At 70.9% G+C, this 101,338-nt stretch carries 74 protein-coding genes and 1 riboswitch; of the genes, 28 read left to right on the top strand and 46 right to left on the bottom strand.

Features of this window, described 5'->3' with window-relative positions; translation table 11 throughout:
* Window positions 1-453 (top strand): zinc-binding dehydrogenase (locus ACFYY1_RS34860; RefSeq protein ID WP_388592730.1); only part of this gene is annotated, 453 nt, incomplete at its 5' end.
* A gap of 221 nt (window positions 454-674) precedes the next feature.
* The gene (locus ACFYY1_RS34855; protein ID WP_388592728.1) at window positions 675-2,387 is read left to right on the top strand and encodes a proline--tRNA ligase; all 1,713 of its coding nucleotides are present in this window, start codon (window positions 675-677) and stop codon (window positions 2,385-2,387) included.
* A 176-nt stretch (window positions 2,388-2,563) separates the two neighbouring features.
* Here ACFYY1_RS34855 and ACFYY1_RS34850 read toward each other — a convergent pair whose 3' ends face one another.
* Entirely contained in the window at window positions 2,564-3,142 is a 579-nt protein-coding gene (locus ACFYY1_RS34850) for a GNAT family N-acetyltransferase (RefSeq protein WP_388592726.1), read from the bottom strand.
* Window positions 3,143-3,523: 381 nt separating this feature from the next.
* Here ACFYY1_RS34850 and ACFYY1_RS34845 point away from each other — a divergent pair, with 381 nt between their 5' ends.
* The 4 genes from ACFYY1_RS34845 (at window position 3,524) to ACFYY1_RS34830 (ending at window position 6,420) form a co-directional block, all read left to right on the top strand.
* Window positions 3,524-3,679, top strand: a complete 156-nt coding sequence (locus ACFYY1_RS34845; protein WP_388592724.1) for a hypothetical protein — start codon at window positions 3,524-3,526, stop codon at window positions 3,677-3,679.
* A gap of 84 nt (window positions 3,680-3,763) precedes the next feature.
* Window positions 3,764-4,603, top strand: coding sequence for a phosphotransferase (locus tag ACFYY1_RS34840; RefSeq protein WP_388592721.1), 840 nt, complete (start codon window positions 3,764-3,766; stop codon window positions 4,601-4,603).
* A complete protein-coding gene (locus tag ACFYY1_RS34835; RefSeq protein WP_388592720.1) occupies window positions 4,590-5,474 on the top strand; it encodes a T3SS effector HopA1 family protein in 885 nt (294 codons plus the stop codon). Before ACFYY1_RS34840 ends, ACFYY1_RS34835 begins: the two co-directional genes overlap by 14 nt.
* 13 nt (window positions 5,475-5,487) lie before the next feature.
* On the top strand, window positions 5,488-6,420 hold the full coding sequence (locus tag ACFYY1_RS34830) for a phytanoyl-CoA dioxygenase family protein (protein ID WP_388592718.1): 933 nt from the start codon (window positions 5,488-5,490) through the stop codon (window positions 6,418-6,420).
* 91 nt (window positions 6,421-6,511) lie between these two features.
* Here ACFYY1_RS34830 and ACFYY1_RS34825 read toward each other — a convergent pair whose 3' ends face one another.
* The 16 genes from ACFYY1_RS34825 to ACFYY1_RS34750 form a co-directional block, all read right to left on the bottom strand.
* Complete coding sequence (locus ACFYY1_RS34825) at window positions 6,512-7,867, bottom strand: tetratricopeptide repeat protein (protein ID WP_388592715.1); 1,356 nt, start codon at window positions 7,865-7,867, stop codon at window positions 6,512-6,514.
* Between the two features lie 62 nt (window positions 7,868-7,929).
* A complete protein-coding gene (locus tag ACFYY1_RS34820; RefSeq protein ID WP_388592714.1) occupies window positions 7,930-9,288 on the bottom strand; it encodes a helix-turn-helix domain-containing protein in 1,359 nt (452 codons plus the stop codon).
* A 275-nt stretch (window positions 9,289-9,563) separates the two neighbouring features.
* Window positions 9,564-10,190 carry an HAD family hydrolase gene (locus ACFYY1_RS34815; protein ID WP_388592711.1) on the bottom strand — a complete coding sequence of 209 codons (627 nt, stop codon included), beginning with the start codon at window positions 10,188-10,190 and terminating at the stop codon, window positions 9,564-9,566.
* Window positions 10,191-10,220: 30 nt separating this feature from the next.
* The gene (locus ACFYY1_RS34810) at window positions 10,221-10,736 is read right to left on the bottom strand and encodes an AAA family ATPase (RefSeq protein WP_388592708.1); all 516 of its coding nucleotides are present in this window, start codon (window positions 10,734-10,736) and stop codon (window positions 10,221-10,223) included.
* Window positions 10,737-10,753: 17 nt separating this feature from the next.
* Window positions 10,754-12,328, bottom strand: coding sequence for a hypothetical protein (locus ACFYY1_RS34805; protein WP_388592706.1), 1,575 nt, complete (start codon window positions 12,326-12,328; stop codon window positions 10,754-10,756).
* Entirely contained in the window at window positions 12,325-13,755 is a 1,431-nt protein-coding gene (locus ACFYY1_RS34800) for a phenylacetate--CoA ligase family protein (protein WP_388592704.1), read from the bottom strand. The genes ACFYY1_RS34805 and ACFYY1_RS34800 overlap by 4 nt, the downstream gene beginning before the upstream one ends.
* Window positions 13,752-14,453, bottom strand: coding sequence for a DUF6939 family protein (locus tag ACFYY1_RS34795; RefSeq protein ID WP_388592702.1), 702 nt, complete (start codon window positions 14,451-14,453; stop codon window positions 13,752-13,754). The genes ACFYY1_RS34800 and ACFYY1_RS34795 overlap by 4 nt, the downstream gene beginning before the upstream one ends.
* Window positions 14,446-15,549: a hypothetical protein gene (locus tag ACFYY1_RS34790; protein ID WP_388592700.1), complete on the bottom strand. Its 1,104-nt coding sequence runs from the start codon at window positions 15,547-15,549 to the stop codon at window positions 14,446-14,448. The genes ACFYY1_RS34795 and ACFYY1_RS34790 overlap by 8 nt, the downstream gene beginning before the upstream one ends.
* 141 nt (window positions 15,550-15,690) lie before the next feature.
* The gene (locus tag ACFYY1_RS34785) at window positions 15,691-16,881 is read right to left on the bottom strand and encodes a serine hydrolase domain-containing protein (protein ID WP_388592697.1); all 1,191 of its coding nucleotides are present in this window, start codon (window positions 16,879-16,881) and stop codon (window positions 15,691-15,693) included.
* 26 nt (window positions 16,882-16,907) lie between these two features.
* Window positions 16,908-18,209: an MFS transporter gene (locus tag ACFYY1_RS34780; RefSeq protein ID WP_388592695.1), complete on the bottom strand. Its 1,302-nt coding sequence runs from the start codon at window positions 18,207-18,209 to the stop codon at window positions 16,908-16,910.
* On the bottom strand, window positions 18,206-19,342 hold the full coding sequence (locus ACFYY1_RS34775) for a GNAT family N-acetyltransferase (protein WP_388592693.1): 1,137 nt from the start codon (window positions 19,340-19,342) through the stop codon (window positions 18,206-18,208). Before ACFYY1_RS34775 ends, ACFYY1_RS34780 begins: the two co-directional genes overlap by 4 nt.
* A 32-nt stretch (window positions 19,343-19,374) precedes the next feature.
* Window positions 19,375-20,235, bottom strand: coding sequence for a TauD/TfdA family dioxygenase (locus tag ACFYY1_RS34770; RefSeq protein WP_388592690.1), 861 nt, complete (start codon window positions 20,233-20,235; stop codon window positions 19,375-19,377).
* Between the two features lie 63 nt (window positions 20,236-20,298).
* Window positions 20,299-22,239 (bottom strand): hypothetical protein, encoded by a 1,941-nt coding sequence (locus tag ACFYY1_RS34765; RefSeq protein WP_388592688.1) that lies wholly within the window; start codon window positions 22,237-22,239, stop codon window positions 20,299-20,301.
* A 41-nt stretch (window positions 22,240-22,280) separates the two neighbouring features.
* Window positions 22,281-28,127 (bottom strand): SDR family NAD(P)-dependent oxidoreductase, encoded by a 5,847-nt coding sequence (locus ACFYY1_RS34760; protein ID WP_388592685.1) that lies wholly within the window; start codon window positions 28,125-28,127, stop codon window positions 22,281-22,283.
* Window positions 28,124-30,028, bottom strand: coding sequence for an amino acid adenylation domain-containing protein (locus ACFYY1_RS34755; RefSeq protein ID WP_388592683.1), 1,905 nt, complete (start codon window positions 30,026-30,028; stop codon window positions 28,124-28,126). The genes ACFYY1_RS34760 and ACFYY1_RS34755 overlap by 4 nt, the downstream gene beginning before the upstream one ends.
* Window positions 30,025-30,840 (bottom strand): hypothetical protein, encoded by an 816-nt coding sequence (locus ACFYY1_RS34750; RefSeq protein ID WP_388592680.1) that lies wholly within the window; start codon window positions 30,838-30,840, stop codon window positions 30,025-30,027. The genes ACFYY1_RS34755 and ACFYY1_RS34750 overlap by 4 nt, the downstream gene beginning before the upstream one ends.
* A 206-nt stretch (window positions 30,841-31,046) precedes the next feature.
* On the opposite strand from ACFYY1_RS34750, the gene ACFYY1_RS34745 reads away from it, so the two are divergent.
* The 8 genes from ACFYY1_RS34745 (at window position 31,047) to ACFYY1_RS34710 (ending at window position 43,195) form a co-directional block, all read left to right on the top strand.
* Entirely contained in the window at window positions 31,047-31,937 is an 891-nt protein-coding gene (locus ACFYY1_RS34745; protein ID WP_388592734.1) for a succinylglutamate desuccinylase/aspartoacylase family protein, read from the top strand.
* A gap of 101 nt (window positions 31,938-32,038) precedes the next feature.
* The gene (locus ACFYY1_RS34740; RefSeq protein ID WP_388592679.1) at window positions 32,039-32,275 is read left to right on the top strand and encodes an acyl carrier protein; all 237 of its coding nucleotides are present in this window, start codon (window positions 32,039-32,041) and stop codon (window positions 32,273-32,275) included.
* Between the two features lie 42 nt (window positions 32,276-32,317).
* Window positions 32,318-33,823 (top strand): amino acid adenylation domain-containing protein, encoded by a 1,506-nt coding sequence (locus tag ACFYY1_RS34735; protein ID WP_388592676.1) that lies wholly within the window; start codon window positions 32,318-32,320, stop codon window positions 33,821-33,823.
* A gap of 94 nt (window positions 33,824-33,917) precedes the next feature.
* Window positions 33,918-38,168: an amino acid adenylation domain-containing protein gene (locus tag ACFYY1_RS34730; RefSeq protein WP_388592674.1), complete on the top strand. Its 4,251-nt coding sequence runs from the start codon at window positions 33,918-33,920 to the stop codon at window positions 38,166-38,168.
* A 261-nt stretch (window positions 38,169-38,429) separates the two neighbouring features.
* A complete protein-coding gene (locus ACFYY1_RS34725) occupies window positions 38,430-39,413 on the top strand; it encodes an aspartyl/asparaginyl beta-hydroxylase domain-containing protein (protein ID WP_388592671.1) in 984 nt (327 codons plus the stop codon).
* A gap of 64 nt (window positions 39,414-39,477) precedes the next feature.
* Window positions 39,478-40,575, top strand: coding sequence for a radical SAM protein (locus ACFYY1_RS34720; RefSeq protein WP_388592669.1), 1,098 nt, complete (start codon window positions 39,478-39,480; stop codon window positions 40,573-40,575).
* Window positions 40,575-41,900 carry a peptide ligase PGM1-related protein gene (locus ACFYY1_RS34715; RefSeq protein ID WP_388592666.1) on the top strand — a complete coding sequence of 442 codons (1,326 nt, stop codon included), beginning with the start codon at window positions 40,575-40,577 and terminating at the stop codon, window positions 41,898-41,900. The genes ACFYY1_RS34720 and ACFYY1_RS34715 overlap by 1 nt, the downstream gene beginning before the upstream one ends.
* A gap of 272 nt (window positions 41,901-42,172) precedes the next feature.
* A complete protein-coding gene (locus ACFYY1_RS34710; protein WP_388592732.1) occupies window positions 42,173-43,195 on the top strand; it encodes an MFS transporter in 1,023 nt (340 codons plus the stop codon).
* Between the two features lie 69 nt (window positions 43,196-43,264).
* Here ACFYY1_RS34710 and ACFYY1_RS34705 read toward each other — a convergent pair whose 3' ends face one another.
* Window positions 43,265-43,630 (bottom strand): DUF4440 domain-containing protein, encoded by a 366-nt coding sequence (locus ACFYY1_RS34705; RefSeq protein WP_388592663.1) that lies wholly within the window; start codon window positions 43,628-43,630, stop codon window positions 43,265-43,267.
* Window positions 43,631-43,765: 135 nt separating this feature from the next.
* Window positions 43,766-44,467 carry a MerR family transcriptional regulator gene (locus ACFYY1_RS34700; RefSeq protein WP_388592661.1) on the bottom strand — a complete coding sequence of 234 codons (702 nt, stop codon included), beginning with the start codon at window positions 44,465-44,467 and terminating at the stop codon, window positions 43,766-43,768.
* A gap of 198 nt (window positions 44,468-44,665) precedes the next feature.
* Here ACFYY1_RS34700 and ACFYY1_RS34695 point away from each other — a divergent pair, with 198 nt between their 5' ends.
* A complete protein-coding gene (locus tag ACFYY1_RS34695) occupies window positions 44,666-45,991 on the top strand; it encodes a DUF3533 domain-containing protein (protein WP_388592660.1) in 1,326 nt (441 codons plus the stop codon).
* 108 nt (window positions 45,992-46,099) lie between these two features.
* Here ACFYY1_RS34695 and ACFYY1_RS34690 read toward each other — a convergent pair whose 3' ends face one another.
* The 5 genes from ACFYY1_RS34690 to ACFYY1_RS34670 all read right to left on the bottom strand — a co-directional run bounded on the left by ACFYY1_RS34690 (window position 46,100) and on the right by ACFYY1_RS34670 (window position 55,366).
* Window positions 46,100-49,489 carry a S8 family serine peptidase gene (locus tag ACFYY1_RS34690; RefSeq protein WP_388592658.1) on the bottom strand — a complete coding sequence of 1,130 codons (3,390 nt, stop codon included), beginning with the start codon at window positions 49,487-49,489 and terminating at the stop codon, window positions 46,100-46,102.
* Between the two features lie 482 nt (window positions 49,490-49,971).
* On the bottom strand, window positions 49,972-52,014 hold the full coding sequence (locus tag ACFYY1_RS34685; protein ID WP_388592656.1) for a beta-galactosidase: 2,043 nt from the start codon (window positions 52,012-52,014) through the stop codon (window positions 49,972-49,974).
* 78 nt (window positions 52,015-52,092) lie between these two features.
* The gene (locus tag ACFYY1_RS34680; RefSeq protein WP_388592653.1) at window positions 52,093-53,430 is read right to left on the bottom strand and encodes an ABC transporter substrate-binding protein; all 1,338 of its coding nucleotides are present in this window, start codon (window positions 53,428-53,430) and stop codon (window positions 52,093-52,095) included.
* 78 nt (window positions 53,431-53,508) lie between these two features.
* Window positions 53,509-54,435, bottom strand: a complete 927-nt coding sequence (locus tag ACFYY1_RS34675) for a carbohydrate ABC transporter permease (protein ID WP_388592652.1) — start codon at window positions 54,433-54,435, stop codon at window positions 53,509-53,511.
* A gap of 4 nt (window positions 54,436-54,439) precedes the next feature.
* Entirely contained in the window at window positions 54,440-55,366 is a 927-nt protein-coding gene (locus ACFYY1_RS34670; RefSeq protein WP_388592649.1) for a carbohydrate ABC transporter permease, read from the bottom strand.
* 223 nt (window positions 55,367-55,589) lie between these two features.
* Between ACFYY1_RS34670 and ACFYY1_RS34665 the strand changes: the two genes are divergently transcribed.
* Window positions 55,590-56,672 carry a LacI family DNA-binding transcriptional regulator gene (locus ACFYY1_RS34665; RefSeq protein ID WP_388592646.1) on the top strand — a complete coding sequence of 361 codons (1,083 nt, stop codon included), beginning with the start codon at window positions 55,590-55,592 and terminating at the stop codon, window positions 56,670-56,672.
* Between the two features lie 197 nt (window positions 56,673-56,869).
* On the opposite strand, the gene ACFYY1_RS34660 is transcribed toward ACFYY1_RS34665, so the two are convergent.
* Together ACFYY1_RS34660 and ACFYY1_RS34655 are read right to left on the bottom strand one after the other, a co-directional pair.
* Window positions 56,870-57,262, bottom strand: coding sequence for a hypothetical protein (locus tag ACFYY1_RS34660; RefSeq protein WP_388592644.1), 393 nt, complete (start codon window positions 57,260-57,262; stop codon window positions 56,870-56,872).
* A gap of 274 nt (window positions 57,263-57,536) precedes the next feature.
* Entirely contained in the window at window positions 57,537-58,910 is a 1,374-nt protein-coding gene (locus ACFYY1_RS34655) for a peptidase C39 family protein (protein WP_388592643.1), read from the bottom strand.
* 175 nt (window positions 58,911-59,085) lie between these two features.
* Between ACFYY1_RS34655 and ACFYY1_RS34650 the strand changes: the two genes are divergently transcribed.
* Both ACFYY1_RS34650 and ACFYY1_RS34645 read left to right on the top strand, forming a co-directional pair.
* The gene (locus ACFYY1_RS34650; RefSeq protein WP_388592640.1) at window positions 59,086-59,715 is read left to right on the top strand and encodes a uridine kinase; all 630 of its coding nucleotides are present in this window, start codon (window positions 59,086-59,088) and stop codon (window positions 59,713-59,715) included.
* Window positions 59,716-60,076: 361 nt separating this feature from the next.
* Complete coding sequence (locus ACFYY1_RS34645) at window positions 60,077-61,990, top strand: AAA family ATPase (RefSeq protein ID WP_388592638.1); 1,914 nt, start codon at window positions 60,077-60,079, stop codon at window positions 61,988-61,990.
* A gap of 59 nt (window positions 61,991-62,049) precedes the next feature.
* Here ACFYY1_RS34645 and ACFYY1_RS34640 read toward each other — a convergent pair whose 3' ends face one another.
* From ACFYY1_RS34640 to ribD, 10 genes are all read right to left on the bottom strand, one after another.
* Complete coding sequence (locus tag ACFYY1_RS34640; protein WP_388592635.1) at window positions 62,050-63,156, bottom strand: hemolysin family protein; 1,107 nt, start codon at window positions 63,154-63,156, stop codon at window positions 62,050-62,052.
* Entirely contained in the window at window positions 63,153-64,502 is a 1,350-nt protein-coding gene (locus ACFYY1_RS34635) for a hemolysin family protein (RefSeq protein WP_388592633.1), read from the bottom strand. The genes ACFYY1_RS34640 and ACFYY1_RS34635 overlap by 4 nt, the downstream gene beginning before the upstream one ends.
* A gap of 186 nt (window positions 64,503-64,688) precedes the next feature.
* A complete protein-coding gene (locus ACFYY1_RS34630) occupies window positions 64,689-65,153 on the bottom strand; it encodes a PH domain-containing protein (protein ID WP_388592631.1) in 465 nt (154 codons plus the stop codon).
* A gap of 35 nt (window positions 65,154-65,188) precedes the next feature.
* Window positions 65,189-66,037, bottom strand: coding sequence for an ATP phosphoribosyltransferase (hisG, locus tag ACFYY1_RS34625; protein ID WP_388592629.1), 849 nt, complete (start codon window positions 66,035-66,037; stop codon window positions 65,189-65,191).
* Between the two features lie 64 nt (window positions 66,038-66,101).
* Window positions 66,102-66,374: a phosphoribosyl-ATP diphosphatase gene (locus tag ACFYY1_RS34620; protein WP_018524273.1), complete on the bottom strand. Its 273-nt coding sequence runs from the start codon at window positions 66,372-66,374 to the stop codon at window positions 66,102-66,104.
* Window positions 66,375-66,408: 34 nt separating this feature from the next.
* Window positions 66,409-66,894 (bottom strand): 6,7-dimethyl-8-ribityllumazine synthase, encoded by a 486-nt coding sequence (gene ribH / locus ACFYY1_RS34615; RefSeq protein ID WP_124718909.1) that lies wholly within the window; start codon window positions 66,892-66,894, stop codon window positions 66,409-66,411.
* Between the two features lie 29 nt (window positions 66,895-66,923).
* Window positions 66,924-68,222, bottom strand: coding sequence for a bifunctional 3,4-dihydroxy-2-butanone-4-phosphate synthase/GTP cyclohydrolase II (locus ACFYY1_RS34610; protein ID WP_388592626.1), 1,299 nt, complete (start codon window positions 68,220-68,222; stop codon window positions 66,924-66,926).
* Window positions 68,219-68,863 carry a nicotinamide mononucleotide transporter family protein gene (locus tag ACFYY1_RS34605; protein ID WP_124718907.1) on the bottom strand — a complete coding sequence of 215 codons (645 nt, stop codon included), beginning with the start codon at window positions 68,861-68,863 and terminating at the stop codon, window positions 68,219-68,221. The genes ACFYY1_RS34610 and ACFYY1_RS34605 overlap by 4 nt, the downstream gene beginning before the upstream one ends.
* A complete protein-coding gene (locus tag ACFYY1_RS34600; RefSeq protein WP_388592623.1) occupies window positions 68,860-69,477 on the bottom strand; it encodes a riboflavin synthase in 618 nt (205 codons plus the stop codon). The genes ACFYY1_RS34605 and ACFYY1_RS34600 overlap by 4 nt, the downstream gene beginning before the upstream one ends.
* The gene (gene ribD / locus ACFYY1_RS34595) at window positions 69,478-70,578 is read right to left on the bottom strand and encodes a bifunctional diaminohydroxyphosphoribosylaminopyrimidine deaminase/5-amino-6-(5-phosphoribosylamino)uracil reductase RibD (protein WP_388592621.1); all 1,101 of its coding nucleotides are present in this window, start codon (window positions 70,576-70,578) and stop codon (window positions 69,478-69,480) included. It lies immediately after the preceding gene.
* Window positions 70,579-70,737: 159 nt separating this feature from the next.
* Window positions 70,738-70,868: riboswitch (FMN riboswitch) on the bottom strand.
* A 283-nt stretch (window positions 70,869-71,151) separates the two neighbouring features.
* Here ribD and ACFYY1_RS34590 point away from each other — a divergent pair.
* The gene (locus ACFYY1_RS34590) at window positions 71,152-73,497 is read left to right on the top strand and encodes a chitinase C-terminal domain-containing protein (protein ID WP_388592619.1); all 2,346 of its coding nucleotides are present in this window, start codon (window positions 71,152-71,154) and stop codon (window positions 73,495-73,497) included.
* A gap of 72 nt (window positions 73,498-73,569) precedes the next feature.
* Here ACFYY1_RS34590 and ACFYY1_RS34585 read toward each other — a convergent pair whose 3' ends face one another.
* On the bottom strand, window positions 73,570-74,760 hold the full coding sequence (locus ACFYY1_RS34585) for an ROK family protein (RefSeq protein WP_388592617.1): 1,191 nt from the start codon (window positions 74,758-74,760) through the stop codon (window positions 73,570-73,572).
* A gap of 173 nt (window positions 74,761-74,933) precedes the next feature.
* On the opposite strand from ACFYY1_RS34585, the gene ACFYY1_RS34580 reads away from it, so the two are divergent.
* Together ACFYY1_RS34580 and ACFYY1_RS34575 are read left to right on the top strand one after the other, a co-directional pair.
* Window positions 74,934-76,166, top strand: coding sequence for an MFS transporter (locus ACFYY1_RS34580; protein WP_388592616.1), 1,233 nt, complete (start codon window positions 74,934-74,936; stop codon window positions 76,164-76,166).
* A 311-nt stretch (window positions 76,167-76,477) separates the two neighbouring features.
* Window positions 76,478-77,863 (top strand): uracil-xanthine permease family protein, encoded by a 1,386-nt coding sequence (locus tag ACFYY1_RS34575; protein ID WP_388592613.1) that lies wholly within the window; start codon window positions 76,478-76,480, stop codon window positions 77,861-77,863.
* A 172-nt stretch (window positions 77,864-78,035) separates the two neighbouring features.
* On the opposite strand, the gene ACFYY1_RS34570 is transcribed toward ACFYY1_RS34575, so the two are convergent.
* The 4 genes from ACFYY1_RS34570 to ACFYY1_RS34555 form a co-directional block, all read right to left on the bottom strand.
* Window positions 78,036-78,752 (bottom strand): zf-HC2 domain-containing protein, encoded by a 717-nt coding sequence (locus tag ACFYY1_RS34570; protein ID WP_388592610.1) that lies wholly within the window; start codon window positions 78,750-78,752, stop codon window positions 78,036-78,038.
* A complete protein-coding gene (locus ACFYY1_RS34565; RefSeq protein ID WP_388592607.1) occupies window positions 78,749-79,321 on the bottom strand; it encodes a sigma-70 family RNA polymerase sigma factor in 573 nt (190 codons plus the stop codon). The genes ACFYY1_RS34570 and ACFYY1_RS34565 overlap by 4 nt, the downstream gene beginning before the upstream one ends.
* Before the next feature lie 120 nt (window positions 79,322-79,441).
* Window positions 79,442-80,440, bottom strand: a complete 999-nt coding sequence (locus ACFYY1_RS34560; RefSeq protein WP_388592605.1) for a DUF1996 domain-containing protein — start codon at window positions 80,438-80,440, stop codon at window positions 79,442-79,444.
* A gap of 87 nt (window positions 80,441-80,527) precedes the next feature.
* Window positions 80,528-81,445, bottom strand: a complete 918-nt coding sequence (locus tag ACFYY1_RS34555; RefSeq protein ID WP_388592604.1) for a CHRD domain-containing protein — start codon at window positions 81,443-81,445, stop codon at window positions 80,528-80,530.
* Between the two features lie 203 nt (window positions 81,446-81,648).
* Here ACFYY1_RS34555 and ACFYY1_RS34550 point away from each other — a divergent pair, with 203 nt between their 5' ends.
* The 3 genes from ACFYY1_RS34550 (at window position 81,649) to ACFYY1_RS34540 (ending at window position 83,278) form a co-directional block, all read left to right on the top strand.
* Entirely contained in the window at window positions 81,649-82,119 is a 471-nt protein-coding gene (locus ACFYY1_RS34550) for a hypothetical protein (protein ID WP_388592602.1), read from the top strand.
* A gap of 117 nt (window positions 82,120-82,236) precedes the next feature.
* A complete protein-coding gene (locus ACFYY1_RS34545) occupies window positions 82,237-82,572 on the top strand; it encodes a hypothetical protein (protein WP_388592600.1) in 336 nt (111 codons plus the stop codon).
* A gap of 79 nt (window positions 82,573-82,651) precedes the next feature.
* Window positions 82,652-83,278 carry a hypothetical protein gene (locus ACFYY1_RS34540; protein WP_388592597.1) on the top strand — a complete coding sequence of 209 codons (627 nt, stop codon included), beginning with the start codon at window positions 82,652-82,654 and terminating at the stop codon, window positions 83,276-83,278.
* A gap of 210 nt (window positions 83,279-83,488) precedes the next feature.
* Here the strand turns inward: ACFYY1_RS34540 and ACFYY1_RS34535 are convergent, their stop codons facing one another.
* The 3 genes from ACFYY1_RS34535 to ACFYY1_RS34525 form a co-directional block, all read right to left on the bottom strand.
* Complete coding sequence (locus tag ACFYY1_RS34535) at window positions 83,489-87,877, bottom strand: FtsK/SpoIIIE domain-containing protein (RefSeq protein WP_388592595.1); 4,389 nt, start codon at window positions 87,875-87,877, stop codon at window positions 83,489-83,491.
* Between the two features lie 107 nt (window positions 87,878-87,984).
* Window positions 87,985-88,281, bottom strand: a complete 297-nt coding sequence (locus tag ACFYY1_RS34530; RefSeq protein WP_266735754.1) for a WXG100 family type VII secretion target — start codon at window positions 88,279-88,281, stop codon at window positions 87,985-87,987.
* 110 nt (window positions 88,282-88,391) lie between these two features.
* Window positions 88,392-94,496: a hypothetical protein gene (locus tag ACFYY1_RS34525; protein ID WP_388592594.1), complete on the bottom strand. Its 6,105-nt coding sequence runs from the start codon at window positions 94,494-94,496 to the stop codon at window positions 88,392-88,394.
* Between the two features lie 160 nt (window positions 94,497-94,656).
* Here ACFYY1_RS34525 and ACFYY1_RS34520 point away from each other — a divergent pair, with 160 nt between their 5' ends.
* From ACFYY1_RS34520 to ACFYY1_RS34505, 4 genes are all read left to right on the top strand, one after another.
* Entirely contained in the window at window positions 94,657-96,234 is a 1,578-nt protein-coding gene (locus tag ACFYY1_RS34520) for a hypothetical protein (protein ID WP_388592592.1), read from the top strand.
* Between the two features lie 306 nt (window positions 96,235-96,540).
* Entirely contained in the window at window positions 96,541-97,431 is an 891-nt protein-coding gene (locus ACFYY1_RS34515) for an SCO0930 family lipoprotein (protein WP_388592590.1), read from the top strand.
* A 127-nt stretch (window positions 97,432-97,558) separates the two neighbouring features.
* On the top strand, window positions 97,559-98,263 hold the full coding sequence (locus ACFYY1_RS34510) for a DUF5995 family protein (protein ID WP_388592587.1): 705 nt from the start codon (window positions 97,559-97,561) through the stop codon (window positions 98,261-98,263).
* Between the two features lie 105 nt (window positions 98,264-98,368).
* The gene (locus ACFYY1_RS34505) at window positions 98,369-98,746 is read left to right on the top strand and encodes a nuclear transport factor 2 family protein (RefSeq protein WP_388592586.1); all 378 of its coding nucleotides are present in this window, start codon (window positions 98,369-98,371) and stop codon (window positions 98,744-98,746) included.
* Between the two features lie 38 nt (window positions 98,747-98,784).
* On the opposite strand, the gene ACFYY1_RS34500 is transcribed toward ACFYY1_RS34505, so the two are convergent.
* Together ACFYY1_RS34500 and ACFYY1_RS34495 are read right to left on the bottom strand one after the other, a co-directional pair.
* A complete protein-coding gene (locus ACFYY1_RS34500; protein ID WP_388592583.1) occupies window positions 98,785-99,717 on the bottom strand; it encodes a GNAT family N-acetyltransferase in 933 nt (310 codons plus the stop codon).
* Window positions 99,714-101,338: peptidase C14 (locus ACFYY1_RS34495; RefSeq protein ID WP_388592580.1), on the bottom strand; the 1,625-nt coding region annotated here is incomplete at its 5' end. The genes ACFYY1_RS34495 and ACFYY1_RS34500, both read right to left, overlap by 4 nt.

Raw genomic sequence — 101,338 nt, 5'->3', positions numbered from 1 at the left:
GGCAAGCGCATCCGCGAACTCACCGGCGGCGAGGACGTGGACATCGTCTTCGAGCACCCCGGCCGCGAGACCTTCGGCGCCTCCGTCTACGTCACACGCAAGGGCGGCACCATCACCACCTGCGCCTCCACGTCCGGCTACAACCACGAGTACGACAACCGCTACCTGTGGATGTCGCTGAAGCGGATCGTGGGCTCGCACTTCGCCAACTACCGCGAGGCGTGGGAGGCCAACCGGCTCGTCGCCAAGGGCAGGATCCACCCCACGCTGTCGAAGGTCTACTCGCTGGAGGACACCGGCCAGGCCGCCTACGACGTCCACCGCAACCTCCACCAGGGCAAGGTCGGCGTGCTGGCGCTCGCCCCGCGCGAAGGGCTCGGCGTGCGCAACGAGGAGATGCGCGCCCAGCACATCGACGCCATCAACCGCTTCCGGCTGAGCGAACCGGTGTGAGTCAAACCGCCGCGTAGAGCTCTCAGCGGCACGGCCGGTACGACCGGTACGACAAATCCTGGCAAACGCAAGCCAGTTCGAGCCAAAAGCGCCGTGCACCCCGCACCGTTCGGGCCATCGCCGCCCGGAGAGCCAGCAGAAAATCCGAGCTCTGAGTCAAGCCGGGGTGTAATACGATCGTTCAGCCCCTGGGCCCAGGTACACACTGAGAGTTGGAAGCAATGCGCTGGTCAAACATGTACATCCCGACGCTCCGCGAGGACCCCGCGGACGCGGACGCCGCGAGTCACCGCCTACTGCTGCGCGCTGGTTTCATGCGCCAGCTCATGGCCGGACACTACTCGCTGCTGCCCTTCGCGATGCGGGTACGGAACAAGATCATCAACATCATCCGTGAGGAGATGAACGAGATCGGCGGCCAGGAGTTCCTGCTGCCGACGATGCATCCCGCGGAGATCTGGCACCGCTCGGGCCGCTGGGACGTCATGGGCCAGGAGATGTTCCGTCTGGAGGACCGCAAGGGTGCCTCGGTCGCCCTCGGCGTCACCCATGAGGAGATCTTCACGACCGTCGCCCAGGAGTTGAACTCGTACCGGGACCTGCCGCAGATCTGGTACCAGTTCCAGACGAAGTACCGCGACGAGCCGCGCCCCAAGTCCGGGCTCATCCGGGTACGCGAGTTCACGATGAAGGACTCCTACAGCTTCGACCTGGACGACGCGGGCCTGGACCGGTCCTACGTCCTCCACCGCGATGCCTACGTACGCATCTTCAAGCGCCTCGGTATCCCCGCCACGCCCGTGCACGCCTCCAACGGCACCATGGGCGGCAGCGACTCGGTCGAGTTCATGTGCCCCTCCCCGGCCGGCGAGGACGACGTGGTCACGTGCTCGTCGTGCGACTACGCCGCGAACATCGAGAAGGCCACCTCGTCCCTGGAGCCCGTCGAGGACAAGGGCGGATCCACCGACCCCGAGGCCTTCGACACCCCCGGCATCCGGACCATCGACGACCTCACCGAGCAGTTCGACGTGCCGGGCAACCGTCAGATCAAGACCCTGGTCTACGTGGTGGACGACCGGGTGACCCTGGTCCTGCTCCGCGGCGACCACGAACTGGTCGATCAGAAGCTCACCGACGCCACCGGCGCCACCACGGTGCGCCCGGCCCACCCGGACGAGATCCGCGAGGCCCTCGGCGCCCTTCCCGGCAGCCTCGGGGCGGTCGGCGTCTCCGGGATCCCGGTGGTCGCCGACCTCGAACTGCGCGGCCGCACCGCCATGGTGACCGGCGCGAACAAGGACGGGGTGCACCTCCGCGGTGTCGACGTGGAGCGGGACATCGCGCCGGGGCAGTGGGCCGACCTGCGAGCCGTCCGCACGGGCGAGGCCTGCCCGCAGTGCGGCGGCACCCTGAGCATGCACCGCGCCGTCGAGGTCGCCCACATCTTCAAGCTGGGCCACAAGTACAGCATTCCGCTCGACGCCCACGTGCTCAATCAGGAGGGCAAGCAGACCCCGATCACCATGGCGAGCTTCGGCATCGGCGTCGAGCGCGCCCTCGCCTGCGTCGCCGAGACCCACCACGACGAGATGGGCCTGCGCTGGCCCGTGCAGCTCGCCCCGTTCGAGGTCACCGTCGTGGTCGCGCAGCCGAAGGACGCCGAGGTCTCCCGTGTCGCCGAGGAGATCTACCGGAGTCTGCGCGACACGGGCGTCGACGTCATCATCGACGACCGCGACGAGCGGCCGGGAGCGAAGTTCCGGGACGCGGAGCTGACCGGAATCCCCTACCGGGTGGTCGTCGGCACACGTGGACTCGCTGAGGGCCAGGTCGAGTTGACCCACCGCATCACGGGCGAGCGCGTCCAGCTGCCGGTCGCCGAGGCGGCCACCCACGTCGAAGGCCTCGTACGGGCGGCCGTGCGCGGCTAGGTTCTTTCGTCCGGATCATGCCGCGGCACGCGAGCCCGGCATGATCCGGACGAGAGGCCATCGGCCGTTCCTGACGGCTCCGGGTGTGCTGGGGGAATCTCGTGGCCGGCCGGGCAGGCCGCCTGTGTGTTCGGCGGCGCGAGTCACCGCGGACACCGGGTGCCCGGCGACGGCACTCAGTGGGCGGGTTCCGGCTCGGACGACGGCTGCCACTCCCGCCTGAGCAGCCCGTAGATCCACGAGTCGGAGACGTCGCCGTTGACGACGCAGTCTTCCCGCAAGGTCCCCTCACGCACGAAGCCGAGCTTCTCCAGCACGCGGGCAGAAGCCACGTTGCGTGTATCGGCCTCGGCCTGGACGCGATTCAGGTCCAGTGTGTCGAAGGCCCACCGCAGCAGAGCGCGCGCGGCCTCCGTCGCGTAGCCGTGGCCCCACGCCGCGTCGGCGAAGCAGTAGCCGAGCGACGCGCTGCGGAAATCCGGATTCCAGCTGTTCAGGGTGCACCAGCCGATGAACGCCCCGTCGGAGACACGATCCACGGCCAGCCGCGCCCCGGTGCCCTCCTGTGCCATCTGCCGGCACATCGTGATGAACCTCTCGGCGCGCGCGCGTTCGGTCCACGGCGGCGAGTCCCAGTAGCGCAGCACGTAGGCACTGCTGTGCAGCGCGAAGAGCTCGTTCGCATCCGCGTCTTCGAAGGCACGCAGCCGAAGGCGGGCGGTCTGCAACGAGGGGGTGGGCAACGATGCCCTCATGTTCTCTCCCGTGATCGGCGACCGGCCCATCAGACATCCGATGCGGGTCACTCGCAACGCGTTTTCCCGGCGGGTCGGCGGACGTGTCCGCTCATCGGCGCGACCGGGCGCCCCATGCCTCTCGGGCAGCGGAGACGCAGCGATCCCGTACGTTTCAGGGACGGCGGACACGACATGACTGAATGAATTGACTCACGTGTCTCAAAAATTCACGATCCCTACAGTCGACACAGCCAGAGGATCGCAAGATGCACAGTACTCACGGGAAACAGGTCACCGAGCCCCTTGACTCAGTGACATGACTGATGATTTTCTCTTGGTCAAGACGGAGTGGATGCGTCACAGCGTTCGCTCCACCACTTCCGAAAAGGAGACCTCCTCATGGAGAAGGCCATCAGCACCTCGGGTGAGTCCGTCCTGTCCGCCCTCCTGGGCGACGCAGAGGCCGTTGCCACGCTGGTCGACCTGAACGTGGACGCGGCCGGCGAGCAGTGGGCCGTGCGTGTCAACCCGACGCTGTCCTGCGTCGGCGCCTGAGCAAGCCCTCCGCGGTGGGGAGTTCCTCCCCACCGCGGGCCTTGCCCGGACCATCGAACGCCCGGTCGCGGAAGCGGAGTTGACATGAAGGAAGTCGCCGTGGCGAACTGGGCCGCTGCGCTGCACACGGCGGACGGCCACCCGGTCTCCCCGCGGGTCGTCGGCATCCGTTCCGGCCGCCCGTCCCTGGAGCAGGTCCCCGGTCCCCGGCTGGACACCCGGCTCCAGGGCGGCGAAGAGGCGGTGCACCTCGTCGGTGCCGCCGCCCGCACCCTGGCGGCGGTGCACACCGCGACACCGCCCGCCGCGCTGCACGACACGGTCACCTTCGAGCATCCCCTGTGGGACCCCGTCCCACTGGAAACCCACCTCGGCCTCTCGACCGCCCAGCGCCGGATCCTGGGCGAGCTCCACACCGACGAGGACCTGCGCTCCCGGGGCCGGCTGATCCGCGACCGCGTGCAAAGGCGGTCCGTCCCCTGCCACGGTGACGCGCGCACGGCGAACTTCTGCGTCGTCGCCCCCCGCACCCCGGTACTGATCGACTGGGAGACCGCCGGATGGGGCAGCCCCGCGGGTGACCTGGCCGCCCTGTGCGGGTCCCTCTTCGCGGACCTGCTCGTCGGCACGGCCGCTCCGGCCGGCACCGGCTCGCGGGCCTCCTCCCGGGCCTCGCTCGCCGCGGCCGTCGAGCGCTGGACCGCAAGCGTGCGCGCGGCCCTTGCCGAGTACCGGCACGCCGCGGGCGCCTGCCCCGACGCCGAGGGGCTGCTGGGCCCCGCCGTCGGCTGCGCGCTGCTGGTACGCGCGTTCGTGCGGGCCGCCTACACGACCTACGACCGGCAGGTGGCCTGCCTGTACGAAATCGGCGCCTCACTCCTACGTGCTCCGGAACGGTGGCGGACGATCGATGTCCAGAGGTGACACAGCCGAGCTCCTGGACCCGCGCGCCCGGCGCGGCCTGCGGGGACTGCGGGCCGAGATCGACCGGCTGCTCGTCCGTCCGTCCCGGGCGCATCCGACGGACGAGGCGGATCTCACGGACCTCGTCTACCGCACCCTGCACAGCAGGAACTTCCCACCGGGCGGCCGGGACAGCGCCAACCGCGCACAGTTCACCGCCATGCTCACCGCCGCCCGTGCCCGTCTCGCCGACGTGACCGTCCCGCATCCGGACTGGACACGCGCGCGGTACGTCGCCGGCCGGCTGATCGTCCGTCATCGCGACGGCTCCGAGGCGGTTCTGCCGCCGTCCGTCGCCGCGACCTGGCCGAAGGACGTACCGGCGCTCGACGCCCCGGCGCTGGCGGTCGCTTCCGACACCCGATGGCTGCGGTGGAACCCACCCGGGCTCCCGGCCGACGCGCTGCGCGCCCGGCTCTATCTCAATGTCCGTCCCGACCGGGCCGTCGACGTGTGGTGCCGGCTGGTCCGGTCGCTCACCGGCTCCCCGGTCGCTTTCGCCACCAAGATCTGTGGCTCCCCCGAGCTGCTGGCCAGGGCGGACAGCATCGTCGTGTATCTGCCCCCGGCCCACCTGCCGGACGCGCTGGCCGCCGTCGACGCGGCCGGCGTGGCCCACGAACTCGCCCCGGAGGTACCGGCATTCAGCTCGCCGGTCGCACCCGGAATCGGCGCGGCGACAGTGCCCGAAGGACAGCCGGCGCACACGAGTGTGGGCCTGCACTGGTCCCGGGAGCTCGCCTCGGGCTGGCTCGACCGGGGCTCCGTGGGCATCGACGAGGTGAGCCGTGAGGTCGCCGCGTCCTGGTCCGACGTACTCCATCGCCTATGAAAGGACGGCAACCGTGCCTTCTGCTCCGCCTTCCGACCGTCCCGTCGACTCGCCCTCCGCTCCGCCGCTGACCGCCGGGCAGCAGGCCGCCTTCGCCCGGGACGGATTCCTGTTCCCGGTTGATGCCGTGTCAGCGGCCGAGGCCGCCGGTCTGGTCACCGACGTGGAACGGCATCTGGACGAGTCCCGGCGCGCCGGCGGTCTGCTGGCCTCCCTGGCCGCCGGCCCCAAGATCCACCTGCTCCAGCCATGGGCCGACCGTCTGGTGCGCGACCCCCGGCTGCTGCGCATCGCCCGCAGCCTGCTCGGGGACGACCTGCTGGTGTGGAGCACCAACATCTTCGTCAAGCGTCCGGGCAAGCAGGTCACTTACGCCTGGCACCAGGACGCGCTGACCTACGAACTGAACCGCGGCGAACTGGGTTCCGTACGGATCTGGCTGGCGCTCACCGACACCAGTGCGGAGAACGGCACACTGCGCTACGCGGCGGGCAGTCACCGGGACGGTGTCTTCCGGCACCGTCGCGCGGCGGCCGACACGGCGACGAAGGTCGGCGACGAGGTGGCCGTCGACATCGACGGCTTCGCCCTGCACGACGTCACGCTCTCCGCCGGGCAGTGCTCCCTGCACGACATGCTCGTCGTGCACGGATCCAGCGGCAACGGCACGGACCGCCCGCGTATCGCCTTCGCCGTCGACTACCTGTCCACGCGCGTACGCCCCATCGGCGCGCTGCCGGACTCCGCGATGCTGGTCAGCGGCCATGACGAGTACGGCCACTTCCTCCCGGAGCGCGGCCCGGCGGGCCGGGACCCGCGCGAGGCGCTGGAGGACTACCGAGTGGCGGTATCGGCGCGGGTGGCCCGGCTGCGACATGCCGAACAGGAGCAGACGCGGGCCGGTCTGCTCGACATCTGCGCACCCGCCCCCGGCGTCCCGGCCTGATCACGAAACGGTCGTCCGCGGGGTCCCGGAGGGACCCCGCGGACGACCGGTCGGCTCCGGTCCCGCACCCGGGCGGGCGGCCGACCGGAGGTCAGCCCTTCAGCGCTGCCGCCGCCTTCTGCGGGCCGAGTGCGCTCCGGTGCCCCAGCTGCGACATGCTCTGGCGATACGCCCACAGGGCCCGCCCGGTGTCCCCGCCCACCTCGAAGGACTCGGCCAACTCGGCCCATGCGAAGGCGGATTGGCGGCTCGCTCCGGAAGCTTCCAGATGCGTCGCGGCGATCTCCTGGACCCGCTTGGCCTCCGCCTGGTCCCCCTTGCGGAAATGGGTGGTCGCCAGCACCAGCAGCGTGCGGGCCGTCTGGAGCCGGTGTCCGGACCCCAGCCTCTCCAGCCCCTCGGTCGCGTAGGCGATCGCGGCGTCGAAGTCCCCCAGCTGCAGGGTCGCATGGGCCAGGTTCGTGAAGACGTAGGCCAGGTCCACCGCGCCGCCGACGTCCTCCAACGCCGTTCGCGCCTGGTCGAGGAGGGTCCGGGCCATGTCGGGGCGCGGCGGATCCACGTTCAGCAGCACGGACGCGTAGGCGGTCTGCAGCCGGGCGATGGCGCGGTCGTTGTCACCCTCCGAGTACATGGCGAGCGCCCGCTCCACCATGGCCGCGGCTTCCTCGTGATGGCCGTTGCGGTGGGCCACCAGGCCCGCGTTCCAGTACGCCGCGCCGATGGCCCGGCGGTCGTCGAACGCACCCGCCTGTTCGATGGCCTCCTGGGCGAGCGACTCCGCCGTGTACAGGTCACCGCGCTCCACGTAGAGCCCGACCAGCGTGGAGATCAGCTCGATGCCCTCGACCGTCGGTACGATCTTGAGTTCGCGGAGCTCCGCGAACGCCTTCTCTCCCGCCTCGATCCCGCGATCGAGGTCGCCCAGCTCCCGCAGACACCGGCAGAGGGCGATCACCAGGGACAGGCTCGACACCTTCCCCCGGTCCGTGGGTCGCAGCCGTAGCAGCGCCTCGTACTTCCGCGCGGCCTCCTCAAGCCGGCCGAGGCCCTCCAGCGCACGGGCGACACCCCACTGCGCCTGGGACTCGTGGCGTGGCAGGGCCGCTTCCCCCGCACGTCCGGCCACGTCCTCGAATGCCTCCAGGGCCGCTTGGGGCTGCCCGGAGGCGATCGAGAGCTCGGCGAACTTCAAGTCCAGATCCAGGTCCGCCCCGGGATCCTCGTGCAGGCATTCGAGCAAGTACTCGGGCTCGCAGTTGAGCTTTCCGGCGAGCCCGCGCAACACGTCCTCGGAGGGCATGCGCTTTCCCGCCTCCAGCAGGGAGACGTAGCTCGGCGAGAGCTCGTCCCCTGCGAGTTCAGCCTGGGAGAGCCCAAGGCGTCGGCGTAGCTCCCGAATTCTGGATCCCAGCTGGTTCGCGGCTGACATCTCGGCCTCGCTCATGACTCGTGGATTTGACTCTTCATCCTACCCCTTGACGGGGCCTGTATCGAAGGGCCTTAGGTTCAGAAGGCGCCTTCGAACCCGGACGGCTCGGAAGGCTCGGACAGCTCGGACGGCCAAGGCAGTTGCAGCGGACCGGCGTCCCGCAGCAGGGCGAACCCTCGCCGCCACGCGTCCACGGCCTTCTGCCGCGCCCCCAGACCGAAACAGACCTCCGCGACCTCGCCCCAGAGAACGGCCAGCCGCCGCAGGTCGCTGCCCCCCTTGCCCAGCGCCGCGACCGCCTCGTCGCAGCGCGCCAGGGCCTCGGAGCGCCGCTTCCCCAGCGCGAGGGCCGCCGCGCTGAGGACCAGGGCCTGGGCCTGGTCCGCACCGGGCGCGCTGTCCAGCAGCGTCAGTGCGCGGTCGATGAACGCGATGGCCGCTGCTGTGTCGTCTCCGACCAGGGCACTCCGGGCCAACATCTGGTAGCAGCGGGCGGCTTCGGTGAAACGGCGGCCCCGTTCGTGTATGTCGGCCGCGCGGCGCAGGTCCGACTCGGCTTCCTGCGGGTGCTCGCCGCCGTCCCACAGCAGGACCGTTCCGTGCAGTGCCAGGGCTTCGCCCAGGACCGCCTCGCCATTGGTCCGCACAAGGAGATCCACGGCCCGGTACGCCATGCCCACGGCCTCCGTGGTCCGGCCCGCGTCCCGGGCCGCCTGGCCGGCGGCCCAGTAGGCCTGGGCCAGCTGCCAGGGGTCCCGGAGCGCCTCGCCCTGGGCGATGGCCGTGACCACCAGTTCGCGCGCGCGGGCCGTGTCCCCGCGCTGCAGATGGGCGCGGACGAGTTCGCACAGGATCTCGATGGCCGCGGCGGACGGCACGATGCCGCGTTCGCGCAGCTCGGCCAGGGCCTGCTCGCCGAGGTCGATGGCCCGGCTCGTCGCGCCCAGTTCGTTCGCACAGCGGCACAACGACCCGACGATGTCCCATCGGCAGGGGCGCTCGTCCTCCGCGAACGGGGCGTCCCGGAAGAGGAGCGAGTAGATGTCGAGCGCGTCGCTGAAGCGTTCGAGCCGCTCCAGCGACCTCGCCTGACCCCAGGCCGCCTGGCGTTCCCGTTCCGGATGAGCGGCCTCGGCCGCCTGGCGCCGGACCTCACCGAAACGCTCCAGCGCGAGAGCCGGATCCTCGCCGGCCAGAGCCCATTCGGCCTCGGCGAGAGCGAAGTCGACCGCCGCGTCGGCCTCGGCGTGGATCTCGCCCGGTGGGCAGTCGAGTCTCGCGGCGATCAGTTCCAGCGCGCGGGGCGAGGGCAGCCGTTTGCCGGCCTCGATCAGGGAGATGTAGCTGGCGGAAAACTCCGGTCCGGCCAAGTCGGCCTGCGAGAGACCGCGCATCGTCCGCAGATGTCTGATACGGCCACCGATCCCGGGATCCACTTAAGGCCCCTTCCCTCTTCATATGACTCTTTACCATGACTAGCTAAATCAATCGACCCGCATCGACGCGAGCGTCCAGCCAGCGACAAGACCAGCCAAGGCAATGAATCCAAGGGTCCACAAGATACCACGTCATGACTGATCAATGTGACAATCATCGCCTTCCGAGAGAGATTACCGCACCGCCGAAGGCTCGGATTCCGCCTCGGCCGGGTTCCTGACGTGCGGCGCCCGACCCGCAGGGCCGCCTCGGAGGTCCCGTACGCCGGGGAGACTCACAGGGCCAGCAGCACGTGGAACGCTTCCGCGGCCGTCTTCACGACCTCGTCCGGTACGGACCCGTCGGCCGGCAGCGCTCTGCCGCCGGAGATCCAGATCGTCGCCATGCCCGCCGCCTGCGCGCCCGCGATGTCGTGGCGCAGGGAGTCGCCCACCATCCACGCCCCCTCCAGATCGCGCCCGGCGTACTGCGCCACCCGGCGGAAGATCTCCGGGTCGGGCTTGCTCACCGCCTCGTCGTAGGCGTAACACACCACGTCGAACAGGTCGATCAGCCCGTCGCGCATCTTCGGCCGTTGCTCGGTCTCCATGCCGTTGGTCAGCAGCGCGGTCCGCCAACCGCGCTCGCGCATCAGCCGCAGGTTGTCCAGTACGCCGTCGAAGGGCCGGGCGAGATACGACAGGCGCCGTGCGAACGTCTTGTGCAGTTGGGCCGGTGACTCCGGGAAACCGAAGTGCTCGATCATGGCCCGGAGCGACACCTCGGGGGGAACGGGCCGCTTCTGTTCCGCGCGCAGGAATTCCAGTCCGCCGGGCCCCAACTCCCGCTCCTCGGCGAGTTCGACGAACCAGCGGTCGATCGCGGCGGTGCTGTCCACCAGGGTGTCATCGAGATCGAACATGACGAATCCGTTCACAGTCGGCCACGTACCTCAGGAGTTGACGAGTGAGGACAGCTGGTCCACGACCTCGGTCAGGCTGAGGCCGTCGGTATCGATGTGGGTGGCGTCCGGGATGGCGCCGACGAGGGCGTCCAGGCCGCGGTCGGCCAGACGGGCCCCGGCGTCCTGGCACTTGGTGTCGCCGTTGATCCGCTCGGCGAGCGTGGCGGCCCCGGCGCGCAGTCCGTAGACACTCCAGTCCCAGCGCTCGTCGGTGAACAGCCGACGCAAACGGTCGTACACCATGCCGGGCACGACCACGCCGGCGACCACGACGGAGTCCGCCCCCCACTCCTCGTACGCGGGCAGCAGCGCCGTCAGGTTTCTGGTCATGAGGTCGAACAGCGCCTCGTCGGCACGCCACGGGTGGACGGCGGCGATGGCGTCGAGATCGATCAGCGCGACGCGGCCGGGCAGACGCTTGGTCAGCCGCCGGGACACCTCCGTCTTTCCGACGCCGGGCGCTCCGGTGAGCAGGATGACGCGGGTGGGGGTGCGGGCGGGCAAGGGCCGTTCCTCACTTCTCATATCCGGCTCGACAGGTATGCCAGCCCCTGGGTGGGAGCCCCCGTGACGACGCAGCGGCGGGCCACCCCGTCGGTCCGGGTGCCCAGCACCTCTCCGCTGTGCCAGGAGGCGACTTCGGCGAGCGCCGACGGATTCGGGTCGAGCGGGGCGACCACCACCGAGCGCTCGGCGAGCGCCTGCCGTGCGTCGTCGGCGACGGTCACGTGGACGTGGCGTCTGCCGACGTAGGCGTTGAGTTCGGTGATCAGGGCCCGGTCGACCGTGTCGAGTGCGGTCCGGACGGCGGCCACGGCCTGCGTGGGGTCGTCGAGCAGCAGCTGCCACTCCTGGCGGGTGTCGGCCCGGACCAGGACGATACGACAGGTGTCACCGGCGGCCCGGGGAGCCGCGACATAGGCGAGCAGCGGCACACCCCGGGACTGCCACAGCCCGGCGTCCCGGCGGGGGGAGTCCGACCCGGCCGCGACCCGGATCCCCGTGGCCGTCAGCGCATCGGCCAGACGGGCCGCGGCAGTTCGCGCCTCGGGAGTGAAGGCGATCAGGCCCACCTGGTCCGGGGCGGTACGCGGGCTCAAGCACAGCGACCGGTCGGAGCGCAGGCCCAGCAGCAGGTGGGCGAGGACCAGCCGGCGGGTGATGGCGGCGGTCACATGGTGGGTGAAGCGCCGCTCCCCGTGGCTGCGGACCGCCACTCCGTAGGCGCGGGAGAACCGTTGCCCCTGGTCGTACAGGCAGCCCACCTGGACGCTGGCACCGGTGGGCAGCGGGACATCGCCTCCGACGGAGGCGTCGGCGACCGCGCCGTTGTTGCCCTCCCGGGGGCGGTCGGACCACAGGACCGGGACGGTGTAGTCGGCCGCGACCCGCTTCAGCGCCTCGCCCAGGGCCCGGTACTCGGACTCGGCGGCGGGCCGGTCGGCGAAACAGGCCTGGGCCTCGAACACGTCGCCCGCTTCCATGGCCTTGAACACGCTCCGCCCGGACCTGCTGCCGGTGGGCATCGGCCGGAAGTACCGGGCCCGGCGCAGGGACCGGATGGGCAGGTCCGACTCGTGGCGCACCAGGCGCGCCCAGTGGGTGTAGACGGTGGCCTCGCCGGTCGGGCTGAGCACCGCGCGCGGATTGCCCGCCGCCAGACCCGCCCGGTCGGCGGCGTACAGCAGCCGGCCCTCGACGTCGAACAGCTCGGCTGTGGGCCGGTAGATGTCGGCGGGAGCCAGGAACGGGTAGTCGTACTCGTCGTAACCCGCCTGCCGCAGGCTGGACTTGACCAGGTCGGCGAAGCGCTCGACGATCCGCACCCCGTACGGCAGAACCACGGTCGCGCCCGGCAGGGCGATACTCCTGGAATCCAGCACGCCCGTGCGGTGGAGCACTTCGGCGAACTTGCCGAGGTCCGGCCCGTCGGCCCCGGCCCGGGCGGTGGCGTCGGTCAACGCGCCGACGGTACCCGTCCGGCCTGCCTGCCAGACCGGGGCGGGACCGGTCCCCGGCCCCGGCTCGGGCGGCTGCGGCAGATACGGCAGCAGCCCGTCGGCCATGCCCGGTGGCGTCGGCGTGGTCACGCTCACCGTTTCGCCACCCCCTTGCTCACGGCGTCCGGAAGGGCCTGCTGCGCCTGTTGGGCCTGCTCGATGGTGGAGGCCCCCAGCTCACTGACGCACAGCCGGAACTTGCCGGTCGGGGAGGTCGGCATCCGGTCGAGCAGCTCGATGTCCAGGGTGAAGGGGTAGCCGGTGTGCCGGTGGATCTGGCGCCTGATCTCCGCCAGCCGTTCCTGGTCGGGGCGGCGCTCGGTGTAGATCCGCAGCGTGAGGCTGTCGGTGTCGGTCTGGATGATCTGGAACCAGAGCACCTCCTCGAACCGCATCAGCAGGTACGAGAAGAAGTACGAGTCGATCGCGGAGCCGGTCGGGGTGATGATCAGGTCCTGCAGCCGGCCGGCCACGGAGGACATGCGGGGGAACGGCCCGGTGCCGGAGTCGGGGCGCTCCTCCAGCGCGGCCACGTCGGAGGTCTCGTACCGGATCAGCGGCATCGAGTCGTTGTTGAGGGTGGTCAGGACGACGCGACCGCGTTCCCCGGGCGGGCAGGGCCTGCCGTCGTCGTCGAGGATCTCCACGACCACGTTCTCCGACTGGATGAGCATCGCGCTGTGGTCCGGGGCCTCGTGCGAGACGATGTTCGTCTCGCGGGAGCCGTACTTGTCGTACACCTCGCAGCCCAGCACCTGTCCGATGCGTTCGCGCAGAGCCGGCGGCAGTGGTTCGGAGGTGCCCTGGACGGCTTTCAGCCGGGGGAACTCCATGCCGTGCCGCTGGACCTCGCGCGCGATGAGATGCATCGCGTTCGAGTAGGTGCTGATCAGCGTGGGCTGGAAGGCGGCGAGGCTCTCCGCGAAGCGTGAGATCAGCTGGGGGGAGAGTTCGAAGGTGTTGAACTCCCGCCGGTTCGTCAGCAGATTGTCGACGCGGTCGGCGATCTGCTTGAAGGACCAGTAGATCTCCGATCCCCACAGCAGGGCGAAGGGGTCGCCCAGCCGCCATCCGTTGCACCACTGGTAGGTCCGCAGCTGGTGGGCGCGCATCCAGAGCCGGAAGTCCTGGTCCTGGATGAACTCGGCGCGCAGCCCGGTGGATCCGCTGGAGTAGTTGGTCTGCAGCGTGGGACGGTCGGCTTCCGACGACAGCAGGTCCGACTGGTGGGTGCGCAGGCCGGTGCGGGTGAGCAGCGGGAGTCGGGCCAGGTCCGCGGGGCCCTGGACATCGGCCGGGGTGAGACCGGCCTCGCCCATGACCCGGCGGTAGTACGGCACGGTCCGGTAGGCGTGCTCGACGAGCCGGCGCAGCTTCTCCGCCTGGATCTCGGCGAGTTGATCCGCTGTCAGGGTCTCGTTGTACTCCAGGACCCGCAGGCGCTCGCGGACGGCCGCACGGCCACGCAGTCGCTGCGAGGCCCAGTAGAGGTTGCGGGCGACGGGTGACGGGACGTTTCTCACGCAAGCTCTCCCTGGGGTGCACGGTGCAGGGCTCGGTATCGGTCCAGGGGCAGCGGAGCGGAGGCGGGCAGCCGGCCACCGGAGCCCGCCTCCAGGCGGGCGCGGTGCGTCCTCGACTGCTCCAGCAGGCCGTCGAGCTCGTCGTTGAACCAGGCGGCGAGGATGGACGAGTGGCTCCAGGAGTCCCCGGTGAAGGCGGGGTCCATGTTCGCGTCGTAGTCGTAGAACAGGACGTCCCGCCCGGCGCGCAGGGCCGCGTGGATCTCGACGACCGCGCGGTCGTCGGCGAGCCGGTCCAGCAGATGCAGATACGTGGGCAGGTAGATCAGCAGCCGGGCCTCGAACAGGCCGAGGACCACGTCGCCGTACTGGAAGACGGAGGCGGCGTAGTCGTAGCCGGGGAGCCTGCGCAGCTCCCCCGGCGGACGCGCCGCGGGGTCCTGGCCGAACATCGCCGGGCAGGTCTCTCCGTCGACGAGCTTGAGCCCCTGCCAGACGCTCTCGACCGATTCTGCGGTCAGCCCGGTGCCCGGGACGGGGATGCGCCAGGAGCGGTCCCGGTGGTACGGGTTCATGGTCCGGAAACGGGCCATGCCGGCCGGGGCGAAGCGGTAGGTGTCCACGCACAGATGCGTACCGGCCTCGGCGGCGGCCACGCCCTGCTCGCGGGCCACGCCGTGAGCGCGTCCGCTAGCCACGGGTGTCCGCTCCGGCGTCCGCGTACGTGATGGGCTCCCAGCCGCTCCCGGCGCCGGCGGGAACCAGGCGGGCCGCGCCGTCGAGGGTGTAGACCGCTCCGTCGGCCCGCTGTTCGGCCAGCTCCCACTGCGGGCGCGGGGTGGTCCATGCGTTGCGACGGGCCCAGTCCACGAGGCGGACCCCGGCCTCCTCGGCGGCGCTCCGCAGGGCGGGAGCCACGTAGGCGTGCGCCACGACGACGACGGGGATCCCCCAGCGGCCGTACTCGGCGATCTCGTCCAGGCGGGGCATGTCCGTCAGGTAGAGCACGCTGCGGGCCGCGACCTCGGGGTCCGGGGCGGTCAGCCGGGGGCGCAGTTCCCACAGGGGTGCCTGCTCCTGCCACAGGACGCGCTCGTTGTCGACGACCAGCAGGGCGGCGGTGCGCTGCGGGTCGGCCTCGACCTCGGACTGGAGCGGGGCCAGCCAGTCGGCGTGGGTACGGAAGTCCATCTCGTAGTCGAGATCTTCGAGTTCGAGCATGAGGGTGCTCATGTTGTGCACGTCCATGGGAGCCACCAGGGACTCCTTGGTGACCGTGATGCCGTGGGACTCCAGGAAGCGGACGCGCTTGGCGTTGTTGCTCAGCAGGTGGACGCTGTCCAGCCCGAGGTGCCGCAGGATCGTGATGACCGGGGAGTAGTCGCGCACATCGAGTTCGGCGCCCAGGTTGGCGAAGACCTCTTCGGTGTCGAGCTGCTCCACCTGGCGCATGCGGTAGATCTCGAAATGAGCGGCGGTGCCCAGACCGCGGGCGTCCTGGTCCAGGGCATAGATGATCAGGCCGCGTCCGCTCTCGGCGATGCGCCGGGAGGCCTCGTAGAGCTGGAATCCGCAGTCGCACTGGCGGGAGTTGAACACGTGGCCGAAGACGCATGCGGACTCGATGCGCAGCGGCATCGGGGCGGTGTCCTCCAGCGAGCCCGTCCAGGCGGCGACCCAGCGGCCGGTCTCGAAGGTGAAGTGCAGCAGGTTGAAGCGCTGCACGGTATCGGCGAACTTGAGCGGCAGGCGCGCCGGTCCGTCGATGCGGTATCCGTCAAAGTGTTCTGTCATGTGAATTCCCTCTTGGCACGATGGACGCCGACGCCGTTCTCACCAGCGCTTCCGGAAAGACATGTCCGAAAGACATGGCTGCGGCGCTGCCACAGCTGTCACGGTTGTCACAACGGATCCTTGCCCAGTCACATTCGGCTGTCAATATCCTTCGCATCGCTGCTGGGCGGCGCAGCGCCAGGCGGCCTCGCCGAGTGCCCGGCTGCGCGGGTCGGCGCCGACGTGGGACTGGTCCTGCACGGTGGTGTATCCGAAGGCGAGCGCGTGATCGGGATCGGCGAAGGCGACCGATCCGCCCATGCCGTAGTGGCCGAAGCAGGACGTGTCGAGTCCGCCCATGGGGCGCGTGGGGTCGGGCAGCATGAATCCCGTCGCGTAGCGGCGGAAGTAGCCCACCACCCGGTCGGTTCCCCGTGCCTGCTCGGCCGCGGCGGAACGCGTGGCGTCGTCGGGCAGCAGCCGGATCCCGTCCACCTCGCCGACGCACGACGCGTAGAGCCTCGCGAGGGAGCGCGCGTTCGAGACGCCGTTGGCGGCGGGGACCTCGGCGGACAGATACGGTCCGGTGTGCTCCACGGCGAAGATGTCCGGGTTGAGCAGCGCCTTGTGGGCGAACGACTCCGGATCCGCCAGGGCCTCGCGCAGCGCCTTCGCCCGGGGGTCGTCCCGCAGTTCCGCCGAGGGCGGCGGGGCGGGAAGGGTCTCGACCAGGCGCGGACGCACCTCGTGCGGCAGCCCGATCCAGAGATCCAGTCCGAGCGGTCCGGCCAGTTCCCGCCGCACCAGCTCGCCCACGGTCCGTCCCGTCAGGCGGCGCAGTACCTCGCCGGTCAGCCAGCCGTACGTCAGGTCGTGATAGCCGTGGGCCGTGCCCGGCTCCCAGTTGGGCCGCTGGGCTGCGACGGCCTCGACCGCCGGGGTCCGGGCGAGGACGTCCTCCACCGTCAGCCGGCGGTCCAGCGAGGTGACTCCCGCCTGGTGGGTGAACAGCCAGCGGATCGGGATACGGCCCTTGCCCTCCTGGGCGAACTCCGGCCACACCTCGGCGACGGGCAGGTCGAAGTCCAGTTCCCCGCGGTGCGCGAGGACATGGGCGAGCACCGCGATGACGCCCTTGGAGGCGGACCGGATGACCTGCACCGCGTCCGGCCGGAAGCGTCCCCCGACCAGGTCCACCACGGGGATCCCCCGGTGATAGACGCAGACGGCGGCACCGGTGTCGCCCCGCTCGCGCAGGTTCGCGCGGAACGCGTCCGCCACGGCCTCGAACCCCTTCGCGACGAAGCCTACGCAGCTGTCGTCGCTGCCTGCGCAGCCTCGCGGGGACGGCATGACCGTCTCCCCGCTCCGATCCGTCCTCACTTTGCGGTCACCTCCGTGGTGTTTTCGACGTCGAGAGAAATGGAGCGCGTCCGCACGGCCCAGCCCACCACCGGGACCATGGCGAATCCGGCGACGGCGAAGACGGCCCCGAGCACGATCCATCCCGCCGCTCCCCAGCCGAGGACGAGCGGCAGCAGGACGGAGGGCGCGATCATCTGCGCGAGCGGAAAGCTCGTGTTGAACAGCCCCTGGTACTGGCCCTGTTTGCCGTCCGGCGCCAGGTCCAGGCTGAACACCCACCCCGCGGCCGACTGCAGCATCTCCGCGTACACGTGCAGCACCGCACCGACCAGCAGGACCACCGAGGCGAGCAGTGCCGACCGGCCGGCCGAGGCGGCGAAGACCGCGCACACCACGAACAGGACCAGACCGGACCGACGCCACCACAGCAGTGCCGAGTCCAAGGTGCCGATCCGTCTGCTCACCCGCACCTGGAAGAGGACGACTCCCACGGTGTTCAACACCAGTAGTGCCGCGACCATGAACCGGGGAGCCTGTGTGTGCTGGGCCAGCCAGAGCGGAATGGCGATCTCCAGGACCTGGGCCTGGAGCAGCATGACCACGTTGAGAAGCGTGACCAGGATGTAGGGACGGTCCCGGAGCACGGGCAGCCGGTTGCCGGGAACGGCCTTCCCCGTACGCCCCTCGGGCTCCGGCAGCCTGCTCAGGATCGCACCGCACAACAGCAGGCACACGGTGTTGAGGGCGATGACGCCCAGGTACACCGGCCGCGTGTGCACGGCGAGCGCGATGCCGGCGATGCCGGTGCCCAGCGCCATGCCGATGTTGGAGATGGACCGCAGATAGGCCCGGGTCGTCACGGCCTCGTTGGTGATCACGGTGGCGAGCAGCGCTTCACGGGCCGTGCTGCCGCCCCGCTCGGTCACCGTGAACAGGCAGGTGACCAGCATCAGCGAGACGAAGGAGTCCACACACAGGTAGAGCAGGCAGGTGAGCCCGCTGAGCGCGGACAGGACGACGGCCGTCCTGCGCGGTCCGACCTGATCGGCGAGATGGCCGAACGGCACGCCGACCAGCAGGCCGATCAGCCCCGCGGTGGTCAGAGCGGCGCCCACCTCCACCGTCTCCAGGCCGACGACCCTGGTGAGGTAGACGATCAGGCACGTCACCAGGGCGCCGCGTCCCGCCGCGTTGAGGGCGTACCCCACGGACAGCAGGCGGGCCTCTCGCGACGGGGGCAGCAGCCGGTGCAGCGCACGCCGTGCGAGCGCCGCGGGGCGTCGGGGACCGGCGACGCCGTCGCCCCGCCCCCTCATGAGCGACCGCCCGTCCGGGCCAGCAGCTCGGCGATGTCCTTCTGCCCCGCGGGGTCCAGACACTTCACATACGCGTACCTCATCGACTGGCGGCAGCCGCGCGAACGCTTCGTGGCCTCCTGTTCGATGGTGTAGTCGATCAGGCGTACCCCGCGGGCCAGGGCCTCCTCGATCATCCGGTAGAAGGAGATCTCGAAGTAGAGCGGCAGTCCGTCGAGACGGTCGTAGTCGAAGCCGATCTCCCGCACGTAGAACTCGTCCCGCCACTGCAGGAAGGCCAGGGTCCCGATGGGATCCCCCTGCGCGTCACGGGCCACCAACAGTTCGTTCCTGCCGGGCAGCGCCCGCATGGAGACGTCGTGGCCGTGCTGGGTCTCGCTCTCGGTCACGTCCCAGCCGTAGCGGCGGGAGTTGGCGGCACCCTGGGCCGCGATGATCCGGGAGTTCGTCCCGTCCATCCTCTCCACGTCGATCCGCACTCCGGCCTCGTGGATCCTGCGCCGCTCCTTGCGGTACGACTTCCTCGACTGTTTGCTGAAGCGGCCCAGGTACTCCTCGAAGTCGGTGAAGTCGATGTCGAGCACGGATGATCTGCCGTTCTCGAACTCGGCGAATCCGGCCTCCCGCAGCGCGCTGCGGAAGCCGGTGTCCTCGCCGTCCACGTACAGGGCGCACACCGAGCGCAGTCCGCGCTGCCGGGCGATCTCCTCGGCCCGCGCCAGGAGGGCGCGCGTGTCGTCGGCCGCCTCCTCGCCGCGGGCGTCGGCGTGGGTGAGCACCCTGCTGTGCCCGATGGTCCGGCCACCGCAGTTGAGGGCGGGGACCAGCAGGTCCCGCAGCAAGTCCGCGGGGACGTCCGCCTCGGGCTCGGCCTTTCGGCAGGCGTTGACGACACGGTGGTCGACGCGGTTGAACGGGCTGGCACCGAGGCCCATCTCGTGGACGGTCATGCCCGCGCGCAGCCGGCCGTCGGCCCGGCGCTGGAGATAGCCCCAGGAAGCGCTGCCCATGAGCTCCACGTGGCCGAGCCAACTGCTGGAGGAGTAGAAGTCGTTGCGGCCGAGCAGGGTGTCCCACTCGGTCTCGGGGAGTTCGGCGGCGCTGTTCAGCACCGCCTCTGCCAGGGCGTCCATGGTCTTCCTGTCGTGTGAGGTGCCGACGGCCGTCAGAGCGCGTTGATCACGCCGTACGCCCGGCGCAGGCGGCGATGACGGGTGCGCTCGACGAAGGGCGTGCGGCCGTGCACGAAGCGGAAGTTGTCCCAGAGGAGGATCTGTCCTCGTTCGATCATGACCGGCGTCCGCAGCTCCGGTGTGCGGATCAGCTCGTCCCACATGTCGAGCGCCGCGGTGAGCTTCTCGTCGACCGCACCGCCCCGCCGCGCGTAGCCCTGCTCGATGTAGCGGCGCAGGTAGCGGATCCGCGGGCGGTGCGTGGACCGGTCGACGATCTCGTGCACGATCACGGGGTCCTGGTCGCCGTCGCCCGAGTGGAACGGGTGCGGGCTCCGCAGGAGGTCGAGGAGTTCCGGTGCGCTGTACGCCATCCGGTCGACCAGCGCGTGCCCGTCGACCAGGACGGTCTCGCCTCCCTCGTCCGCGGTGGACAGTCCGGCCAGCATCGCCACGTGCGGCGAGACGTCGAGGAGCGTTCCGTCGGTGTGGAACCCGCCGGTGCGGTTGGACGACGAGTAGTGGCTCGACGCCAGGGAAGGCGCGCCACTGACCTCGACCGGGTAGATCAGCTCGCCGGTGCGGTACTGGGGCACCGGCCGGCACAGCACGGTGAACAGATTCCAGGTGGCGCTGCACAGCCCGGCGTCGTCGAGACCGTCGAGCCCGGTGTCGACGACGAGCCGGCCGGAACCTTCGCGCAGCTCTCGCACGATGTCGGCGCGGGCCGTGCGCAGGGCGTCCGGGATGTCGCCGATGGCGTCCGACGGCCAGGCGTCCAGGGGCTGGTCCGCGGGGATCGAACGGGTCGTCAGAGCCTTGTGGGTCTGCTCGGGAAGGCGGTAGGTGATCACGAAGACCTCTCAGATCGCGAGGGAACGGTGGAGAACGGAAGAGAGCGGGAAGGGGGCCGGATGTCAGTCGGTGAGCGGCCAGGTGTCGAACTCGCCCCGGGCGGTGCGCAGGACATCGCGTTCAATGAGCACGTCCAGGTCGGGATGGTCGCGGGACTGCCGCTCCCGCACCGCCCGCGCGTGCAGGCGGAGTACGTCGTCCGGCAGGGGCATGGCGCCGGTCTCGGCGAACCGCACCGCACCCGTGCAGTCGCGCACCGACATCGTCCGGCCCGCGTTCCACTGGTTCGGTGAGTACGGCACGTCCAGGAGCCCGCGTTCGACGGCGAGCGCGACCCGCTCACCGAGGCCGGACCCGTCCAGGGCGAGGATCGCGTCGAGCACGGCGTGCGACTCGCGGACGATCAGGTCCTCCTCGAAGTCGGCCTCGGCGGGCACCGGCGGCACGTCGGGGCCCTCCAGGGCGGACTTGACCAGCAGCAGGCCGTCCGCGTTGTGGGCGGCGGACGGAATGCGTGAGGACTCCACGGCCGTCTTCAGCATCAGCCGGGTGGCCCCGCTCAGCCTGGCGGTGGCGGCCGAACCGTGCAGCAGGGCACGGGACTTCTCCTCGTCCTCGGGGAAGGCCGCCATGTACTGGTGGAAGACGGTGTGCACCGCCACGTCGTCATGGCCGTGGCGGTCGAGGTAGTGCCGCCCGATCCGGCGAAGGGCCCGGATCGCCCCGATGTCCTGGGCCCGGTTGCCCTGTTCCGCGTAGCCGAGGGAGACCGACTTCACGCCCTGTTCGGCCGCCAGCAGGGCCTCCAGGACGCAGGCCACCACGGCGATGCAGGCCGGCACCATGGCCGCGGTGAGCACACCGAAGAACTCCCGGTCCATGACGATGCCGAATCGTTCGTGGTACAGGCCGGTCAGCCGGTCCACGTAGGCCCAGCGGGGAACGGAGTGCCGGGGCGAGTAGTCGCGGTAGTAGGGAAGGTTGTAGGTGAGCGCGCCGCCCTCGTAGGCGGTCACTCCCGAGGCGTACGTGATCTCGGCCAGCAGCCGGGGGTCCCGGGTGGAGTGCCGCACCTGGAAGGGCGTGCCGGGGAACCGCGCCGTGATGCTGCGCCCGGCGGGGATGCCGTGGTTGACGAGCGGGAAGCCGTTGAGTCCGTGGAAGCTGTCCAGCTGGGCGTCGGCCTCCTTGAGCAGCAGCTCCACCCGGTCGTGCAGGTTGTTGCGGGTGAGGGAGTCGATCTGGAAGGACAGTACGTCCGCGCCCGCCTCGTGCAGCACGCGGAAGAGCTCGGTCTGCTCGGCGACGCCCGCGACTCCGGTGCGCGGGTGGACGAGGACGCGCCCGTCCCGCTCGGCCCGGTCCTGGACGGCGGCCAGGCCGGCGCGGGCGGCGCAGGCCGTGGCGTTGTCCTCCAGGTTCAGTGCCTGGTGCCCCGTGGGCCACTGGGCGAGCACCCCTTCACGCTGTACATCGAAGGAGCCCGGCTCGGCGAGGGGCAGGGGCACGGCTGTGCGCCGGGGGCGGTCGGGCCGGCCCGCTCCGGACGAGCGGCCGGGGCCGGTGGTGCCGCGCGGTGCCGGCCGGACCGCGTCGCGGGCGGCCAGGTCCTCGTCGAGGCAGGACACCACGTGCAGCGGGTCGACGTAGCCGAGGAAGACGCGCTGGAAGCCCAGGGCGTGCAGTTCGTCCACGGCGGCCGGCTCGTCGGTCAGGGACGGGTTGCCTCCGAGATACCAGACGCTGTCCTCGGCCCCGTGCAGGGACTGCAGGGCGCGCAGATCGCGCAGGTAGTAGGCGGCGTGGCCGTCCATGTTGGAGACGAGGACGGCGTCCGCCCCACGGACACGTACGCACAGCTCGTCCGGGGTGTTCTGGGTGGACAGGAAGTCGACGGTGAAGCCGGCTCGTTCGAGAGCACGGCGCAGGGTGATGAGGCCGACGGAGTGGGAGTCACCGCCCACGCCGCCCAGCACAATGGTGCGACCGCTGCGGTCAGTCACGAGGGACGCCCTTTCAGGACGGGGTTCGACGGAGTGATCGGTCACAGTTCTTCGAGGGCTGCGCGCAGTTCGGCGACGTACTCGTCCGCCCAGCCGGCCACCTGCTGCTCCGTGAAACGGTGCTGGTGGTACCAGAAGTTGAAGCGCGGCTCGTCCTGCCAGATGTCGATGATCAGGAAGAGTCCGGCGATCTCCACGAGCTTGGGCGCGTCGAGGCCCGTGAGCTCCTGCTCGCTGAGCGGCGCCAGGCATTCGAGCACCTCGACGCGGACGTCGTCGGAGATCTCCTCGCGCGTGTAGTTGTTGAACATGATGAACGGGTCGGTGTAGTAGGTGTCCTCGGGGAGTCCGGTGAAGGGCTCCACGTGGCGCACCAGGTCGGCCGGCGGGTAGGCGCAACGCCCGTTGACGGCGGCGACGACGCGGCTCCACTGCCCGGCGATGTCCGCCACCCCGTTGCCCGCGGTGCGCACGGAGACCGGGAAGGGCGCGACGAACGGGCCCACCGTGCGGGCGAAGGACTCGTCGGGCCGTCCGGTGACGATGGTGCCGAGGGTCACCGCGTCCCGGCCCACGATCCGGCTGACCAGCCGTGCGTAGACGGCCGCCATCAGCGAGAACGGCGAGACTCCGGTCCGTCCTGCGGCCGTGACGAGGTCCTGCCACAGCGCCCTGTCCACCTCGGGGGTGATCCGGACGGAGTCGTGGCCCCGGGTGACGGCGAGGTCGTCCGGGACGCCGGTCGTGCCGTCCGCGTCGGGCAGCACCGTCGGGCCGGGGCTGTCGGTGTAGAGGCCGCTGAAGAACGCCCGGTCCTCCCGGACGGGGCCGGCCAGGTAGCGGGACTGCCAGGCGATGTAGTCGGCGTACCGGGGCGCGGGCCGGTCGAAGGCGGGCCGGCCCCCGAGCGCCGCGAGGTACGCGGTGCGCAGGTCGTCCGTGAACACGGACACCGAGACCCCGTCGAACTCCAGGTGCTGGAGGCAGAGCACGACCAGGAAGGAACTGTCGGACAGTTCCAGGCAGTTCACGGTCCACGGCACCCGCACGGCCGGGTCCGGCATGTGGGTCCGCAGCCGCTCGGCATGCCGGGTCACCTCGGCGGCCCGCTCCCGGGAGGTCAGCCTCCGCAGATCGGTGAAGAGTTCGTCGTCGTCGGGCAGCACCTCGTCCAGGGGTACGACGATCGCCTTGCCGCCCTCGAAGCGCCAGCGCAGCACGTCGTGGCGATCGGCGACGGCGGTGAGCGCGCCGCGCAGCGCGCCGCGGTCCAGGCCGGTGCTGAAGAGAATGGGCACCAGCAGGCGCCCGTACTCGACGGACAGCAGCTTCAGCCAGCGGGACTGCTGGAGCGAGATGTCGTGGATCTCTCCCGGCGGCGCCTCGGCCGGGGAGGCCGGTGAGGCCGGAGCGACGCTCGGCGCCGGCGTGCTCGGGGCACCCGCATCCGTGCCGGCGCGGGCGTAGCCGAGCCCGGCCAGATGAGTGACCAGCCTGCGGAGTGTGGCGTGCCGGAAGCAGAGGTCGGCGGGGAGCGGCTGGGCCAGGCCGCGTTGGAGGCCGTTGCGGATCTGGATCGAGGACAGCGAGTCCAGTCCGTAGTCGACCAGGGGGCGGTCCGGGTCCACGTCCACGCCTACGCCGAGGACCCGCTCCAGCTGGCGCGAGACCTCCTGCTCCAGCAGGTGCTGCCGCTCCTCGGGAGTGGCGTCCGCGAGCCGTCCGGCCAGTGTGACGCCGGGGGCCGCGGCAGCGGGCGCCGGGCTGCCGGGCGTGCCGGACACCTCCGAGAAGAAGCCCTGGCCGGTGAGGTTGAGGTGCTCCAGAAAGGCCGGCCAGTCCACCGGGGCGACCACGATCCGCGGCTCCCCGGCCCCCAGCACCCGGTCGATCAGGGCAGCACCGCTGCGCCGGTCGATGCCGCCCATACCGATCCGCGCGAGCTTGCCCAGGGTCTCGGGGTGACCGGCCAGGAAGCCGACGTCGGACCAGGCGCCCCAGTTGACGGTGGTGGCGGGCAGTCCGGCGGTACGGCGGTGGTGGGCGAGCGCGTCCAGGCAGGCGTTGGCGGCCGCGTGGTTGGCCTGGCCGGAATTTCCGATGAGGCCGGTGGTGGAGGAGAACAGGACGAACAGGTCCAGCGGGTCGCCGCGTTCGGCCGTGATCCGGTGCAGATGCACGGCGCCGTCCGCCTTGGGGGCGAGGACGGTCTCGAACCGCGACCAGTCCAGCTGCCCCAGGGTGGCGTCGTCCAGGACGCCCGCCGCGTGCACGATGCCGCGCAGCGGACGCTCCGTGGTGGCGGCCCGGGCGAGCGCCCGGCGCACCTGCGCCTCGTCGGACACGTCCGCCTGGACGGTCTCGACCTCGTGGCCCCGCTCGCGCAGGGCGGCGATCACCGACCGGGTGCCGTCGTCGGGGCCGCCGCGCCCGAGCAGGACGATCCGTCCGGCGCCCGCGGCGGCCAGCCGTTCGGCCGCGAGCAGTCCGATTCCGCGCAGTCCGCCGGTGACCAGGTAGGTGCCGTCCGCGACGGGCGTGCGGACGGCGGTGGCCCCGGCTTCGGGGTGGGCGACCAGGCGCGGCACCGACCACTCCCCGCCGCGGACGGCGAGCTCGGTCTCGTCGGGGGAAATCGTGAGCGCGTGCAGCAGCGCGGCCGTGTCGTCGGCCGGTCCGGCGGACGGATCCAGGTCGACCCTCGTGCAGGGCCGGTCGGGGTGTTCGATCGTGGCCACCCGGGCCATGCCCCACAGGGCGGCCGGGCCGACCCCGGCCTCGGTCACCCGGCCGTCGGCGGCCTGGGTCCCCCGCGTCACCAGCAGCGTCCGGACGGGCTGCTGCCCGCTCCTGGCGGCCAGCGCCTGGAAGAGGTGCAGGGTGCCCGCGCCGACCGAGGCGGCAGGGCGGTCCGCGTCCAGTGGCAGGAGGTCGAGCACGACCTGGGGCTGTTGGGGCAGCGAGTCGAGGTAGCGCTCGACCGAGGCGCGGGAGTCGAAGCCCACCTGGTCGGCGGTGGCCACGTCGACCCGGCAGCCGGCCTGCCGGAGCCGCTCGGCCAGGGCGTCGGCAAGCCCGGCGGGACCGCCGTACAAGAGGTACGTGCCGGTCGGCGCCGGGGCGCGGGTGTCGGGTGCGGGCCGCCATACCGTGTGGTGGAGCCACTGCCGCCAGGCCGGTCCGGCGGCCTCGTGGTCGGGGCGTTCGTCGCGCGCCAGTGCGTCGATCCAGTGACGCCGGCGCTGGAAGGGGTAGGTGGGCAGGTGGACGCGGCGTGTGTCACCCGGGTTCAGGGCCTCCCAGTTCACCTCGGCGCCTCGTTCGTAGAGGGCGCCGAGGCTCGTCAGGATCAGCGTGCGGTCGTCGTGTCCCCGCCGCAGCGAAGGCAGCCAGAGCACGGGACTGTCCGGCACGGCCGAGGCGGCGATGCCGGTCAGTACGGGGGCTGCGCCCATCTCGACCGCGGCGTCGACGCCGAGTTCCGTGAGGGTTGTCAGCCCGTCCAGGAACCGCACGGGTTCGCGCAGGTGGCGGCGCCAGTACCGGGGGTCGGTGGCCTCCTCGCCCACCGGGGTCCCGGTCAGGTTGGAGATGAGGGTGAGCCGGGGCGGGCTGAGCCGGATGCCGCGCACCACGTCCTCGAAGTCGTCGAGCACCGGGTCCATCAGCGCGCAGTGACCGGCGCGGCTGATGCGGAGCTCCTTCACCTCCAGCTGCTGTCCGCGCAGGTGCTCGGCGGCGGCCCGGACCAGGTCGGCGCGGCCCGATATCACCGTGTTCGCGGGGCCGTTGACCGCGGCCACCGCGACCTCGTCGTGCCCTTCCAGCAGTGCGCGTACGGTGGCTTCGCCGGCCATGACGGCGGCCATGGAGCCGTTCGCCGCGAGGGTCTGCAGCAGCCGGCCGCGTTCGGCGACGAGCCGCAGGCCGTCCTCCAGGGAGAAGACCCCGGCGGCCCAGGCCGCCGCGTACTCGCCGAGGCTGTGCCCCATCATCACGTCCGGGTGGATGCCCCAGGACTCCCAGAGCCGGAGCAGCGCGGTCTGGACGGCGAAGACGAGCGGCTGGGTGTGCTCGATCCGGCTGATCTCGCCGTCGCCCTCGGTGGTGTAGAGGTACTCGGCCACGGTGGTACCGAGATGGCCGCGCAGGACGGGGTCGCAGGCGTCGAGGGCGTCCCTGAACACGGGTTCCGTACGGTAGAGGCCGCGCGCCATCCCCAGGTACTCACCGCCCTGCCCGCTGAACAGCGCCGCGACGCGCGGCGCTGCGGAAGCGGCGGCTGCTTCGGGGCCGTCCTGGGTGAGGCGGGTGAGGGGAGCGACGGCCTCGGCGGCGCCCGCGGCGATGATCGCGGCGCGGTGCGGGAAGTGCCGTCGTCCCAGGGCGGCGGTGGCGACGAGATCGGCGAACGGGGCCTCGGTGCCGGCGGCGAGCATGTCGCGGTAGCGTCCGGCGAGTTGGCCCAGGGCCTCGGGGGTGGCGGCGCTCAGCGGCAGCAGCCGGGCGACGGGGGTATCGGTCCCGACGTCGGGCTCCGCCGTGTCCGGCGCCTCTTCGAGGACGACGTGCGCGTTGGCCCCGCCGAGCCCGAAGGCACTGACCCCCGCACGCCGGGGGACACCGGGGAGTGCCTCCCACTCACGGGTCTCGGTCACCACGTGGAACGGTGTTTCGTCGAACCCGATCCGCGGGTTGGGCCGCCTGTAGTTCAGCGAAGCCGGGATCCGCCCGTGCCGCAGCGCCAGCACGGTCTTGATCAATCCGGCCATGCCCGCGGCCCAGCCCAGGTGCCCCACATTCGTCTTCACCGAACCGATGGCACACCGGTGCTCGCCGGGAACGGTCTCGAACGCCTCGGCCAGCGCGGCGACCTCGATGGGGTCCCCCAGCGTGGTGGCCGTCCCGTGCGCCTCGACGTAGCCGACCGTTGCCGGGTCGACGTCGGCCACCGTCAGCGCATCGCGGATCACCTGCGCCTGGCCCCCGACGCTGGGCGCGGTGTAACCCGCCTTCCGCCCGCCGTCGTTGTTGATCGCTGAGCCCTTGATCACCGCGTATACGTCGTCGCCGTCGGCCAGGGCCTCCCGCAACGGCTTCAGCAGCACCACCCCCGCGCCGCTGCCGAACACCGTGCCGGCCGCGTCCGCGTCGAAGGCACGGCAGTGGCCGTCCGGCGAGAACACCATGCCCGGCTCGTACGCGTACGCCTCGATCTGCGGCACCGGAATGCTGGCCGCACCCGCCAGCGCCGTGTCGCACTCGCCGTTCAGCAGCGCCTGGCACGCCAGGTGCACCGCGTACAACGACGTCGCACACGCCGCCTGCACGGCGACCGCGGGGCCGGTCAGATCCAGCTTGTACGACACCCGCGAGGCGAGGTAGTCACGGTCCGCGGCCACCGCCAGCTGCAGATCCGCCATCGAATCGAGGAAGTTGGCGTCCGTCCGCGATCCCCTCCGCGGATACGCGTGGTTGATCAGATACGTGCTGAGGCCGGAGCCGCCGAAGACGCCGACCGGTCCCTGGAGCCCCGAGGGCCGGTATCCGGCGTCCTCGACCGCCTCCCAGGCACATTCCAGGAACGCGCGGTGCTGCGGATCCAGCAACTCCGCCTCACGCGCGCTGTATCCGAAGAACGCCGCGTCGAAGTCCTCGATCCCCTTCAGCACCGCCCCGGCGCGTACCCGTTCCTCGCCCGGGGCGTCCCCCGCGCCGGGTGCCACTTCCACCGACTCGACCCCCTCCACGAGGTTCTGCCAGAAGCGGGCGGGGTCGGGCGCACCGGGAAATCTGCACGCCACGCCGATGACGGCGATGTCCTCGGGCCGCACCTCGGCGTCGGAGCCGGTGCCGGGTCCCGGCATGGTCGGCAGGGTCTCGTTCATGCGCTGGTGTCCTTCCTCGGGACATACGTCCGGCGGGCGGGCCGCTCGCGCCGGGTGCGGCGGGCGGCCGGCTGCCGACGGGCCGGTTCGGCCGCGGCGCCGTCCAGGTACACGGCCAGGGAACGGATGGTGGGGTTGTCGAAGAGCGCGACCAGCGGGAGGGCGCGCCCGGCGAGTTCGGGCAGCGCGGTGAGCCGGCTGTGAAGCAGGTTGATGAGGAGCGAGTTGCCACCGAGGTCGAAGAAGTTGTCGTCGACGCCGACCTCGTCCAGCTGGAGGGTCTCCCGCCAGACCACCGCGATGCGCTGCTGGAGGCCGGGGGCCGGCGCCGCCATCGCGACGGCCAGCGCGGGCCGGGCCGTGGACGGGGCGGGCAGCGCGGCCCGGTCCACCTTTCCGCTGGGGGTGAGCGGCAGACGGCCCACCGCGACGTACACGGCCGGCACCATGAACTCGGGGAGCTGTGCGGTGAGATGGCGGTGCCACTTCGGGGCGAGCCGCAGGGTCACCGGCTCGGGCGCGCCGTACTCGGCGGCGCCCGGCGCCGGTACGACGTAGGCGACCAGCTGCTGCTGACCGGCCTGGTCGGGGCGGGTGACCACGCAGCACTCGCCGACGTCGCGGTGGGTGGACAGGGCCAGTTCCACCTCGCCCGCCTCGACCCGGTGACCACGGATCTTGACCTGGCGGTCGCTGCGGCCGAGGTACTCCAGGGCCCCGTCCGGCAGTTGCCGGACCAGATCGCCGGTGCGGTAGCGACGGGTGCCGTCGTCCAGCTGTGCGAAGCGTTCGGCGGTGAGGTCGGTGCGGCCGAGATAGCCCTCGGCCACGCAGCCGCCTCCCAGGTGGAGTTCGCCCGGTTCGCCGTCCGCCACAGGGCGGCCCTCCGGGTCGAGGATCCAGGTGCGCACGTGCGGGAGAGGGGTACCGATGGGCGGGAGCGCGGGCCATGTGTCCGGTGGCCCGTCCAGGACGTGTGCGGTGACGACGTGGGTCTCGGTGGGCCCGTAGTGGTTGTGCAGGCGGCTTCCGGGCAGTGTGCGCAGCCACGCGGTCACCGCCTCGGTGACCTGGAGCTGCTCGCCCGCGCAGACGATGTCGCGCAGCGGCGGCCGGGCATCGCGGTGCAGGCCGCTCCGGGCGATCTGGTGCAGGGCCGCGGCGGGCAGGAAGAGGCGGTCGACCCGGTGCTCGGCCAGCAGGGCCAGCAGTCGTTCCGGGTCGCGCCGGACGTCCTCGGGGACCAGGACGAGGGTGCCGCCGGCGCACAGCGTGGAGAAGATCTCCTGGAAGGAGACGTCGAAGCCGACCGGGGCGAACTGGGCGGACACCCGACCCTGTTGGGATCCGTCGCGATCCGTGTGCCAGTCGATGAGGCGGGCCAGCGGTCCGTGCGGCATCGCCACGCCCTTGGGGCGGCCGGTGGAGCCGGAGGTGTAGAGGATGTACGCCAGGTCCTCGTCGGAGACGGCGGGCAGCGGCGCGTGCGGGGCTTCGGCGGCGATGTCCGGCGCGGGTTCGTCCAGACGCATCAGGTGCTCGATGGCGTCCACTTCACCGAGCGCGGGGACGGTGGTGGCGGTGGCGCGGTCGCAGAGGACGACGGCGGCGCCGGAATCCTCCAGCATGTGCCGCAGCCGCCGGCCCGGGTAGCCGGAGTCGAGGGGCAGGTAGGGGCGGCCCGCCAGCAGGGTCCCCAGGATCGCCACCACCAGGAGCGGCGTGCGCTCCAGGCAGAGGGCGACGGGGAGCCTGCGGGGACCGTGGAGTCTGGCCGCGAGCGCCCTGGCGGCGTCGAGGAGTTCACCGTAGGTGAGCCTGCCGCCGTCGGCGACGACGGCGACGGCCTGTGGGGTGCGGGCGGCCTGTTGGACGAATGCCTCGGTCACGGGAAGTGTCACGGGTGATCGCTTCTCTCCAGGAGCAGGGTTTCACTCAACGGGGTTCCGAAGTGCCGGGCGGCGACGGCCCAGCCGGGGCGCGACCGGGGCTCGACGTGCTCGTACAGCAGGCGCCCCATCAGGACGGGGCGACGGATCAGGACCCGGACACCGGGGGGTGCTGTGCGGTGGACGCGGTCCATGAGCCGGCCCTTGCCGAGCAGCCCATTGGCCACGACCACCAGGTCGTACGGGGCGAAGTCGACGGCGTCCGCGTCCTCGTGGACCACGCGCACCTCGGGTTCGGGCGCGCAGAACCGCTCGACGAGGGCGGCGGCCAGGGTCGCGGTGTCCTCGTCCCGGTCGACCCCGACGGCACGCCGGCGGACCAGGCCGCTGGCCTGGAGCGCCATGAGCGTCTCCGGGTAGGGGCCGCAGCCGAGGACCGCGCACTGTTCCACGGACCGGCCGCGCAGGAGCTCCAGCTCGCCACGGATACCCCGGTAGCCCTCGACCGCGAGCATGGAGGTGCCGTCGAGCCCGGTGCGGCCGGTCTCGGCCAGAGCCTGTCGGCTGGTCCGGGCCTCGTCGTGGCTCAGCCGCTCCGCCCAGCGGGCCGCCAGGACCTTCCGCAGCGGGTGGTACTGGGGTGCGGCCTCGACCGACCGGATGACGGCGGCGTCCGTCGTGGTCCGGCAGAACTCCCACAGGCGCTGCACGGCCGGTGCCGTCGCGGCCTCCTCCAGGGCCTCCCGCAGCTCCACCAGCTCCGCGAGGGCCCGGTCCACGGCCGTGGAGCCGGGCCGGGCTGTAACAAGCTCACTCCACAACATGAGCGAATCAAATAGAGAGTCACGGCGATTAGTCAAGCTATAAGATGAGCCGCACCCATCGCAGTCAAGCCAAGCACACCAGCTTGAGCTGGGCTGATGCCAGATCGTCGCAGATTCCGAAATCCCTGGACCTCGCACCTTGCGAGAGAGGTTAAGCCGTGACGAAGAAGATGCTAGTCAAGCCAAGCAGTCACTCCTTGCGGGATGTGGAGATACCGGTGATGGAGGCGTGCGGCCAACGGGCCGGGCCGGTCGTCACGTTGTTCGCGGGGGTCCACGGCTGCGAGTACGCGCCGATGGCGGCGCTGCGGTCCTTCATGCTCGGGCTCGACACCGAGCAGTTGTCCGGGACGGTGCGAGCGGTACTGACGGCCAACCCCACGGCGTTCCGCGAACGCACGCCGTTCCTCACTCCGGACGACGGCAAGAACCTCAACCGCTGCTTCCCCGGCAGCCCGGACGGCTCCCACTCCGAACAACTGGCCGCGTTCCTCTTCGACGAGTTCGTCCGGGGCAGCGACGCCCTGATCGACCTGCACGCCGGGGACCTGGTCGAGGCGCTGAGCCCGTTCACCCTGCACGACGCGTCCCCGGTCGCCGACCAGGCACGGGAGCTCGCCACCGCCTACGGCCTGCCGCTGGCCATCCGTCAGCAGCGGGCCGGGGCTGCCGTCTCCGGTTCCACGTGCGGCGCCGCCGCCGACGCCGGCATCCCCGCGATCATCGCCGAAGCGGGCGGCTGCGGCCTGGTCACCCCGGAGACCCTCGCCGCGCACACGGCGGGGCTGTCCCGCGTCCTGGACCACCTGGGGATGCGGCGGACGAAGCAGCCGGCCCCCGCCGGTCCCGAGGTGCGGCACATGACCCGGTTCGTCTGGCTGACCAGCCCGGTCCCCGGCTGGTGGCAGCCGGCCGTGGCCCCCGGCGCGGAGGTCACGGCCGGCTGCCGCCTCGGCGCGGTACTCGATCCCTTCGGAAAGGAGCTGGCGGAGATCACCGCTCCGGAGGACGGAGTCCTCGTGTTCCTCACCACCAGCCCGGCCATGGCCGCGAACGGCCTGCTGCTCGCGCTGGCCGGCGGCGAAGAGATCCCGTGACGGTCGACGTGCGACAGCCTGCCGGCCACCCCCGAGAACCCGGCAGGGGCCCCGGCCCCGGCCCCCTGTCCGAACCGCCCCCACCCCTCAGGAGCACCTCCGTGCCGCAGCACACCTCGAACGCCCCCAGCACCGCAGCCGTCCTCCGGATCGTCGCCGACGTGCTCGACGTCCCCGAGCTCACCGCCGACGCCAACTTCTACGACTACGGCGGCAGTTCCCTGCAGGCCATGCGTGTCTGCGCCCGCCTCGGCAAGGACTTGGGCGTCCGGGCCGCACCGGAAGCCCTCTTCGAGACAGACACCCTCGGCGACTTCGCCGCCGCCCTGGGCGCCTGAGTCCGCCCCGCCCCCCTTCTCCGGCCGTCCAGGAGAGCCCCCATGCGCCCTCGTCCCATACACGCCGCCGTGGCCGAACAGGCCCGAACACGCCCCGCCGCCCCCGCCCTCGTCCTCGGCTCCGAGCACGTCGACTACGCGACGCTCGACGCCGCGTCCGACGTCTACGCCCAGGAACTCACCGCCGCGGGCGTCCGCCCCGGCACCGTGGTCCCCGTCCTGCTCCCCCGCTCCCCTCTCCTGGTGGCCGTCCTGCTCTCCGTACTCAAGTGCGGCGCGGCCTACGCCGCCCTGGACCACCGCTGGCCCCAGGAGCGCGTCACCCTGGTGACCGACGCACTGCGCTCTCCCGTCCTGGTCACGGACCGGTCCGCCCCGGGCTCGTGGACCCCGCCCGTCGAGTCACTGGCACAGGCGGCCGCCCGCCGCACCGCGGCGCCCCTGACCGACATCGGCTCCGACGCTCCCGCCACGGTCTTCTTCACCTCCGGGACCACCGGAACCCCCAAGGGCGTGCTCTCCCCGCACCGTGCCACCACCCGCCTGTTCGGTGGCCCCGGAGCCTTCGCCGACTTCGGCCCCGGCCGGGTCGTCCTGCAGGCCGCCCCACCGGCCTGGGACGCGTTCAGCCTGGAGCTGTGGGGCCCGCTGACCAGCGGGGGCTGCTGCGTCATCGCACCCGGCGACTACCTGCTGCCCGACGCCCTCGCGGACCTGGTCGCCGAATCGGGTGTGGACACGGTCTGGCTGACGTCCTCCCTGCTCAACCTGTTCGTGGACGAGGACGACCCGCGTCGCCCCTGCTTCGCGGGCATCCGCCAGGTCCTGACCGGCGGCGAGCGCCTCTCGCCCGACCATGTCGCGCGGTTCCTGGCCCGGTACCCGGACGCCGTCCTGACCAACGGGTACGGCCCCGTGGAGAACTGTGTGTTCGCCACCACCCGCCGCGTCACCGCGGCGGACTGCGCCCGGCCCGGCGGGGTCCCGATCGGGACCCCCGTCCCCGGCACCGCCGTCCATGTTCTCGACGGCGACCGACCGGCCGCCCCTGACGAGCCGGGGGAGATCTGCCTGTCGGGGCACGGTCTGGCCGACGGCTACCTCGGTGCCCCCGAGGCCACCGCCACGGCCTTCCCCACCGTCGTGCTCGACGGCGACCCGGTCCGGGTGTACCGCACCGGCGACCTGGGGCGGCTGGACGCCGACGGCGTTCTGCATTTCCTCGGCCGGGCCGACCGCCAGGTGAAGATCTCCGGGCACCGCATCGAGCCTGCCGAGATCGAGACCGCCGCCCGCCGCATCCCCGGCGTCCGCGAGGCCGCTGTCGTGGCGGTTCCCGCCAGGAGCGGCGCGTACGAGGCATACGAGCGGCTCGCGATGTTCTACACCGCCGAGGAGGGCGACGACCCGGACCCGGCCGCCGTCCGCCGGACGCTGGCCTCCCGCCTGCCCGCCCACATGGTGCCGCGCACCGTCCGGCGCCGGGCCGCCCTGCCCACCACGGCCAACGGAAAGCTCGACCACCGCTCCCTGATCGCCTCGCTCTGACCCACCGCCCGGCACCCGGCCCGCGCCGGACCCCCACGGGTGGGCTCGGTGCCGATGTGCACGTGTTCCGTTCCCGCCCGGAGAGGCCGGCCCCATGAACCCCACCTATCCCATGTCCTTCGAGCAGGAGTCGATCTGGCTCAACGACCAGTTCCAGGAAGGCGCCTCGCGCTACCTGGAGTCCTGGACGTACCGCCTGCGCGGCGCGCCGATCGTGCCCGATGCCGTCCAGGTGGCCCTGGACGGCATCGTGATCCGCCACGAGGCGCTGCGTACCCGGCTCCATCTGGTCGACGGCGAACCCCGGCAGACCGTCCTGGCCCCCTCCCCCGTCGACTTCACCGTGCGCGCCGTCACCCCCGTGGAGCTGCCCGGCGCGCTGACCGAGGCGGCCGGCCGACCGGTCGTCCTGGACCGTCCGCCGCTGTTGCGGGCGACGCTGCTGAGGGTGGCCGGGGACGACGCCGTACTGGTCGTGGCCGTCCACCACGCGGTGATCGACGGCTGGTGCTGGAGCCTGCTGGACACCGAGTTCAGCGCGCTCTACCGAGCCGCGCTGACCGGCTCGGAAGCGGACCTGCCGGCGATCCCGCTGCAGTTCGGCCCCTACGCCGAGCAGCGGCGGGCGCCGGCCGAGTCCTCCCTGGAGTACTGGCGCCAGGCCCTGGCCGGGGCCCCGCAGGAGTCGTCGTTCCCCACCGACCGCCCCCGGCCCGTGGTGAGCGGTCCCCGCGGCGACCGGGTGGAGTTCCTCCTCGACGCGGAGCTCGGCACGGGGGTGCGCCGTCTGGCCCGTGAGGTCAGGGCCACCCCGTTCGCCGTCCTGTCGGCCGCCGTCGCCGCCCTCGTGTCGCACGCGTCGGGACAGCAGGACGTGGTCATCGGGACCCCGGTCTCCCGTCGGGACGACGAGGCGCTGGCGCCGATGATCGCCTGCCTGTCCGATGTCATGCCGCTGCGTCAACACCTCTCGCCCCAGGACTCCTTTGCCGAATCGGTGCGCGGCACCAGGACGGCGGTCTGGGGCGCCGTGGCGCACCGCGACGTCCCCCATTCCCACCTGGTCCGCGATCTGAAGGCCGAGCGCTCACCCGGCCGGTTCCCCTTGTTCCAGGTGGTCTTCGGGCTCGATGACGCTCCTGCTCCGGCCCTGGATCTGCCGGGTGTCGCCGCCGAGCGGATGTACGTGCACGCGGGGACGGCCAAGTACGACGTCTTCCTGCACATGGTCCCCGAGGGGGGTGGCTTCCGCGGCTACTGGGAGTTCTCCACCGACCTGTACGACCGTTCCACGGCCGAGCGGCTCACCCAGCGGTTCGCGGTGCTGCTGCGGGCCGTCGTGGCCGAACCCCATCGCCCGCTGGCCGAGCTCGACCTCCTGTCCCCTTCCGACCACGCGCTGCTCGACGAATGGGGGCACGGCAATACCCCCGCGGCCGGCCTGCCGCTCGCGCACGAGGCGGCCGCCGCCCAGGCCCTGCGCACACCCGACGCCCTCGCGGTGGTGCACGGCGAGCGATCGCTGACTTACGCGCAGCTGGACGCGGCGGCCGCGGCGGTAGCCGCGCGCCTGGTGGCCGACGGTGCCGCCGCGCAGCCCGTCGGCGTCTGTCTGCGCCGCTCCCCCGAGCTCGCCGTCGCCGTCCTCGGTGTCCTGAAGGCGGGGGGCTGTTGTCTGCCGATCGACCCCGACTACCCGGCCGACCGCATCGCGTACATGGCCGCTGACAGCGGCATCCGGACCGTACTGACGCAGCGCGGCCTCACCGGTGTGGTCCCGGGCGTCCGTGCACTGGCCGTGGACGAGCCCGGCTCTCCGGTCCCGGGTGCGCAGGCCCCCGCTCCGTCCCCCGACGACCTGGGCTACCTGATCTATACCTCCGGTTCCACCGGGCGCCCCAAGGGCGTGGCCATGCCGCACCGCGCCCTGGCCAACCTGATCGCCTGGCAGGGTGCCCGGTCCGGGGCCGGCCCGGGGACGCGCACCCTGCAGTTCGCCGCGCTCAGCTTCGACGTGGCGTTCCAGGAGCTCTTCAGCACCTGGGCCACCGGCGGCACCCTGGTCATGGTCGACGAGGACGCGCGCCGCGACCCCGCCCGCCTGCTCGACCTCCTAGCCGCCGAGCGCGTGGAGCGGTTGTTCCTGCCGTTCGTCGCCCTCCAGCAGCTCGCCCAGTACGCCTGTGCCACCGACCGGCACCTGCCCGGGCTGCGCGAGGTGATCACCGCCGGGGAGCAGCTGCACGCGACCCCCGCCCTGCGGAGGTTCTTCCGGGACCATGCTCCCGGGGCCGTGCTGGAGAACCAGTACGGCCCGTCGGAGACCCACGTCGTCACCGCCGAACGGCTGGAGAACGACCCGGAGGGCTGGCCCGGCCTGCCACCCGTCGGACGCCCGATCGCCGGGACCGGCATCCGGCTGCTCGACGAGGGGCTGCGGCCCGTCCCGGTCGGCTCGGTGGGCGAGCTCTGCGTGACCGGCGACGCCCTGGCCGTCGGCTACCTCGGGCGCCCGGAGCCGACATCGCGGAGTTTCCCCACCGTGGCGGGCACACGGCTGTACCGCACGGGCGACCTCGCCCGGTACCTGCCGGACGGCCGGATCCAGTACCTGGGACGACGGGACGGCCAGGTCAAGATCCGCGGACACCGGGTGGAGACCGGCGAGGTGGAGTCGGCGCTGCAGGCGCTCCCCCAGGTCACCGACGCCACCGTGGTCGCCCAGGAGTCGTCCTTCGGCGACCGCCGTCTGGTGGGCTACTACCTCGGTGCGGCCGAGCCCGACACCTTGCGCCGGGCGCTCGCCGAACGACTCCCCTCGTACCTGGTGCCCGCTGTTCTCGTGGCTCTGGACGCCTTCCCGCGCACCCCGAGCGGCAAGCTCGACCGGGCCGCGCTGCCCCGTCCCGAGCAGCTGGACGCGGCACCCACGAGCACCTTCGTCGCCCCGGCCACCCTCACCGAGCAGCGCGTCGCCGCGGTCTGGGCCGAGCTGCTCGGTCTCTCCCGGATCGGTACCCGCGACGACTTCTTCGCCCTGGGCGGCCACTCCCTGCTGGCCACCCGGCTCGTGCTGAGGCTTCGGCAGGAGTTCGGCACCGAGGTACCGCTCAGCGCGGTCACCGGGAACCCGACGGTGTGCGGGCTCGCGGCCCTCATCGATGGCGCCGGCGGGGCCGGGCAGCTCGACCTGGGCGCCGAGATCGCGCTGCCCGCGGACATCGTCCCGGCCGGGGAGGTGGTCACCGTGGTGCCGGATCCGGCGCACGTCCTGCTCACCGGGGCCACCGGCTTTCTGGGCGCCTTCACCGCGTACGCGCTGCTGGGGCGGACCGACGCCACCGTGCACTGCCTGGTGCGCGGGGCGGACCGGGAGGAGGCGGGCAAGCGGCTGCGGTCCGTCCTGGACGGATACGGGCTGTGGGACGCGCGCTGCGAGCGGCGGGTGTCCGTGATCCACGGCGACCTCGCCGAGCCGCTGCTCGGCCTGTCCGAGGGGGACTTCGACGCTCTGGCGAGGACCGTCGACGCGGTCTACCACGTGGGGGCCGCGGTCAACCTGATCTCACCGTACGGGCAGCTCAAGGCCGCCACGGTCGACGGGACGACGGAGATCCTGCGGCTGGCCGCGCGACACCGCACCGTGCCGGTGCACCACGTCTCCACCGTGGGCGTCTACGCGGGCACGGCGGACCACCCCATCGGCCCCGAGCACCCGACCGGCCCCCCGGAGGCGCTGGAACACGGGTACACCCAGAGCAAGTGGGTGGCCGAGGGACTGGTCGAGGTGGCGCGGGCGCGGGGCCTGCCGGTCTCGATGTACCGGCCGACCCGCATCACGGGACACAGCCGGACCGGCGCCTGCCAACTGGGCGACTACTTCTGGCTGCTGCTCAAGGGCTGTGTCCAGGCGCAAGCCGCCCCCGCGGGGGTGGACACCGCCTTCGACCTCGCCCCGGTCGACCATGTCGCCGACGCGCTGGTCGCGCTGTCCTGTCGCGGCGCCGCCGCGGGCCGGACGTTCCATCTGGCCTCCGGGCGCCTCGTCCGCCTGGAGACTGCTCTGAACTGGCTGCGGGCGCGGGGCTACGACTTGCCGGAGGTCGAGCCGCGGGCCTGGCTGGAGCGGATCGGCGCGGACTCCGGAAACGCCGCGTTCCCCCTGCTGGGCACACTGACGGCGGAGATCACCGAGGGCGGGTCCGAAGGCGGCCTGGTATTCGATCCCGGTGCCGCGAACGATTCGCTCGCCGGAACCGGGGTGGTCCGCCCCGAGGTGGACGAGACGCTCTTCGGCACCGGTGTCGACTACTTCGTCCAGCTGGGCTGGCTGCCCGAGCCGTAGACGCATCACAGTGACTGTCGAACTTGACATCAATCACCCTTCAGCTGTCACACGGCGTGTCGATCCGAAGTCACCTTCCAGGTCGACCCACAGGGCAATTCACCCTAAACGGCCTTCAAAGGCGCATAAATCAAGCCCTTCGACCGGGGGATCATTGACTTACCCACATGACTCGTGTTCCATTTCAACTGTCACGGGGCGCGCGGCCGTCCGATCAGTGATCTATCTCGTATTTGACTTACCACGAAGGTGGAAACTGCCATGACGAGCATTTTCACAGGCAGCGCGGTATCCATGCCTGCGGAAGCCGTTCAACTGGTCAACACATACGACGAGGAACGCCTGCTGGCAGAACTGAAATCTGCACGTGAGCACACCTGGGACAGGCAGCGCGGCTATTCCGAGGCCGGAGTCGCCGGCAAGACCGACGTCGACTGGCGCTGCCTGGCGATTCGTTCACTGGGAGGCGACGGGGATCGCACCGACCCGGGTGGGCCCGGCCCCGAAGAGTTCGCCGACACCGAGTGGCTGGACGGAATGCCGTATGTGCGGGAGATATTGAAGTCGATCCCCGCCCCCTTGCACGCGGTACGTTTCATGGCCCTGGGGCCCGATACCATCGGCAAGGATCACCACGATGCCAAAATGGGGCCGAAGTGGGGGATGGTCAGGCTCCACATACCCGTGCTGACGAATCCAGACGCGGTCCTCCACCTCGACAGTGTCCAGCATCGCTGGTTGCCGGGTGAATTCTGGTTCGGTGACTTCAGCCGTGTACATCGGGTGCAGAACACCGGAGCCGAGCACCGTGTTCATCTGGTGATCGACGCCTTGGCCACCCGGTCCCTGGCTTCGATCTTCCCAGAACATTGGCAGGAGTACTGGAACTCCGATTCCGTGCTGCACAATCGATCGGAAGTTCCACAAACCGCCGAGGACCGCAGCAGGAATCACTGTTCGTTCGATGCCCCGGCAGCATTCTTTCTGTGGGAGAAGTCCTCGACGCTGGCCACGGATGACGGACAGGTACGCGTCACTTCCGGGAGCGCCGGCACCGGACTTCAGCTCCAGCAGCCGACGAGGGGACCCATCAATCTGGTGCACGTCGGGGAGAATGAATACCGTTTGGCCGGATGGAGCGAGGAACGCACCATCCAATTCCTACTCGACGAACCGTCTCCCCAGGTGATATTTCGCCTCCGGGAAGGGGGCTCGGTACAACAGATCCACCTGCCGGCGCACTAGGCGTTCCTGAAGCAACAGACGGTGTTCGAAGCGGCACAAACCAACGAGTAGGCGGGGAACAACTATGGCTGGGGCAAAGAATGGCATCTTCAGCGAGAAGATGTCGCCATACCTGCGTCGAAAGATCCGCGAACTGGAATCCGCGGGAAGTCCGGTTCATTTCCTGGAACGCCAGTACTTGATCGATCCTTCGGAAAAGGCCGATCAGGTCCATGAAGTTGCGCGGCACTACCAGTCGGAACTCAAGATCGAGTTCGAGGGGAAAGAGCTCCGCGGTGTCGAGAGGCTGTACCGCCGAACGATTTTGGTGGAGCCCACCACCATATGCGCGGCACACTGCCGCTGGTGCATTCGCGGACAGTACGAAACATCCACGCTGGGACACGAGGACCTTGATCGCATAGCTCGGTACTGTGGCACCGGGCCCGACAACGAGCAGATCAGGGAGGTGCTCGTCACAGGGGGCGACCCGCTGATCCTTGTCGATCGGATCGAGTACCTACTGGATTCGATCGAGCAGCATGCCCCCAACGTCGAAGTGGTCCGGGTAGCGACGAGGGTGCCGCTTCAGGACCCTGGCCGAGTAAATCAGCGCATGCTTCACGCACTGCGTCCACGGACAAATTTCCGGGTCGAGATCGCTACGCACATCAATCACCCGGGCGAGTTGTTCCCGGAAGTCCGTGACGCCTATACGGCACTGCAGGAAGCAGGTGCACGCATCTACGATCAGACCGTTCTTCTGCGTGGCGTGAATGACGACCTGGACACGATGGTGGAGCTCTTCGACGAACTTCGGTACCTCGGCATCGAAGCGCACTACCTCTTCCATTGCGTCCCGATTCGCGGCATGGCCCACCACCGCACGACGGTATCGGAGGGGCTGGACCTCGCACGTCGCCTCAGCTCTTCGGGATACGCCTCCGGGCGGGTGAAGCCCCTGTTCACCCTGATGACGGACGTCGGAAAGGTGTCCCTTTACGAAGGCACGATGATCGATCGGGACGAGGACGGAAGGGTCCTGATCCAGACGGGCTACTCCTACGAGGACCGTCTGAGGTGGAGCCCGGGGTGGAAGCTCCCCCCGACTGCCCGAATCGACGGCAACGGGGACCTTCAGGTCTGGTACCTGGACGGTCACCCCCTGCAGGGAGCCGAGTGATGGCGCGGCTCTGGCTGGGAAATTCCCGAACCGAGCACATGATCGACCGCATCGACCTGCTGAGGGAAGAGAGCAGGGTCAACAACTCCCTCGTGGCCATGCGACTCGTCTGGCTTCTGGGCGATGGGGACGTCGTGGTCCTGCCTCAGCCGGCCACCAGCACGTTCATGGAATACGTCGCGCATCACACGGGAGTCGACCCTGAAAGCATCCATGTGATCAGCCCCGACTCCGACATCCTGACCCAGGATTTCCTTCACAGCGAAGACGTCCTGCAACAGATCCGCAAGCTCATCGGACCGGATTGGGAATTCTGTCCCTACATTTACGACAGGGGGGCGGCAATTTTCGCCCAGGAGCTCGGCCTGGCGCCCGACCGAGGACAGAGTTTCATGGGCCAGGGCGGGGCCGAACTCTTCAACAGCAAGGTGATATTCCGCGCCTTCGCGTCGGCCATCGGGGCTCCGATCCCGGATGGCATGCCCTGTATGACCACGCATGACCTCAGCCGTACGCTGGAACGACTGCTGGAGAACACCGACTCGGTGATAGTCAAACGCGACCGGGCCGTCGGCGGCAATGGCAATTACGTCGTCACGACCGATCCGGCGCTTGCCGCACTCGGCGCCTTCTCGGCAATCCATATCGAAAGCAGCAAGACCCTCGACGAGGCGATAGCAGCCGCGGGGCTCACCGCTACGCACGCACCGCTGGGCGAGGTCGTCGTCGAAGAATTTCACCCGGACTGCATATCGGTGTACGCAGAATTCCTCTGCGACCGAACGGATGATGCGCCCCGCATGCTCAGCTCCGGCAAGCTCAGAATGGCGGAGGATCCGCCTGTTCTGGAGGGGTTCGAGATTCCGCTGGCCGGGGTTCCCGAAGGATCACAGGAGACTTTCCTCGGCGAGGCAGCCCGGATGGCTCACGCGATCCAGAAAATCGGTTACTTCGGCCTGGTGAACATTGACGCGGTGATCTCCAGCAATGGCGACGTATGGTTCAACGAAGTCAATGCACGAATAGGCGGTAGCACGCACCTGAGCCGCATACCGGAAAAGCTGGTCGGCCCCGACTGGACCGCCACTCACATCCTGATGAGCGGAACGATCTCCAGCGCTCCCCCAATTCGCACTCTCACGGAACAGCTGTCGGACAATCAGCTTTCGTGGAATGCGGAGCGGCAGGAAGGAATCGTCGTCGTTTCAGCCGGCGCAGAAACAGGAGGAAAGGCCGAGTACATCGTGCTGGCGGCCGGCTGGAAGGAAGCGCGCGATCTGGAAGTGACGATGCAAGGGCTTCTCGCGCGTAACGGCTTCCGCTGAGCGCTGTCCCGCGGGGATCTTCAGCGGGTCCTCGTCGCCAGGACCCGGCTCGACCTCCGACCGCCGTCACCCCAGCCGTCAAAGATCTCTAGTTCAGGACAGCCTGATTGATCATGAGCTACCGCGAACTCGGCTCCCGGCCAGTACTGCTGTGGGGCCTCACCCTCATAACCGCTCGGCTACCAGTCGCCATCGCACCGCTCGCACTCGTCTTCCTCGTACGTGAGAGACCCTCGGGGTACGCGTTGGGTGCAGGGCTGGGCGCGTTGTACGTGCTCGGTGAGGTGGTCGGTGCCGCAATACTCGGCCCGAGGCTGAAACCCGGGCAGGAGCGCTTCCAGCTGACCGCCGGGCTGGTCACAGGTGTGGGGACGTTCATCGGCCTCGGGGCGCTGTCCGATTTCCATCCTGCCGTGCTCGGCACGCTGGGCTTCCTTGCGGGCGCCGCTCCCGCGGCCGCACCTGGCGGGCTCCGCACCCTGCTGACTTCTCACCTTCCGGCGCCGTTGGTGGTGAAGGCACTGAGTGCGGAGTCGATCCTCACCTACGCGATCTGGCTGGTGGCGCCCGCCCTCACCACATGGCTGGCGCTGACTGTGGACCTGCGGCTGCCGCTGTTTCTCGGCGGTGCGCTGATGGCTGCGGCGGCTGCCGTGCTGTGGCTGTTGCCTTCGGAGTGGCAGTTGCCCGCGGGTGACAGCCAGGGCAGGCAGATGCTGCGCACTCTGTTCCGTGCGTGGCCGGTGTATGCCGTCGGGGCCGCGACGATGTCGCTGTTCGCACTGGTCGAGTTGGTGCTCCCCGCCCTGCTGGAGCAGAGAAGCATCGGCACCGGCTGGACGGGTTCGCTGCTTGCCGGATACTCGGCCGCCTCCGCCGTCGGCGCCGCCGTGTACGGGATGCGCACGAACTGGCCCTGGGCGTTGCGCACCCAGAGTCTGGTGCTTCTCGTGGCTCTCACCGGCTTCGTGGCACTGGCAGCCACCGCACGGACGTTGACATCGATCGCGCTCGCCCTGCTCGCCGCCGGGCTCCTGCAGGCGGGCGTGCAGATGTCCCGCACCTTGGCACTGCGCGAGATCCTGCCGTCCAGCATGCACGCCGCCGGCTATTCGGTGCTGTATGCGGCGGTCGGCGTCGGCTATGCGGTGAGCGCGATCCTCGCCGGCGCGGTGCAGAGCATCGGCACTCCATCTGCCGCAGTCCTGACCGGCGTCGGGCTGACATTGCTGTTGACCACGGTCAGCGCATTCGGCGAGGTACGCATCCGGCTGGCGGTGGCTCCCCAGAAGTGAGACCGGCCCCCCGCTTCGAGATCAAGGCGGGGCCTGGCCGCCGCCCCGCGGGCGGCGGCCACCGACCGCTCAGCTCGTCAGGGTGCCCTGGTGGAAGTACATGCGCCAGCCCGCTTCCGTCAGACGCCACACGGAGCTCCGCCATGCCCGGCGCCCGCTGTGGTCGGCGAAGTACGTCAGATGAACGATGCCCGGAGCGAGTACGGCCCCCGCCATGTCGCTGACCTCGACCGGAGCTTCGGGGGCCACCGAACCGTCACTCGTCGCCGAGAGAATCGACGACGCGTCCCAGCGCCGCCCCGACGCCCCGATCTCAAGGAACTCCGGGTCCAGGAGCTCCAGCACCCGGGCCGGCGAAGCACGCACGTCAGGATCGAGAAGCCGCAACTCCGCCTCGACGGCCGCTTGAACGGCCCGCTCACTCTCGTCTCGCATGCGCGAACCCTACGGACGTTCCTCGCCACGTCACAGCGAATAGTTCACGCGCCCCGAGCGACGACCCGCTCCGCGCTCGTCGCTCGGCCGAGGTCACGGTGGACGAGTACGGCCGTGACGCCTTGACGGCAACTCCTAAGGAGTGCTCTCGGGGTCGGCCGTGGGGACCGGACCGGGGTGCGTGTCGGCTGCCTCGGCCGTACGGGTCCAGGCGCCACGGCTCCGGGTCTCGTTCTCCTGGGCCAGGCGGCGCAGGACGGCCAGCACCGGCTCCAGCAGGAGCACGACGATGGCGGCGTGCTCGGCCAGCTTGAAGCGGTCCTCGGCGTCGTCGAGTTCCTTGATCCGGTCCAGGTCGAGCTTTGCGGCGGCTGCCGCCAGTTCGGCGTAGGGCAGCAGGTCCTCGGTGCCGTAGTCGGCGCCGATGCGTCCGAGGTCCATGAGGCTCGCTGCGAGGGCGCGGCGGTGCGGCGAGTCCTCGGAGACGTTCCAGCCCATGGCCCGCACCAGCTCGTCGACCCGTGGCGCCTGCTCGTCCACCGCGTCCGTCTCGGCGGCGTCGACCGGCGTGGGGAGCGCGTAGTGCACGACACCGAGCGTGGTGAGCGGATCGAGGGGCTCGTCCATGGCCGTGAGGACGTCGCGGGTGGCGGCGATCGACAGGCCGCCGCGGGCGGTCAGGGCGCGGATCAGTCGCAGGCGCTGGAGATGCTCGTCCCCGTACAGGCTCAGCGTGGCTCCCAGTTGCCGGCCGGGCGGCAGCAGGCCCTCGCGCAGGTAGTACTTGATCGTCCCGACCGGTGTTCCGGACAGACGGCTCAGGTCAGAGATTCTCATGTGCGCTCTCGCTCGGTCTGTTCTGTGTGTGACCAGTCTCCCAGGTGCTCCCATGGCTGCCACGACTGGATAGTGTCACTATTCAGCTAGGAAGTGATACTTTCCAATGCGCCGCCCACATGCGAAGACGGCACATCCATCCCACTTGTCGATCCACAGCGCCCTCCCGGCGCGCCACCGAAGCTGGAGCCCCTCGTCATGCCCGAACCGACCTCCCTGCCCCGGGTGAGCGCCCGCGGTCTGCTGCGGCGCCGCGCGGTGTGGCTGCCGTCGGCGGTGATCCTCGGCCTGCTGTCGCTCGTCCTGTCCATGCTCTACCTGGGGGCCAACAACGACCCGGTCGGCTCGACGAAGGACCTGCCGATCGCCCTGGTCAACAGCGACCGGGGGGCGGAGGCGGCCGGAGAGCGGATCGACCTCGGCGCGCAGATCGCCACACAGATCACCGGGTCCGCCGAGATGAAGGACAAGGTCTCCTGGAAGAAGGTCGACCGCCGCACCGCCGACGACCTGCTTGCCCGGGGCAAGGTGTTCGGCGCGCTCGTCATCCCGGAGGACTTCTCCGCCTCCGTGGCCGCACTCGCCGGGCCGCCCCAGCACGAACCGCACCCGCCGACCATGACGGTGCTGACCAACCCCGCAGCCGGAAGTTTCGGCTCCGGCATGGCCGCCGAGATCAACCAGAAGGTCGTCGCCACCACCTCCGCGCAGGTGGGCCACGGGCTCACCCAGGAGCTCGGACGGCACGCCGGCTCCGCCCACGCAGGCGGTCCCGCCGCACCCGGCGCCGCTGCCCAGCTGGTGATCGCCGACCCCGTGAAGGCCACCGTCGAGGAGGGGCACCCGCTCGGCTCCCACAGCGGCCTGGGACTGAGCGCCTTCTTCTACGCCCTCGTCCTGGTTCTCGGCGGCATGCTGGGCGCCAACGTGATCCACACCCAGGTGGACACGGCACTCGGCTACATGGCCAACGACAAGGGCCCGTTCCGCTTCGTCAAGCCCGCCCAGCACATGACGCGGCTGCACCATTTCGTGGTCTGCTCGGTGCTCATGGTCGTCCTGTCCATGCTGACCTCCGCGCTCGCGATGGCCGGCGCGGTCGGCGTCGTAGGCATCGACGCCTCGCATCTGGGCCTGCTGTGGATCTTCGGAGCATGCGCCACGGCCGCGATGGGCATCACCGCGCTCGCCCTGCTCGCCGTCTTCGGTACCCCGGGCCCGATCGTCTCGATGCTGGTCCTGATCGGCCTGGCCATCCCGTCGGCCGGCGCCACCATCCCGCTCCAGGCACTCCCGGACTTCTACCGTTTCCTGGCGGAATTCGAACCGTTCCGCCAGGTGGTCGACGGCGTCAGGTCCATCCTCTACTTCGGAGCGCAGGCCGACGCGGGGCTCGGGCGCGCCTGGACCATGACCGCCATCGGCTTCGCGGGGTCGCTCGTCCTCGGCCTCGCCCTCACCCGTCTCTACGACCGCAGGGGGCTGCACCGCTCTGCCCTCCAGCCGGCCCAGCCCCGGCCGTAGCCCGATCCGCGAACGGCACCGGCCGGCTGGAGGGCCGAGCGGTGCAGCGCTTCCAGGGCCGCGGGCCGGGCGGCCCCGTGAGGGAAGCCGCCCGGCCCGGCCAGGTGATTACCGGACGTCGTAGGCGCGGGTGACCGTCTGGGTGACCGCGTTGCCGTTGGCGTCGGTGAGGGTCGCCTTCATCGTGACCTGCTTGCCGGAGGCTCCGGTGTGGTCGAGAAGGGCCGTCCAGCGGCCGTCCTGCTGCTCGGTCGGCGCCTGGGTCCAGGTGGTGCCGCCGTCGTAGGAGTAGGACAGCGTGGCCGCCGTGACAGCGCCCGGGGTGTATCCGGCGTGTCCTTCCACCGACAGGCCGACCTTCAGCCCCTTCTCCGCGGGAAGGGTGTTCATGCCGTCCGCCGGCACGTCGTACGCCGGGAAGAGGAGCGGCAGGCCGCGCGAGTAGACGTCCTGCTCCCGGTGCGAGCGGAAGCTCCACGTGGTGGTGACGGCGGTGGAGCGCAGCCAGTTCCGGTCCGAGGTGTCGATCTTCTGCATGTTCTGGGTGAGCTCGTAGGCGGAGTCCTCGTCCGGCACCTCGAACACGCCGAACGGGTCGACCTTCCGGCCGATCTCCACGCCGTCGCGCTTCAGCCGAAGGTTGCCGATGTCGCCGAAGGACCCGCCGGGGGACCAGTGGTCGCCCGACCCGTCGAGCCAGAACGCGGTCTGGATGCCCATCAGGTCGCCCTGCCGCTCGGCGGCCAGCACCGGCTTGCCGTCGGCGTCACGCGGGGCGGCAGGCCGCAGCACGCCGCGGTACCACTCCTCGGCCCGCCGCTGTCCGGCCCGGTAGGTGCGCTCCTGGTCGCCCATGAACGCGGAGAACGGGAAGCTGGTCATCGCGCCGTGGTACCAGATGTCGTCGCCGGTCGTGTAGTAGGCGGTGCGGGTCGTGGGCACGTGCACCGCGCCGTACGGGCTCACCGGGATGTAGCCGCTGCCGGCCTCGGGGCGGCGGACGAACATCGCGTCGAGGTAGTCGGCTTCCTTGCCCACGGCGTTCCAGGTCTCGGTGACCTGCGCCATCCGGGAGTCCTTGGGCCGGTAGACCCGGTCGGCCTGGAGCGGTCCCGAGCTCGGGAACGTCAGGTTGTAGACGTACGGCGAGCCGCCCTCGGAGCCGCTCGCGCGCCAGGTGGGCCGGAACTCGAAGGTACCGTTCGTGGCGCGTCCGTCGATGTCCGCGTAGAACTTCTGGACGGTGGCGTCCGCCGAGACCGAGCCGGAGATCAGCCAGGTGTCGTCCCAGGTACGGGCGTAGCTGATCGTGGTCAGGTCCACCTTCGCCGGCCGGTCGGTCTCCAGGCTCAGCCGGTGGGCCTGCCCGGCGTCGAGGACGACCGTGGTGTCGTGGGTGATCCGGAGCTGCGGCCGTGCGAGGTAGCTGACCGATTCGGCCGCGCCCTTCGCGTCGTACGTCGTCACGAAGCTGCTGAGGGAGTAGCTGCCCGGACGGACACGGTACGTCTGCTCGGGCGCCCCGGAATTCTTGCGGCGCTCTCCCTTGTCGGTGTCCAGGCTGACGAGATCCAGGGAGGAGCTGCCGGTCGCGGGCTTGCCGTTGCGGTCCAGGGTCTTGACCCGGACGGTGACCGTCTCCGCCTGGACGTACAGCGTGATCGGCACGGAGACGTGCACGTCGCCGCCGGTGGCGAGGATCCGGCCGGTGACCGCACCGTACTGGGAGTCCTGGAGACGGGCGGTGGGGTCGATCTGCACCGGCACCTGAGCGGTGGCCCCGGCGGGGATCGTCACCTTGTGCTGCCCCAGCTTGACGATGTCGGAGTGGACATCGCTGCCGTCGTTGCCGTGCACGCCGCTGACCTTCAGGCTGAGGGTCAGGTCCTTGTCGCCGGTGTTGGTGAAGGGCACCTTCACGGTGGTGCGGTCGGACGCGGCCTGCGGCCAGTTGTAGTTGCCGGCCTGGACGGCGGGCGCGGCGAGCACCTTCTGGTTCACCGCGCCGAACACGTCGAGGACGCCGGCTCCGGTGTGGTCGGCGCCCTCCACCTTCCCGCCGGTGCGGGCCGAGGAGACGAGCGCGGACTTGATCTGCTGAGCGGTCCAGTCCGGGTGGGCCTGGCGGACGACGGCCGCTGCGCCCGCGACGTGCGGGGTCGCCATCGAGGTACCGGACATCGACCGGTAGGCGTAGACGCCGCGGCCGCCCGCGCTGGCAGCCGAGATGTCGACGCCGGGCGCGGCGATCTCGGGCTTGAGGGTGTGCGTGACGGCGACGGGGCCGCGGCTGGAGAACTGCGCGGTGCTGTCGTCCCGGTCCACGGCGCCGACGGTCAGCACGTCGGGGACGCACCCGGGCGAGGAGACGGTCTCGTTGGCCGGCCCGGCGTTGCCCGCGGCGACGACGAACAGGCTGTGCGTGTTCTGCGCGAGCTGCTTCGTGGCCTGGGCCACCGGGTCGGTGCAGTCCCCGATCGACGAGTTGCCCAGGCTCATGGAGACGACGTCGGCCTTCTGGTCGACGGCCCACTGCATGCCTGCGATGACCCAGGAGTCCAGGCCGTAGCCCTCGTCGCTGAGGACCTTTCCGATCAGCAGGGAGGCGCCGGGGGCCACGCCCTTCTTGCGGCCTTCGCTGGCGGCTCCGGACCCGCCGACCGTGGACGCGGTGTGGGTGCCGTGCCCCACATGGTCGTCGGTGGTCTTGGAGTCCGTGAAGTTCTTGGAGGCGGCGACCCGGTCCACGAGGTCCGGGTGCTCGGCGTCCACGCCCGTGTCCAGCACGGCGACCTTGGTGTTCTTGCCGTCGTAGCCGGCCGCCCAGGCCTCCGGCGCGTGGACCTGCTTGGTGGACCGGTCCAGCGTGGCCTCGACCTTGCCGTCCAGCCACAGCTTCTTCAGCGCGGAGGCCGAACGCGAGCGGGAGTCGGTGACGTCCCGCCAGAACGTGGCGGCGGTGTCCTTGTCCGCCTTGAGCGCGACGCCGCCCACGGCGGGAAGCGACAGGCTGCGCTCGGAGCCGCGAGGTGCCTCCGGTGCGCTCTTGGCGACGTTCACGCTGTTGTCGTAGATGGCGATCAGCGGGAGCGATTCGGTGTGCGCGTCGTCAAATCCCTGGCGGATGAGCCCGGTGACGTTGAACAACTGCTCGTCGATCCTGCCCTCGGCGACTGCCTGGGAGGCGCCCTCGGGGTAGACGTAGAGGTCCTTGCCCGACTGGTAGGTCTGGATGAGGGGCTGCGTGCCGTCCTCGCGGGGCAGCACCGCCGCGGAGCTGCGGCCCGACTTGTCCGTGGTCACAAGGACCTTGTCTCCGGTGACGAGCGTGACCGTCGTCTGCTTGCCGCGGCCCTGCGCGGACTCGCTGCCGACGACGGGGCTCTTCCCCGAAGGGCCGTCAGACGGTGTATCCGCCGCCCCGGACGGCGTGACTGCCGTAAAGGCCAGGGCGGCGGCGGATGCCGCACCCATGGCTATACGCGTGATGGGGCGCATGAATCTCCCTACTCGACGATGAATTGCCGTGGTGCGGCTGCAGCCTGGCAGACATGCAGATGGTGTAGGGGTGCCTGGATGTGACGGGTTTCCCGCATGTCGGCATTCCGCCACGAGACCATGGGCTAGAGCCATGAGCGAGGGCCGTCGAGGCCGGCGCATTGCTGATCAGGGGCATGTGGACGAGTGCCGGGGCACCGGATCCGAGACCCCGTGTGATCCTGTCATGCTGCGCGACAAGGCGCCGGTGTCCCTGGGGACGAGCGCCTCGCGGGCGGCTGGAGTGTGGTGTGCCTGTCCGGAGAGCCGGCGATGCCGCCGATGATGGACGAGGTGCCGCACGGGAGTTCCCGTGCGGCACCGCCGCGGTGGGCAGGCCGCGCCAATTCAGCGCGTGCGCCCGGGTACGGAAACGCTGTGGTGACCCCGGGCGGGCAGGCGCCGCCCGGGGAGCTCATGTGTGGAGGGAAAGGGGGTGTGGATCAGGCCAGCGGCCGGCGTACCACGGCGACCTCGCGCGGCCCGAGGACGAGCCCGCCGTCACCGGCTGTGCCGCACAGCACCTCACCGGCGAACCCGGGGAGCGCCACGGCGCCGTCGGTCCGGTTCACCAGGAACAGGAACCTTTCCCGGGTGTTCCTGCGGACGACCAGCTCGACGCGTCCGCGTGCGGTGCCGGGCAGTTCGCTCTCGACTCCCGCCGGCTCCAGAAGACGCGGCAACAGACTCGTGAGGCCCTCGACGCCGAGGCGCGTCGAGACGTACGAGGCCGTGCCGGCGTCCGTCGCACGGCGGGTGACGGCGGGCCGGCCGGCCTGGTGGCCGGAGTCGTAGCGGGCGAGGACCTCGGTCCGCTCGTCGGCCAGGGTGATGCGGTCGGTCCACAGGGCGCCGGTCGAGCCGTCGTCCAGGGACACCGACTCGTCGGCGAGCAGCGGGCCGAACTCCTCGATGCGCAGGCCGAGCAGGTCGCGCAGGGCGCCGGGGTAGCCGCCGAGCCAGACGTGGTCGTTCTGGTCGACCACGCCGGAGAAGTAGGTGGTGATCAGGTGACCGCCGTGCTGGGCGTAGTGGGTCAGCTTCTTGGCGAGGCCGGCCGGGACCACGTGCAGGACGGGCGCGATCAGCACGTCGTGGCGCGCGAAGTCGCTTCCGGTGGTGATCAGGTCGGCTCGCACGCCGAGCGTGAGAAGCGCCGAGTACCAGTCCAGGCATTCCTGCCGGTAGTTCAGCAGGGAGGTCGGGTGGGAGTCCTGCTCGCTCGCCCACCAGGAGTCCCAGTCGAAGATGATTCCGACCTTTGCGGCCTCGCGGTCCGAACCAGCCACCGGGGCCAGGGTCTTGAGGGTGGAGCCGAGCGCGGCCACCGCGCGGAACAGCTCGCTGTCGGCGCCGGCGTGGGGGATCATCGCCGAGTGGTACTTCTCGGCGCCCGCCGCTGACTGCCGCCACTGGAAGAAGCAGACGGCGTCCGCACCGTGCGCCACGTGCAGCAGCGAGTCCCGGGCCAGCTCGCCCGGCCGCTTCGCCACGTTCACCTGCTGCCAGTTGACGGCGCTGGTGGAGTGCTCCATCAGGAACCAGGGCCGGCCGCCCGCGATGCCGCTGGTGAGGTTCGCGGAGAAGGACAGCTCGTCGCGGGACTGCGGGCCGGGGTGGACGTAGTGGTCGTTGGAGACGAAGTCGATTTCCTCGGCCCAGTCCGCGTAGTTCATGCCCTTCGTCTCGCCCATCACCATGAAGTTGGTGGTGACCGGTACGTCCGGGGTGATCTCCTTCAGGATGTCGCGCTCCGCACGCAGGTAGTCCTTCAGAGCGTCGGAGGAGAACCGCTTGAAGTCCAGCTGCTGAGTCGGGTTGGGATGCGAGGCCGCCAGGCGCGGGGGAAGGATCTGCGCCCAGTCGGTGTAGCGCTGTGACCAGAACGTCGTGCCCCAGGCGTGGTTGAGGGCCTCCAGCGTGCCGTAGCGGGCGCGCAGCCAGGTCCGGAAGGCGCGGGCCGCGTCGTCGGAGAAGTCGTAGATGTTGTGGCAGCCCAGCTCGTTGGAGACGTGCCAGGCGACCAGCGCGGGATGGTCGGCGTAGCGGGTCGCCATCTCACGCACCAGGCGCAGGGCGTGCTCACGGAAGACGGGGGAGCTGGGCCGCCAGTGCTGCCGGGCACCCGGCCACAAGGTCTCGCCGGTCGCGGTGACCGGCAGGATCTCCGGATGGGCCGTGGTCAGCCACGGCGGCGGGGAGGCGGTGGCGGTCGCCAGGTCGACGCCTATGCCGCCGGAGTGCAGAAGGTCCATGACCTCGTCCAGCCATCCGAAGTCCCACTCGTCGGGACCCGGCTGCAGGCGTGCCCAGGAGAAGATCGCCACGGAGACGACGGTGACCCCGGCCTCTTGCATCAGCCGGACGTCCTCCTCCCACACGTCCCGGGTCCACTGCTCGGGGTTGTAGTCGGCACCGAACGCGAGACGTGGGGTGAGGTCACCGTCCGCCCCGCGCCGGGTCCGGGGGTGGAGGGTGGAGATCATGGCGGTCCTTCCGAAGGTGGTGCGTGGGGGCGGCGCCGCCAGCTGCGGCGCCGCCTTGCGTTCGAACTGCTGGCGGGGCTACTTCTCGACGGTGAAGCCCTGCTCCTCGCCGTACTTGACCGACGCGTCCTGCCACGCCTTCAGGCCGTCGGCCAGCGTGGTGTCGGAGACGTACGCCTTGCCGACCGTGTCGTTGAAGATGGAGTTCGCGTACGGCTGGAAGGGCAGGTACGTCCAGTCGCTCGACACGTTCGCGGCGGACTCGGCGAAGATCCTGTTGGCCTGCTGGCCGCCGAAGTAGTCGAACTTCTTGTTCTGGAACGAGGCAGACTCCAGCTCCGCCTTGGTGGCGGGGAAGGCTCCCTGGGCGATCCGGGTGGCGACACCGTCATCGGCGTTGGCGTACTTCGCGAAGGCGTAGGCGAGTTCCTTGTTCTTGCCCAGCGCCGGGACCGCCAGCGAGCTGCCGCCGTTCTCCGCGCTGGCCTTGTCGCCCTTGGTCCAGGCCGGCAATGCCGCTGCGCGCCACTTGCCCTTGGCGTTCGGAACGCCGCTGACGAAGTTGGCGGGCATCCAGGCACCGCTGGCCAGGGTGGCGATGGTGCCGTCGGCGAGACCCTTGTACCAGTCGTCGGTCCAGCCGGTGACCGGAGCGAGCAGCTTCTCGTCGAGCAGCTTCTGCCAGACCGCCTCGAATTTCTTGGCGCCCGCGTCGTCGAAGTCGATGCCGACCTTGGTGCCGTCGAGCTTGTAGGGGCGCGAGCCGGCCTGCCACAGCATGGAGGTGGTGAAGCCCCCGTCACCGGTGTCGCTGGCGATGTAGGCCTTCGGGTCGGCCTCGTGGAGCTTGCGGGCCGCTTCCACGTACTCGTCCCAGGTGGTCGGGACGGCGATCTTGTACTTGTCGAAGACCTCCTTGTTGAAGAACAACGCCATCGGGCCCGAGTCCATCGGCAGGCCGTAGACCTTGTCGCCGTCGCTGACCGCGTTCCACGGACCGGCCGTGTACTTCGGGGCGAGCTTGCCGGCGCCGTACGGGGCCAGGTCGGTCAGCCCCTTGGTCAGGGAGTACTGGCCGAGCGCGAAGTACTCGACCTGGGCGACGTCCGGGACACCCTTGCCGGCCGAGATCGCGTTGGACAGGGCGGTGTAGTGCTTGTCGCCGGAGCGCTCACCGACCAGGTTGACCTTGACCTTCGGGTACTTCTTCTGGAAGTCCGCGGCGACGGTCTTCAGGGTGGGCTCCCAGGCCCAGACCGTGATATCCCCTCCCTTGTCCAGGGCCGCCTGGACGTCCCCGGCGGAGACCGGCTTCTGCTCGGAGCCGTCGTCCGAGCCGCCGCAGGCGGTGACGCCCAGGGCAAGGGCGGAGACGAGGGCGATGCCGCGCAGGATGCGGCTCGTTGTTCTGCGCATGATGATTCCACTTCTTCGTGGGTGGGACGGTGAGGGTGGTGCGGGTGTTTCTCACATGGGGGCTTGGCGCCGCCCGCGTCACTCCTTGACGCTCCCGGCGGCAAGACCGGACTGCCAGTACTTCTGCAGGAACAGGAAGGCGGCGATCAACGGCAGGATGGTGATCAGGGAACCCGTGATCACCAGGTTGAAGATGACATCTCCGCCGATGGTCTGCGCCTGTGAGCTCCAGGCGCTCAGGCCCAGGGTCAGCGGGTACCAGTCCGGGTCCTTCAGCATGATCAGCGGCAGGAAGTAGTTGTTCCAGGTGGCGACCGTCGTGAACAGCAGCACGGTCACGATCCCCGGGGCGAGCAGCGGCAGCGCGACCCGGAAGAAGGTCCGCGCCTCGCCGGCCCCGTCCATCCGGGCCGCCTCCAGCAGCTCGGTGGGTATCGCCTCGGCGGCGAACACCCACATCAAGTAGAGGCCGAACGGCGACACCAGCGACGGGACGATCACTGCCCACGGGGTGTCGGTGAGCCCCATCTTGCTGAACATCAGGAACGTCGGCACCGCCAGCGCCGTACCCGGCACAGCCACCGCGCCGATCACCACGGCGAAGATCGAGCGCTTGCCGGGGAAGTCGAACTTCGCCAGTGCGTAGCCGCCCAGCACCGCCAGCAGAGTGGCGCCGCCCGCGCCCAGCACCACGTACAGCAGAGTGTTCAGCAGCCAGCGCCCGAAAATGCCGTCGTGGTAGGTGAAGGTGTCCCGGATGTTGTCCCACAAGGCGAAGTCGTGGGCGAACCACAGCCCGTTGGAGTCGCCCAAACCTGCCTGGGTCTTGGTGGAGTTGATGACCAGCCAGACCAGCGGCACCACGGTGTAGAGGACCATCAGGGCCATCAGCGCCGTCAGCAGCACACTGCGCTTCGGCTTGCCGGAGGGGTTTTTGCGCGGCGTCCTGAGGCGCGTGGCGTCGGCGCTCCTGGCGGGGGATGCGGTCGTGACAGTGGTACTCATCGGTCTATGCCCCCTTGCGCATACCGCGCAGCTGCACGACATAGGCGATCACCATGGTGATCACGCCCATGATGATGGCGACCGTCGCGGAGTAGTTGTGCTGCTGGCCGTTGAAGGACAGCACGTACGTGTAGAAGTTCGGCGTGTAGTCGGTGGTGATGGCGTTGAGCGCCAGCGGACGCAGGATGCTCGGCTCGTTGAAGAGCTGGAAGCTGCCGATGATCGAGAAGATCGTCGCGATGACGATCGCGCCCCGGATCGCGGGCAGCTTGATCGAGGCGATCACCCGCCACTGACCCGCGCCGTCGATCTCCGCCGCCTCATACAGCGAGGTGGGGATGATCCGCAGGGCCGAGTAGAAGATCAGCATGTTGTACCCGACGAACTCCCAGGTCACGATGTTGCCGATGGACGCGAGGACCCAGTCGGGGGAGAGCAGGTCGGGCAGCTCGATGCCGAACGCGTCGTTGAGATCGCCGACCAGGCCGTACCTGGTGCCGTACATGAAGCCCCACATCAGGGTGGCGACCACGGCGGGCACCGCGTACGGCATGAAGATGGTGATCCGGAAGAAGTTCTTGCCGTACAGCCGCCCGCTGTCCAGCGCCAGTGCCACCAGCAGGGCGATGCCCAGCATGATCGGCACCTGGACCGCCAGGAAGAGAGCCACCCGGCCCACGGCTGACCAGAACTGGGTGTCCTGCAAGGCCTGCGTGTAGTTGTCCAGGCCGACGAACTGGTTGCCGCCGATGAGTTTGTCGCGGAAGAAGCTCAGGTAGATCGAGTACGCGATGGGGGCGAGGAAGACCAGAGCGAAGACGGCCACGAACGGACCGATGAAGCCCCAGCCCGTCCAGGAACGGCGGTCGCGTCTCGCCGGAGGCGGGGCCGGCCGCGGCTCGGCGGCGGCCGACGGTTGCAGCGTCGTCATGATCGTTCCTCGCTCGTCCACTCACGGAACCTGCAGCACCGCACGGTTCGACAGGCGACACCGCCGGTGATGATTGCGCAAACATCACCGGCCAAAAAAAGGGCGTGAGCTGGTATGTTTACGTAAACTTTTGATGGCGGCATGTCTACACTCCCCCGATGACGCAGGTCAAGGGTCTTCCGGGGAGATCGTGACCGGAGCGATGACGAAAAAGGGGCAGCGAATGGACACGACACGCGGCACACCGAAGCCGGCGCCCGCACCCGCGGCCACCGGTGGACGGCGCTCGCGCGGACGGGTCCGTGCCTCGGTCTCCATGGCCGACGTGGCACAACGGGCCGGCGTGTCGTCCCAGACCGTCTCACGTGTGTCCAACGGCTACGCGGGCGTCACCGAGGCGACGCGCCGCCAGGTTCTTTCGGCCATGCAGGAACTGGGCTACCGCCCCAACAGCGCCGCCCGCGCCCTGAAGAGCGGCGAGTTCCGTACCCTCGGCGTGATCACCTTCTCCCTCTCCACGACCGGGAACGTCCGCACCCTGGAAGCGATCGCGATCTCGGCGGCGGCCGAGGGGTACGCGGTGACCCTGCTGCCGGTCGCCGTCCCCACCCAGGACGAGGTGCGCGGCGCTTTCTCCCGTCTGGAGGAACTGGCCGTCGACGCAGTGATCGTCATCATGGAGGTACACCTCCTGGACACGGCCACCATCAACCTCCCGCCGTACGTCCAGGTGGTCGTCGCCGACTCCGATGCGGGTGAGCAGTACACGGTCGTCGACACCGACCAGGCCGGCGGCACCCGCACCGCCGTCCAGCACCTCCTCGGGCTCGGCCACGACACCGTCTGGCACCTCGCGGGCCCGGAGGGCTCCTATGCCGCCCAGCGCCGCACCGATGCCTGGCAGGCCACGCTCGCCCACGCCGGGCGCCGGGTGCCTCCGCTGGTGCGGGGCGACTGGTCGGCGGAGTCCGGCTACAGGGCGGGCCTGGAACTGGCCGCACACGACGACTGCACGGCGATTTTCGCGGCCAACGACCAGATGGCCCTGGGCCTGCTGCGCGCCCTGCATGAGCGCGGTCGACGCGTCCCCGAGGACATCAGCGTCGTCGGCTTCGACGACATCCCCGAGGCGTCCTCCTTCCTGCCGCCCCTCACCACCCTCCACCAGGACTTCGCCGAGGTCGGCCGCCTCTGCGTCCAGGCGGTCCTGCACAAGATGCGCCAAGACGGTCCGACCCACGGGACCACCCTCGTCCCGACCCGTTTGGTGATCCGCGAGAGCACGGCACCTCCGGCGGCACGCTGATGTGAGTTCTTGGGGGGGGGAGGCGGTTCATCAGGTGGCCCGTTTCCCGACGCCGGGATTGCGTGCGGACCTGCCCGGGGGCCCGGTCCCACCGTCCGGTGTCCGGCCGCTGCCGCCGGGCGAGCCGGGCCACGAACTCGTGGGTGCCGCCTGCGGAGTCGGCGCGGATCAGCGTGGACCGGCCGCGCCCGGACGGGTCACAGGACCCAGGACCGGGGCAGTTCCAGCGAAGCCTCGCCCACGATCAGCCTCGGTCGCCGGGAGTGCCATCGCGCATCGTCCGCCTGGCCGTACAGGGGCACGGTAGCCAGGTGGAAGCGGGCGTCCAGCGCGTCCAGCTCCGCTTGCCGCGCGGTCCGAATCCTGTCGGTGAACAGGGGCCATGCCTCCGCCAGCCAGCGACGGCAACGAAGTCTGTCCGCGTACTCCCAGGCGAGTTCGGCGTCGAACCCCTCTTCGGTATCCTCCACCAACGCCTCCCACGCCTCCATCATGGTGTTGAGCGTCACCATCCCGTACCGCGCCGCCAAACCTCGGCTTGCCCGGTGCACCGACTCGTAGTCCTCTGCGCCAAGGGCCTCCATGTCCATGGATACAGCCTGCCCGCTGTGACACGCCGGATGGGTGAGTCACCCGACAGGTGCAAAGCTCCGTGGCCGAGATGGATACCGAGCAGAGGGGCAACAGCCCGGATCGCAGGCCGCGGTGGAAACCGGCGAAGAGGCTGATAGAACCATCCGCATGAAGGCCAGCGGCCGGGGCAACGCTCGGTCGAGGTCACGGTGGACAGGTACGGCCGCCTCCCCCACGACGGCCGGCAACGCGGCCGTCGGACGGGCGAGGCGGCCGTGGCGCCGCACATGCTCACAGCAGGCCGAACGACTCCAGGACGCGGCGCTGACCCAGCGCCGGCTCAGCGGGCCAGTAGAGGTAGCAGACCCCGCCCGTACCGCTTCTGACCTTGCCGTTGGCGTCGTAGCGCTTGGTACGGAGCCAGATGTTCTCCCACTCCCGGCGCTTGTAGACCCGGCGCACCGCCTCGTTGTCCGGCGAGGCCGGGTCGTTCGCGATGATGTCGCCGTCGGCGGTGAAGCCGATCACGGTCATCAGATGGCCGGAGGTGCCGTAGCCGGCGCCGGTCAGCTCCTCCTTGAGGAAGGACTGCGACGTTATGGCCGGGATCCCCGCGCGGACCAGTGTCTCCAGGTCCCCCAGCGAGTCCAGCCGGGTCACCACCGAACTCATCTTGTCGTACGTCGCGGCGTAGGCGGCGTTGAACGGCCAGTTGCCGCAGCCCTCGTACTGGTAGTCGTAGGTGAACCGGGCGGCGTGGCAGACCTGCGGGTCGGCCAGGCCGGGCTTGACCCAGGCGAGGTCCTCGGCGGTGGGACGGCGGCCCCAGTACTCGATGATCATCTGCGAGGAGGTGGGGCTGCACCAGGCCTCGCCACCGTTGTCGTACTCGGGGTACTGGCCCGCGTGGACGTTCTGCGAGTAGCGCGGGACCCGCAGCTCGTGGACGAGGCCGGGGGCGCTGGCCGGCACGGTGAAGCGGTCCGGGATGTCGGAGGCCATCGCGCCGATCCGCCGGACGGTGGGCGTCAGGCGGCTGCCCGGGGTGCGGTGGAGGGTGAGCCGCAGCCGGTAGGAGTCCAGTCGTAGTCCGCTCGCCGGGTCGTCCACCGAGAAGGTGTCGGTCCAGATGGAGCTCTTGCCGTCGGACTGGTCGTCGACGGAGGTACGGCGGATGTCGCCGTCGCCGGCGGCCCAGCGGCCCATCACGTACCAAGGTGTCGAGGTGCCGTCCGAGTAGCTGCCCCGGAGCTCGATCTGGATCCAGGTGCCCGCCGGGGTGTCGGCGTTCCAGGAGGCGATCACCTCGGTCGCCGGAACCGAGGACCGGTGGACCGGCGAGGTCCAGGTCGCGTACTCCCAGGCGGCGGTCCTGCCGGTGTGCGGATCGGTGTAGTCGGTGCGCCCCGCGGCGTGGTCGATCACCAGTCCGGGGCGGCGGCCCGCGACGGCCCGCGTCCCGGCGCCGGTGCCGGAGCGCCAGTCCGTGTAGCTGTGCCAGAAACGGTTGTCCACGGCGGGGGCCTTGGCCGCGGGGGCGTGGGGCGGGGTGGCGGAGGAAGCGTCGGCGGCGGTCGCGGAGCCGGTGGACGACACCGCCCCGGCGGTGGCCGCTGCCGCCAGCGCGGCGGTCAGCACGGTTCGGCGTGAGGTCGGTCTGTTCATGGGCGAGACCCCCGGTGGGAAGCGGAAAATGGCCCTGGGTGCACGACAGTGCGCCAACTATCGCGGGTCGCGGCCGGATCCGGCCAGCGATTCGGCTCGCGTCGGCAAACCAATATTGGTCTGCACCACTGGCATGACCTGCGGCTGCTCCGGAGCGGCTCGTAGGCTGGTGGGCATGAACGACCTCTCGCTCCTCGCCGGGCGGCTGCACGCCCTGGCACCGTCCTGCGGACCGGTCCGGCTGATCGCCGTGGACGGCCACGCGGGCTCGGGGAAGAGCACCTTCGCCGCCCGCCTGGCCGCCGCGCTCGGCGGCGCCCCCGTCCTGCACCTGGACGACATCGCCGCGCACGACTCCTTCTTCACCTGGACGGACCGGCTGCGGGAGCAGGTGCTCGTACCCCTGGAGCGCGGCGAGTGCGCGTGGTACGCGCCGTACGACTGGACCGCGCGGAGCTTCGGAACGCCGCGCGGCCTGGAGCCCGCGCCGGTGGTCCTGGTCGAGGGGGTCGGGGCCGGGCGCCGGGCGCTGCGGCCGTCGCTGGCCCGGCTGCTGTGGATGGACCTCCCCGCCGCGCGGTCCTGGGAGCGCGGCCGGCGCAGGGACGGGCCGGCGCTCTCGGACTTCTGGGACGGGTGGACGGCGGCCGAGGCACAGCACTTCTCGGCCGACCCTTCTCGCCCCCACGCGGACACTCTGGTACGGCAGTTGCCCGTGGGGTACGAGTTGCTGGAGGGGACCGGAACGGCCGCAGGAACGGACCATTCCATCACGGACCGTGAGCGCGCGGCCCCGTCGTCCTGAATGGTGAGAAATCGCCCCGGAAGTGCCCCAACTCTGCTTGACCCGAGGGCGGTACAGGTCTTACGTTCTCAATGTGCGGCTTTTCGAAGCCCCCACAGACGCGAAGCCCCCGGTTGTTCCCCCGTGATCGGGGGCTTCGTTCTGCCCTCATACCCCTTGTCCCACACCGGTCCGACGGATTCCGCTCACCCTGGGTCACGGCCTCCCTTCGGCCTGCGGCGCACTTAGCCGCATACTCCCTGCGCAGGTACGATGCCTCTCGGTGCGGTCAATTCCCGTCCGTGGCAAAGTGATTCGGCGCCCCCGGGTGGGCAGAATCGTGCGGCGGGACATCCTGGGGGCACGGTTTGTGGGGGACCAGATGGACATCGGCACGCAGGGCGCACAGGCCCCGGCCGACCTCGCCTGGCTGCGCGGCGTGGACGCCTACACCATGGGCGCCTACCCACAGGCCGAAGAGGAGTTCAGGGCCGCGGTCCGGCTCGATCCCGGCATGGCGGACGGCTGGCTCGGCCTCCATGCGCTGAGGGTCGACACGACGACGGCGCTGCTGCGCATGTACCGCCATCGCGAGCGCTTCGGCGAGCAGCGCACCCGCCACCGGCGCACGCTCAACTCCTGGTACTGGCTGGGCTGGTGGGTGCAGCCGGTACTGGAGAGCGCGCGCGACCTGCTGCTGGCGCACGCCTCGCACTGGCTGGACGGCCGCCACGTCCCCGAGCTGGACCGCGCCCTCGCCGGCCTGCCGCCCGTGGACACGGACCCGCAGGTGCGCTTTCTGCACGCCTGCCGCTCGTACCTGGTCAAGGACTGGGAGCTGCTCGTACGCAACACCGAGCAACTGGTGGACGATCCGCTGCTCGGCATCGAGGCGGGGCTGTTCGGCGGCATGGCCCGGGTGCGTCTGGAGATGTACGGGCAGGCCGAGCCGTTGCTCGCCACCGCGCTGATGCGCTGCCGCAGCGAGCAGCCGCAGCGCAAGGAGCTGCGCTACTGGCTGGCCCGTGCGCACGAGGGGACCGGCCGCAGCGCCGCCGCCCTGCCGCTCTACCGGGCGGTGCACCGGATCGACCCGGCGTTCATGGACACCTCGGCGCGGCTCGCCGCGATCGCGGACTACGACGGCCTGGAGGGCTCCGACGAGGCCGCGGGTCTGGCCGCCGTGTCGCTGGCCGGGCTCGGCACGGACGGCACCGTGTCGGAGGCACAGCCGGAAGCGGATCCGCTGTTCGGCACCGATCCGGTGGACGGCCGGGAGCTGCGGCCCGGCGGCGAGGCGTCCGGCCTTCCGGGTGTCGTGATGCCGCCGCCGTCCGGCGGGGCGCGGCGCAGGGGCGCGGCGCCCGGACAGCCGCCGTCGCCGTTCCCGGCCGGGCCCAGCGACCCGGTGCTGCTCGCCGAGGCGCTGGCCGAGCTGGAGCGGATGGTGGGGCTGGAGCCCGTGAAGCGCCAGGTCAAGGCGTTGTCCGCGCAGCTGAACATGGCGCGGCTGCGGGCCGGTCAGGGGCTGCCCGTGCAGCCGCCGAAGCGCCACTTCGTCTTCTCCGGCCCGTCCGGGACCGGCAAAACGACGGTGGCCCGCATCCTGGGCCGGGTCTTCTACGCGCTGGGGCTGCTCGGCGGCGACCATCTGGTCGAGGCCCAACGGGCGGATCTGGTGGGCGAGTTCCTGGGCCAGACCGCGGTCAAGGCCAATGAGCTGATCGACTCGGCGCTCGGCGGGGTGCTCTTCGTCGACGAGGCGTACAGCCTCGCCAACAGCGGCTACAGCAAGGGCGACGCGTACGGCGACGAGGCATTGCAGGTCCTCCTCAAGCGCGCGGAGGACAACCGGGACCATCTCGTGGTCATCCTCGCGGGCTACCCGGAGGGCATGGACCGGCTGCTGGCCACCAACCCCGGGCTCTCCTCGCGCTTCACCACCCGGGTGGACTTCCCGAGCTACCGGCCGCTGGAGCTCACCTCGATCGGCGAGGTGCTGGCGGCGGAGAACGGCGACGCGTGGGACGAGGAGTCGTTGGACGAGCTGCGTTCCATCAGCGGCCATGTCGTCGAGCAGGGCTGGATCGACGAGCTGGGCAACGGCCGGTTCCTGCGCACCCTGTACGAGAAGAGCTGCGCCTACCGCGATCTGCGGCTCTCCGGCTATCCGGCGGTGCCGAGCCGGGACGATCTGGCCACCCTGCGGCTGCCGGACCTGATGCAGGCGTACGGCGAGGTGCTGTCCGGCCGGGGTCCGGTGGACCGGGGGCAGCAGGAGCCGCCGATCCTGTGAGCCCCGGCCCGCCGCAGGGGCCTGCCGGAGGGACCGGGCCACGGCCCCTCCGGCAGCCCTCAGCGCACCGACGCGGTGAGTTCGCCGTAGCCGGTCGTCGTGCTCGCGGGCTCCGCCGCGCGGCGCGGCACCGCCACCCGGTGGGCCGGGTCGCGCACCTCACCGACGAGCATCTCCAGGACGTCCTCCATGGCGACCAGGCCGAGGATCCGGCCGGAGGCGTCGGCGACCTGTGCCAGGTGCGTGGCCGCCCTGCGCATCACGGTCAGGGCGTCGTCCAGGGGCAGCTCGGCCCGTACGGTCGCCATCGGACGCCATACGTGCTGGGGGACGGCCCGCTCGCCGTCCTCCAGGTCCAGCACGTCCTTGACGTGCAGGTAGCCCATGAACGGACCGCCGCCCTCCGCACACACCGGGAACCGTGAGTAGCCCGTGCGCACGGTCAGCTCCTCGATCCGGTGCGGGGTGACGGACGGGTCCACCGTCACCAGGGAGGCCCGGCTCAGGAGCACATCGGTGACGGGCCTGCTGCCCAGCTCCAGTGCGTCCTCCAGCCGCTCCTGCGCCTCCGGCTCCAGCAGTCCGGCCTGGCCGGAGTCCTCGACGAGCCGGTTGAGCTGCTCGCTGGTGAAGACGGCCTCGACCTCGTCCTTCGGTTCGACGCCGAAGATCCGGAGCACCAGCCGGGCGCAGGCGCCCAGTGCGGCGGTGACCGGGCGGCAGACGCGGGCGAAGCCGACGAGGCCGGGGCTGAACCAGAGCGCGGTCTTCTCCGGCGCCGCCATCGCGAGGTTCTTCGGGACCATCTCGCCGATGACGAGGTGGAGGAAGACCACGAGGGCGAGTGCCAGGACGTAGCCGAGCGGGTGGATGAGCCCCTCGGGCAGGTGGATCGCCTGGAAGACCGGCTCCAGCAGATGGGCGACGGTCGGTTCGGCGACGGCGCCGAGGGTCAGCGAGCAGACGGTGATGCCGAACTGGGCGGCGGCCATCATCTGCGGCAGGTTCTCCAAGCCGTGCAGCACCTGGCGGGCCCGGCCCGAGCCGGCCGCCGCGAGGGGCTCGATCTGGCTGCGCCGTACGGAGACGAGGGCGAACTCGGCACCGACGAAGAAGCCGTTCGCCAGCACGAGGAGTGCGGCGAAGAGCAGTTGGACCAGGCTCATCGCACGGCCTCCAGGACGTCCTGGGCCACCGGGGCCTCGGCGGTGCGGACGAAGCGGACCTTCTCGGCGCGGTAGTGGCCCACCTGGCGGACGGAGATCCGCCAGCCGGGCAGCTCGGCCCGGTCGCCGGGCGCGGGGATGCGTCCCAGCAGATCGGCGACGAGTCCGGCCACGGTCTCGTACGGCCCGTCGGGGACGTCGAGCCCTATCCGGCGCAGGGTGAGGACCCGGCAGCTGCCTTCGGCGTCCCAGGCCGGGCGGCCGTCCTCCGGGGCGGCGGGGGCCAGCTCGGGCCGGTCGGCGCCCTCGGCGTCGTGCTCGTCCCTCACCTCACCGACGAGTTCCTCGATGATGTCCTCCAGGGTGACGACTCCGGCGGTGCCGCCGTACTCGTCGACCACGACGGCGATCGGCTGCTCGTTGCGCAGCCGCTGGAGCAGCTGTTCGACGGGCAGGGTCTCCGGGACCAGCAGCGGCGGTACGGCGATCCGTCCGGCGGGGGTGCGCAGCCGGTCCCGGGCGGGCACGGCGAGCGCGTCCTTGAGGTGGATCATGCCGACGACCTCGTCGATCCGCTCCCGGTAGACGGGGAAGCGGGAGAGGCCGGTGGCACGGGTGAGGTTGAGGACGTCCTGTGCGGTCGCCGAGGACTGCAGGGCGCTGACCTTCACCCGTGGGGTCATGACGTGCTGGGCGGTGAGTCCGGCGAGCGACAGGGTCCGTACGAAGAGGTCCGCGGTGTCCTGTTCGAGGGTGCCGGCCTCGGCCGAGTGCCGGGCCAGGGAGACCAGCTCCCCGGGGGTGCGGGCGGAGGCCAGCTCGTCGGTGGGTTCGACGCCCAGCAGCCGTACCAGCCGGTTGGCCACGGTGTTCAGCAGGCTGATCACCGGCCGGAACAGGGCGGAGAAACGGTGCTGGGGGCCGGCGACGAAGCGGGCGACCTGGAGCGGCCGGGAGACCGCCCAGTTCTTGGGCACGAGTTCGCCGATCACCATCTGGACGGCGGAGGCCACCATCATCCCGATCACCACGCTGATGCCGGGGACGGCTCCGTCGGGCAGCCCGGTCGCGGTGAGCGGGCCGTCCAGCAGCTGGGCGAGGGCCGGTTCGGCGAGCATGCCGACGACCAGTGAGGTGATGGTGATGCCCAGCTGGGTGCCGGAGAGCTGGAAGGAGAGTTCTCGCAGGGCTTCGACGACGGTACGGGCCCGCCGGTCGCCCTCGGCGGCGGCGCGCTCGGCGTCCGGCCGCTCCACCGTGACGAGCCCGAATTCGGCTGCCACGAAGAATCCGTTGGCGAGGATGAGAAGGAATGCCGCGCTCAGAAGCAGCAGGGGGGTGGTCATGCCGCCGCCTCCGGGGAAGGGGCGGCGCAGGTACTACCGGACGATCCGTCCATTGCTGGAAGGAGTCACTCCTCGGGTCGCAGGAAAGCCCCGCCGGTCTCATGGACCTCTGGGTGCGGGGCGGGGTGCACAGGGGCACCGCCGCCCTCCAGAGTAATCAAGAAGAGGCCGGACGGGGCAGGGGGCTCAGCCGATGTCCGTTCCGGTGCCGCGGCTCTCGGCGAGGGCGCGGAGGGTACGGGCGTCGCGGATGGCCTGCTGTTTGGCGATTCCCGGCTGGATGCCGAGGGCGGGCATGCTGGTCCCGTCGCTGAGGTCCAGAAAGACCCAGGGGTCGCCGACGCGCAGGTTGACCCGGAGGATCTCCGCCCAGGACAGCCGGCGCGTACGGGTGAGATTGACCACGGTCACCCCGTCCTCGTTGGCGACGACCTTCGGGCGGCTGAGCAGCGCGAGCACGCCGAAGAACAGCAGTGCCGTGAAGACGAAGCTGGCCCGCTCCCCCGGACTCAGCTGTTCCAGGGTCAGCGCGACGGCGGTGATGACGAGGAACATCGCCGCCCCCACGGTCAGCAGGACCACCCGGGTCCGGGTCGGTCGGAACGTGACCGGGAGGGTGGGGAGTTCGGGCCGGGATGCGGGGGCGGACATGGTGTTCTTCTGTCTTCCGGGTGATCGCCCGGCCGTCAGAGGCGGCAGGCGTGGATGGCGGTGGTGAGGATGGCGCGGGCGCCGAGGTCGTAGAGATCGTCCATGATCCGCTGGGCCTCCCGGGCGGCGACCATGGAGCGGACGGCGACCCAGCCCTCGTGGTGCAGCGGCGAGATGGTCGGCGACTCCAGGCCCGGGGTGAGTGCGACCGCGCGCTCCAGGTGCTCGACGCGGCAGTCGTAGTCCATCATCACGTAGGAGCGGGCGACCAGGACGCCCTGGAGGCGGCGGAGGAACTGCTGCACCTTGGGGTCGTCGTCCGGTGCGCCGGTGCGGCGGATGACGACGGCCTCGGACTTCATGATGGGCTCGCCGATGACTTCGAGTCCGGCGTTGCGCAGGCTGGTGCCGGTCTCCACCACGTCGGCGATGACCTGGGCGACGCCGAGCTCGATGGCGGTCTCGACCGCGCCGTCGAGGTGGACGACGGAGGCGTTGACGCCGGCGTCGGCGAGGTGCTTGGCGACGATGCCCTCGTAGGAGGTGGCGATCGTCATGCCGTCGAAGTCCTGCGGGCCCTCGGCCGAGCCGGGCTTGGTGGCGTAGCGGAAGGTGGAGCGGGCGAAGCCGAGCTGGAGGATCTCCTCGGCGTCCGCACCGGAGTCCAGCAGCAGGTCGCGGCCGGTGATGCCGATGTCGAGCCGGCCCGAGCTGACGTAGATCGCGATGTCGCGCGGCCGCAGGTAGAAGAACTCGACCTCGTTCTCGGGGTCGACGAGGACGAGCTCCTTGGACTCCTTGCGCTGCTGGTAGCCGGCCTCATGGAGCATCGCCATCGCAGGCCCGGAGAGTGAACCCTTGTTGGGGACGGCGATGCGCAGCATGAGGTCAGGTTTCCTTTGCGAGGAGGGAGTACCGGTGCGGACGTGCGGGTGCGGAGGGTGGTGCTCAGAGGTGGGCGTAGACGTCGTCGAGCGAGATCCCGCGGGCGACCATCATCACCTGGACGTGGTACAGCAGCTGGGAGATCTCCTCGGCGGCGGCGTCCTTGCTCTCGTGCTCGGCGGCCATCCAGACTTCGGCGGCCTCCTCGACGACCTTCTTGCCGATGGCATGGACACCCTTGTCCACGAGCTCGGCGGTACGGGAGGTGGAGGGGTCGCCGTTGGCGGCCTTGAGCTGCAGCTCGGCGAAGAGCTCTTCGAAGGTTTTGTTCGCCATGATGGTCTTAGAGTACGGGGTCCGTACCCTGTGCTCAGCGCCAGGGCTCGCTGACCGTGCGCAGCGTGGCGGCGGTGGCGACGGCCGCGGTGACCGCTTCGTGCCCCTTGTCCTCGTTGGACCCTTCGAGGCCGGCCCGGTCGAGCGCCTGCTCCTCGGTGTCGCACGTGAGTACGCCGAAGCCCACCGGCACCCCGGTGTCGACGGCGACCTGGGTGAGGCCGTTGGTGACGCCGTGGGACACGTACTCGAAGTGCGGGGTGCCGCCGCGGATGATCACGCCGAGCGCGACGACCGCGTCGTAGCCGCGGCCCGCGAGGACCTTGGCGACGACCGGGAGTTCGAAGCTGCCGGGCACCCGGAGCAGGGTCGGCTCGTCGATGCCGAGTTCGTGCAGGGCGCGCAGGGCGCCGTCGACGAGGCCGTCCATGATCTTCTCGTGCCACTGCGCGGCGACGACCGCCACGCGCAGGTCACCGCAGTTGCGTACGGACAGTTCGGGTGCGCCCTTGCCGCTCATGTCTCTCCTGTCGCTCGTTTCCGTGCTCGTTACTGGTTGCCGCAGGTCGACGCCGTGGCGGTGTCGAGCCAGGGCAGGTCGTGCCCCATGCGGTCGCGCTTGGTGCGCAGGTAGCGCAGGTTGTGCTCGCCGGCCTGGACGGGCATCGGCTCGCGGCCGGTGACGGCGAGCCCGTGCCGCAGGATCGCGGCCGTCTTGTCGGGGTTGTTGGTCATGAGCCTGAGGCTCATGACGCCGAGGTCCTTGAGGATCTGGGCGCCGGCCGCGTAGTCCCGGGCGTCGGCGGGCAGGCCGAGCTCCAGGTTGGCGTCGAGGGTGTCGATGCCGCGCTCCTGGAGTTCGTAGGCGCGCAGCTTGGACAGCAGGCCGATGCCCCGGCCCTCGTGGCCGCGCAGGTAGACGACGACGCCGCGGCCCTCCTCGGTGATCCGGCGCATGGACGCGTGCAGCTGGGGCCCGCAGTCGCAGCGCTGGGACTGGAAGATGTCGCCGGTCAGGCACTCGGAGTGGACCCGGACCAGGACGTCGTCGCCGTCGCCGAGGTCGCCGTGGACGAGCGCGACGTGCTCGACGCCGTCGGTGGTGGAGCGGTAGCCGTACGCGGTGAACGCGCCGAAGGCCGTCGGCAGCCGTACCTCGGCCTCGCGGCGGACGGTCGGCTCGGAGCTGCGGCGGTAGGCGATCAGGTCCTCGATGGAGATGATCGTGAGGCCGTGCTTGCGGGCGAACGGGACGAGTTGCGGCAGCCGCAGCATGACGCCGTCCTCGCCGGCGATCTCCACGATGGCCCCGGCGGGCCGCAGTCCGGCGAGCCGGGCGAGGTCGACGGCGGCCTCGGTGTGGCCGTTGCGGACCAGTACGCCGCCGGAGCGGGCGCGGAGCGGGAAGATGTGGCCGGGCCGTACGAAGTCGCCGGGGCCGGCCTCGCCGCCCGCCAGCAGCCGGAGCGTGGTGGCCCGGTCGGCGGCGGAGATGCCGGTGGTGACGCCGTGGACGGCGGACGCGTCGACGGAGACGGTGAACGCGGTGCGCATCGACTCGGTGTTGTGGTCGACCATCTGCGGGAGTGCGAGCCGTTCCAGCTCGTCGTTCTCCATGGGTGCGCAGATCAGGCCGCGGCACTCGCTCATCATGAACGCGACGATCTCGGGGGTGGCCTTCTCGGCGGCGATGACGAGGTCGCCCTCGTTCTCCCGGTCCTCGTCGTCGACGACCACGACGGGCCGCCCGGCGGCGATGTCGCGGACGGCCTGCTCGACGGGGTCGAGGCGGAGGTCCTCGGAGGTGTCTTCGTGTTCCCGGTGCAACCAGGTGGGCTGGGCAGTCATGCCGTGGCTCCTTCCAGAGCGGGTGTCCGCGAACGCAGCCACCAGTCGCGCATGCCCCACAGGACCAGGGCGCCGTACACGACGTAGATGAGACCGGAGAAGGCGAGCCCGCTGTGGAAGTTCAGCGGTACGCCGACCAGGTCGACCAGCAGCCAGGCGAACCAGAACTCGACCATGCCGCGGGCCTGGGCGAGCATCGCGACGAGCGTGCCGGCGAATATGTACGCGTCCGCCCACGGGCTCCAGGAGAGCGAGGGGAACGCGGTGAACAGGCCGCCGACCGCGAGGGTGCCGAGCGCGGCGCCGCCCAGCAGGTAGCCGCGCTCGCGCCAGGTGGCGAACCGTACGGCGATGGAGCCGTCCTGGGCCTGCTGCCTGCCCCGGGTCCACTGCTGCCAGCCCCAGACGGCCACGGCGATGACGACGAGCTGCTTGCCGACGCTGCCCGCCTGGTGCACGGAGGCGTTGGCCGCGACCAGGACGACACCGGACAGCAGCTGGGCGGGCCAGGTCCAGATCGAGCGGAGCCAGCCCAGGGTCAGGGCGATCAGGCCGACGGTGTTGCCGATCATGTCGGACCAGATGATGTGCTGCCCGAAGACGGTGAACGCCTCCGAGTTCAGCCAGTGCAGGGCGGTCACCGGACCGGCTCCTCGGGCTTCTGCGCGGTGTTGCCGAGCAGCCGCTCGACGTACTTCGCGATGACGTCCACCTCCAGGTTGACCGGGTCGCCGGGCTCCTTGATGCCGAGCGTGGTCAGGGCGAGGGTGGTGGGGATGAGGCTGATGGTGAAGTAGTCGGGTCCGGCGTCCACGACGGTGAGGCTGACGCCGTCGACGGTGATCGAGCCCTTCTCCACCACGTAGCGGCTCAGGTCCGCGGGGAGGGAGACCTTCACGATCTCCCAGTTCTCGGAGATCCTGCGCTCGACGATGCGACCGGTGCCGTCGACATGGCCCTGGACGATGTGTCCGCCGAGCCGGCCGCCGACCGCCATGGGGCGCTCCAGGTTGACCCGGGAGCCGGTGTCCAGGGCGCCGAGGCTGGACCGGTTCAGGGTCTCGGCCATCACGTCGGCGGTGAACTCGCCGTCGCCGAGGTCGACGACGGTGAGGCAGACGCCGTTGACGGCGATGGAGTCGCCGTGCTTGGCGCCTTCGGTGACCACGGGTCCGCGCAGGCGGAAGCGGGAGGCGTCGGCGAGCTTCTCGACGGAGGTGACTTCGCCCAGTTCTTCGACAATTCCGGTGAACACTCAGTTTCCCTTCCGGGCAGGGCCGGGGACGGCGGTGATGCGCAGATCGGGGCCGATGCGGACGGTCTCGGTCACATCGAGGCGCAACGCCTCGGCGATGGTGGAGATTCCGGCGTCGGCGAGGGCCGCGGGGCCTGCGCCGAGGAGTACGGGGGCGAGATAGCCGACGACCTTGTCGACCGTTCCCGCGGCCACGAAGGCCCCGGCCAGGGTCGGGCCGCCTTCGAGGAGTACGGAGCGGACGCCGCGCCCGTGCAGGGCACGGAGCAGGGCGGGGATGTCCAGGCCGGGGCCGGTGGCGGCGCGCGGCAGCCGCAGGACGGCGGCTTCGGGCAGGTGCCCGGCGTCGGCGTCCTCGGCGACGGCGACCAGGGTGGGCGCGGTGGCGTCGAGGACCCGGGCGCCCGGGCGTACGGCGGTGGCGCCGGTGTCGACGACCACCCGCAGCGGCTGCGTGGCGCCCTCGATGCCGCGTACGCCGAGCTGCGGGTCGTCGGTGCGGGCGGTGCCGGAGCCGACCACCACGGCGTCGGCCTCGGCCCGCAGCCGGTGCACGTCGGCGCGGGACTCGGCGGAGGTGATCCAGCGGCTGGTGGCGTCGGCGGCCGCGATCCGGCCGTCCAGGGTCGCCGCGTACTTCCACAGGACGTACGGGCGGCCCAGGCGCACCGAGGTCAGCCAGGCCGCGTTGCCCGCCTCGGCCTCTTCGGCGAGGAGCCCCTGCTCGGCCTTGATCCCGGCCGCGCGCAGGGTGTCGCCGCCGCCGGTGGCCTGCGGGTCCGGGTCGCCGACGGCGTAGACGACGCGGGCGAGGCCGGCCTCGATGAGCGCCTGGGCGCAGGGGCCGGTGCGGCCGGTGTGGTTGCAGGGTTCGAGGGTGACGTAGGCGGTGCCGCCCCGGGCCCGGTCGCCCGCCTCGCGCAGGGCGTGGATCTCGGCGTGCGGTCCGCCGGCCCGCTGGTGGAAGCCTTCTCCGACCCGGTGGCCCGCGGCGTCGACGACGACGCAGCCGACCACGGGGTTGGGGCTGGTGGAGCCGAGACCGCGGGCGGCGAGCGTGATCGCACGGCGCATGGCGGTGATGTCGGCTGCGGTGTCCACCGGGTCCTCCTGCCTCTTCGGGCACGGACTCCGGGGCCTGTCGATGACGACAGATGAAGCGGGAACGCCACGGGGGAACGCCGGAAATGCCGGAAAACACGGATGGATCGGTCGCCCGAAAACCATCCGCCGACGGCGGCGTACCCGCGAAACGGCCCGCCGCGCACTGCCTCCCATCCGGACTTTAACCGTCGGTCCAGGAATCCCACCTGGTCAACCGGCCGCTGGATGCGGACGGGTCGCGGACTATAACCGCCGGTTCGGAATTGCACCGACCCCGGAGTGCGCTGCTGCTGGTACACGATCAGTGTGCCACGCCGGACGGTGGGCCATGCGGGTGAGTGTCTGTGGACTGGCTCACAGGCCGGCCGGCGCGAGGACGCCGCGCCCCCGGATCGAGCCGAAGAAGTTGACGCCTAAAGGTCCAGACCTATTGACGCAGTGGTCTAGTCCTTTTAATCTCTGCGTCACCTCCGAGGAACGGTCCCGCGGTGTGCGCACACCCGGGGCACCAACACGACCCACCCCTTTGCCAGTTGTGTTTCCGCCGAACCTCCCCAGGAGGAACCGAACGTGCTGTCCCCCACCCGTGCGAGAGCCACCCTGCTCGCAGCCGGCGTAGCCGTCGCCGGACTGCTGATGGGCTCGCTCGCCGCCACCCCGTCGGCCGCCGCCGACCAGGAGTCCTGTCGCCCCGACGGGCTCTACGAGACGCCCGGTGTCGCCGTGCCCTACTGCTCCGTCTACGACACCGAGGGCCGCGAGGAGATGGGCGCCGACCACCAGCGGCGGGTCATCGGATACTTCACCAACTGGCGGACCGGCAAGGACGGCAAACCCGCTTATCTCGTCCCCGACATCCCCTGGGACAAAGTCACCCATTTGAATTACGCGTTCGCCCATGTCGACGGCGGCAACAAGCTCTCGGTCGGCGCCGACGGGCCGGACAACGCCTCGACCGGCATGACCTGGCCGGGTGTCGCGGGCGCCGAGATGGACCCGGATCTCCCCTACAAGGGCCACTTCAACCTGCTCAACAAGTTCAAGAAGAAGCACCCGGACGTGAAGACCATGGTGTCGGTGGGCGGCTGGGCCGAGACCGGCGGCTACTTCGACGACAGCGGCGAGCGGGTGGACTCCGGCGGCTTCTACTCGATGGCGACCAACGCCGACGGCTCGGTCAACCAGGCCGGCATCGACACCTTCGCCGACTCGGCCGTCGCGTTCGTCAAGAAGTACGGCTTCAACGGCGTCGACATCGACTACGAGTACCCGACGACCATGAAGGACTCGGGCAACCCGCTGGACTGGACGCTCTCCAACGCGCGCCGGGCCGGTCTGGTCAAGGGCTACGCCGCGCTGATGAAGACGCTGCGCGAGAAGCTCGACCGGGCGTCCGCCGCCGACGGCACGCACTACCTGCTGAGCGTGGCCGCGCCCTCGTCCGGCTATCTGCTGCGCGGGATGGAGACCTTCCAGGTCCAGAAGTACCTGGACTACGTCGACATCATGTCGTACGACCTGCACGGCGCCTGGAACGAGTACGTCGGTCCCAACGCCGCTCTCTTCGACGACGGCAAGGACGCCGAACTCGCCCAGGCGAGCGTCTACTCGACCTCGCAGTACGGCGGCACCGGCTACCTCAACACCGACTGGGCGTACCACTACTTCCGCGGTTCGATGCCGTCCGGCCGGATCAACATCGGCCTGCCGTACTACACCCGCGGCTTCAAGAACGTGCAGGGCGGCACGGACGGACTGTGGGGCCGGGCCGCCACCACCGACTGCCCGGCCGGCGCGGGTCTGACCAAGTGCGGTGACGGCGCCGTCGGCATCGACAACCTCTGGCACGACAAGGACACCAACGGCAAGGAATCACCGGCCGGTTCCAACCCGATGTGGCATGCGAAGAACCTGGAGAAGGGTGTCGTGGGCGACTACGTCACCGACTACGGATTCCCCGCCGACACCCGGCTGACCGGTACCTACGCCCGCAAGTACGACTCGACGCTGGTCGCGCCCTGGCTCTGGAACGCCGAGAAGAAGGTCTTCCTGTCCACCGAGGACGAGCAGTCGGTGGCCGCCAAGGCGGACTACGTCGTCGACAAGGGCATCGGCGGCACCATGATCTGGGAGCTCGCGGGCGACTACGGCTGGAACGCCGCCAAGGGCCAGTACGAGCCGGGCTCCACGCTGACCTCGACGATGTACGACAAGTTCAAGTCGGCCACCCCGTACGGCGCGAAGCGGTCCACCGTCGATCTGCCCACCGAGGCGCTCGACATCGACGTGTCCTTCGACCAGTTCCCGCTCGGCGACTCGAACTACCCGATCAGCCCCAAGCTGAAGATCACCAACAACACGAAGGCGACCCTGCCCGGCTCCACGGAGTTCCAGTTCGACTACGCGACCTCCGCTCCGGCCAACGCCAAGGACCAGTCGGGCTTCGGCACGACGATCGTGCGCAGCGACCACACCGCCGCCAACAACATCGGCGGCCTCAAGGGCGACTACAACCGCGTCTCGCTGAAGCTGCCGGCCTGGCAGAGCCTGGCCCCCGGCGCCTCGGTCGAGCTCGACTTCGTCTACTACCTGCCCACCTCCACGCCGTCGAACTGGACGGTGACCTTCGGCGGGAAGTCGTACGCCCTCGCCGCCGACCTGGCGCGCGGCACCACCCTGGTCGACCCCGGCACCGGCACGTCGACGCCCTCGCCGTCGCCGGACCCGACGACCAGCCCGGACCCGACGCCCGGCGGCGGCTGCACCGCGCCCGTCTGGAGCGCGGGCTCCGAGTACGGCGCCGGTACGACCGTCTCCCACGGCTCGCACCAGTGGAAGGCCAAGTGGTGGACGAAGGGCGAGGTGCCCGGCTCCACCGGTGACTGGGGGGCCTGGCAGGACCTCGGGGCCTGCTGACGCCCCTCCCGCTGCCGCCCGGCGGTGACCGGTTCGCCCCCGGTCACCGCCGGGCTCCGCCGTGTCCGGGGGCTACCCCGCCGGTGTGAACAGCTCGTCCTGGGCCGCGTCCCGGGCGGCGAGCAGCGCGCCGCGCAGCACCGCCGCGCCGCCCAGCCGGCCGGCCCTGACCTCGGTGCGCAGCGGTGACATCAGGGTCAGCCGCTCCTCGACCCGCGCCGCGAGCGCGTCGCCGCCCGCGTGGCCGACCTCGCCCGCCAGCAGCACGCAGCCCGGGTCGAGAACGGCGGCGATGGCGGCGGCGCCGAGCGCGAGACGGCCGGCGAGCGCGTCCAGGAACCCCTCGCCGTCCCCCTCGCCCGCCAGCGCGGCCCGCACGGCCGACGCGGCTCCCGGTTCCTTGTCGCCCTCGGCCGCGCCCGGGGGCACGGCGATGCCGTGGGCGGCGGCCAGTTCGCAGACCGCGGCGGAGCCGACCAGCGAGTGGAAGCCGCCGTCGCAGTTGAGCGCCGACGGCGCGCCGGCCGTGCCGGGCACCGGCAGGAAGCCGATCTCGCCCGCTCCGCCGGAGGCTCCCCGGCGGAGCCTCCCGTCCAGCATGACGGCGGCGCCGACGCCGTGGCCGAGCCAGAAGAGCACGAAGGTGTCGCGGTCGGCGGCCGCGCCGCCGCGGTGTTCGGCGACGGCGGCGAGATTGGTCTCGTTCTCGACCAGCACGGTCGCGGGCAGCCGCTGCTGGAGCACCCGCACCAGTCGCCGGTGCCAGGCGGGCAGCCCGCTGGTGTCGCGCAGCTCGCCGGTGACCGGGTCGATCAGCCCGGGTGCGCCGATGCCGACGCTGTGCAGCGGACCGGCACCGGCCTCGCGCGCGGTGCGCTCCAGCAGTGCGGCGGCCTGTTCGGCCGCGGCCTCGGTGTCGGTGTCGCCTCCGATGGGCAGGGTCGCCTCGGCGAGCGTGGTGCCGAGGAGGTCGGCGACGACCACGGCGACGCTGCCGGTGCGTACGTCGAGTGCGGCGAGGTGGGCGCGGTCGGCGGCGATTCCGTACAGCCGGGCGTTGGGGCCGCGGCGCTCGGCGCCGGCCTCGCCGACGACCCGGATCAGACCGGCTCCCTGCAGGCGCTCGACGAGGTCGGCGACGGTGGGCCGGGAGAGACCGGTCAGGGTCTTCAGCTGTGTGGCCGTCAGCGGGCCGTCCTGCTGGAGCAGTCGCAGGGCGAGCCGGTCGTTGATGGCCCGTGCGGTGCTCGGTGATGCGGGCATGCCGGGATCCTTCCAGATCACTGACGTACTGATCGCTGACGTACGGGGCACCCAGGCGCACTATTTATCAGGCAGGGTTCCTGATAGTTTACTGCGCGCACCGTGGAGACGGGCACCGGAACCATCGCGGACAGCGGATTCCGGGAGAATCTTCCAAGGGAGGGCACGGCGGTATGACAGCGGATTCCACAGACGCGGGCTTCGGCACGGCGCAGGTGAGGCGGGCCAGGTTCGCCGTCGCCGCGGTCTTCACCGTGCACGGCGCGGTGACCGGCAGCTTCGCCACCCGGGTGCCCTGGATCCAGGACCACGCCGGGGTGAGCGCCGGTCAGCTCGGCCTGGCTCTCGCCTTCCCGGCGATCGGCGCCTCGCTCGCGATGCCGCTGGCCAGTGCGATCACCCATCGCTTCGGCGCCAGGACCGCACTGCGCGGGCTGCTCGCCCTGTGGACGCTGGCGCTGGTCCTGCCCGCGCTGGCGCCCGACCTGCTGACGCTGTGCGCCGCGCTCTTCGTGTACGGCGCATCGGCCGGCATGTCGGACGTGGTGATGAACGCCCTCGGCGTCGAGGTGGAGAACCGCCTCGACAAATCGATCATGTCGGGGCTGCACGGGATGTGGAGCGTCGGCGCCCTGATCGGTTCGGCGGCGGGCACGATGGCCGCGCATCTGGGTACCGACGCCCGGCTGCACCACACGCTGGCCGCCCTCGTGCTCACCGCGCTCGGCCTGATCGCCTGCCAGGGCGTACTGGATCTGCGCAGCGAGCCGGACGAGGAGCCGCCGCCGCGCTTCACGCTGCCGCCGAGGTCGGCGCTGATCATCGGCGCGGTGGGATTCTGCGCGGTGTTCGCGGAGGGCGCCAGCCTGGACTGGTCGGCGGTCTACCTCCGGGACATCATGGACACCTCCGCCGGGCTCGCCGCGGCGTCCACGACGGCGTTCGCGCTGACCATGGCGGTCGCCCGGATCGCCGGTGACAAGGTCGTCGACCGCTTCGGCGCGGTCAGGACCGTGCGGTTCGGCGGGGTCCTCGCGACGGCCGGCGGGCTGCTCGTGGTCGCCTCGCCGAACGCGGTCCTGGCGATGTGCGGCTTCGGGTTCCTCGGACTCGGTGTGGCCGTGGTCGTCCCGCTCGCCTTCGCGGCGGCCGGGCGCAGCGGGCCGAACCCGAGCCAGGCGATCGCGGGCGTCGCCACCATCACGTACACCTCCGGGCTGATCGCCCCGTCCGCGATCGGCTCGCTGGCCGAGGCGACCTCGCTGGTCGTGTCGTTCGGCCTGGTGACGGTGCTGGCGTTCGGCCTGGTGCTGGGGGCCGGGGTGCTGCGGGCGGGCGACCGCAGGTCGGTGTCGCACTCGGACGCCGGCGCCCCGAGCGCGGCGGCCGCCGAGCAGCGCCCCTGATCCGTCGCACCGGCGGACGGCCGGTGCCCGCTCCCCCGCCCCACCTGCGCGGTCCGTGCCCAGGAGGCCCGGCCCGGCCGCGAACACTCCGCGGCCGGGCATTACCATGACGCTGCTCATTTCCGCGGCGGCGACGTGCCCGGCTGAAGCGTGTTGCCGAGCACGACGGCGCGGGTCGGATCCCCACCCTCATGGCCCGTCCTGTCGGCATGCGCCCGAACCGCGTGTTCCGCTTGTCGTCGAGCCCCCGGTCCGGCGGTCCGGCCGGCGGATCTCAGCACCACCCCAGCAACACATCGAGGAGCAAGACCATGGCGGGCTTCGGCTGGAAGCTGCACGGCGACGGCAAGAGCCTCGCACCGGGTGAGGTCGTGAGGCCGGACGAACGGCTCGCCTGGGGGCGCACGGTCGGTCTCGGCGCGCAGCACGTGGTCTCCATGATCGGAGCCTGCTTCGTCGCCCCCGTCCTGATGGGGCTCGACCCCAACCTCGCCGTGATGGCCTCCGGCGTGGCCACCATTCTCTTCCTGCTGATCACCCGGGGTCACATCCCCAGCTACCTGGGGAGCAGCCTTTCGTTCATCGGTGTCGCCGCCGTCATCAGCACACAGGGGGGTGACGCGGCGACCCTCACCGGCGCGCTGCTGGTCGTCGGCGCGGTCCTCTTCCTGTGCGGGGCGGTCGTCCGCGCCCTCGGGGCCCGCGTCATCCACGCGGTGCTGCCTCCGGTGGTCACGGGTGCGGTGGTCATGCTGATCGGGTTCAACCTGGCGCCGGTCACCGCCGGCACCTACTGGCCCCAGGACCAGTGGACAGCGCTTCTGACCATGCTGTTCACCGGGTTCGCCCTGGTCGTGCTGCGCGGTTTCTGGTCGCGTATCGCGATCTTCCTCGGGCTGGCCTTCGGGTACGCCGTCTCCTGGGTCTTCGACCGCGTGTTCGGCAAGATCCACTCCCCCGCGGGCGGCGCCGAGGCGGTCGACCACTGGCGCCTGGACCTCTCGGGCGTGTCCAAGGCGGACTGGATCGGCCTTCCCGACCTGCATGCCCCGAGCTTCTCGCTCTCGGCCGTTCTGGTCGCCCTGCCCGTCGTCATCGCCCTCGTCGCCGAGAACGCGGGACACGTCAAGGCGGTCGGTGAGATGACGGGCGAGCCGCTCGACGACCGGCTCGGTACGGCGATCATGGCCGACGGTGCGGCGACCGTGCTCTCCACGTCCGTGGGCGGTCCCGCCACCACCACGTACGCCGAGAACATCGGTGTCATGGCCGCCACGCGGGTCTACTCGACCGCCGCCTACTGGTGTGCGGCGGGCTTCGCGATCCTGTTCGGGCTCTGCCCCAAGTTCGGTGCCGTCGTGGCCGCCATTCCCGGGGGTGTCCTCGGCGGCATCACGGTCATCCTCTACGGCATGATCGGCCTGCTGGGCGCCCAGATCTGGGTCCGTTCCCGGGTCGACCTGTCCAACCCCCTGCACCTGGTGCCGACGGCCGCGGGTCTCATCGTCGGCATCGGCAACGTCAGCCTGAAGCTCACGGACAACTTCGAGCTCAGCGGCATCGCGTTGGGCACGCTGATCGTCCTGATCGGCTACCACGCGCTGCGCGTCATGGCGCCCGCCCATATGACGGACGAGCCTCCGCTCCTCGAACCGGACAACGCGGGGTACGACCGGGGCGTGCCGGACGGATCGTGATCGCGGGCGCCGCCGTCGGTGAGGCCGTTCCGACAGGGAACGGCCTCACCGATCTGTTCGCCACGCCGATCCGTACGGCAGGCACGCCGATCCGTATGCCGCACGGACCCGTAAGCCCACGCTGATCCGTACGCCATCCGGGAGGTCGCGGTCCACGTCCGGGCCCGCGGGGTCAGACGTCGACGGACACGTACTCCTTGCCCTCGTCGTTCTCGATCACGACCTTCTGCACGTCGTCCATGGGGACGGCCGCCGAGCCGTCGAGGTTGGCGCCCTTCTTCTCGTCGGCGACGAGCCAGCTGCCCGCGATCTCGCGGCTGCCGTCCTTCGCGACGACCACCACGCGGCAGCGCTCGCCCGCCGGGATGCCCATGACCGAGGCGTTGAGGCGGATCCAGTCGACGGCCGGGGTCACCCGGAGCCTCATCTCGCTGCCGGTCGAGGCGCTGCGGCCCTCAAGGACCTTCATGCCTCCCGGCTGCGCCGGTGGCACGGTCGCCGCGACCGAGGGGGCCGGGGGTGTCGCCTCATGGGTGCGTTGGCCGGTGTTCTGTCCGATCAGGACGCCGCCGCCGAGGACGGCTGCCGCCGCGACGGCCGCGACCGCGCCCAGGACCGCTCTTCGCCGCAGCGTCTGCCCGGCGCGTTCGTTGCGGACCTGCCTCAGCGTGCGCTGAAGCAGCAGGTCACCGCCTTCCGGGGGCCCGTCGAGGAAGGCCTCCGGGGGGACTTCGCCGAGCGCGGACTCCATCTCCCGCAGCCCGTCCAGTTCGTCGCGGCACTTGTGGCACGACGCCATGTGTTCGTCGACGGTCCGCACCTCCTGCTCATCGAGCGCGCCGAGGACATAGGCGCCGAGCAGTTCGCTGTCGTGTTCCTTGGTGCTCATACCGCCACCCCCTTCAACGCCACGAGTTTCACTGTCTTCGGTCTGTCCGCATACATGTCCCGCAGGGCCTTCAACGCATAGTGTGACCGGGACTTGACCGTCCCGGGTGGTATCCCGAGGCTCTGCGCCGCCTCGGCGACGCTTCTGCCCTGGAAGTAGATCTCCATGAGCACGTCCCGGTGGTCCGGGGAGAGCTGGTCGAGCGCCTCCATGACGACCATCGAGTCGACCACGGCGTCCGCGTGGTCCTGCTCGACGGGCTGGGTGGTCACCGATTCGGCGACCTCCGTGGGGCGCGCCGCCTTGGCCCGGTACCGGTCCGTGATGATGTTGCGGGCCACGGTGAGCAGCCAGCCACGTACCGAGCCCTTGCCGTTGACCAGGGCGTCCGGATGTTTCCAGGCCCGGATCAGGGTTTCCTGGACGACATCCTCGGCGGCGCTGCGGTCGCCGGTCAGGCGTTGTGCGTATGCGAGCAGGGCTCTGCCGTGTTCCTCGTAGAGGGACCGGATCAGTGCCTCGTCACCGGTGTCCTGTCTCTGCCGACTGCGTGACCACAATGCCGCCATTCATTTTCTCCGTCCTCTCCCGGGCCGACGCGCTGAACACGGACGGCGGACCGGACCGGTTCAATGCGAAGTCGATGTGTGCTGAATCGCTGCCGGTCGGAGTTCGTACGGGGGTCCGGGTCACCCGGACTTGCACTGCCGGTCCTCGTTGATGCAGCGCACCAGCTCCGCCATGCGGTCCCCGGTCATCACGTTCACGAACATCGCGTGATCGGTGATCGGATCGCGCAGCTGCTCCGGGAACGAGTCGACGGCGAACGGCGTACCCTGCGGCAGCTCATAGGTGAGGGTGACGCGCAGTTGCGGCACGGGGAACGTGGCCCGCGGGCAGGTGCCGTCGGCGGCGGGGAACTGTACGTGCGTGCGGTGGTCGGGGCTGTCGGTGGCCAGGCCGTTCCAGCAGCTCGGGAAGTCCAGGGTGCGGGTCGGTCCGCTGCCCTGCGGGCAGCGCACGTAGTTCCGGGTGAAGCGGTCCGGGTAGCCGGAACAGCCCCACTGGGCACGGACGTTCGTGCTCTCCGTGGTGGCCGCGACCGGGTCGCCCGTGATCAGCCGCATGAAGCGGGGCATGCCGACGACCGAGCTGACCGGGTTGCCGCGGAACTCCACCCGCACCGAGGAGGCGGTGACGGCCTCGCCGGTGTTGCCGTGGGCGCCGACGCCGGCCCTGTGGGCCTCGCCGGTACGGTCGAGGCGGCGCAGCACCGGCCAGTAGTACGTGGACCGGTCGCCGCCCGCGCAGGTGGTGCCGGCGGCGGCCAGACTCCGGTCGGTGGACAGGGCGTCGGTGGAAAGATTGCCGACGTAGTCGTGGGTGTGGTGGGCGCCGTTCACGACGCCCGGGGAGATCACGACGTTGTCCATGTTGTAGTGGCCCTGTTCGTTGCGGCCGCAGTCGACGGTGTACGAGCCGGTGGACGCGTCGGGTCCGGCGGCGGGCCTCTGGGCCGGCGGAACGGTCCCGACGTCCACGTACTTGCTGTCGGCGGGTGCGTCGGACACCCTGGCGGCCCCGTCGGCGCCGAACGTGATGACACCGAGGAACACGATCAGCCCGAGCAGAACGGGCGAAATCCCCCAGAAAAGACGGGAGTTGGAGAAGGGCAGCTTGATCCGCACGGAAGCAGAGTGGCAGCAGGGGCCGGGTCAGGCAAGATTGCCCGCAACACACCCGCTGAACCTCCATCAGCTCCCTTCCGGCGAACGTCAGAGGAACAACTGCCCTCGTACGGCGCCATCGGGGAACTCCCCGGTGCGCACGTTCGAGTAGAAGCTGGTCGGGCTCCCCTTGAGGCGTGCGATCAGTTCGGTGTCGGAGGTGCTGACGCTGCCGGAGATCGCGAAGACGTTCTTCGGTACGGGAGAGACGAACAGCGGGAGCCGTACGTCGCCCCTCTCGCCGAGCACCCCCTCGTGGATGTGCCCGGCCAGCGGTGCCCCGATGTTCACCCAGGCCATGGAGTAGTCGACGCGGTCCGGCCTCGGGTGAAGGAACGTGGTGCTGTGCCCGTCCGGGTCGCCTGCCGGGACCTCCTGGCCGCCGTCCGCGAGCGCGCGCAGCTTGCCGCCCCTGATGATGCTGAGCGGGTTCACCGGCTTCGCCAGGAGCCGGAGCTGTCCGCGCACCGCGCCGCCGGGGAACTCCTCGGAGTGCAGGTCGACGTAGAAGCTTCCGGGGCTGGTACGCAGCCGTCGGGCGAGCGCGGCGGAGGACATCGTGGTCTGCCCGGCGGCGGAGTTCACCGAGGCGGGCATGGCCGTGCCGAACAGCTCGGCCTTCACCCCGCCGTCGCTGCCGGCCCGGCCCTGGTGGAGGTGGCCGCGTGTCGGCCTGCCGATGCCGTTCCAGGTGAGGGCGAAGGTGACCCGGTCGCCCTTGACCTTGATGAGCGCGACGGCCTTGCCGTCCTTGTCGCCCACGGCGGGCCCCTTCTTCTTCTGCACTCCCTGGTCTCCGGTGAGCCGGGCGATCAGGGAGACGGCCGGTGCCCGCGCCGCTTCGGCGGCGGCCGTCGAGACCCGGGCGCCGGATCCGTCCTCGGCGGACGCCGGGGCCGTACCGGCGAAACCGGTGAGACCGGCGACGAGCACGGCGACACCCGCCGCGACAGTGAGCCTGCGCATGTCTTTCGTCCTTCCGGGAGTTGGGCTTCCAGAGCCCTTCGCGTCGACCAACGGACGGATGGCCCGAACGGTTCAACGCCGTCCGCGATCCGGTGCGTCGGCAGACCGGGCGGCGCTCGCTGAACCTGCACGGCGGGCGGCACGTGTGGGCCACGGGGAAATCGCCCCGCCGCTTTTCACGACGCACGAGAGAGGTCATCACCATGCGCGCACGCAAGGCTCTGTTCGCGATCCCGCTGGCCCTGGGGCTGGTCGCCTGCGGTACCGGGAGTGACAGCGGTACCAGCGGGGACGGGAAACCGGTCGAGGCGGCGCCCGGCACCGAGGTCACCGTGGCGGATGTCGGGCTCGGCTCCATCCTGGTCGACGGCCAGGGCCGCACCCTGTACGCCTTCACCAAGGACAAGGAGGCCACCAGCAACTGCGACGCGGAGTGCATCGCCGTGTGGCCCGCGCTGACCAGCCCCTCCCCCGCCGCCGCGGGCAAGGGCGTCGAGAAGTCGCTGCTGCGCGAGGCCAAGCAGTCGGGGGGTGCCGTGCAGGTCACGTACGGGGACTGGCCGCTGTACTACTACGTCGGTGACATGGTGCCCGGTGACGTCAACGGGCAGGGCCTGGACGGCGAATGGTTCGCCGTGTCGCCCGACGGAAAGCTCGTCCGCAAGACCGCGTGACCCTGCGGGCTGTCCCTCACGCCCTTGATCCGGCGGGCCGTTGAACCGTTCCGCGTCCACGGTCGTGTGGAGCGGGGCGGGACGTGCCCGCCGGACGACGCGTACGAGGGAGGAGCCTTGGCCGAGATCGAGATGCCGGGAGACGAGGTGCAACGCCTCGGTGAACTGCTGGGCCGGGTGGTGGAGCTCATCGACACCCGGCCGTCGGGCTACAACCCCGAGGACGTCGGCCCGCCGCTGGTGCGCCCCGGCACCGACTTCGACGAAGCCTGGAAAGACGGGCGCGTACAGGTCAAGCGGAACAGCAAGGACCTCAAGGACGGCTGTGACGCCATCGTGAAGGCCTTCGCCGAATTCGACACCGAGATGGGCTCTTCGCTGAAGGAAGGCGGCAGCCAGAGCGGTGGCGGCGACGCGACACCCGCCGGGGGCGGCGCCCGGCCGTCGTCCTAGGACGACGGCCTCATCGCTTCCCCCCATCCGCCTGGCCCGACACGAGCCCGGCCCGAAACGAACTGAGGAGAACGGTCCCATGACCACTGGTTCGCAGACCTTCGGGATCGCCATCCCGGAGAACTGGACGGAGTACGACCTGCACGGCGACACGCTCGCCGAGCGGCGCGCCGAGATGCTGCGGCACGCTCCGCAGAAGGAGACCCGGGACGCCATCAACCACACGTTCCGCAGCGCGCGGCGCATCATGGAGGGCGCCCGCATGCGCGGCGCCGTGTATGCGGCGGGCACCACCGCCATGTACGAGGACGGCCTGCTGATGGCCGGGCTCATGGTGTTCAGCGTGAAGCCGCCGCCCGGTGAGGACTTCTCCGCGAAGGGCATCGCCGAGCAGTTCTCGGCCACCGGGGGCCGCCGCCGCGAGGGCACCACCCGGGCCCTCACGACGGTGACGCTGCCGAGTGTCGGCCCGGTCGGCCGGATGTCCGGCATCGAGGAGACGGAGATCTCCGACGGCATCTCGTACAAGATGGTGGTGACGCACACGTTCGTGCCGGTTCCCGGTGGTGACCGGGTCCTGATCATCACCTGCTTCAGCCCGAACATCCCGCTCGCCGAACCGCTGTGCGACCTCTTCGACGCCATCACCTCGACGTTCGCCTTCGGCGAGGAGGCTCCCGTGGCCGTCGGCGCGGCAGCCACCTGACCGGCGCCGGCCTCGCGGAGGGCCCGGCCGTTCCTCCCAGGAGCGGCCGGGCCCTCTTCATGTGCCTGTGCCGAAGGAGGTGCGTGTGCCGAAGGCTGGAGAGGACCTCCGCCCCCCGAAGGCAGGAGAAGACCTCCGCTCCCCCGGTGGCCGGAGGGGAGCGGAGGTCTTCTGGCCTTGCTCTGGTGCGGTGGTACGCCGTGCTGCCGGTCAGTCCACCGTCGTCGCGGGCACCCGGACGGTGGTGAAGCGGCCGTCGCCGAGCTGCAGATGGGCGCGGCCGGGCTCGCTGTCCTGGCCCATCAGACCGCGTGGCAGACGGGCGCCGACGAGTTCCCCGTCGCCCATCAGACGGGGCGCGAGCAGGGCGCCGCAGCGGTTGCGGCGTACGGCGGCCTGCCAGCCCCCGATGCCGCCGAGCAGCGCCTCGTTGTTGCCGGCCACGATCAGGCCCCAGCCGTCGCCGGCGCTGCCGCGGGCGAGCGCGACGAAGTCGGTGTCGAGCTCGGAGTTGATCATCATCTCGGCGTCGTCGACGAGAATGGCTCCCGCCGGGCTGTCCACCTTGCCGAGTGCGGAGCGGAAGTCCGCGACCGCGACATCGGCGTCGGTGAAGACCTCCACGACGCCGGGCTGTCCGGCGAGACCGCGCAGCGGTGAATTGCGCGGCGCGATCACCACGATCTTCGTGCCCGACTCGGTCAGCGACTTCGCCATGGTGAGCAGCACCGTGCTCCGGCCGGACCTCGGCGGACCGGCGACCACGAAGGACGGCACCTGCGACAAATCGGTGCCGATGGCGGCGAGTTCGTCGCCGCCGACGCCGATCATCGCCCACAGTGGGGAGGTGTTCCGCGGCCTGCGGGCGAGGGCCTCCGGGAAGTCCAACTCGTCGGGGAGCACATCCACGCGGAACGGTCTGCGCTCGGCGGGCACGTCGGCGTCGCGCTCCGCGACCCGTTCGGCGAGGGCGCCGAGTGCCTGGGCCTGGCCCGCGCCGCTGGCATCAGTGCCGTCAGCACCGGGGATCAACGCGACCTGGGCGCTGTCGGTGTCCTTGGTGAGGACACCGCGGCCGGCCGGGAGTTCCTCGGGGACGTTGCGGGCGTTGAGGCCCACCATGGAGTAGTCGGCGCGGTCGTTGAGGCGCAGGACCAGCTTGTCCTCGGTGGAGGAGGAGAACCGGCTCTGGCCGAGGATGCGGTCGCCGGACAGGACCAGGTGCACGCCGACACTCGCGCCCTCGCGCATCAGGAGGGTCATGGCGTCCATCAGGCTGCCCTGGTCGTAGTTGGCGAAGTCCCGCTCGAACGCCTCGAACCGGTCGACGAGCAGCAGGATGTGCGGGGGCCGCTCCGCCTCGGGCAGGACCCGGCGCAGCTCGGTGAGGTCGGCGACGCCCCGCCTGCCGAGGAGTTCACGGCGCCGCCCGACCTCGGCGACCAGGCGGTTCAGCAGGCGGGCCACCCGCTCGACCTGCCCCCGGTCCACCACGGCACCGCAGTGCGGCAGACCGCCGAGGGCCTGGAGGGCGCCGTTGCCGCAGTCGAGGCCGTACAGGTGGACGTCGGCGCAGCCGTGCGCGCCGGTGAGCGCGGCGGCGAGGGTGCGCAGCGTCTGGGACCGGCCGCTGCGCGGTGAGCCGACGATGTACAGATGACCCATCTCGTCCGGATCGAAGGCGAGTTGACGCTGTGTCTGCTCGGTGGGTACGTCGACGAGGCCGTACGCCACCGGGGTGAGCCGCCCGTCCCCGGCCGCCTCGGGGGGCGTGGGCAGGTCGGTGAGGGTGAGGGTGCCGGGCAGCGGGGGCAGCCAGGGGCGGCGGGCGGGCGGTACGGAGAGCTGGGTGGCCGCGTCGCGTACCGCGTCCACCAGGACCGACAGGTCGGTGACCGGCTGGAAGGTGTCCTCCTGCGCTTCCGGCCTCGGTATCGGGGCGCCGAGGGCCTCCCAGTGGAGTTCGGTGAGCACCGGCACCGGACGGTCCTCGTCCGTGGCCGACGCGTCGAGGCGGCGGCCGCCGATCCGGCCGGTCTGGAACGGCAGCAGCGCCGCGTGGCCGAGCCTGGCGTGGGCGCGGCCGGGGGTGCGGGGCGAGAGCTGCCCGGAGTCGGGGGCGTCGATGATGTCGCGGCTCTCGCCGGTGTCGGTGGTGCGCAGCGCGATCCGCAGGTTGGTGTTGGCGCGGATGTCGGCGGTGACCGCGCCGGAGGGCCGCTGGGTGGCGAGGATCAGATGGATGCCGAGGGAGCGGCCCCGCTGGGCGATGTTGACGAGTCCGGAGACGAAGTCGGGGAGTTCCCGCACCATCGACGCGAACTCGTCGATGACGAGGACGAGCCGGGCCATGGGGGCGAGTCCGGGGCGGCGGGTGCGCTTGTCGGTGTAGTCGTCGATGTCCTTGGCTCCGGCCTCGGCGAGGATGTGCTCGCGTCGCTTCAGTTCGGCGCCGAGGGAGACCAGGGCCCGCCCCACGAGGTGGGTGTCCAGGTCGGTGACCATGCCGACGGTGTGCGGCAGGTCCTCGCACTCGGCAAAGGCGCTGCCGCCCTTGTAGTCGACGAGGACGAAGTTCAGCTCGTCGGGCCGGTTGGCGACGGCGAGGCTCGCCACCAGGGACTGGAGCAGTTCGGACTTGCCGGATCCGGTGGTGCCCGCGATCAGGCCGTGGGGCCCGTCGGCGGCCAGGTCGACGGCGAACGGACCGTCCACGCCCTCACCGATGACGGCGCGGGTGCTGCGGGCGGCGATCACCCAGCGTGCGGCGACGGCGTCGGGGGTGGGCGGTTCGAGACCGAGTACGTCGAGGAGCCGCGCGGAGGCGGGCAGCAGGTTCTCGTCGGCGTCGTCGCCGACATCTCGGATCGGCGCGAGTGCGCGGGCCACGCCCACGCACCAGGAGCGGGTCGGCGCGTCCATGCGGACCTCGTCGACGGGGTCGGCGCTGTCCTGCTCGGCGCGCAGCCACTTGGGCCCGGCCACGGCCACGGCGCGGCATTCCTCGGGCAGGAGCCGGGCCTCGTCGTCCACGCACAGCGCGTACACGCCGACGGCCGGTCCGTCGCGGAGGATCTGGATGACGCCGGGCAGGGAGCGCAGTCTCCGGGCGCCGTCGAGGACGACCAGGAGGTCGGGTTCGCCCACGGCGCCGCCGCGCGGTGCCCGGTCGCCGGCCTGCTGCCGGGCGGCGATCACGGCGGTGAGTTCGGCGATGCGGCGGCCCACGGACTCGGCGCTCGCGCCGACCAGGGAGATGGTGTCCTCGCCGAGGGGCGCGCAGTGCGGCAGCCAGTGCACCCAGGACCAGCGGTCCGCGCCGCCGGTGCCGGACAGTACACAGATCCGCAGGTCGGACGGGCTGTGCAGGACGGCGGCCTGGGCGATCAGCCAGCGCACCAGCGGCTCGGCCGTGGCGCCGCCGGCAACGCCCATGACGCCACAGGTGCGCAGCGGCACGGTCACCGGCACGGCGTGCGTGGTGCGGTCGACCCTGCGGCGGTGTTCCGGCTCGGCGGGGTCCTGGAGCTCCACGTAGGCGGGGCGGTCGGCGACGCCGAGCCGCATCAGCAGGAAGTCGTCGTCGCGCCAGCGGCGCTCCCACAGCCGCTGCCGCGGGCCAGTGGCGATCAGGAGGGCCGACGCCGGGTCCGGGGCGGCGAGGCGCCGGGCGTGCTGTTCGGCGAGGACCGCCTCGTCCACGTCCTGTTCCAGTACGGCCTTCTTCTCCTCGTAATCCTTGAGCTGGTCCTCGTAACCCTCCTTGCCCCGGCGCTTGTTGGAGAACTGGGAGACGAGGGCGACGACCGGGGAGAGGACACCGAAGATCAGAAACCTGGGGTTGTTGAAGATGACGAACGAGACGGTGGCCATCATCAACGGCGCGAAGATCAGCACGAGCTGGAGCTTGTTGCGGGTGGGCTTTCCGGGCGGCACGGGGAGCTGGAAGCGGTTGTTGACGGGCGGGGGCAGCAGCCGGGGCGGCCGGTTGTAGTCGAGCCCCACGCCGTCGTCGGAGGGCTGGAGGGCGGCGTCGGGCACGGAGGGCGCGGCCAGTTCGAGCAGGGCCGGGCCGATGGTGAGGACACCGCCGAGCGGCCATGCGGTCCAGTCCCGCGCCTCGGTGCCGTCCCGGGTGACGCCGTCCTGGTCGACGGAACGTACGGTCACGGTGGAATCGGCGTGCACCTTCAGGCGCGCCGCGGTCTTCGCGAGCCCTTCGGCCCGGAGCTGGATGCGGCAGGACGCGGCGGAGCCGATCTCATAATCACCGGGCGACAGCCGGAACACCACTCCCGCGTCGGCGCCGCCGACGCCGCGCAGCTCCACGACGCCGTCCGGCTCCGGGCCCGCCTCGGGCGCGGGAGCGTCCAGGGACAGCAGGCTGCCGGAGCGCAGGGCGGCGGCGGCCATCGGCTGGTCGGCGGGGAGCGGGGTGGCCCCGTGGTACAGGACGGGCGGTGCTTTCGGAGTGCCGCCGCGCAGCCGCCGGTGCAGTTGCTCGGCGAGTTCGCCGGCGGGGGCCTCGGGGTCGGCCTCGATCATGATGTCCGCGGTCTGACCCTGCTCCGGGTCGACGGCGGTGACGGTCAGACGCATCGTCAGTGCTCCTTGGGCACGGGGGTCACCAGGGGTTGCCAGGGGTGCGGGACAGCCGGGCGGGCCGGGCCGGAGAGGGGTCCGGCCCGGCCGGCGCCCGGACGGGGTCACTTGCGGAGGCTGGAACCCATCTCGGAGTCGAACTGGGTCATGCCCTCGCCGTACTTCTTGATGTACTCGGAGATGCCCGTGAGGCCCTCGGTGACCTTGCCGTAGTTGTCCGTGTACTCCTGCACGAAGGGCTGGAAGTCGTTCCTCGCCGACGGGGTGTTGTAGCCGTCGGCGGTGAGCGCGTCCAGGTCGGCCTTGATCTTGTTGAGCTGGGCGACCGCGATCTCGTACTCGTTCATGGTCTGCGTGGCGGCGGCGCCGGTCTTCTCGTCGTTCACGATGTAATCAGCCATCGGAATGTCTCCTGTTTCCAAGTCGGTCGTGCGGACGGGTGTTTCATGGGGAATCTCGCGGAGCAGTTCGTGGACCCGCGCCCTACACACGAGGGGCGCGGCCATTCGGTTCAGACCTTGATGGGGGCTTCTTCCGGCGGATTCGCCAATTCGGTGTCCTGGTTGGAGTTGACGGCGCCGATGGTTTTCGTGGGAAGCGAGGCGAGGGGTACCTCGGGGCCCTTGGTCTTGAATCCGTGGTCGTTCTCGACCTTCTTGCCGGCCAGGGAATTGCCCACGCCGTAGCCGAGTTTGATGCCCGCGTTCTCCAGGGTGGTCTGCGCGTCGGCGCCGTTGGCGCCCACCTCGTAGCCGACGCTGACGGCCTGGCCGACGGCGCCCTTGAGGATGCTGGTGAGGGCCTCGTAGCCGTATTCGTGGAGTTCGGTGACGGAGGTGGGGCCGCCCGCGTAGGCGTGGTAGTCGTGGATCGGGGTGTGCTGCTCGTTGAAGGAGCCGTTCGCGTCGACCTCGGTGAGGGTCTTGCCGTTGGCGTCCTTCACCTGCACGGAGCCGTTGTTGTTGACCGTGACGTCGAACGTGGTCTGGTTGCCGCCGGCATCGGTTGTGGTGACGGTGCCTTCCACGCCGTCCTTGGTGACGGTGAACGTGGTGTTCTCGCCGGCCGCGGTGTTGCTGAACGTGGTGCTGCCGTCGGGGTTCTGCGTGATGGTGACGTTGCCCGTCTGGCTGGTGGTGGTGGCGGCGCCGTTGGCGAAGGTGGTGGTGGCGCCGCCACCTTGGGGGGTGACGACGGGCGCCGTGCCCGGCCCGCCGGTGACGGTGGTGTTATTGCTGAACGTGACCTGCGGGGGTCCGGCGGGCCCCTCCTGTCCTGCTCCGGGTTGCGCCGCCGGAGCCACGCCGGGCCCGGTGAGGGTGCCGTCCGGTCCGACGGTGACCTTGTCACCGGGCTGGTTGCTGCCGGGCACGGACACGTCGAAGGAGCCGTCGCCGTTGGCCTTCACGTCGAACGGGCCGTTGTGGACGGTGGAGTCGCCCTTGCCGCCGACCGGGACGTCCACGGAGGGCCCGCCGCCGTTGCCGCCGACCGTGAAGGTCTCGGGGCCCGGCGCAAGGCCGAGGTCGAAGGGGTTGTGCGGGCCGTCCAGGATGTCGGACTTCTGGCCCGGCGTACCGGCGTTCTCCACGTCGCCGGGGCTCTTGCCGAGGGAGCTGTTGCCGGTGCCGACGCTGGTGTTGCCGCCGTAGAAGCCGTCGTGGTGGACGACGGGACCGCCCCCGGGCGTGGGCACGGTGATGCCGCTGTTGCCGTCGCCGGTGACGGTGCTGATGGTGGTGTCGCCGGGGTTGTTGCCGATGGGGTTGCCCGCCGTGTCGATCGGGAGGTTGGTGACCGGGTCGACGTGGGTGCCGGAGGGGCCGAGGCCGGTGACGCCGCCGGGTGCGAAGGTGCCGGTGGCAGGCCCGTACGTGACGGAGAACTCGCCGCCGGGTCCGTTCGCGTTCGGGCCGTGCACGACGGTGCTGCCTGGCTCGTGGACCGGGTCGGCACCGTGCGTGGCGATCGTGGGTCCGTTCGGGCCGTTGGACAGGGTGTTCTGGCCGCCGGTCATCTCCGGTGAGCCGAACAGGCCCCAGCCCTCCTGCTGCGGGGTGTTCACCGTCACCTGGGTGTTGGTGCCGGTGATGCCGGCGCCGCTCGGCGAGTTGTTGACCGTGACCTGGCCGTTGTTGTCGACGGTGTGGCTGACGCCGGAGTCGTGGTGGACGGTGGTGGTGGCCGGACCGGTGCCGTCGTTGCCGATGGTGGTCGTGAACCCGTCGCTGGTGAACGTGATGGTCTGCCCGTCCGTCGAGAGGGTGGCGCCGTTGTTGTTGGTGATCGTGCTGGGGGCCGGTGCGGGCGCGGGTCCGCCGCCCGCGGGGTTCGGGGGCGGCGGCACCTTCGCCTCGGCCCCGTCGGGGGTCTGTGTGGTGATCGTGCCGTCGGGGCCCGAGTTGACGGTCGTGGCCGGACCGCCGGGTGTCGGGTGGTGGGTGAAGGTGACGGTGCCGCCCGGGTCGGGCGTCGTGTCGACGCCCTGGGTGCTGACGCCGTTGGTGCCGACATCGGCCTGTGCGCCGCCGGCTCCGGTGTCGGTGAAGGTGGCCACGGGGTTGTTGGCGGCGTCGGTGTTGGCGGTGATGGTCACCGGGCCGTCGGTGACGGTGCCGGTGTTGTCCACGCCGAAGTTGCCGTTGTTGTCGGCGGCGGTGGTGCCGTTCGGCCCGGTGGTGACCGTGCTGTTGGGGCCCGCCGGGGCGTTGTTGCTGATGGTGCCGTCGTTGTTGATCGTGCTGTTCACGGTATTGGTGCCGTTGACATCGGTCTGGGCGCCGTTCCCCGTCAGGGTGGTGCTGCTGCCGCCGGAGGTGGTGACCTGCGTCGGGGTGCCTCCGTCGGCCGGGTTGACGGTGACCGAGGCGGGCCCGCCCTGCGGTCCGACCGTGGTCGGGCCGTTTGCGCCTGTACTCACCGACGTACCGTTCTGGCTGACGGTCGTCACGCCGTCCGGGCCCTGGCTGACCTGGACCGGATTGATGGTGCCCACGCTCCCGCCGGTGCCGTCCGGGCCGTGACTCGCCTGGATCGGGCCATTGCTGACGGTCGTCGTGCCGTTGTTGCCGACCGTCACCGTGGTGTTGTCCGGACCGCCCGTGCTGACCGTCTGGGTGCCGGTTCCCGCGGGCGCGGACTTGGTGACGGTGCCGTCCCCGTGGACGCTGGTGGTGCTGCCGTCGGCCGTGGTGACCTGGGCGGGGTCGCCGCCCGAGGGCGGTTCGACGGTGACCGAGGCGGGCCCGCCCTGCGGTCCGACCGTGGTCGGGCCGTTTGCGCCCGTACTCACCGACGTACCGTTCTGGCTGACGGTCGTCACGCCGTTCGGGCCCTGGCTGACCTGGATCGGGTTGCCGGTGCCCACGCTGCCGCTGATGCCGTTCGGGCCGTGACTCGCCTGGATCGGGCCATTGCTGACGGTCGTCGTGCCGTTGTTGCCGACCGTCACCGTGGCACCGTTCGGGCCGTGGACGGTGACCGAGTGGCCGCCGCCGTTGTCCACGGAGATGGTGGTGTTGCCCGCGTTCACCGGGTTTCCGGGGGTCGGCTGCGGCACGGCCGGCGGGACCGGGTTGCCCTGTGCGTCGCTGGCCGTGATGGTGCCGTCGGGAGCGACGTCGATCTGCTGGTCGCCGTGGGCGATGCTCGCCGAGCCGTCGCTGTCCACCGTGGTCGAGCCGCCGATGGTGACGCCGTCCGCGCTGTGACTGATCCCGTCGACGTGGAACCTGCCGTTGGGGTCGATGGTGAACGTCGTACCGTCCGGGGCGCTGAACTCGATGTCGAGCGGCGAGAAGTCGACCTTGCCACCGGGGCCCGTGGCCGTGCCGTTGCCGTTGCCGTCGGTGGTGATCCCGCCGACGGTGACGCCGCCGTCCGGGCCGGTCGAGACCTGCGGCTGACCGCCGGGCGGTGTCACGTCGAGGCCGCCGCCGGGCTTGGTGGTGACGGCGGTGCCGTCGGGGCCGTTGAAGGTGACCGGGGCCGCACCGGACGGGCCCACGGCGATGTCCCCGTTCGGGTGGACCGTGACCGGCGGCTGGGCACCGGAGGGGTTCAGGTCGAACTGCCCCTGCGGATCGACGGTGATCGTCCCGCCGTCGGGCGTGCTGAACTTGATGTCGGCCGGCGAGAACGCCACGTTCCCCCCGCCGCCGGTGGCCGTACCGCCGCCACCCCCGTCGGTGTTGATGTTGCCGGTGGTGACGGAGCCGTCCGGGCCGACCGAGACCTGCGGCTGACCACCGGGCGGGGTCACGTCGAGCGAGTTGCCAGGACCGTTGAACTGCACCGTGTCGGGAATGGGGCCGCCGGTGTTCACCGTGAACCCGGTGTGGTCGAGCGTGGTGGCGGGCCCGCCCGGCGTGGTGATGGTGGCGCCGCCGCCCGGGGGGATGCTGGTGCTGACGTTGGTGTCGGTGAAGGTGACCGGGCCGCCCGCGTCGACCGCGGGCAGGTTGACGTTCTGGCCGCCGCCGTCGCCGTTGACGACGCTCACGTCGCCGTTGTTGCCGACACTGGCCTGCGTGCCGTCCGGCAGGGCGAAACCACCCCCGGGATTCCCCGTGTTGCCGCTGAGCGTGGTGTTGCCGAAGTTGATGTCGACGTTGCCGTCGGCGGGGTTGTGGGTCGCCACCGGCTGGCCCGCCGGGGGGCCCGCCGGGGGGCCGTTGAAGACCGAGTTGACGCCGTTCGTGTTGTCCGTGGTGAGCCCGCCACCGCTCACCGTCGTGGAGCCGCCGTTGTCGGTCAGGGTGAGGCCGTTCGGGGTGGAGACCGTGTTGTTGTTCACGGTGAACTCCGGCGTGGGGCCACCGCCGTCACCGCCGGGCGAGCTGAACGTCGTGGTGCCGTCCGGCGCCTTGGAGACCTCGCCGAACGGTCCCGAGGTCGTGAAGCCGCCGGCCGGGCCCAGCTCCGTGGAGAGCGCGGGCTTCTGCGACTGCGCGGGCGCGAACTCGCCGCCGATCCCGCCGAGGATCTTCTCCTTCGTGGTCGGGCCCTGGATCGGGGTGTCGATCGTCGTCGTGGTGCCGTTCGAGGTGATGACGTCCCCGTCCGGGCTCTTGATGGTGTTGGTGCCGTTCGAGGTCGTCGAGGTGAACCCGTCCGGTGTCGTGGTGGTCGTCGACGTCTCGGGCGCCGGGACTCCGAAGGGCAGGTCGTCGGGGGCCTGGACCTGGTCGGCCTTGGGACCGGGCGGAGTGATCTTCGTCTCGGTCTTCGCGCCGTCCGGGGTCGTGACCTTCGTCTTGACCTCGCCCGTGGTGGGGTCCGACTTGGTCTGGCCGTTGATGCCGTGGAAGCCGGTCTTCTGCGCGCCCTTGGTGTCGTTGAACAGGACGTTGCCGGGTTTGAACTTGCCGTCGACGACACCGAGGCTGTTCACGGAGAACGCCTTGTCGATGTTGCTCTTGAACTTGCCCTTGGTGGTGAAGGCGTCCTTGATGCTGGTGGCGAACTTCGTCCCGCCGAACAGGGTGAGGGCACCGGCCGTGGCGGCGCCGAGGGCGGCACCCTTGGCGGCCGAGGCCGCGTCGAACTTCTTCCCGTCGAACACCGCCGTGAGCCCGCTCGCCAGGAAGCCGAGGCTGAACTCGGTGGTCACGTCGATCGCGAACTTGGCGCCGAGGGCCAGACCTGGGGACGTCTTGAGCCCCACGAGTCCCTTGGACAGCGGGTCGATGATCTTGCGGACGAATGTCGAGTTCTTCAGGGCCGCCGAGACCGCCCCGGAAGCGGTCCCGACGCCCTTGCCCACCTTGGCCAGGAACGGCGCGAACTTCGCCAGCTTGCCCGCCGCCCCGACGATCTTCCCGAGCCCGCCGAGGAGCACACCACCGGGCACGAGGGTGAGCAGGCCGATGATGATCTCACCGGCGTCGATCTTGCCCTGCGACACCATCCGGATCACCGACACCGCGAACAGGATCGCACCCAGGATGAGACCCACGACCGGGAAGAACACGGCGACGATGCCGATGATGACACCGGCGATGATCTCCACCAGCGGGTTGTCCGCGAGGAAGTCGCCGAACGCCTTCACGAAGTCCCGGGCGGGGATGGCCTGTTCGGCGGCGTCGTCGAGGACGATCGTGGCCTTGTCGGACCCCTCCTCGCGAATCCGCTGCGCCATGCGGCCGAGCTCCTCGGCGGCGGACAGCGCCTCCTTCGCGGAGTTCACCTCGCCCTGCTGCGTCTGGTGGGTCTCGGCCTGCTCCGGAGTGGCGTCCGCCGCGAGGGCCGGGACCTCCGTCTTCGCGGTGGCGGCGACCTCCTGGCCCTGGTCGATGGCCCGGTCCAGCAGGTCCTGGGCGCTGGTCAGGGTGTTCGCGTACTCGTCGTAGGCGCCCGCGGCGGTACGGAAGGAGTCCCTGGTCTTCTCCAGAAGCCCCGGCAGGTCCTTGGTGATCCGCGTCTTCAGGGCGTCCATCGCCTGGCCCTTGCCGCGGCGCAGCGCCCCGTCGGCGCGCAGCAGATCGACCGCCTCGCCCGCCCCGTCGCCCAGTTCCTGATAGGTCTTGGCCAGTGTCCTGATCGCCTCCGGGTTCCCGGGGGTCGGATCCTCCCCGAACCCGAGCACCTCCCAGCCCGTTGCATGCCGACGCGCCATTTCCAACTCCTCCCGGCTACACGCCTGTTCGGCTCCTCCTAACGGGGTGGTCGACGTTTCGGTTCAGCTGTCGTTGAACCGACCCGGGGCCCGGCGCGTGTGACGGCCGACGCACGAGCAGTGCGCGTCACCAGGCCCCGTACGGAGGAGGACGAGAAGGATGCGCGACGCCCCGAGGACGACGAACGAAGCACGGCGGCCGGCGCCGTGGCGCACGACGGCACGGGTGACGGCGGTGTGCGGCCTGATGGCGGTCACCTGGCTGGCACTGCCCGCGCCGGCGCAGGCTCTGGGACCGGTACGGGCTCCGGATTCCGTACCGGTCCTGGCGGCCGTGCGGGCGCAGCCTTCCCGGGCGCTGCGGGCCGACGAGGTGACGAAGTACTACGTGGTCAAGTCCGCGCAGGAGAACGGCGGCGAGCAGGAGACGCTGTTCGGGATCGCGGAGCGCACTCTCAAAGACGGCGACCGGTTCGAGGAGATCCTGGTCCTCAACAGCGGGCGCCAACTGCCGGACGGTTCGGCCTTCGTGAGCCCCGACCAGCTGACCCCGGGCTTCCCGCTGATCCTGCCGGAGGACGCGGACGGGCCCGGCGTGGAGTTCGGTGTCCTGCCCGAGGAGAGCGCCGCCCCGGCGAAGCGCCCCCAGCAGAGCGCCGCCCCCACGCCCCGCGCCGTGGCCGGCCGGAACCCGGGACCGTTCGCCGGGCTCGGCGACCGGCTCGGGTCGCCCTGGCTGATCGGGGGTGTGGCCGGCGCCGCCGTACTGACCGTGATGATCGTCGCGCGGCGTCCGATCGGCCGGGCCGTGCGCGCCACCGGCTCCTGGATCGCGCGGGCCGCCCGGGTGCTGCGGCCTCGGCTGCCGCGTCGTCTGGCGCTCGCGCTGCGGCGGCGCCGGCGGGGCGCGCTCGCGCGGCGGCTCGCGGCGGACACCCGTACGCCGGTGGTGGTGCGGCAGGCGCTGCGCGAACTGATCCCCGCCGGCGCGGCGGAGGCGGAGCGTCCGGTACGGGTCTACAGCGTCCTCGCCGAACCCACGAAGCTGCTCGCGTCGTTGTCGGGGGCGCACACCGCGCCCGTGCCGTGGACCGCGCTCGAACCGAATCGCTGGGAGCGCACCGGACTGCCCTCCGTCATCGAGGGCGATCCGGCGGCCGATGTGGCGCTCGCGCTGCCGCACCTCGCCCGGATCGGGGTGAGCGAGCGGGGTGCGCAGGTCATGGTGGACCTCGGGCAGATCGACGGCGCGCTGAGCGTCAGCGGTGACCTCGTCGTCGCCCAGGACACCGTGGCGGCGCTGGTGCGCGGTCTGCTCGAACTGCCGCGGCAGCGCACGGTGGTGGTGTCGGTGGACCCGGCCGCGAGCGCTCTGCCCGGCCTCAACGGTCTGGTCCGGGTCCGCTCCGTGTCGGAGGTGACGGGCAAGGCCCCCGAGGAGATCCTCGGCTCCGCCGAGGAACTGGGCGTCGGCCTGGTGCGTGGCGCCGCCCGTACGGGCGAGGTCACCGGCTTCGTCGTTCTCCAGGACGCGCCGACCGCCGAGGAGGCGCGGGCGCTCGCGGACCTCACCGGGTCCGAGGGCGGCGGCTGGATCGTGCTGACGGTGGGCGACGTACCGGGTGCGCACTGGCGGTGGTACGCGGAGAACGACGGCAGCGTCGACCTGGGCGTCCTCGGTCTGCGGGTGCTCGTTCCCACGCAGACCCTGGCGGGGGCGGGCACCGGGCGGGTCTGACCGCTCGCGGCCCGGAAAAAGAACTTCCCGGGAATTGAACCTCCCCGCCACAGCGGCCGTTCTCACAGTGACAGTGACAGTGACCGGCCAGAAGGAATTCCGGGACCAGAAACTCCGCCCCGGTAGTCGGCCGACTCCTCCCCTGCTGCCGGGGCGGTCCATTGCTTCAGTACTTCTGCACTTCCCTGCACTTCAGAACTTCATGTACTTCAGCACTTCCTGCACTTCCTGCACTTCCTGCACTTCCTGCACCTCAGTACTTCAGCGAAAAGCCAATTCCCCAAGATTTCCGAAAGAGGGATACCCATGCGTAAATTCACCTGCGTCCCGGCCGTTCTCACGGTCGCCGCGGTCATGCTGACGGCGGCCTGCACGAGCTCCCAGGGCACTGCGGCGACCACCACCGGATCCGCCGGGCGCGCCGCCTCGACGGACAACGGTGCACAGCCCTCGCAGGCGGGCCGCCTCAGCGTCTGGCAGAGCAAGCAGCTGGGCCCGGTCGTGACCGACGGTGCGGGCTTCACCCTGTACCGCTTCGACAAGGACACGGCGAAGCCGCCCGCTTCCCGCTGCGCGGGCGACTGTGCCGCGGCCTGGCCGCCGGTGCTCGCCGACGGTGCGAAGGCGGGCCGCGGCATGGACCCCGGGCTGCTCGGCTCGGTGAAGCGTGCGGACGGCACGAGGCAGCTGACGCTCGCGGGATGGCCGCTGTACCGCTACGCGCAGGACACCGCGCCCCGGCAGACCCGCGGGCAGGGCGTCGGCGGCACCTGGTTCTCGGCCGCGCCCGACGGCACGAAGGCGAAGGCACGGGCGCAGGAGGCCCCCAGCGAGCCGGAGGACCTGCCCGCCCTGTCCACGGTCGACGACGAGGAGCGCGGCACGATCGTCCGCGACGGCAAGGGGCGTACGCTCTACCGCTTCACCAAGGACACCGCCTGGCCGATGAAGTCCAACTGCACGGGCGCCTGCCTGGAGAAGTGGAAGCCCGCCGGGCTCGTCGACAAGAAGAACATCGAGGGCATCGACCCGAAGCTGATCAGCCCGTACACCCGCCCCGACGGCACGAAGCAGCTCAGCCTCGACTGCTGGCCGCTCTACTGGTACACCGGCGACGAGCAGCCGGGTGACACCAACGGCCAGGGGGTGAACGGCACTTGGTTCACGGTGCGGGCCAACGGCAAACTTGCCAAATAGTCGCGTCGGACCGGGAAGCCGAGGCGACGGTGGCTGACAGGGGTTGTGTGTCACGGCCGTTCGCCCATTCCGATGAACCCCGGTCCCGTCGGCGCCGTCCCGGCCCCGGGGCTGGGACGCTGCCCCCATGGCGCAGTTCGAGCAGGTGCACAGCTCCGTCCCCGGCATCGCCTCCGTGATCGAGCGGATGCGCGCGTTCAGCTCCGCCTGGCCGCCGGTGGGCGGGGCCGAGGACGGGATGGCGGTCTTCAACCGCATTTATCTGACGGTCACCGAGACCGTCCGGCGGCAGATCGACGACGGCGCGTTCCCGGACCGGAGGGCCGCCGAGACGCTGGACGTGCGGTTCGCCGAACGCTACCTGTCGGCGGTCGACGCCTCCGCGGCGGGAGAGCGGACGCCCGACTGCTGGCATCCGCTCTTCCAGTACCGGCACCATCCCGGCGTACGGCCGCTGCAGTTCGCCCTGTCCGGCATCAACGCGCACATCGGCCACGATCTGCCGCTCGCCGTCGTGGACACCTGCCGCACGCTCGGCTGCGCCCCGCCCGATCTGGAGGACGAGTTCGACCGGGTGGGCGATCTCCTGCTGATGCTGGAGGAGCGGATCCGGGAGGAGCTGATGCCGGGCCCCGATCTGCTGGAACTGGCGGACCCGCTCACCCATCTGTTCGGCACGTGGAGCCTGGAGCGGGCCCGCGAGGCGGCCTGGTCGGCCGCGCTGGTGCTGTGGCGGCTGCGTGACGTGCCGCTGCTCGCCGAGGAGTTCCGCCGCCGCCTGGACGCGGGGGCCGGGCTCGTGGGGCGCTTCCTGCTCACTCCCTGCCGCTGAGAGCGCCCCGTCTTCCTGGTCCAGTGCTGTGACCGGGATGGTCCACCGTGATCGGAAGGCGGCTCGCGGGACGAGCGCACGCGCAACGGCTGGTATTACTGAGGCATGCAGGAAGAGACGGCACGCTCCGCGATCGACATGTTCATCTCCGCGTTCAACGCCTCGGACGACAGCTATGTGACTGCCCTGCTCTCCCAGGCCCTGACCTCGGACGTGGTCTTCTGGGGACCGTTGGGCCGCAGCGAAGGAATCGAGGCGGTCGAGCGGTTCGTGCTGGACATCCGGCGCCACCCCGCGGGGACCGGCACGATGGTGCGCTGTTCGGCGGTGGACATGCCGGACGAGTGGGCCCGGTACCAGTGGGTCTTCACCACGCCGGATGGAGGCCCCCGCCTGGCGGGAACGGACGTCGTCCATCTGCGGCGGAACCTGATCGACCAGGTCATCGTCTTCGCGGGAGAGATCGAGCCGTCCGCCTCCTGAGTCGTCCTTCTGTCGCTGTCCTTGTCAGAGCACTAGAACTAGAAGCAGTCGCCGTACCAGTGGACCGCGCCGGGTGCCGTGACCGTGGCCCGTACCGCCTCCTCGGTGGCGAGCAGCGGGCGCGCCATGCCCACGTGTTCCGTCACCTGCCGGGCGTCCGCCAGCAGGGCCGGCAGCGCGGCCCGGACCCCGGGGCCGTCGGGGAGCCGGACCCGGGCCCGGCTCAGCCCTGCCTCCCGGCCCCGTTCGCCGGCGGCGGCGTACAGCTCGCCCAGGCACTCGGGGGCGCCCGCGAACTCCCGCACCTCCAGGTACTCCCCCGCGTGCTGGGCCACGAGCATGCCGGCGAGCGCCCCCGACGCCGGGTCCTGCGCCACGAGCGTGCGCTCGACCGGGCCGTACCAGGCGGGCACCCGAACCGCCCAGTCCTCGGCCGCCCGCACCGAACTGAGGGGCCGGGCCTCGTTGTACGCGTGATGCAGCGCGGCCAGCTCCGCGGCGTCCCGCGCGGTGGCGGCGCGGATCCGGAACGCCCCGGCGGCGGGCGAGGGGGCGAGCCGCCCCTCGGTGTACGTACTGCCGAACTCCTGCCATCCCGAGCCCCGGTAGACGCCCGGCGTTCCGGTGAACAGCAGTGACCAGGCGCACTGTTCGGCCGTCATGGTGTGCTCCGCCGCCTCCAGCAGCCGCCGCACCAGCCCCTGGCCCCGGGCCTCGGGGCGGGTGGCGACGCTGCCGATGCCGCCGACCCGCTGCGGGGTGCCGTGCGCGTCGCGGATCCGCCTCGGTACGTACACGACGACCGCGTCGATCCCGTCTCCCGCGGCGTTCTGCGCGACGAAGGTGTGCCGGTGGCGGTCCGGGTCGAGGGCGTGCAGGTCGGCGAGGTGCGGGGCGTCGAAGCAGCGCCGCCACAGGGCTGCCAGTGCCGCGTCGTCGGCCGGGGTGGCGGTGCGGATCGTGGCGGTCACAGGGTCAGGTTCCCGTCCGTGCGCGCCGTGTCGCCGTGGGCGGGCATGGCGGTGCGCTCGGTGCCGTCCTCCACGCAGGTGGTGTGCAGGGCCGAGGCCAGGGCGTCCGGGGCGAGGTGGAGGGTGCCGCCGGTGAAGCGGCTGCCGGTCGCCGCGTAGTGGTTGGTGCCGTCGGCGATGCGGACATGGGCGGTGTCCGGGCCGGCGGCGGAGCTGCTGAGACCGCTGATGTCCCAGGTGATCCTCCCGGCGCCGGCGGCCCGGCCGAGCAGCGCCTCGGCCTTGTTGCTGCCGGTGAGGCGGGCGCCGCCGGTGATGGTGATCCGCTGGTCGCGCACCGCGCTGAGCTCGATGCCGGTGTTGTCGTACCTGCCGCCGTCGATCCGGAGCTCGGCCGATCCGACCGAGAGCGGGGCCGCGTTCTCGGCGCCGGTGACCGTGCAGTCGGTGAAGTGGACGGGGCCGGCGCCGCGCAGGATCGCGCCGTCGACGCCCTTGAACGTGCAGCGCACGAAGTGCACGGGCGCGGTGACCGGGGTCTGGACGAGGACGGCTCCGGCGGGCGGTTCGAAGGAGCAGTCGCTGATGGTGGTCGGCCGGGTGGAGCGGGCGGAGCGCTGGGCCACGGCGAAGGTCTTCGCCGTGCAGCCGCGCACCTGGGCGCCGTCGGCGTTGACGGTGAGGGTGCCGGCCTGGTCGAAGGTGGGACGGGCGATCACCGTGATGTCCTCCAGGGTCAGATCGGTGATCTTGGTGTTGGCGGTGAACCAGGAGCAGACATGTCTGCGTACGGTGATCCGCTTCGCCGAAATCCCCCACTGCGCCCCGGAGTTGGCGATGTCCATCAGTCCGGAGTTGCCGTCGAAGAGCAGATCGTGCTCGTACTGTCCGTGCGTCGTGAAGGGATTGCCGCCCGCGTCGTCGCCGTCGCCGTGGCAGTTCACGACAGTGCAGTAGGCGGAGGCGGTGAGGTCGTTGAGGTGGCGGACATTGCTGGTCGTGCAGTCCGCGACCCGCCCGTACAGGCAGTAGATCTGCTGGGTGAGGTAGCCCGCGCCACCGTACTCGACGGTGGGCGGGTTCTTCAGGGAGCAGTCCTCGGTACGGAAGCGGGTGCACCAGCGGCGCATGATGACCGGCCAGAAGGTGCCGGTGGCATGGATCCCGGAGACGTCGCAGCCCACGGCGTACTCGAAGCTGACGGGGTGGGAGCCGGTGTACTCGTCGGGCCCCGCACCCTCGAAGACCATGTTGCGGATGTGGGTGGACCGGACCGGTTCGATCCGGGTCCAGGTGAGCTTGCGGCCCTCGGCGAGTTCCCAGCCGTTGAGGTAGCCGATCCGGATGTGCCCGGCGTCGACGATCTCGGTGATCTCGACCAGCTTCTGCAGCTCGCGTTCGTCACGTCCGCCGCCCGCGACCGGGTCCACCTGCACGGCCCACCACTGGCCGACCTCGAACGCCTTGGCGTCGGGGACCGGGAAGGTGTCGGTGAGCTCGATGACCTTGCCGGAGAGCGCGTGCTCGACGGTGGTGTCGGTGACGGTGCCGCGGAAGGAGAGGACGGCGCCGAAGGGGTTGTCGTGGGTGTTCTTCTCGATGCCTTCGGTGCGTATGCGGT

The sequence above is a fragment of the Streptomyces sp. NPDC001890 genome (assembly GCF_042891445.1).
Taxonomy (GTDB): Bacteria; Actinomycetota; Actinomycetes; order Streptomycetales; family Streptomycetaceae; genus Streptomyces.
The sequence above is the reverse complement of the archived record's forward strand: the minus strand, read 5'-3'. Positions and strand labels throughout refer to the sequence as shown.

Excerpts from the sequence above, each read along its gene's own strand:
- ACFYY1_RS34690 (WP_388592658.1), bottom strand. The coding sequence starts at position 49,489 with ATGCGCCCCATCACGCGTATAGCCATGGGTGCGGCATCCGCCGCCGCC.
- ACFYY1_RS34725 (WP_388592671.1), top strand. The coding sequence starts at position 38,430 with ATGACGAGCATTTTCACAGGCAGCGCGGTATCCATGCCTGCGGAAGCC.
- ACFYY1_RS34680 (WP_388592653.1), bottom strand. The coding sequence starts at position 53,430 with ATGCGCAGAACAACGAGCCGCATCCTGCGCGGCATCGCCCTCGTCTCC.
- ACFYY1_RS34515 (WP_388592590.1), top strand. The coding sequence starts at position 96,541 with ATGCGTAAATTCACCTGCGTCCCGGCCGTTCTCACGGTCGCCGCGGTC.
- ACFYY1_RS34675 (WP_388592652.1), bottom strand. The coding sequence starts at position 54,435 with ATGAGTACCACTGTCACGACCGCATCCCCCGCCAGGAGCGCCGACGCC.
- ACFYY1_RS34530 (WP_266735754.1), bottom strand. The coding sequence starts at position 88,281 with ATGGCTGATTACATCGTGAACGACGAGAAGACCGGCGCCGCCGCCACG.
- ACFYY1_RS34540 (WP_388592597.1), top strand. The coding sequence starts at position 82,652 with ATGACCACTGGTTCGCAGACCTTCGGGATCGCCATCCCGGAGAACTGG.
- ACFYY1_RS34780 (WP_388592695.1), bottom strand. The coding sequence starts at position 18,209 with ATGAGGGGGCGGGGCGACGGCGTCGCCGGTCCCCGACGCCCCGCGGCG.
- ACFYY1_RS34815 (WP_388592711.1), bottom strand. The coding sequence starts at position 10,190 with ATGTTCGATCTCGATGACACCCTGGTGGACAGCACCGCCGCGATCGAC.
- ACFYY1_RS34775 (WP_388592693.1), bottom strand. The coding sequence starts at position 19,342 with ATGGACGCCCTGGCAGAGGCGGTGCTGAACAGCGCCGCCGAACTCCCC.
- ACFYY1_RS34565 (WP_388592607.1), bottom strand. The coding sequence starts at position 79,321 with ATGGCGGCATTGTGGTCACGCAGTCGGCAGAGACAGGACACCGGTGAC.
- ACFYY1_RS34730 (WP_388592674.1), top strand. The coding sequence starts at position 33,918 with ATGAACCCCACCTATCCCATGTCCTTCGAGCAGGAGTCGATCTGGCTC.
- ACFYY1_RS34760 (WP_388592685.1), bottom strand. The coding sequence starts at position 28,127 with ATGAACGAGACCCTGCCGACCATGCCGGGACCCGGCACCGGCTCCGAC.
- ribH (WP_124718909.1), bottom strand. The coding sequence starts at position 66,894 with ATGAGCGGCAAGGGCGCACCCGAACTGTCCGTACGCAACTGCGGTGAC.
- ACFYY1_RS34555 (WP_388592604.1), bottom strand. The coding sequence starts at position 81,445 with ATGCGCAGGCTCACTGTCGCGGCGGGTGTCGCCGTGCTCGTCGCCGGT.
- hisG (WP_388592629.1), bottom strand. The coding sequence starts at position 66,037 with ATGCTGCGCATCGCCGTCCCCAACAAGGGTTCACTCTCCGGGCCTGCG.
- ACFYY1_RS34580 (WP_388592616.1), top strand. The coding sequence starts at position 74,934 with ATGACAGCGGATTCCACAGACGCGGGCTTCGGCACGGCGCAGGTGAGG.
- ACFYY1_RS34620 (WP_018524273.1), bottom strand. The coding sequence starts at position 66,374 with ATGGCGAACAAAACCTTCGAAGAGCTCTTCGCCGAGCTGCAGCTCAAG.
- ACFYY1_RS34660 (WP_388592644.1), bottom strand. The coding sequence starts at position 57,262 with ATGGACATGGAGGCCCTTGGCGCAGAGGACTACGAGTCGGTGCACCGG.
- ACFYY1_RS34610 (WP_388592626.1), bottom strand. The coding sequence starts at position 68,222 with ATGACTGCCCAGCCCACCTGGTTGCACCGGGAACACGAAGACACCTCC.
- ACFYY1_RS34715 (WP_388592666.1), top strand. The coding sequence starts at position 40,575 with ATGGCGCGGCTCTGGCTGGGAAATTCCCGAACCGAGCACATGATCGAC.
- ACFYY1_RS34550 (WP_388592602.1), top strand. The coding sequence starts at position 81,649 with ATGCGCGCACGCAAGGCTCTGTTCGCGATCCCGCTGGCCCTGGGGCTG.
- ACFYY1_RS34695 (WP_388592660.1), top strand. The coding sequence starts at position 44,666 with ATGCCCGAACCGACCTCCCTGCCCCGGGTGAGCGCCCGCGGTCTGCTG.
- ACFYY1_RS34635 (WP_388592633.1), bottom strand. The coding sequence starts at position 64,502 with ATGACCACCCCCCTGCTGCTTCTGAGCGCGGCATTCCTTCTCATCCTC.
- ACFYY1_RS34645 (WP_388592638.1), top strand. The coding sequence starts at position 60,077 with ATGGACATCGGCACGCAGGGCGCACAGGCCCCGGCCGACCTCGCCTGG.
- ACFYY1_RS34510 (WP_388592587.1), top strand. The coding sequence starts at position 97,559 with ATGGCGCAGTTCGAGCAGGTGCACAGCTCCGTCCCCGGCATCGCCTCC.
- ACFYY1_RS34650 (WP_388592640.1), top strand. The coding sequence starts at position 59,086 with ATGAACGACCTCTCGCTCCTCGCCGGGCGGCTGCACGCCCTGGCACCG.
- ACFYY1_RS34855 (WP_388592728.1), top strand. The coding sequence starts at position 675 with ATGCGCTGGTCAAACATGTACATCCCGACGCTCCGCGAGGACCCCGCG.
- ACFYY1_RS34670 (WP_388592649.1), bottom strand. The coding sequence starts at position 55,366 with ATGACGACGCTGCAACCGTCGGCCGCCGCCGAGCCGCGGCCGGCCCCG.
- ACFYY1_RS34640 (WP_388592635.1), bottom strand. The coding sequence starts at position 63,156 with ATGAGCCTGGTCCAACTGCTCTTCGCCGCACTCCTCGTGCTGGCGAAC.
- ACFYY1_RS34750 (WP_388592680.1), bottom strand. The coding sequence starts at position 30,840 with ATGTTGTGGAGTGAGCTTGTTACAGCCCGGCCCGGCTCCACGGCCGTG.
- ACFYY1_RS34735 (WP_388592676.1), top strand. The coding sequence starts at position 32,318 with ATGCGCCCTCGTCCCATACACGCCGCCGTGGCCGAACAGGCCCGAACA.
- ACFYY1_RS34835 (WP_388592720.1), top strand. The coding sequence starts at position 4,590 with ATGTCCAGAGGTGACACAGCCGAGCTCCTGGACCCGCGCGCCCGGCGC.
- ACFYY1_RS34525 (WP_388592594.1), bottom strand. The coding sequence starts at position 94,496 with ATGGCGCGTCGGCATGCAACGGGCTGGGAGGTGCTCGGGTTCGGGGAG.
- ACFYY1_RS34570 (WP_388592610.1), bottom strand. The coding sequence starts at position 78,752 with ATGAGCACCAAGGAACACGACAGCGAACTGCTCGGCGCCTATGTCCTC.
- ACFYY1_RS34665 (WP_388592646.1), top strand. The coding sequence starts at position 55,590 with ATGGACACGACACGCGGCACACCGAAGCCGGCGCCCGCACCCGCGGCC.
- ACFYY1_RS34790 (WP_388592700.1), bottom strand. The coding sequence starts at position 15,549 with ATGACAGAACACTTTGACGGATACCGCATCGACGGACCGGCGCGCCTG.
- ACFYY1_RS34850 (WP_388592726.1), bottom strand. The coding sequence starts at position 3,142 with ATGAGGGCATCGTTGCCCACCCCCTCGTTGCAGACCGCCCGCCTTCGG.
- ACFYY1_RS34685 (WP_388592656.1), bottom strand. The coding sequence starts at position 52,014 with ATGATCTCCACCCTCCACCCCCGGACCCGGCGCGGGGCGGACGGTGAC.
- ACFYY1_RS34720 (WP_388592669.1), top strand. The coding sequence starts at position 39,478 with ATGGCTGGGGCAAAGAATGGCATCTTCAGCGAGAAGATGTCGCCATAC.
- ACFYY1_RS34505 (WP_388592586.1), top strand. The coding sequence starts at position 98,369 with ATGCAGGAAGAGACGGCACGCTCCGCGATCGACATGTTCATCTCCGCG.
- ACFYY1_RS34845 (WP_388592724.1), top strand. The coding sequence starts at position 3,524 with ATGGAGAAGGCCATCAGCACCTCGGGTGAGTCCGTCCTGTCCGCCCTC.
- ACFYY1_RS34700 (WP_388592661.1), bottom strand. The coding sequence starts at position 44,467 with ATGAGAATCTCTGACCTGAGCCGTCTGTCCGGAACACCGGTCGGGACG.
- ACFYY1_RS34535 (WP_388592595.1), bottom strand. The coding sequence starts at position 87,877 with ATGCGTCTGACCGTCACCGCCGTCGACCCGGAGCAGGGTCAGACCGCG.
- ACFYY1_RS34520 (WP_388592592.1), top strand. The coding sequence starts at position 94,657 with ATGCGCGACGCCCCGAGGACGACGAACGAAGCACGGCGGCCGGCGCCG.
- ACFYY1_RS34840 (WP_388592721.1), top strand. The coding sequence starts at position 3,764 with ATGAAGGAAGTCGCCGTGGCGAACTGGGCCGCTGCGCTGCACACGGCG.
- ACFYY1_RS34655 (WP_388592643.1), bottom strand. The coding sequence starts at position 58,910 with ATGAACAGACCGACCTCACGCCGAACCGTGCTGACCGCCGCGCTGGCG.
- ACFYY1_RS34585 (WP_388592617.1), bottom strand. The coding sequence starts at position 74,760 with ATGCCCGCATCACCGAGCACCGCACGGGCCATCAACGACCGGCTCGCC.
- ACFYY1_RS34705 (WP_388592663.1), bottom strand. The coding sequence starts at position 43,630 with ATGCGAGACGAGAGTGAGCGGGCCGTTCAAGCGGCCGTCGAGGCGGAG.
- ACFYY1_RS34575 (WP_388592613.1), top strand. The coding sequence starts at position 76,478 with ATGGCGGGCTTCGGCTGGAAGCTGCACGGCGACGGCAAGAGCCTCGCA.
- ACFYY1_RS34785 (WP_388592697.1), bottom strand. The coding sequence starts at position 16,881 with ATGCCGTCCCCGCGAGGCTGCGCAGGCAGCGACGACAGCTGCGTAGGC.
- ACFYY1_RS34825 (WP_388592715.1), bottom strand. The coding sequence starts at position 7,867 with ATGAGCGAGGCCGAGATGTCAGCCGCGAACCAGCTGGGATCCAGAATT.
- ACFYY1_RS34630 (WP_388592631.1), bottom strand. The coding sequence starts at position 65,153 with ATGTCCGCCCCCGCATCCCGGCCCGAACTCCCCACCCTCCCGGTCACG.